General features: G+C 68.8%; 116 protein-coding genes and 1 pseudogene (2 of these 117 running past the window's edge). 69 read left to right on the plus strand and 48 right to left on the minus strand.

The window, feature by feature from the left end; genetic code table 11:
* From PQI66_RS06685 to PQI66_RS06725, 9 genes are all read right to left on the minus strand, one after another.
* Nucleotides 1-390 carry the 5' end (the start) of an ABC transporter ATP-binding protein gene (locus PQI66_RS06685; protein ID WP_339996952.1) on the minus strand. The gene continues 516 nt to the left of window position 1, outside the view, so the window shows 390 of its 906 coding nt (coding positions 1-390); its start codon is at nucleotides 388-390; its stop codon lies beyond the left edge, outside the window.
* Nucleotides 391-402: 12 nt separating this feature from the next.
* Nucleotides 403-1,494, minus strand: coding sequence for a FecCD family ABC transporter permease (locus tag PQI66_RS06690; RefSeq protein WP_339996953.1), 1,092 nt, complete (start codon nucleotides 1,492-1,494; stop codon nucleotides 403-405).
* Nucleotides 1,491-2,579 carry a FecCD family ABC transporter permease gene (locus tag PQI66_RS06695; protein ID WP_339996955.1) on the minus strand — a complete coding sequence of 363 codons (1,089 nt, stop codon included), beginning with the start codon at nucleotides 2,577-2,579 and terminating at the stop codon, nucleotides 1,491-1,493. The genes PQI66_RS06690 and PQI66_RS06695 overlap by 4 nt, the downstream gene beginning before the upstream one ends.
* A gap of 120 nt (nucleotides 2,580-2,699) precedes the next feature.
* Nucleotides 2,700-3,266 carry a hypothetical protein gene (locus PQI66_RS06700; protein ID WP_339996956.1) on the minus strand — a complete coding sequence of 189 codons (567 nt, stop codon included), beginning with the start codon at nucleotides 3,264-3,266 and terminating at the stop codon, nucleotides 2,700-2,702.
* Nucleotides 3,263-3,928 (minus strand): DUF6286 domain-containing protein, encoded by a 666-nt coding sequence (locus PQI66_RS06705; protein ID WP_339996958.1) that lies wholly within the window; start codon nucleotides 3,926-3,928, stop codon nucleotides 3,263-3,265. Before PQI66_RS06705 ends, PQI66_RS06700 begins: the two co-directional genes overlap by 4 nt.
* Nucleotides 3,925-4,995 (minus strand): Asp23/Gls24 family envelope stress response protein, encoded by a 1,071-nt coding sequence (locus PQI66_RS06710; RefSeq protein ID WP_339996960.1) that lies wholly within the window; start codon nucleotides 4,993-4,995, stop codon nucleotides 3,925-3,927. Before PQI66_RS06710 ends, PQI66_RS06705 begins: the two co-directional genes overlap by 4 nt.
* 5 nt (nucleotides 4,996-5,000) lie before the next feature.
* Nucleotides 5,001-5,189: a hypothetical protein gene (locus PQI66_RS06715; protein ID WP_339996961.1), complete on the minus strand. Its 189-nt coding sequence runs from the start codon at nucleotides 5,187-5,189 to the stop codon at nucleotides 5,001-5,003.
* A gap of 32 nt (nucleotides 5,190-5,221) precedes the next feature.
* Nucleotides 5,222-5,698 (minus strand): hypothetical protein, encoded by a 477-nt coding sequence (locus tag PQI66_RS06720; protein WP_339996962.1) that lies wholly within the window; start codon nucleotides 5,696-5,698, stop codon nucleotides 5,222-5,224.
* A gap of 95 nt (nucleotides 5,699-5,793) precedes the next feature.
* Nucleotides 5,794-6,297 (minus strand): Asp23/Gls24 family envelope stress response protein, encoded by a 504-nt coding sequence (locus tag PQI66_RS06725; RefSeq protein ID WP_339996963.1) that lies wholly within the window; start codon nucleotides 6,295-6,297, stop codon nucleotides 5,794-5,796.
* Between the two features lie 718 nt (nucleotides 6,298-7,015).
* On the opposite strand from PQI66_RS06725, the gene rpsJ reads away from it, so the two are divergent.
* Genes rpsJ through rpsQ form a run of 11 tightly spaced genes read left to right on the plus strand, consistent with a single transcriptional unit; the run spans nucleotide 7,016 to nucleotide 12,216 of the window.
* Nucleotides 7,016-7,321, plus strand: coding sequence for a 30S ribosomal protein S10 (gene rpsJ, locus PQI66_RS06730; protein ID WP_010120790.1), 306 nt, complete (start codon nucleotides 7,016-7,018; stop codon nucleotides 7,319-7,321).
* Between the two features lie 53 nt (nucleotides 7,322-7,374).
* Entirely contained in the window at nucleotides 7,375-8,031 is a 657-nt protein-coding gene (rplC, locus tag PQI66_RS06735; protein WP_339996973.1) for a 50S ribosomal protein L3, read from the plus strand.
* Nucleotides 8,028-8,693: a 50S ribosomal protein L4 gene (gene rplD, locus PQI66_RS06740; RefSeq protein ID WP_339996974.1), complete on the plus strand. Its 666-nt coding sequence runs from the start codon at nucleotides 8,028-8,030 to the stop codon at nucleotides 8,691-8,693. Before rplC ends, rplD begins: the two co-directional genes overlap by 4 nt.
* On the plus strand, nucleotides 8,690-8,995 hold the full coding sequence (gene rplW, locus PQI66_RS06745; RefSeq protein ID WP_038546277.1) for a 50S ribosomal protein L23: 306 nt from the start codon (nucleotides 8,690-8,692) through the stop codon (nucleotides 8,993-8,995). Before rplD ends, rplW begins: the two co-directional genes overlap by 4 nt.
* Nucleotides 8,996-9,034: 39 nt before the next feature.
* Nucleotides 9,035-9,877, plus strand: a complete 843-nt coding sequence (gene rplB / locus PQI66_RS06750; protein ID WP_339996975.1) for a 50S ribosomal protein L2 — start codon at nucleotides 9,035-9,037, stop codon at nucleotides 9,875-9,877.
* Between the two features lie 15 nt (nucleotides 9,878-9,892).
* Nucleotides 9,893-10,171 carry a 30S ribosomal protein S19 gene (gene rpsS / locus PQI66_RS06755; RefSeq protein WP_014010890.1) on the plus strand — a complete coding sequence of 93 codons (279 nt, stop codon included), beginning with the start codon at nucleotides 9,893-9,895 and terminating at the stop codon, nucleotides 10,169-10,171.
* Between the two features lie 2 nt (nucleotides 10,172-10,173).
* Nucleotides 10,174-10,539, plus strand: a complete 366-nt coding sequence (gene rplV, locus PQI66_RS06760; protein WP_038546287.1) for a 50S ribosomal protein L22 — start codon at nucleotides 10,174-10,176, stop codon at nucleotides 10,537-10,539.
* Nucleotides 10,539-11,282 carry a 30S ribosomal protein S3 gene (gene rpsC, locus PQI66_RS06765; RefSeq protein WP_038546290.1) on the plus strand — a complete coding sequence of 248 codons (744 nt, stop codon included), beginning with the start codon at nucleotides 10,539-10,541 and terminating at the stop codon, nucleotides 11,280-11,282. The genes rplV and rpsC overlap by 1 nt, the downstream gene beginning before the upstream one ends.
* A 3-nt stretch (nucleotides 11,283-11,285) precedes the next feature.
* Complete coding sequence (gene rplP / locus PQI66_RS06770) at nucleotides 11,286-11,702, plus strand: 50S ribosomal protein L16 (protein ID WP_038546294.1); 417 nt, start codon at nucleotides 11,286-11,288, stop codon at nucleotides 11,700-11,702.
* On the plus strand, nucleotides 11,702-11,935 hold the full coding sequence (gene rpmC, locus PQI66_RS06775; protein ID WP_038546298.1) for a 50S ribosomal protein L29: 234 nt from the start codon (nucleotides 11,702-11,704) through the stop codon (nucleotides 11,933-11,935). The genes rplP and rpmC overlap by 1 nt, the downstream gene beginning before the upstream one ends.
* Nucleotides 11,935-12,216 carry a 30S ribosomal protein S17 gene (gene rpsQ / locus PQI66_RS06780; RefSeq protein WP_339996980.1) on the plus strand — a complete coding sequence of 94 codons (282 nt, stop codon included), beginning with the start codon at nucleotides 11,935-11,937 and terminating at the stop codon, nucleotides 12,214-12,216. The genes rpmC and rpsQ overlap by 1 nt, the downstream gene beginning before the upstream one ends.
* 86 nt (nucleotides 12,217-12,302) lie before the next feature.
* Here rpsQ and PQI66_RS06785 read toward each other — a convergent pair whose 3' ends face one another.
* From PQI66_RS06785 to PQI66_RS06800, 4 genes are read right to left on the minus strand one after another with little or no spacing between them, the layout of a single operon-like run.
* Nucleotides 12,303-12,488, minus strand: coding sequence for a hypothetical protein (locus PQI66_RS06785; protein WP_339996981.1), 186 nt, complete (start codon nucleotides 12,486-12,488; stop codon nucleotides 12,303-12,305).
* Nucleotides 12,485-12,994: an esterase/lipase family protein gene (locus PQI66_RS06790; protein WP_339996982.1), complete on the minus strand. Its 510-nt coding sequence runs from the start codon at nucleotides 12,992-12,994 to the stop codon at nucleotides 12,485-12,487. Before PQI66_RS06790 ends, PQI66_RS06785 begins: the two co-directional genes overlap by 4 nt.
* A complete protein-coding gene (locus PQI66_RS06795; RefSeq protein ID WP_339996983.1) occupies nucleotides 12,991-14,613 on the minus strand; it encodes a (2,3-dihydroxybenzoyl)adenylate synthase in 1,623 nt (540 codons plus the stop codon). Before PQI66_RS06795 ends, PQI66_RS06790 begins: the two co-directional genes overlap by 4 nt.
* Entirely contained in the window at nucleotides 14,610-21,470 is a 6,861-nt protein-coding gene (locus PQI66_RS06800) for a condensation domain-containing protein (protein WP_339996984.1), read from the minus strand. The genes PQI66_RS06795 and PQI66_RS06800 overlap by 4 nt, the downstream gene beginning before the upstream one ends.
* 117 nt (nucleotides 21,471-21,587) lie before the next feature.
* Between PQI66_RS06800 and PQI66_RS06805 the strand changes: the two genes are divergently transcribed.
* The gene (locus PQI66_RS06805) at nucleotides 21,588-21,872 is read left to right on the plus strand and encodes a phosphopantetheine-binding protein (RefSeq protein WP_339996985.1); all 285 of its coding nucleotides are present in this window, start codon (nucleotides 21,588-21,590) and stop codon (nucleotides 21,870-21,872) included.
* Between the two features lie 38 nt (nucleotides 21,873-21,910).
* Here PQI66_RS06805 and PQI66_RS06810 read toward each other — a convergent pair whose 3' ends face one another.
* Nucleotides 21,911-23,596: an amino acid adenylation domain-containing protein gene (locus tag PQI66_RS06810; protein WP_339996986.1), complete on the minus strand. Its 1,686-nt coding sequence runs from the start codon at nucleotides 23,594-23,596 to the stop codon at nucleotides 21,911-21,913.
* A complete protein-coding gene (locus PQI66_RS06815) occupies nucleotides 23,593-24,972 on the minus strand; it encodes a SidA/IucD/PvdA family monooxygenase (protein WP_339996987.1) in 1,380 nt (459 codons plus the stop codon). The genes PQI66_RS06810 and PQI66_RS06815 overlap by 4 nt, the downstream gene beginning before the upstream one ends.
* Before the next feature lie 145 nt (nucleotides 24,973-25,117).
* On the opposite strand from PQI66_RS06815, the gene PQI66_RS06820 reads away from it, so the two are divergent.
* The gene (locus PQI66_RS06820) at nucleotides 25,118-25,816 is read left to right on the plus strand and encodes a GNAT family N-acetyltransferase (protein ID WP_339996988.1); all 699 of its coding nucleotides are present in this window, start codon (nucleotides 25,118-25,120) and stop codon (nucleotides 25,814-25,816) included.
* Here the strand turns inward: PQI66_RS06820 and PQI66_RS06825 are convergent.
* The 7 genes from PQI66_RS06825 to PQI66_RS06855 all read right to left on the minus strand — a co-directional run bounded on the left by PQI66_RS06825 (nucleotide 25,806) and on the right by PQI66_RS06855 (nucleotide 34,037).
* Nucleotides 25,806-27,128, minus strand: coding sequence for a hypothetical protein (locus PQI66_RS06825; protein ID WP_339996989.1), 1,323 nt, complete (start codon nucleotides 27,126-27,128; stop codon nucleotides 25,806-25,808). The genes PQI66_RS06820 and PQI66_RS06825 overlap by 11 nt on opposite strands.
* A 10-nt stretch (nucleotides 27,129-27,138) precedes the next feature.
* On the minus strand, nucleotides 27,139-28,188 hold the full coding sequence (locus tag PQI66_RS06830) for an acyl-CoA dehydrogenase family protein (protein WP_339996991.1): 1,050 nt from the start codon (nucleotides 28,186-28,188) through the stop codon (nucleotides 27,139-27,141).
* An 11-nt stretch (nucleotides 28,189-28,199) separates the two neighbouring features.
* A complete protein-coding gene (sfnG, locus tag PQI66_RS06835; RefSeq protein WP_339996993.1) occupies nucleotides 28,200-29,303 on the minus strand; it encodes a dimethylsulfone monooxygenase SfnG in 1,104 nt (367 codons plus the stop codon).
* Nucleotides 29,304-29,315: 12 nt separating this feature from the next.
* Nucleotides 29,316-29,828 (minus strand): flavin reductase family protein, encoded by a 513-nt coding sequence (locus PQI66_RS06840; RefSeq protein ID WP_339996995.1) that lies wholly within the window; start codon nucleotides 29,826-29,828, stop codon nucleotides 29,316-29,318.
* Nucleotides 29,829-29,938: 110 nt separating this feature from the next.
* Entirely contained in the window at nucleotides 29,939-31,234 is a 1,296-nt protein-coding gene (locus tag PQI66_RS06845) for an acyl-CoA dehydrogenase family protein (RefSeq protein ID WP_339996996.1), read from the minus strand.
* Complete coding sequence (locus PQI66_RS06850; RefSeq protein WP_339996997.1) at nucleotides 31,231-32,685, minus strand: LLM class flavin-dependent oxidoreductase; 1,455 nt, start codon at nucleotides 32,683-32,685, stop codon at nucleotides 31,231-31,233. Before PQI66_RS06850 ends, PQI66_RS06845 begins: the two co-directional genes overlap by 4 nt.
* Nucleotides 32,682-34,037: a monooxygenase gene (locus PQI66_RS06855; protein WP_339996998.1), complete on the minus strand. Its 1,356-nt coding sequence runs from the start codon at nucleotides 34,035-34,037 to the stop codon at nucleotides 32,682-32,684. Before PQI66_RS06855 ends, PQI66_RS06850 begins: the two co-directional genes overlap by 4 nt.
* Before the next feature lie 289 nt (nucleotides 34,038-34,326).
* Here PQI66_RS06855 and PQI66_RS06860 point away from each other — a divergent pair, with 289 nt between their 5' ends.
* From PQI66_RS06860 to PQI66_RS06885, 6 genes are all read left to right on the plus strand, one after another.
* Nucleotides 34,327-35,586, plus strand: coding sequence for an MFS transporter (locus PQI66_RS06860; RefSeq protein WP_339997653.1), 1,260 nt, complete (start codon nucleotides 34,327-34,329; stop codon nucleotides 35,584-35,586).
* An 85-nt stretch (nucleotides 35,587-35,671) separates the two neighbouring features.
* Nucleotides 35,672-36,886 (plus strand): LLM class flavin-dependent oxidoreductase, encoded by a 1,215-nt coding sequence (locus tag PQI66_RS06865; protein ID WP_339996999.1) that lies wholly within the window; start codon nucleotides 35,672-35,674, stop codon nucleotides 36,884-36,886.
* Nucleotides 36,883-37,941, plus strand: coding sequence for an ABC transporter substrate-binding protein (locus PQI66_RS06870; protein ID WP_339997001.1), 1,059 nt, complete (start codon nucleotides 36,883-36,885; stop codon nucleotides 37,939-37,941). Before PQI66_RS06865 ends, PQI66_RS06870 begins: the two co-directional genes overlap by 4 nt.
* Nucleotides 37,938-38,819 (plus strand): ABC transporter permease, encoded by an 882-nt coding sequence (locus tag PQI66_RS06875; RefSeq protein WP_339997002.1) that lies wholly within the window; start codon nucleotides 37,938-37,940, stop codon nucleotides 38,817-38,819. The genes PQI66_RS06870 and PQI66_RS06875 overlap by 4 nt, the downstream gene beginning before the upstream one ends.
* A complete protein-coding gene (locus PQI66_RS06880) occupies nucleotides 38,798-39,508 on the plus strand; it encodes an ABC transporter ATP-binding protein (protein ID WP_339997004.1) in 711 nt (236 codons plus the stop codon). The genes PQI66_RS06875 and PQI66_RS06880 overlap by 22 nt, the downstream gene beginning before the upstream one ends.
* Nucleotides 39,509-39,535: 27 nt before the next feature.
* A complete protein-coding gene (locus tag PQI66_RS06885; protein ID WP_339997006.1) occupies nucleotides 39,536-40,687 on the plus strand; it encodes a serine hydrolase domain-containing protein in 1,152 nt (383 codons plus the stop codon).
* A 19-nt stretch (nucleotides 40,688-40,706) separates the two neighbouring features.
* Here the strand turns inward: PQI66_RS06885 and PQI66_RS06890 are convergent, their stop codons facing one another.
* The 7 genes from PQI66_RS06890 to PQI66_RS06920 all read right to left on the minus strand — a co-directional run bounded on the left by PQI66_RS06890 (nucleotide 40,707) and on the right by PQI66_RS06920 (nucleotide 46,453).
* Nucleotides 40,707-41,603, minus strand: a complete 897-nt coding sequence (locus tag PQI66_RS06890; protein ID WP_339997008.1) for a siderophore-interacting protein — start codon at nucleotides 41,601-41,603, stop codon at nucleotides 40,707-40,709.
* Nucleotides 41,604-41,617: 14 nt separating this feature from the next.
* A complete protein-coding gene (locus PQI66_RS06895; RefSeq protein ID WP_339997010.1) occupies nucleotides 41,618-42,466 on the minus strand; it encodes an ABC transporter ATP-binding protein in 849 nt (282 codons plus the stop codon).
* Nucleotides 42,463-43,572 (minus strand): FecCD family ABC transporter permease, encoded by a 1,110-nt coding sequence (locus tag PQI66_RS06900; RefSeq protein WP_339997655.1) that lies wholly within the window; start codon nucleotides 43,570-43,572, stop codon nucleotides 42,463-42,465. Before PQI66_RS06900 ends, PQI66_RS06895 begins: the two co-directional genes overlap by 4 nt.
* A gap of 92 nt (nucleotides 43,573-43,664) precedes the next feature.
* Entirely contained in the window at nucleotides 43,665-44,765 is a 1,101-nt protein-coding gene (locus PQI66_RS06905) for a FecCD family ABC transporter permease (RefSeq protein WP_339997012.1), read from the minus strand.
* 142 nt (nucleotides 44,766-44,907) lie between these two features.
* Nucleotides 44,908-45,249 (minus strand): hypothetical protein, encoded by a 342-nt coding sequence (locus PQI66_RS06910; RefSeq protein WP_339997013.1) that lies wholly within the window; start codon nucleotides 45,247-45,249, stop codon nucleotides 44,908-44,910.
* 226 nt (nucleotides 45,250-45,475) lie between these two features.
* Nucleotides 45,476-45,874, minus strand: a complete 399-nt coding sequence (locus tag PQI66_RS06915) for a hypothetical protein (protein ID WP_339997014.1) — start codon at nucleotides 45,872-45,874, stop codon at nucleotides 45,476-45,478.
* 282 nt (nucleotides 45,875-46,156) lie between these two features.
* Nucleotides 46,157-46,453, minus strand: a complete 297-nt coding sequence (locus PQI66_RS06920) for a hypothetical protein (RefSeq protein ID WP_339997016.1) — start codon at nucleotides 46,451-46,453, stop codon at nucleotides 46,157-46,159.
* Between the two features lie 676 nt (nucleotides 46,454-47,129).
* Here PQI66_RS06920 and rplN point away from each other — a divergent pair.
* Genes rplN through rplE form a run of 3 tightly spaced genes read left to right on the plus strand, consistent with a single transcriptional unit; the run spans nucleotide 47,130 to nucleotide 48,394 of the window.
* Nucleotides 47,130-47,504: a 50S ribosomal protein L14 gene (rplN, locus tag PQI66_RS06925; protein WP_339997017.1), complete on the plus strand. Its 375-nt coding sequence runs from the start codon at nucleotides 47,130-47,132 to the stop codon at nucleotides 47,502-47,504.
* Between the two features lie 3 nt (nucleotides 47,505-47,507).
* On the plus strand, nucleotides 47,508-47,822 hold the full coding sequence (rplX, locus tag PQI66_RS06930; protein WP_339997018.1) for a 50S ribosomal protein L24: 315 nt from the start codon (nucleotides 47,508-47,510) through the stop codon (nucleotides 47,820-47,822).
* Complete coding sequence (rplE, locus tag PQI66_RS06935; RefSeq protein WP_339997019.1) at nucleotides 47,822-48,394, plus strand: 50S ribosomal protein L5; 573 nt, start codon at nucleotides 47,822-47,824, stop codon at nucleotides 48,392-48,394. The genes rplX and rplE overlap by 1 nt, the downstream gene beginning before the upstream one ends.
* An 88-nt stretch (nucleotides 48,395-48,482) precedes the next feature.
* Here rplE and PQI66_RS06940 read toward each other — a convergent pair whose 3' ends face one another.
* On the minus strand, nucleotides 48,483-48,650 hold the full coding sequence (locus PQI66_RS06940; protein WP_339997020.1) for a hypothetical protein: 168 nt from the start codon (nucleotides 48,648-48,650) through the stop codon (nucleotides 48,483-48,485).
* Nucleotides 48,651-48,713: 63 nt separating this feature from the next.
* Nucleotides 48,714-49,775, minus strand: coding sequence for a GTP 3',8-cyclase MoaA (gene moaA, locus PQI66_RS06945; RefSeq protein WP_339997022.1), 1,062 nt, complete (start codon nucleotides 49,773-49,775; stop codon nucleotides 48,714-48,716).
* Between the two features lie 209 nt (nucleotides 49,776-49,984).
* Here moaA and modA point away from each other — a divergent pair, with 209 nt between their 5' ends.
* The 6 genes from modA (at nucleotide 49,985) to PQI66_RS06975 (ending at nucleotide 55,394) form a co-directional block, all read left to right on the plus strand.
* Nucleotides 49,985-50,827 (plus strand): molybdate ABC transporter substrate-binding protein, encoded by an 843-nt coding sequence (modA, locus tag PQI66_RS06950; protein WP_339997023.1) that lies wholly within the window; start codon nucleotides 49,985-49,987, stop codon nucleotides 50,825-50,827.
* The gene (locus tag PQI66_RS06955; RefSeq protein ID WP_339997024.1) at nucleotides 50,817-51,629 is read left to right on the plus strand and encodes a molybdate ABC transporter permease subunit; all 813 of its coding nucleotides are present in this window, start codon (nucleotides 50,817-50,819) and stop codon (nucleotides 51,627-51,629) included. Before modA ends, PQI66_RS06955 begins: the two co-directional genes overlap by 11 nt.
* Before the next feature lie 20 nt (nucleotides 51,630-51,649).
* Nucleotides 51,650-52,915: a molybdopterin molybdotransferase MoeA gene (locus PQI66_RS06960; RefSeq protein ID WP_339997025.1), complete on the plus strand. Its 1,266-nt coding sequence runs from the start codon at nucleotides 51,650-51,652 to the stop codon at nucleotides 52,913-52,915.
* Between the two features lie 84 nt (nucleotides 52,916-52,999).
* A complete protein-coding gene (locus PQI66_RS06965) occupies nucleotides 53,000-53,890 on the plus strand; it encodes a LysR family transcriptional regulator (RefSeq protein ID WP_339997027.1) in 891 nt (296 codons plus the stop codon).
* Complete coding sequence (locus PQI66_RS06970) at nucleotides 53,887-54,378, plus strand: HPP family protein (RefSeq protein ID WP_339997028.1); 492 nt, start codon at nucleotides 53,887-53,889, stop codon at nucleotides 54,376-54,378. Before PQI66_RS06965 ends, PQI66_RS06970 begins: the two co-directional genes overlap by 4 nt.
* A gap of 146 nt (nucleotides 54,379-54,524) precedes the next feature.
* Nucleotides 54,525-55,394 (plus strand): formate/nitrite transporter family protein, encoded by an 870-nt coding sequence (locus tag PQI66_RS06975; RefSeq protein ID WP_339997030.1) that lies wholly within the window; start codon nucleotides 54,525-54,527, stop codon nucleotides 55,392-55,394.
* A gap of 205 nt (nucleotides 55,395-55,599) precedes the next feature.
* Here PQI66_RS06975 and PQI66_RS06980 read toward each other — a convergent pair whose 3' ends face one another.
* On the minus strand, nucleotides 55,600-56,226 hold the full coding sequence (locus PQI66_RS06980; RefSeq protein ID WP_339997031.1) for a WYL domain-containing protein: 627 nt from the start codon (nucleotides 56,224-56,226) through the stop codon (nucleotides 55,600-55,602).
* Nucleotides 56,227-56,436: 210 nt separating this feature from the next.
* Nucleotides 56,437-56,598 (minus strand): annotated as a pseudogene (locus tag PQI66_RS15425) (helix-turn-helix domain-containing protein); the annotation flags it as partial.
* A gap of 54 nt (nucleotides 56,599-56,652) precedes the next feature.
* On the opposite strand from PQI66_RS15425, the gene PQI66_RS06985 reads away from it, so the two are divergent.
* The gene (locus PQI66_RS06985; protein WP_339997032.1) at nucleotides 56,653-58,956 is read left to right on the plus strand and encodes an excinuclease ABC subunit UvrA; all 2,304 of its coding nucleotides are present in this window, start codon (nucleotides 56,653-56,655) and stop codon (nucleotides 58,954-58,956) included.
* Nucleotides 58,957-59,071: 115 nt separating this feature from the next.
* Here the strand turns inward: PQI66_RS06985 and PQI66_RS06990 are convergent, their stop codons facing one another.
* The 3 genes from PQI66_RS06990 to PQI66_RS07000 are packed head-to-tail and all read right to left on the minus strand — an operon-like array spanning nucleotide 59,072 to nucleotide 61,197.
* A complete protein-coding gene (locus PQI66_RS06990) occupies nucleotides 59,072-60,277 on the minus strand; it encodes a molybdopterin molybdotransferase MoeA (protein WP_339997034.1) in 1,206 nt (401 codons plus the stop codon).
* A complete protein-coding gene (mobA, locus tag PQI66_RS06995) occupies nucleotides 60,274-60,915 on the minus strand; it encodes a molybdenum cofactor guanylyltransferase (RefSeq protein ID WP_339997035.1) in 642 nt (213 codons plus the stop codon). The genes PQI66_RS06990 and mobA overlap by 4 nt, the downstream gene beginning before the upstream one ends.
* Nucleotides 60,916-61,197, minus strand: coding sequence for a MoaD/ThiS family protein (locus PQI66_RS07000; RefSeq protein ID WP_339997037.1), 282 nt, complete (start codon nucleotides 61,195-61,197; stop codon nucleotides 60,916-60,918).
* A gap of 41 nt (nucleotides 61,198-61,238) precedes the next feature.
* Here PQI66_RS07000 and moaC point away from each other — a divergent pair, with 41 nt between their 5' ends.
* From moaC to PQI66_RS07030, 6 genes are all read left to right on the plus strand, one after another.
* Nucleotides 61,239-61,733: a cyclic pyranopterin monophosphate synthase MoaC gene (gene moaC, locus PQI66_RS07005; protein ID WP_339997039.1), complete on the plus strand. Its 495-nt coding sequence runs from the start codon at nucleotides 61,239-61,241 to the stop codon at nucleotides 61,731-61,733.
* Entirely contained in the window at nucleotides 61,730-62,236 is a 507-nt protein-coding gene (locus PQI66_RS07010) for a MogA/MoaB family molybdenum cofactor biosynthesis protein (RefSeq protein WP_339997041.1), read from the plus strand. The genes moaC and PQI66_RS07010 overlap by 4 nt, the downstream gene beginning before the upstream one ends.
* Nucleotides 62,229-62,696, plus strand: coding sequence for a molybdenum cofactor biosynthesis protein MoaE (locus tag PQI66_RS07015; protein WP_339997043.1), 468 nt, complete (start codon nucleotides 62,229-62,231; stop codon nucleotides 62,694-62,696). The genes PQI66_RS07010 and PQI66_RS07015 overlap by 8 nt, the downstream gene beginning before the upstream one ends.
* A complete protein-coding gene (locus tag PQI66_RS07020) occupies nucleotides 62,693-63,781 on the plus strand; it encodes a ThiF family adenylyltransferase (RefSeq protein ID WP_339997045.1) in 1,089 nt (362 codons plus the stop codon). Before PQI66_RS07015 ends, PQI66_RS07020 begins: the two co-directional genes overlap by 4 nt.
* Complete coding sequence (locus PQI66_RS07025; protein ID WP_339997047.1) at nucleotides 63,763-64,407, plus strand: pyridoxamine 5'-phosphate oxidase family protein; 645 nt, start codon at nucleotides 63,763-63,765, stop codon at nucleotides 64,405-64,407. Before PQI66_RS07020 ends, PQI66_RS07025 begins: the two co-directional genes overlap by 19 nt.
* 124 nt (nucleotides 64,408-64,531) lie before the next feature.
* Nucleotides 64,532-65,467, plus strand: a complete 936-nt coding sequence (locus PQI66_RS07030; RefSeq protein ID WP_339997049.1) for a hypothetical protein — start codon at nucleotides 64,532-64,534, stop codon at nucleotides 65,465-65,467.
* Between the two features lie 76 nt (nucleotides 65,468-65,543).
* Here the strand turns inward: PQI66_RS07030 and fdhD are convergent, their stop codons facing one another.
* The 6 genes from fdhD to purF form a co-directional block, all read right to left on the minus strand.
* The gene (gene fdhD / locus PQI66_RS07035; RefSeq protein WP_339997050.1) at nucleotides 65,544-66,431 is read right to left on the minus strand and encodes a formate dehydrogenase accessory sulfurtransferase FdhD; all 888 of its coding nucleotides are present in this window, start codon (nucleotides 66,429-66,431) and stop codon (nucleotides 65,544-65,546) included.
* 15 nt (nucleotides 66,432-66,446) lie between these two features.
* Nucleotides 66,447-68,765, minus strand: a complete 2,319-nt coding sequence (locus PQI66_RS07040) for an FdhF/YdeP family oxidoreductase (protein ID WP_339997051.1) — start codon at nucleotides 68,763-68,765, stop codon at nucleotides 66,447-66,449.
* Nucleotides 68,766-68,896: 131 nt separating this feature from the next.
* The gene (locus PQI66_RS07045) at nucleotides 68,897-69,238 is read right to left on the minus strand and encodes a DUF6457 domain-containing protein (protein ID WP_339997053.1); all 342 of its coding nucleotides are present in this window, start codon (nucleotides 69,236-69,238) and stop codon (nucleotides 68,897-68,899) included.
* A 21-nt stretch (nucleotides 69,239-69,259) separates the two neighbouring features.
* On the minus strand, nucleotides 69,260-70,390 hold the full coding sequence (locus tag PQI66_RS07050; protein ID WP_445228010.1) for a heme/hemin ABC transporter substrate-binding protein: 1,131 nt from the start codon (nucleotides 70,388-70,390) through the stop codon (nucleotides 69,260-69,262).
* Between the two features lie 31 nt (nucleotides 70,391-70,421).
* The gene (locus PQI66_RS07055) at nucleotides 70,422-71,075 is read right to left on the minus strand and encodes a nucleosidase (RefSeq protein WP_339997055.1); all 654 of its coding nucleotides are present in this window, start codon (nucleotides 71,073-71,075) and stop codon (nucleotides 70,422-70,424) included.
* A gap of 17 nt (nucleotides 71,076-71,092) precedes the next feature.
* Nucleotides 71,093-72,586: an amidophosphoribosyltransferase gene (purF, locus tag PQI66_RS07060; RefSeq protein ID WP_339997057.1), complete on the minus strand. Its 1,494-nt coding sequence runs from the start codon at nucleotides 72,584-72,586 to the stop codon at nucleotides 71,093-71,095.
* A gap of 412 nt (nucleotides 72,587-72,998) precedes the next feature.
* Here purF and rpsH point away from each other — a divergent pair, with 412 nt between their 5' ends.
* From rpsH to mgtE, 18 genes are all read left to right on the plus strand, one after another.
* Entirely contained in the window at nucleotides 72,999-73,397 is a 399-nt protein-coding gene (rpsH, locus tag PQI66_RS07065) for a 30S ribosomal protein S8 (protein WP_075811310.1), read from the plus strand.
* A gap of 15 nt (nucleotides 73,398-73,412) precedes the next feature.
* Nucleotides 73,413-73,949 carry a 50S ribosomal protein L6 gene (gene rplF, locus PQI66_RS07070; RefSeq protein WP_339997060.1) on the plus strand — a complete coding sequence of 179 codons (537 nt, stop codon included), beginning with the start codon at nucleotides 73,413-73,415 and terminating at the stop codon, nucleotides 73,947-73,949.
* A gap of 2 nt (nucleotides 73,950-73,951) precedes the next feature.
* The gene (gene rplR, locus PQI66_RS07075; RefSeq protein WP_339997062.1) at nucleotides 73,952-74,356 is read left to right on the plus strand and encodes a 50S ribosomal protein L18; all 405 of its coding nucleotides are present in this window, start codon (nucleotides 73,952-73,954) and stop codon (nucleotides 74,354-74,356) included.
* Between the two features lie 40 nt (nucleotides 74,357-74,396).
* Entirely contained in the window at nucleotides 74,397-75,047 is a 651-nt protein-coding gene (rpsE, locus tag PQI66_RS07080) for a 30S ribosomal protein S5 (protein ID WP_339997063.1), read from the plus strand.
* A 5-nt stretch (nucleotides 75,048-75,052) separates the two neighbouring features.
* Nucleotides 75,053-75,238, plus strand: coding sequence for a 50S ribosomal protein L30 (gene rpmD, locus PQI66_RS07085; protein WP_038551242.1), 186 nt, complete (start codon nucleotides 75,053-75,055; stop codon nucleotides 75,236-75,238).
* A 2-nt stretch (nucleotides 75,239-75,240) separates the two neighbouring features.
* A complete protein-coding gene (gene rplO, locus PQI66_RS07090) occupies nucleotides 75,241-75,699 on the plus strand; it encodes a 50S ribosomal protein L15 (RefSeq protein WP_339997065.1) in 459 nt (152 codons plus the stop codon).
* 569 nt (nucleotides 75,700-76,268) lie between these two features.
* A complete protein-coding gene (secY, locus tag PQI66_RS07095) occupies nucleotides 76,269-77,600 on the plus strand; it encodes a preprotein translocase subunit SecY (RefSeq protein WP_339997066.1) in 1,332 nt (443 codons plus the stop codon).
* On the plus strand, nucleotides 77,597-78,142 hold the full coding sequence (locus PQI66_RS07100; RefSeq protein WP_339997067.1) for an adenylate kinase: 546 nt from the start codon (nucleotides 77,597-77,599) through the stop codon (nucleotides 78,140-78,142). The genes secY and PQI66_RS07100 overlap by 4 nt, the downstream gene beginning before the upstream one ends.
* Nucleotides 78,143-78,162: 20 nt before the next feature.
* On the plus strand, nucleotides 78,163-78,966 hold the full coding sequence (gene map, locus PQI66_RS07105) for a type I methionyl aminopeptidase (protein ID WP_339997068.1): 804 nt from the start codon (nucleotides 78,163-78,165) through the stop codon (nucleotides 78,964-78,966).
* Nucleotides 78,967-79,191: 225 nt separating this feature from the next.
* The gene (infA, locus tag PQI66_RS07110) at nucleotides 79,192-79,410 is read left to right on the plus strand and encodes a translation initiation factor IF-1 (protein WP_025251938.1); all 219 of its coding nucleotides are present in this window, start codon (nucleotides 79,192-79,194) and stop codon (nucleotides 79,408-79,410) included.
* 234 nt (nucleotides 79,411-79,644) lie between these two features.
* Nucleotides 79,645-80,013 carry a 30S ribosomal protein S13 gene (gene rpsM / locus PQI66_RS07115; protein ID WP_301443816.1) on the plus strand — a complete coding sequence of 123 codons (369 nt, stop codon included), beginning with the start codon at nucleotides 79,645-79,647 and terminating at the stop codon, nucleotides 80,011-80,013.
* Nucleotides 80,014-80,016: 3 nt separating this feature from the next.
* Nucleotides 80,017-80,421 carry a 30S ribosomal protein S11 gene (gene rpsK / locus PQI66_RS07120; protein WP_038546448.1) on the plus strand — a complete coding sequence of 135 codons (405 nt, stop codon included), beginning with the start codon at nucleotides 80,017-80,019 and terminating at the stop codon, nucleotides 80,419-80,421.
* A 21-nt stretch (nucleotides 80,422-80,442) separates the two neighbouring features.
* Nucleotides 80,443-81,048 (plus strand): 30S ribosomal protein S4, encoded by a 606-nt coding sequence (rpsD, locus tag PQI66_RS07125; protein ID WP_038546451.1) that lies wholly within the window; start codon nucleotides 80,443-80,445, stop codon nucleotides 81,046-81,048.
* 118 nt (nucleotides 81,049-81,166) lie between these two features.
* Nucleotides 81,167-82,180, plus strand: coding sequence for a DNA-directed RNA polymerase subunit alpha (locus PQI66_RS07130; RefSeq protein ID WP_339997071.1), 1,014 nt, complete (start codon nucleotides 81,167-81,169; stop codon nucleotides 82,178-82,180).
* A 104-nt stretch (nucleotides 82,181-82,284) separates the two neighbouring features.
* The gene (gene rplQ / locus PQI66_RS07135; RefSeq protein ID WP_339997072.1) at nucleotides 82,285-82,821 is read left to right on the plus strand and encodes a 50S ribosomal protein L17; all 537 of its coding nucleotides are present in this window, start codon (nucleotides 82,285-82,287) and stop codon (nucleotides 82,819-82,821) included.
* Nucleotides 82,822-82,920: 99 nt separating this feature from the next.
* Nucleotides 82,921-83,736, plus strand: coding sequence for a hypothetical protein (locus tag PQI66_RS07140; RefSeq protein ID WP_339997073.1), 816 nt, complete (start codon nucleotides 82,921-82,923; stop codon nucleotides 83,734-83,736).
* On the plus strand, nucleotides 83,733-84,620 hold the full coding sequence (gene truA, locus PQI66_RS07145; RefSeq protein ID WP_339997074.1) for a tRNA pseudouridine(38-40) synthase TruA: 888 nt from the start codon (nucleotides 83,733-83,735) through the stop codon (nucleotides 84,618-84,620). Before PQI66_RS07140 ends, truA begins: the two co-directional genes overlap by 4 nt.
* Nucleotides 84,621-84,965: 345 nt before the next feature.
* Nucleotides 84,966-86,372 carry a magnesium transporter gene (gene mgtE, locus PQI66_RS07150; RefSeq protein WP_339997077.1) on the plus strand — a complete coding sequence of 469 codons (1,407 nt, stop codon included), beginning with the start codon at nucleotides 84,966-84,968 and terminating at the stop codon, nucleotides 86,370-86,372.
* Here mgtE and PQI66_RS07155 read toward each other — a convergent pair.
* Together PQI66_RS07155 and PQI66_RS07160 are read right to left on the minus strand one after the other, a co-directional pair.
* On the minus strand, nucleotides 86,341-87,333 hold the full coding sequence (locus PQI66_RS07155; RefSeq protein WP_339997078.1) for an arsenic resistance protein: 993 nt from the start codon (nucleotides 87,331-87,333) through the stop codon (nucleotides 86,341-86,343). The genes mgtE and PQI66_RS07155 overlap by 32 nt on opposite strands.
* A 35-nt stretch (nucleotides 87,334-87,368) precedes the next feature.
* A complete protein-coding gene (locus tag PQI66_RS07160; protein WP_339997079.1) occupies nucleotides 87,369-88,184 on the minus strand; it encodes a hypothetical protein in 816 nt (271 codons plus the stop codon).
* Between the two features lie 147 nt (nucleotides 88,185-88,331).
* Here PQI66_RS07160 and eccB point away from each other — a divergent pair, with 147 nt between their 5' ends.
* Nucleotides 88,332-89,546: a type VII secretion protein EccB gene (gene eccB / locus PQI66_RS07165; protein ID WP_339997080.1), complete on the plus strand. Its 1,215-nt coding sequence runs from the start codon at nucleotides 88,332-88,334 to the stop codon at nucleotides 89,544-89,546.
* A 117-nt stretch (nucleotides 89,547-89,663) separates the two neighbouring features.
* Here the strand turns inward: eccB and PQI66_RS07170 are convergent, their stop codons facing one another.
* On the minus strand, nucleotides 89,664-90,779 hold the full coding sequence (locus PQI66_RS07170; RefSeq protein ID WP_339997081.1) for a S8 family serine peptidase: 1,116 nt from the start codon (nucleotides 90,777-90,779) through the stop codon (nucleotides 89,664-89,666).
* Complete coding sequence (locus PQI66_RS07175) at nucleotides 90,776-92,017, minus strand: hypothetical protein (protein ID WP_339997082.1); 1,242 nt, start codon at nucleotides 92,015-92,017, stop codon at nucleotides 90,776-90,778. The genes PQI66_RS07170 and PQI66_RS07175 overlap by 4 nt, the downstream gene beginning before the upstream one ends.
* 164 nt (nucleotides 92,018-92,181) lie before the next feature.
* Here PQI66_RS07175 and PQI66_RS07180 point away from each other — a divergent pair, with 164 nt between their 5' ends.
* Both PQI66_RS07180 and PQI66_RS07185 read left to right on the plus strand, forming a co-directional pair.
* A complete protein-coding gene (locus PQI66_RS07180) occupies nucleotides 92,182-95,502 on the plus strand; it encodes an FtsK/SpoIIIE domain-containing protein (protein ID WP_339997083.1) in 3,321 nt (1,106 codons plus the stop codon).
* A 2-nt stretch (nucleotides 95,503-95,504) separates the two neighbouring features.
* The gene (locus tag PQI66_RS07185) at nucleotides 95,505-96,737 is read left to right on the plus strand and encodes a type VII secretion-associated protein (protein ID WP_339997084.1); all 1,233 of its coding nucleotides are present in this window, start codon (nucleotides 95,505-95,507) and stop codon (nucleotides 96,735-96,737) included.
* Here the strand turns inward: PQI66_RS07185 and PQI66_RS07190 are convergent.
* Complete coding sequence (locus PQI66_RS07190; protein WP_339997086.1) at nucleotides 96,697-97,953, minus strand: alpha-hydroxy acid oxidase; 1,257 nt, start codon at nucleotides 97,951-97,953, stop codon at nucleotides 96,697-96,699. The genes PQI66_RS07185 and PQI66_RS07190 overlap by 41 nt on opposite strands.
* A 152-nt stretch (nucleotides 97,954-98,105) precedes the next feature.
* Here PQI66_RS07190 and PQI66_RS07195 point away from each other — a divergent pair, with 152 nt between their 5' ends.
* The 9 genes from PQI66_RS07195 to PQI66_RS07235 all read left to right on the plus strand — a co-directional run bounded on the left by PQI66_RS07195 (nucleotide 98,106) and on the right by PQI66_RS07235 (nucleotide 104,415).
* Nucleotides 98,106-98,828, plus strand: a complete 723-nt coding sequence (locus PQI66_RS07195; RefSeq protein ID WP_339997088.1) for a FadR/GntR family transcriptional regulator — start codon at nucleotides 98,106-98,108, stop codon at nucleotides 98,826-98,828.
* 124 nt (nucleotides 98,829-98,952) lie between these two features.
* Nucleotides 98,953-99,237, plus strand: coding sequence for a WXG100 family type VII secretion target (locus PQI66_RS07200; RefSeq protein ID WP_339997090.1), 285 nt, complete (start codon nucleotides 98,953-98,955; stop codon nucleotides 99,235-99,237).
* A 33-nt stretch (nucleotides 99,238-99,270) separates the two neighbouring features.
* On the plus strand, nucleotides 99,271-99,552 hold the full coding sequence (locus PQI66_RS07205) for a WXG100 family type VII secretion target (RefSeq protein WP_339997092.1): 282 nt from the start codon (nucleotides 99,271-99,273) through the stop codon (nucleotides 99,550-99,552).
* A gap of 301 nt (nucleotides 99,553-99,853) precedes the next feature.
* Complete coding sequence (gene rplM, locus PQI66_RS07210) at nucleotides 99,854-100,297, plus strand: 50S ribosomal protein L13 (RefSeq protein WP_339997093.1); 444 nt, start codon at nucleotides 99,854-99,856, stop codon at nucleotides 100,295-100,297.
* The gene (rpsI, locus tag PQI66_RS07215) at nucleotides 100,294-100,842 is read left to right on the plus strand and encodes a 30S ribosomal protein S9 (RefSeq protein WP_420099755.1); all 549 of its coding nucleotides are present in this window, start codon (nucleotides 100,294-100,296) and stop codon (nucleotides 100,840-100,842) included. The genes rplM and rpsI overlap by 4 nt, the downstream gene beginning before the upstream one ends.
* Nucleotides 100,843-100,972: 130 nt before the next feature.
* On the plus strand, nucleotides 100,973-102,319 hold the full coding sequence (gene glmM / locus PQI66_RS07220; protein WP_339997095.1) for a phosphoglucosamine mutase: 1,347 nt from the start codon (nucleotides 100,973-100,975) through the stop codon (nucleotides 102,317-102,319).
* Between the two features lie 133 nt (nucleotides 102,320-102,452).
* Nucleotides 102,453-102,770, plus strand: a complete 318-nt coding sequence (locus tag PQI66_RS07225; RefSeq protein ID WP_339997098.1) for a hypothetical protein — start codon at nucleotides 102,453-102,455, stop codon at nucleotides 102,768-102,770.
* Entirely contained in the window at nucleotides 102,767-104,194 is a 1,428-nt protein-coding gene (locus tag PQI66_RS07230) for a hypothetical protein (RefSeq protein ID WP_339997100.1), read from the plus strand. The genes PQI66_RS07225 and PQI66_RS07230 overlap by 4 nt, the downstream gene beginning before the upstream one ends.
* Nucleotides 104,191-104,415 carry a hypothetical protein gene (locus tag PQI66_RS07235; protein WP_339997102.1) on the plus strand — a complete coding sequence of 75 codons (225 nt, stop codon included), beginning with the start codon at nucleotides 104,191-104,193 and terminating at the stop codon, nucleotides 104,413-104,415. Before PQI66_RS07230 ends, PQI66_RS07235 begins: the two co-directional genes overlap by 4 nt.
* A gap of 28 nt (nucleotides 104,416-104,443) precedes the next feature.
* Here the strand turns inward: PQI66_RS07235 and PQI66_RS07240 are convergent, their stop codons facing one another.
* Nucleotides 104,444-105,340, minus strand: a complete 897-nt coding sequence (locus PQI66_RS07240; RefSeq protein WP_339997104.1) for an alpha/beta hydrolase — start codon at nucleotides 105,338-105,340, stop codon at nucleotides 104,444-104,446.
* 122 nt (nucleotides 105,341-105,462) lie between these two features.
* On the opposite strand from PQI66_RS07240, the gene glmS reads away from it, so the two are divergent.
* The 4 genes from glmS to groES form a co-directional block, all read left to right on the plus strand.
* On the plus strand, nucleotides 105,463-107,337 hold the full coding sequence (glmS, locus tag PQI66_RS07245; protein WP_339997106.1) for a glutamine--fructose-6-phosphate transaminase (isomerizing): 1,875 nt from the start codon (nucleotides 105,463-105,465) through the stop codon (nucleotides 107,335-107,337).
* A 15-nt stretch (nucleotides 107,338-107,352) separates the two neighbouring features.
* Nucleotides 107,353-109,125: an alanine racemase gene (alr, locus tag PQI66_RS07250; protein WP_339997108.1), complete on the plus strand. Its 1,773-nt coding sequence runs from the start codon at nucleotides 107,353-107,355 to the stop codon at nucleotides 109,123-109,125.
* Nucleotides 109,126-109,306: 181 nt separating this feature from the next.
* Complete coding sequence (gene tsaD, locus PQI66_RS07255) at nucleotides 109,307-111,715, plus strand: tRNA (adenosine(37)-N6)-threonylcarbamoyltransferase complex transferase subunit TsaD (RefSeq protein ID WP_339997110.1); 2,409 nt, start codon at nucleotides 109,307-109,309, stop codon at nucleotides 111,713-111,715.
* Nucleotides 111,716-111,851: 136 nt separating this feature from the next.
* Nucleotides 111,852-112,050 carry the 5' portion of a co-chaperone GroES gene (gene groES, locus PQI66_RS07260; protein WP_339997112.1) on the plus strand. 107 nt of this gene lie beyond the right edge of the window, so only the first 199 of its 306 coding nucleotides appear in the window; its start codon is at nucleotides 111,852-111,854; the stop codon falls past the right edge of the window.

The raw sequence follows: 112,050 nt of genomic DNA on the forward strand, positions 1-112,050 counted from the left end.
CTCCTTGACGGCGGCCTCATCCTCCCTGGACCACTGGTGGAACAGCGACTGGTAGGGGGCGCGGCCGCGGGCGACGAGGTCCGCCACGCGGATGCCCTCCGGGGCGAGGGACGTCTGGGGGAGCAGCCCGAGCTGCCGCGCGACCTCCTTCGCACCGTAGGAGGAGATCGGCTTGTCGTCGAGCAGGACGGACCCCTTCACCGGGGAGAGCACCCGCGCCAGGGCGCGGAGCAGGGTGGACTTGCCGCAGCCGTTCGGGCCGATGATGGCGGTGAAGGCCTGGTGGGGGACTTCCACGGACAGGTCGGTGGAGATCACCCTCTGGTCGTAGCCGATGGTGGCGTCGACGGCCTTCAGGCGGGACGTGGGGACGTGGGTCGTGTCGGTCATTCGATGTTCCCGTCAGTTGGTCTGTTTCGGTGCGCCGTACTGTCTCCGTGCCTCACGGACCAGCAGCCAGATCATGTAGATGCCTCCGACACTGACGGTCAGCAGGCCGACCGGGATGGACCGGTAGAACTGGGCGATGACCAGGGAGAGGAAGTGCGCGAAGGTCAGCAGGGCGGCGCCGACGGCGGCGGCACCGAGGACGGTGACGCCGGGTGTGCCGGCGATACGGCGGGCGAGCTGCGGAGCGACCAGGGCGATGAACCCGATCGGGCCGGCGGCGGCGGTGACCAGGGCGGTCGTCGCCACGCCGGTGACCATCAGCGCCAGGCGGGTGCGTTCGACGTTGACGCCCTGGGTGGTGGCGGCGTCGTCACCGAGCTCCATCTGCTTGAGTGCCGGGGCGAGGAGCGCGATCAGGACGATCACCACGATGCCGATGGCGAGCACCGGCAGCAGCGACTGCCAGGTGACCCGGTTGATCGACCCGGCGGACCAGAAACCGACCATCATGGCGTCCTCCACGTCGGCGCGGGTGATCAGGTAGGCGTTCAGCGAGCCGAGGGTGGCGGAGACGCCGATGCCGACGATGATCAGGCGGAAGCTCTGCACCGACCCGTTCTTCCGGGCGAGGAGGAACACCACGAAGGCGGTCAGCACGCCGCCGATGATCGCGGCGGCGGCGATGTTCCAGTAGGCCGTGGATCCGATGACCAGCATGGTCAGCGTCACCGCGGTGAAGGAACCGGCGTCGAAGCCGATGATGTCGGGTGAGCCGAGCGGGTTGCGGGTCATCGACTGGAAGACGGCACCTCCGATGCCCAGCAGGGCGCCGAAGAACACCGCGGAGATCGCCACGGGCATCCGCCACTCGACGACGACGATGCGGTGGAAGCGTTCACCGTTGCCGACGATGGCGTTGAACACCTCCAGCGGATTGAGGGGGTACTGGCCGATGCCGATGGCGACGAGTGCGAGCAGCGCCGCCGAACCGATGAAGGTGCAGGCGACCACGCCGGAGCGGATGTGCAGCCGGTGGTCGGTGAAGGACGTGCGCACCGTCCGGCTGGTGTAGCCGAAGTCGATGTCGGGAGCGGAGTTCTTCACAGGCCGCTCGCAGTCTTCCGTCGGACCAGGGCGATCAGCACGGGTGCGCCGATGACGGCGGTGAGGATGCCGACCTCGATCTCGCCGGGACGGGCGATGACCCGGCCGAGCGTGTCCGCCAGCAGCACCATGACCGGTCCTCCGATGAGACAGTAGAGGAGTATCCAGCGCTGGTCGGGGCCCACGATCCAGCGCACCACGTGGGGCACCATCAGGCCGACGAAGCCGATGCCGCCGGTCAGTGCGGTGGCGCCGCCGGCGAGGACGGTGACCGCCAGGATGGTGATGATCCGGGCGCGGACGACCTTGGTCCCGAGGGAGGCGGCGAGGTCGTCGCCCAGGGCGATGGAGTTCAGGTCGGTGGACACCAAAATCGCCAGGATGACGCCGAGGAGGAGGAAGGGCAGGACCGCCTGGGCGTCGGCGAGGGACGTCCGGGCCACGGAACCCAGGTTCCAGTTGCGGATGGCCTCGAAGGTGTCCGGGTCGATGAGCTGCAGGAAGCTGGTGACCCCGCCGAACACGGCGGCCAGGGCGACTCCGGCGAGGACGAGGGTGGCGGGGTTCGCACCCCGGGCACCGCCGGCGACGCCGATGACGTAGACGAGGATGGTCGTGGCGGCAGCACCGATGAAGGCGAACCAGATGTACTGGGTGATGCCGGCGATGCCGAAGACACCGACACCGACCGTGACCGCGAGGCCCGCTCCGGCGTTGACGCCGAGGATGCCGGAGTCCGCCAGGGGGTTACGTGTCAGCGCCTGGATGAGTGCCCCGGAGAGTGCGAACGCCGCACCGGTGACGATGGCGATGACGGTGCGGGGGAAGCGTTGGTCCCACACGATGTAGGACGCCTCGTTCTCACCGCGGTGCCAGATCGCCTCCCACACGTCGGTGTAGGCGATCGGGTTGGCGCCGTGCGCGAGGCTGGCGATGACGGCGACGAACAGTGCGGCGAGGAGGACGACCAGGCCGATGGTCCGTCGTGTGTACAGCCCGACGGCGGCGGGGCGCGTGGCGGGCCGCTCTGCGGTGTCCTGTGGACCGGGGGCGGGCCCCGGTGGTGTGTTGAGGGTGTGTGTCATGGGCGCGAGGGGCCCCGACCCCGGCCGGAGACCACGTTCTTCCTTCTGATGGTCGACGCAGAACAGAACCGGTGAGGGTCCATTTACTGTGGGAAGACTATCAGTAGGTTAGCCTCACCGTCAATGTTGCGGAGGTGTCGGTTGTTCGGCCTGGATGAGGAAGCGGGGCCGCACGTCCTGGCCCGGCAGAGCGCGGGTGATGTCCGCGGCCGCCCGACGGCAGGCGTCGCTGAGGTCGGCGACGTCGGTCTCGGCGGGAATGCGGAGGCGGATCTCGATGATGTCGGTGTGCCGGTCTTCGGTGGCACGGTAGGTCGCGGCGCGGACGTCGTCGCGGTGCTCGAAGGACTGGGCGACGGCCGAGGCGAGGTCGGCCGGCGACGTCCTGATCGTCCCGGTCGGCGCGGAGGTCGGGGAGGCGGTGCGCCCCAGACGCTTGCGCTCGGTGTTGATCCCGATGAGGACGAGACCGAGGACGCCGGTGACTACGGCGGCGACGACGAGGACCGTGGTGTAGTTGTCCTGGCTGCTCAGGCCGGACCAGAAGGTGCGGTCACCGTAGTCGCCGATGCGTTCGGCGGCGGACAGTCCCAGCCGGAGTCCGATGGTCCAGAAGGCGAGCCCTCCGAACACGAGAAAGAGCAGGAAGGTTACGAGCCTGTCGAAGGCGGCTTTCCCTCGGTTCATTTTCCTTCTCCTCCCCGCGTGACGGTGACGTCGACCCGTGGGGCCGGGTCCAGGAGCTCGGCGAGTTCCGAGACATGTGTGCTCACCCGGGACCGGATGGTGTCGGTGGACTCGGGTGTCACGGCCGTGACCACCCGGACGGCGATCTTCTTGCGGGTCGTCACGGTGTGCGCCGACAGGACACCGGGGACCCGGCGGGCCGTGGCCGTGGACAGCCGTGCGACATCGACGGGGCGGGCGTAGAGCTCGGCTCCGTCACCGAAGGACATGTGGGTGCGCCGCCGGGGACGGACGGAAACGGCGAGGAAGAACAGGGCGACGAGTGCGCATCCGATGCCCGCCCACAGCATCCACGGTTCACTGTGCACGCCGGCAAGCCAGTCGAAGACCGGTGGAAGCAGTTCGGTGCCGGTGACTGAGCCGTTGACGATCAGCAGGTCACGGACGATCACCACGGTGCCGGCCAGGAGCGTGAGGCCGAGGACGACAGTCCAGCCCCTCGCCAGGGGTGAGGCCTTGGGCTCGGGGGCGCGGGCGGTGTCAGCGTTCCCGGTGTCTGGTTCTGCCGAGGGTGTCGATGGCGTGGTCAGTTCCGCCAGGTCGACCGCGAACCGTCCGGACGGTTCCGGGCGGTAGTGCTGCGGTTGTTCTGCAGTGGTCATCGCGGACTCCTGTCATGGTCGTCGTCGGACGGGCGGGCCGGCCACCGGCGGGAGGTGTCGACGGTCACGGGGATCCGACGTCGGCGCCGGGCGGTCGGGAAGATCGTCACCTCGAGGCCCTGCGGCGTGGGGACGGCGCGGGTCGGCAATCCTCGTGGTGTCGGGATGTCGCGCATGCGGGGACCCGTCGGGGTGGGGATGTCGTAGAGGACGGGGAGACCATGCGCCGGTGGAGGTGTCGTCACGTCGACATGACTGACTGTGACGGGTTCCAGCAGGCGCGGCTGGGCGGCGCTGAACGGGGAACGGGGACGGTGGACCGTCGGCGGAACGGGAGTCGGTACCCTCCTGGCATGCACCGGGGTGGGTGCCGAGGGACGGAGAACCGGTCGGGGTTCCGGTGCGTGGACGTGCCGGGCCGGCCGCGGCTCGCTGGCGGAGACCGGCCTGAGACGGACGGACTCGACGGGCCGGGGGTGCACCGGCTGCACCGGGGCGGGGGCGGACGGTACGACGACGTCGGTCACCGTACGGTCGGTGGTGGGGGCGGTCGCGTGCAGCGGGGTGGCCGTGACCCGGGTGAGTTCCGGCGTCCGCGCAGCGGCGATGAGGTCGTCGACGGAAATGGAGGCGGCGCCGTCGGCGTTCGGTACCACCGCTGCGACGTCGACATTGACGGCGAGGACGGGAACCCCGGTCATGTGCTCGATCCATTCACCGACGGTCTCCCGGGTCACCTGCGCCACGGCGACGGTAGGTGCCGGCCACCGGGTCGCGATCTGGACGTCGGCGACCGCCGCGTGCCCCGACGGATCCATCTGGACGTTGATCCGGGGCAGGCGCCGACCGGTGAACTGTCCGATCCCGGAGGAGTGACGGATCACGCCCGGCACGGTCAGGGCGGCCCGGGTGGCGATCTTCTCGAGCACCTTGAGTTCGATGGAGGTGTGGGTGCGCTGCTGCCGGTAGGCCTCGCTGCGGGGGAGTTCCTCGGTTGCCGCGGTGCCGGTCGTGTCTGCGGTGGTGGTCCCGGTGGTGGTCCTGGTGGTGGTCTCAGACGTGGCCACGGGGATCAGCCCCGTCCCCGACCACTGGTGCTGAAGGCGCGTCGGAGATCGATGACGCCTTCCACATGGGCGCCGACGGCACCGCCGACCCCGCAGAGGACGAGCACCACAAGGAAACCGACCACGCCCTGCCAGAGGGCGCCGACCGCCAGAAGGAATCCCAGCACTACGCCGATGATTGTCGCGTACTTCATCATGACCTCGCTATCAGAGCTGTCAGTACTTTTCAGTTGGATTTCTCGTCTGTGCCGGTACCGGTGTCAGTGAATCGCCGGGCACCGGGGAAACTGCTGGGCAACCGCGACCGGACGGTACGGTCGGCGTCCCGGACGAACTTGCCGGCGGCACGCATCACCCGCCGTGTCGTCGGAGAATGGGCGATGACCGAACCTCGGGCCCGCAACTCCTCGGCGCGACGGAGCACCTCGTCCGAGGTGCGTCCGGCGAACTCGGTGGCCTGGCGGGCGACGTCGTCGGGAATGAAGCCGGGGAGCTTCACACTGTCGACGCTCTGCCGTACCGACGTCCGACGCCGCCACTGCGCGTCCAGTTCCTGCAGGGCCGCAATCAGCTCCGCATCCGATCCTCCGGTGTCCGGATGGTTGTCACGGATGACCTGCCGGCGCATCCGCTGGTACTCGGGGTCCTTGCGGAAGTCCGGGGACGGCCCGTGGGGGCCGGAACTGTTTCCGGGGCTGTTCATGACGGCTCCAAGATCGGGTGTCGGCGTCGGGCTGCGGGGGATTGCGGGGGTTTGCTGGTGTTGCGGGGAAGCTCGGCGGCTGCCGCCGGGGGGTACTACTGGACCCGCGGAGACTGCTCCGGCTCGTCGTCCTCGTCGCTGCTGTCGTCGGGGAGGTGGACGTCATGGACGATGACGTTGACCTCGGTGACCTCGAGACCGGTCATCTCCTCCACAGAGAGGATGATGTTCCGGCGGATCGCCTCGGCCAGTTCATGGATGGCGACCCCGTACTCGGCGACGATGGAGATGTCGACGGCTGCCTGGCGGTCGCCGACCTCGACTGAAATTCCCTGCTGCACGTTGACGCGGCCGCCGGGGATGCGTTCGCGCAGCGCACCGATGGTCCGGGACGCTCCGCCGCCGAGATCGTGGACGCCGGAGACCTCACGGGCGGCCATGCCCGCGATCTTCGACACGACGACGTCGGCGACGGAGGTCCTCCCGTGCTCGGTGAGCAGGTCAGAGTCGGCGGCGGTCGGGGAGTTGTCCTGGACGGCGGGCGTGTTCGGCTTGCCAGAGTTGCTGCCGGATGCGCTGCTGGAGTTGTTCTCACTCATGGGAGGCCTCACTGTTCTCGATGGTGGGGAGGACGGGAATGAAAGGGATGAAAGGGTCGGACAGAACGTGCGACGGTACCGTGGAGGTACTCCGGTCAAGCCTACTCATTTTCTGGCGGTGGGCTGCTCGGGACGACGGGACACCACCAGTTCAGGGGGTCGGGGCAGATTTGAAGGTGAGCGCCGCCCGTGGTTTAATAGTCGACGTTGCTTTGACATTGCGTCTGAGCGTCATTGCTTTGTGCCCCGTCATCAGGCCGTATCGGAACCGGTGGTTGGGACAGTGGTGACCGCGAGACGGCGCAGATGGTGAAGTGAGCATGAACCATCATCGACATATCGCCTCATGCCGGACGGATTTCCGGTACGGGGCGGGACTGTCGTGCGGTAACCCACGCGGAGACGGCGGACACGCCCGACCGCGGGGGCCGGAGTGGGGCATGGCAAATAAACAGCGGCAGTAAGTGAAGATCCCGGCCACCACGTTGGAGGGGCTCTTCCTCACCATGATTCGGCGGCCACCGGGGAGATCCCGGTGCCGGTCGGACGGACACCGTGTTTGCCATCGTTTCCACGACGGCACCCGGGCGACCGTGAGACCAACCGACGTCATAACTGGCGACTGTGCCAGGCCCCGGGCCGGACAGCGTTGACATTGAAAAGAAGTTCCCTCGGACCCGGACGTCCGGGCGAGAGGGACACGAGGAAGAGGACTAGCGTGGCGGGACAGAAGATCCGCATCAGGCTCAAGGCCTACGATCACGAGGCAATCGACGCTTCTGCGAAGAAGATCGTCGAAACGGTCACCCGTACCGGTGCTCGTGTGGTCGGCCCTGTGCCTCTGCCCACTGAGAAGAACGTGTACTGCGTCATCCGCTCGCCGCACAAGTACAAGGACTCGCGCGAGCACTTCGAGATGCGCACCCACAAGCGCCTGATCGACATTCTCGACCCGACGCCGAAGACCGTTGACGCCCTGATGCGCATCGATCTCCCGGCAAGCGTCGACGTCAACATCCAGTGATCTCGTCAGAGATTGTGGACTTGAGTCTGAACTGAGGCAGCGGAGACTGAATTATGAGTGAAAACGAGATCAAGGGCATCCTGGGCAAGAAGCTCGGCATGACCCAGATCTTCGACGAAGACAACCGGGTCGTCCCGGTGACCGTCGTCGAGGCTGGGCCGTGCGTCGTCACCCAGGTGCGCACCAAGGACATCGACGGCTACGACGCCGTCCAGATCGCCTACGGCGACATTGACCCGCGCAAGGTCAACAAGCCGCAGGCCGGTCACTTCAAGAAGGCCGGTGTGACCCCGCGCCGCCACGTGACGGAGATCCGCGTCGACGACGCCTCCGCCTACGAGGTCGGCCAGGACATCACCGCAGAACTGTTCAGTGAGGTCACCTTCGTTGACGTCACCGGCACCTCCAAGGGCAAGGGCTACGCCGGCGCCATGAAGCGTCACGGCTTCGCCGGCCAGGGCGCCTCCCACGGTAACCAGGCCGCCCACCGCCGCGTCGGCGGCATCGGCGCCTGCGCCACCCCCGGCCGTGTCTTCAAGGGCACCCGGATGGCAGGCCGCATGGGCAACGAGCGCGTCACCCTGCAGAACCTGAAGGTCGCAAAGCTGGACCTCGAGTCCAACCTGCTCCTCATCAAGGGTGCCATCCCCGGAGTTAACGGCGGTATCGTCACCGTCAAGACCGCAGTGAAGGGCGGTGCACACGCATGAGCAATCTGACCCTCAACGTCCAGACCGCCGACGGTGCCACCAACGGCTCGGTCGAGCTGCCCGCGTCCATCTTCGACGTGGAGCCGTCCGTTCCGCTGATGCACCAGGTCGTCGTGGCCCAGCTGGCCGCGAAGCGCCAGGGCACCCACGCCACCAAGACCCGCGGCGAGGTCCGCGGTGGTGGCCGCAAGCCGTTCCGCCAGAAGGGAACCGGTCGCGCCCGCCAGGGTTCGATCCGCGCCCCCCACTACACCGGTGGTGGCACGGTCCACGGTCCGCAGCCGCGTGACTACGACCAGCGGACCCCCAAGAAGATGAAGGCCGCCGCCCTGCGCGGAGCCCTCACCGACCGCGTCCGCAACGAGCGCATCCACCTCGTGGAGGAGCTCGTCGCAGGCCAGACTCCGTCGACCAAGGCCGCGCGGACGTTCATCGAGCGTCTCACCGACCGGAAGTCCGTCCTGGTCGTCCTCGGTCGCGAGGACGTCACGGCATGGAAGTCGGCCAACAACCTGCCGAACGTCCACACCCTGGCTTTCGATCAGCTCAACACCTACGACGTGCTGAACGCAGACGACATCGTGTTCTCCGTCGAGGCGCTCAACGGCTTCATCGCCGTCGCTGACACCGCGAAGGCTGCAGCCAAGGAGGAGGCAAAGTGAGCACCATCGCCGACCCCCGGGACATCATCGTCGCGCCCGTCGTCTCCGAGAAGTCCTACGGACTCATGGAGCAGAACGTCTACACGTTCCTGGTGAACCCGGACTCCAACAAGACCCAGATCAAGATTGCCGTCGAGCAGATCTTCGGTGTGAAGGTCGCCAGCGTCAACACCCTCAACCGCGTGGGCAAGCGTAAGCGCTCCCGCACCGGTTACGGGCAGCGCAAGGCCACCAAGCGCGCCATGGTGACCCTGGTCGCCGGCAGCGATCCCATCGACATCTTCGGTGGTGCGACCGCGTAAGCGGCCGTGCATACCGACAGGTAAAGAGAGAGCAGAAGTATGGCTATTCGCAAGTACAAGCCGACTACGCCGGGTCGCCGCCAGAGCTCCGTTTCCGAGTTCGACGAGATCACTCGCTCGACCCCGGAGAAGTCTCTGCTGCGCCCGCTGTCCAAGAGCGGCGGCCGCAACGTCCACGGCCACATCACCACCCGTCACAAGGGTGGCGGCCACAAGCGGCGCTACCGTGTCATCGACTTCCGTCGCAATGACAAGGACGGCATCACCGCCAAGGTCGCGCACATCGAGTACGACCCCAACCGCACCGCGAACATCGCGCTGCTGCACTACGTCGACGGCGAGAAGCGGTACATCATCGCCCCCCGCGGTCTGACGCAGGGCACGATCGTCGAGTCCGGTGCAGCCGCCGACATCAAGCCGGGCAACAACCTGCCGCTGCGCAATATCCCGACCGGTACGACCATCCACGCCGTGGAGCTCAAGCCGGGCGGCGGTGCCAAGATGGCCCGCTCCGCTGGTGCCTCGGTCCAGCTGCTGGGTAAGGAAGGCAAGTACGCCATCCTGCGCATGCCCTCCTCCGAGATCCGTCGCGTCGACATCCGTTGCCGCGCCACCGTCGGTCAGGTCGGCAACGTCGACCAGATCAACATCCGGTGGGGCAAGGCCGGCCGTATGCGCTGGAAGGGCGTCCGTCCGACCGTCCGTGGTGTCGTCATGAACCCGGTCGACCACCCGCACGGTGGTGGTGAGGGTAAGACCTCCGGTGGTCGCCACCCGGTCTCCCCGTGGGGTCAGCCTGAGGGCCGTACCCGCAAGCCCAACCGTCCGAGCGACAAGCTGATCGTCCGCCGTCGCCGCAGCAACAAGAACAAGAAGCGCTAAAGGAGGTAGTTGAGAATGCCACGCAGCCTCAAGAAGGGCCCGTTCGTCGACGAACACCTCCTCGCGAAGGTGGACGTTCAGAACGACGCCGGCACCAAGAAGGTCATCAAGACCTGGTCTCGCCGGTCCACCATCCTTCCCGATTTCATCGGCCACACTTTCGCCGTCCACGACGGCCGGAAGCACGTCCCGGTGTTCATCGACGATTCGATGGTCGGTCACAAGCTGGGCGAGTTCGCCCCGACCAAGACCTTCAAGGGTCACATCAAGGATGACAAGAAGGGTCGGCGATAGACATGTCTGACACCGCTGTCAACAACGCACGCGCCACCGCCAAGTTCGTCCGGGTCACCCCGATGAAGGCACGCCGCGTCATCGACACCATCCGCGGCAAGTCCGTGGAGGACGCCCTGGCACTGCTGCGCTTCGCGCCGCAGTCGGCGTCTGAGCCGATCGCCAAGGTCGTCGCCTCCGCAGCGGCCAACGCGGAGAACAACTTCGGCCTGGACCCCCGCACGCTCGTCGTCTCCGAGGCTTTCGCCGACGAGGGCCCGACGCTCAAGCGGTTCCAGCCGCGCGCCCAGGGTCGGGCCTTCCAGATCCGCAAGCGCACCAGCCACATCACCGTGGTTGTCGAGAGCCAGAAGGGAAGTGCTCAGTAGTGGGCCAGAAGATCCAACCCCACGGCCTCCGGCTGGGTATCACTTCCGAGTGGCGCTCCCGCTGGTACGCCGACAAGCAGTACGCTGACTACCTCGCCGAGGACATCAAGATCCGCGAGTTCCTGTCGAAGGGCCTCGACCGCGCCGGCATCGCCGACGTCGTCATCGAGCGCACCCGCGACCGGGTCCGCGTGGACATCCACACCGCCCGCCCGGGCATCGTCATCGGCCGCCGTGGCTCCGAGGCCGACCGCATCCGCGGTCAGCTGGAGAAGCTCACCGGCAAGCAGGTGCAGCTGAACATCCTCGAGGTCAAGAACATCGACGCGAACGCTCAGCTGGTGGCACAGTCCATCGCCGAGCAGCTGAGCAACCGCGTGGCCTTCCGCCGCGCGATGCGCAAGGCCATCCAGTCCGCGATGCGTCAGCCCGAGGTCAAGGGAATCAAGGTCGTGTGCTCCGGTCGTCTCGGCGGTGCCGAGATGGGCCGCACCGAGCGCTACCACGAGGGTCGCGTTCCGCTGCACACCCTGCGCGCCGAGATCGACTACGGCACCTACGAGGCCCACACCACCTTCGGACGCATCGGCGTCAAGGTGTGGATCTACAAGGGTGACGTCGTCGGCGGTCGCCGCGAGTCCCTGCAGAACGCACGCGACGAGCGTCCGCGCCGTAACAACCGTGAGCGTCCGCGCCGCGGCGGTGCCCGGCGCCAGCGCGCAGAGCAGAAGCAGGAGGGTTAACCCGTGCTTATCCCCAAGCGCACGAAGTACCGTCGCCAGCACCGTCCGCACCGCTCCGGTGTGTCCAAGGGCGGTAACCGGGTGACGTTCGGTGACTACGGCCTGCAGGCCCTGGAGCCGACCTACATCACCAACCGTCAGATCGAGTCCGCCCGTATCGCCATCAACCGCCACGTCAAGCGTGGTGGCAAGGTGTGGATCAACATCTTCCCGGACCGCCCCCTGACCCAGAAGCCGCTCGGCGTGCGTATGGGTTCCGGTAAGGGTCCCGTGGAGAAGTGGGTGGCAAACGTCAAGCCCGGCCGCATTCTCTTCGAGATGTCGTACCCCAACGAGGAGATCGCCCTCGAGGCGCTCCGTCGTGCCGGCAACAAGCTGCCCTGCAAGGTGCGCATCGTGAAGAAGGAGGATCAGTTCTGATGGCTACCGGAACCCCGGCTCACGAATTCCGCGAGCTCAACAACGAAGAACTGACCACCCGTCTCACGGAGGCGAAGGAAGAGCTGTTCAACCTGCGCTTCCAGTCCGCCACCGGTCAGCTGTCCAACAACCGTCGACTGGGCACCGTGAAGCGCGACATCGCCCGGATCTACACCGTCCTGCGCGAGCGCGAGCTCGGACTGTCCACCGTCCCCGGTGGTGACGACGCATAATGAGCGAGGCTACTGTGAGCAACGAGAACACCAAGGGCGCACGTAAGGTCCGCTCCGGATACGTCGTGTCCGACAAGATGAGCAAGACCATCGTGGTCGAGCTCGAGGACCGCAAGCGTCACGCCCTCTACGGCAAGATCATGCGCGCGAACTCCAAGGTGAAGGCGCATGACGAGAACGAGATCGCCGGCATCGGCGACCTCGTCCGCATCGAGGAGACCCGGCCGCTGTCCAAGGACAAGCACTTCCGTCTCGTCGAGATCATCGAGAAGGCCCGCTAGTCCCTCTTCCCGGGACTCTGCGCCGCTCGACGCAGTCACGCCCCCGCCCCGGCTACGCCGGTGGCGGGGGCGTTTCTTCTGTGCGGTCAGAGTCCGTCCCTGAAGATGGTGTCCCGTGCCCGGATGGCGCCGTCGGGTTCGTCGACGTACTCTCCGGCGCAGTGGCCGCTGAGAGCCGTCGCCACCGCCGTGATCACCTCCGGCTGGACCGGTTCCGCGGAATGGTGGAACCCTCCGTTGAGCAGCGGTGACGGCGGGTCAATCGGTGTCACCCGGCACTGCCCTCCGTCCAGTCGGCCGCCGTGCCGCCCTGCAGGCACGCACTGGGGCTGCCGTACTGGGGACTGCCGATCGCCACGTAGTTGGCCACCGTCGTCGAGCCGTGGTGGGACGTCAGGTAGGCCCGTGCACTCATACCCCCTGCGCTGTGTCCGACCAGAGACACCGTGGCACCGGGATGTGCTGCGGTCACACGGTCGACGCTCCGGGCGAGGACGCGGGCATCGGCGCGGACATCGGTTCCGTCGAGGTCGAGGATCCTCGCGTCGTAGCCGGACTTCTCGAGTGCCGCCTCCATCAGCAGGTACGGCACCGTTCCGACGCTCTGTCCGGGGAGGATGAACACCACCTGTGGCGGTGCAGAGCCGGGGGCAGCGGCGGCAGCTCCCGCGTGTGCCGTCGTCGGTGTTCCGGCGGCCAGAAGTCCGCAGCCCAGGACGGCGGCGCCGGTCCGGCGGAACGCCAGGAGGGCTACGGAACCCTTCGACGAGCCGGTCACGACGGGCTCACCGCCTGGTCCTTCTTGCTGACCTTCCCCACGCCGGTGAACGGGAACTCGTCGACGATGTCGATGATGTCGGGCACCGCGAAACTGGCCAGCCCCTGCTCCCTCACGTACTTCTTCAAGGCTGTCGGTTTGAGCGGCGCGGCGGCATTCTCCCGGGGGATGACCAACGCACGCGTCTTTTCCCCGAGGACTTCGTCGGGGACACCGACGACCGAGACATCATGCACTCCCGGATGGGTGAGGAGGACGTTCTCGACGGCCTCCGGCGCGATCTTCTCTCCGCCGCGGTTGATCTGGTCCTTCGCGCGTCCGACCACGGTGAGCGTACCGTCCCGGAAGACCACGATGTCGCCGGTGCGGTAGAACCCGTCGCTGGTGAAGGAGCGCGCGTTGACCTCCGGGGCACGGTGGTACTGGCGGATGGTGTACGGCCCACGCGTGAGGAGGTTCCCGGGTGTGCCTTCGGGGACCTCGTTGTCGTCGTCGTCGACGACACGGATCTCGTCGTACGGGCTCATCGGCCGGCCCTGTGTCGACACGATCTCCTCGATACCGGCGTCCAACGGCGTGTAGTTGACGAGGCCTTCGGCCATGCCGAAGACCTGCTGGAGGTTCCACCCGAGCTCCGGTCGGACCCGACGGGCCGCGGCCTCGGAGAGTTTGGCGCCGCCGACCCACACGGTCCGTACGCTGTGCAGGTCGTGCTCCGCCCTGTCCGGGTAGTTGAGCATGCTGATCAGTGCGGGCGGGACGAGTGCGAGATGGGTGACCCGGTGTCGCTCGATGAGGGGCAGCACCTCCGTCGGCATCGGGCCGTCAGCGAAGACAATCGTCGCACCGACCTGAACCGCACCGAGAATCCCCGGCGAGCTCATCGTGAAGTTGTGTGACGCCGGCAGTGCAACCAGAAGCACGTCGTCCGCGTGCAGGTCACAGACGTCGATGGAGGCCCTGACGGAGTAGAGGTAGTCGTCGTGGGTCCGGGGGATCTGCTTGGGGACCCCGGTCGTACCACCGGAGAGTTGCAGGAACGCCAGGTCGTCCGCCGCCCCCGGGGTGGGGGTGGCGGGGAGGGCGCCCTGCCCGGGGGAACGGGTGCTGCCGGGGGTCCAGGGCTGGTCGGCGCGTTCATCCACGAGGATGCACGTGGGTGTTCTTCCGTCCGGGAGCGGTTGGGCGAGGTCGGCCTGTACGCGTGTCAGGTGCCTGTTCGGGTTCGACGTCCCGATGTAGTGGGAGGCGGGGGCATGCATCGCGAAGTGGCGCACATCGGATGCCCCGTGGGCGGGCAGCGCGAAGACCGGGACCGCACCGAGCCGCCAGAGGGCGAAGACGGTCTCCAGGTAGGCCACGCTGTTCGGCAGTTGCACGATGACCTTGACCCCGCGACCCACCCCGGCGTGGGCCAGGACGGTGGCCGCGCGGGCCACGGCGGCGTCGAGTTCCGCCCATGTCAGCGAGCGCACCTTGTCGACGGCGGCCGTGGCGTGCGGGCGGGCGGTGACGGCCCGTCGGAAGAGCTTCCAGTGGGTGTCTCCGGTCCACGCTCCGAGGTGTCGGTAGTGCTCGGCGCTCTGACGGGAGAATCCGTTGGCGAGGACGTCGGTCATGACAGTGGTTCCTTTGCGGTCATCAGGGCTTTCGTGATGGCGGGGGCGATACGGTCCCACCCGTCGTCGCTGGTCAGTCCTGCATGGGTCGTGTCGAGGGACAGGGTGTCCGGATCCCGGGGGAGGGCGGCGCGCCAGGCGGGGACCGGATCCCAGCCGTGTGCCGCACCGGCGTCGTCGGGCCGGCCGACGAGCCGGTGGTCCGCGCGGGTGGCGACGATGATCTGGGCTGTTCCGGTGAACCCGGACAGGTCCACCGGTGCGGCCGACCGCAGCAATGCGTCGCAGAACGCCAGGTTCTCACGGAGAGCCGGGAGTCCGGACGTCCCGCCGTCCCTGTCCGTCCCGGTGAGAGCCTCGAGTTGTCCGTCGGTGAGCTGGCCCACCTCGGGCAGACCGGTGGTCCCGGCGAGGGGACCCGAGGGGGCTGTGCCGGCGGGGTAGGCGTCCAGGATGCCGAGGTAGCTGACGTCCTCACCTCTGCGGAGCAGTTCGGCCGCCATGGCCTGCGCCACCACACCACCGAAGGAGTAGCCCAGCAGACGGTAGGGACCCGTCGGGTGAACCTGCTGCACCGTGTCGACGTACCGGGCGGCCAGGGATTCCACATCTGCACCGTCCGGGCGGGGGTCGGGGAGCTGGAGGCCGGTCACGGGGATGTCGAGGTGGGCCAGGCGTGCCGCCAGTCCCCGGAACGGGAGGGCGAGGCCGCCGGCGGGGTGGACGCAGACCAGCGGCTCCCCGCTACCGTCGGCCAGAGGCAGGACGTTCTGTCCGGGCGTCCCGTCCCCGTCCCCGGCGTCCGGGGCGAGTCGTGCTGCCAGGGCACCCGGGGATCCGGTCTCCACGATGTCCTGGATCGTGACAGCGTCCAGCCCGTGGGTGCCGGTACGGCGGAGTTTCCCGAGCAGACGCATGGCGAGCAGCGAGTGCCCGCCGATGTCGAAGAAGTTGTCGTCGGTCCCTACGTGGTCGACACCGAGGAGTTCCGCCATGACACCGGCGATCACGTCGGCGGTACCGGTGGCGGTCGAGGGGGAGGCCGGCGGCGTGGAAGGTGCGGAGGGTGCGGAAGGTGCGGAGGTGACGGGGGACGGCGCGACGTCCGGGGCCCAGGGCGGTGTGGTGGCGGCAATTGTGCCGAGCACATCACCGACGGACCGTCCGTCCGGTGCGGCGGTGTCGGCGAAGGTCTGGAGCACGGTGGTCAGGGCCTGTGCCGCGCGTTCGACGAACGCAGGGTCGATCAGGTCCGGACGGTGCGCCAGGACGATGCGTGGAGTGTCCCCCGGAGGGACGACCACGGAGAGCGGGAAGTTCGTCATCCCGTCGGCATGGACCTCGGTGACCGCTATCCGTCCCGCGTCGTCGGGTGCGTCGGGTGCGTCGGGTGTGTCGGGATCGTCGGTCGCGAGGGTGGGGAAGTTGTCGTAGACCACCAGCGTGTCGAAGAGGGTGCCGAGCCCGGAAAGCTGTTCGATGTGGACCAGCGGTGTGGAGGCGTGGACGGTCATGTCCGCCTGGGCGCGGCCGATGCCGGTGATGAGGCCGGTGAGGGAGTCTCCACGGTCCAGCTGTACGCGTGACGGCAGGGTGTTGATGAACAGTCCCACCGTGTTCTCGATGCCCTCCAACTCGGTGGGCCGGCCGGACACGGTGGTGCCGAAGACCACGTCGTCGCGTCCGGTCAGGGCGGCCAGTGTGAGCGACCAGGCGGCCTGCAGCACGGTGTTCGGGGTGACGCCCTCCTGTCTGGCGCGCCACAGCAGGGACGTGGTGGCGTCCGGGGTGATCTCCTGCACCGTCTCGCCGACGGTGTCGGTGTCGGTGTCGGTGCCGCGGCCGCGCGCCGGGGCGAGGGCGCCGACGAGGGTGCCACGGGCCAGCCCACCGAGACGTGAACGCCAGGCGGCGTCGGCGGCGTGGGGGTCCTGGCCTGCCAGCCAGTCCAGGTAGTCGGAGTACGGTGCGGCCGGGGGCAGGGGCTCCCCGTGGTAGAGGGCCAGCAGGTCACGGAGCATCACCGGGGTGGACCATCCGTCGGTGAGCAGATGGTGGTTGCCCAGCACCAGCCGTGCCGAGGCCGTGTCCGCCCCGTGGTCTTCTCCGCCGTCGGGCAGGAGAACGAGGGTGGCGGTGACGAGAGGGCCGGTCTCAGGGGCGACGGAGCGCAGCGCCGTCTCGCGCAGCAGGTCGTCCGCTGCGCCGACGGCGGCCGGGCGGGGGAGCGTCCGTAGGTCGACACGGCGCCACGGGAGGTCGACGTCGCGGGGGATCAGTTGCGCCGGCTCATCACCTGTCGTCGTGTCGAAACGGGCGCGCAACAGGTCGTGTCGGGCGAGTACGTCGTGGAAGGCCTGGTGGAGGCGGTTCTCGTCGACGGTGCCGCGCAGGTCCACACCCGCTGCGAGGACGTAGCCGTCGCCACCGCTGACGGAGTGGTAGAGGAGGGCCTCCTGCAGCGGTGACACGGGGAGGACGTCCGCCAGCGGGCCGTGGTGCTGCTCCCAGGTGTCGATGGTGTCCTGGCTGACACCGTCCAGATGCAGGTCCGAGGGTGTCGCGCCGCCGTCGGTGGTCAGCGACAGCACCGCCAGGCCGGTGACGGCGTCGGTGACCTTCTCCAGCGTGTCCTGCCCATGGTCGGAACCGGTGGCCAGGACGAGGTCGCCGTCACCGACGGTGAGAAGAGGGGAGTGGGCGGTGTACCCGTGCGGGACCATCCGGGTGTCACCGCACGCGACGGTCAGTACGGGGGAGTGTGGTGCCCCGGCATGGTCGTCGACGATGCGTAGATGCTCCTTGGCGTGCAGGAGGGCTGAGCGGGGGGACACGGGTGCGGTGGCGGGGAGCGCGGGGATGCGGCGGACGGTGCTCAGCGCGCCGAGCACGGCGTCCCCGGCCGTAACCGGGTGCTCTGTCCGCGCCCGCGTGAGGAGGTCGACCGGGCCTCCGGTCGCCAGCAGTGCGGCGGCCGCGGCCACGTCCTCGGTGGTCACCGAGTACAGCGCCGAGAGGCGGTCGAAGAGTTCACGTGCACGGGGCAGAGGGGATCTGCGGGTGACGACCGGGGAAGAGATGACCTCCCGGGGTGCGGGCGCGTCGGCGCGCCATGAGCGGACGGCGCCGTCCTGGTGGCTGAGGTGATGTCCCCGCAGCGCATCGGTGAGATCGTCCAGCAGCAGCGCGGAGGACGCGGGGTCCGTGACGCCGGCATCGACGGCGACTCGGACGGTGTGTCCCGCGTCCGGACCCGGTGAGACGGCGAACCGCCACACAATGCCTGACGCCGGGTCGAGGGACCCGGCGAGTTCGTCGTCGGTGACCGTCGCGGAGGCGATGACGGACTCCGCAGGCACGAGAGGGGTGCGGGGGACGATGAACCTCGGGGCGTCGGCAGCCGAGTCGTCGCAGTTGTCGGAGTCGTCGAGGACCGCCCGCAGAGCCGCGTGGGTGGTCATCATGGCCGTGGCGGCGGTTGCCGCGGTGGTCGCGGTGACCGGTGCAGATCCGTCGGGCAGCGTCATGCTCCCGAGGTAGACCGGACGGGGTCCTGACACGGTACCGGTGGGGACGGCACCCGTGTCGTAGCGCAGTTCCCGGACTGCTCCGGTGGCGGCGGTTCCACCGGTGCCGCCTTCTGCGGCCTGGCCGCCGGTCGCTGTGACCCTGGTCGCCGCGGCGGCGACATCAGAGAGATCCACGCCGGTGAGCAGGTCTTTCGCCTGAACGGCCCACCCTCGGCGGCGGAGACGCCCGGCGACGGTGAGGGCACCGATACTGTCGCCACCGAGGGAGATGAAGTCGTGGTCCAGGTCGACGTCGCCGCTACCGAGCAGGTCGGTGACGACGTCCGCCACTGCCTGTTCGGCGTCGGTCAGCATGCGGCGGGTGGAGTGTCCGGCGTCGGGACCGGCCGTGACGGGGGACGCCTGAGACGCCAGAGACGCCAGGGATGCCAGGGCGGCACGATCAACCTTTCCCCCGACGGTCAACGGAAGGCGGTCGTGCACCAGGAGACGGGTGGGGACGAGGTGTCCGGGGACGACGGCAGCCAGGTCGGTGCGCAGTGAGGCCGCCGTCGCCGCCGTCACTGTGGAGCCGTCCGTCGTGACATGGGCGACGAGCTTCAGCGCGCCGGGATCGCCGAACGTCCCCACGGCCGCACCGGTGACCGGCGGGAGGGACAGCAGTGCGGCTTCGACTTCGGCGGGTTCCACCCGGTGGCCCCGGATCTCCAGCTGCTGGTCGGCGCGTCCGAGGAAGCGGTGGGAGCCGCGGCGTGACCCGTCGGCGTCCGGTACCCAGGAGACCAGGTCACCGGTACGGTAGCGCCGGTGCGCGCCCGCGCCGTCGAATGCTGCGGCGGTCTGTTCTGCACGACCGTGGTAGCCCAGTGCGACCTGGGGGCCCGACAGGTAGAGTTCACCGACCTCGTTGTCGGGCACGACTTCGCCGTCGACGTCGAGGATTTCCGCGGTCATGCCGGGCACGGGGACGCCGATGCTCACCGGCCCGTCGGTGACACGGGCGGCGAGGGCGTCGACCGTGGCCTCGGTGGGACCGTAGACGTTCCAGGCCGCGAATGACGACCCGGCCGACAGGGCGGCGAGCCGGTCCCACAGTGACTGGGGGACGGCTTCACCGCCGAGGATGACCGTTGATACGACTGCACCATCCACATCATCCGTGCCGCCTGTACCGTCCAGCGCCCCAGAGTCGATCAGGGCTCCGGCCAGGGACGGCGTGGCGTCCAGGACGTCGATCGCGTCGGAGATGAGTGCTGCCCGCATCAGGGCAGGGTCGCCGACGATGTCTGTGGGGTAGAGGTGCACGGTTGCGCCGGTGAAGATCCAGGAGAGCTGGTCGATCGCGGCGTCGAAGGAGAAGGACGCGGTGTGGGCGACGTGCAGGCTGGTGCCGTCGGTGCCGTCGGTGCTGCCGCGTGCGCGGGACCAGGCGTCCGGATACAGCGTGGAGTGGTGGCCGGTGAACAGTGCCTCGACGGCGCTCCGGGGGACCTGGACACCCTTGGGCGTGCCCGTCGTTCCCGAGGTGTAGAGCAGGTACGCCAGGCCGGTGACCGCCGGTGGTGTACCGCCGGGACGTGTCGTGTCGGTCGGGCGGACGCCGGTGTCGTCGAGGACGGCGACCGCACCGGAGTCGGCGAGGATCTGGTCCCGTCGTGCCTGCGGGTGTTCGTGGTCGAGGACGACGACGACACGGTGGGTCCGCCACGCCGCCAGGAGTGCCGCGGCCAGCTCCACCCCTTTCGGGAGGTCCAGGGCGATGACCTCGTCCTGGTGGGTGTACTGCGTCACCAGGCCGGACAGTTCGCTGATGCGGGCGGACAGCGCAGGGCCGTCGAGCTCGGTGCGGTCAGCGGCAGCACCACCGTGGACGAGTCCTCCGGTACCTGTGGCCAGCCCGTCGATGAGCTCGTCGAGGCTCGGGCGGTGGTCGGGCAACCTGGCCCCGGAGCGTTCCCGGGCGGCGGATCCGGTGTCCTCCGTTGTCTGCAGCCGGATGTTCCTCAGCGGGCCGTCGGCGGTGAGCAGCGTCCGGATGTCCTCGAGACGGCGGTGGGCGGTGGCGGCGCTCACGCTGTGCGGGTCGGTCTCAAAGGCGAGGTCGACACCACCGTCGGCGGCAGGGGTCACGACCAGGACGAGATCCTCCGGCGGGCCACCGGCGACATTACGCAGGACACCGGGGACCCCGTGGAAGTCGAGGGTGAAGTCGAATGTCTTGAGGTTCACTCCGATGCCGTGCAGGACGGCCGGGGAGCCCAGTTCGCGGGCCAACTCACTGCCGGGGAAACGCTGGTGTGCCCGCGCCGCGTCGAGTGACACGCGCGCCACCGTGGCCAGATCGGTCATGCTCGCGTCAGGGTCGACCGGGAACCGCAGGGGAAGCATGTTGACCAGCATGGCCGGGGTACGGCGGAGCGGGCCGGACGTCCGGGCCATCATCGGCAGCGCGATCAGTGCCTCGCACCGTCCGTCGTCGGTGCTCCCGGCGAAGCCGAGCTTTCGCAACCAGGCCGCGTAGGCCGCGATGACCATGTCGGACCACACCAGGCCGTGGGTCTCTGCCCGGGTCTTGAGTTCGTCCACGTCGGCGGCACCGAGCCGGACGGAGGTGGTGATGCTTGCTGTTCCGGCACCGTGGACCAGGTCCTCGCGTCCGGATGTGTCAGGGGTGGGCGACAGGTGGTCCAGCCAGTAGTCCCGGTCAGCGGCGTGGTCCGGCCCCGAGAGGTAGGTGACGTCGTTCTCGACAACCTCACTGACGGGGGCGAAGCGGTTCTTCCGCGCCGGGCGCCCGCCGGCGAGGGCGGTGTAGTGGGCCGCGGTACGTCTGGTCAGCAGCGCAGCACTGTAGCCGTCGACGATGATGTGGTGGTACAGCTGTATGCACCACACCTCGTTGTCTTCTCCGCCGAGGTCGAGGACCAGGTACCGGAACAGCGGGCCCTCGGTCATGGTGCGCCACCGCTCACCGCAGGCGGCCTTCTCGGCGTCGATGATCGCTGTGGCGGTGAGACGGGGGTCGGGGGAGTCGGAGAGATCCAGGATCTCGGGCGGTTCCGCCGGGGTCTCGTCGACGTACTGACGCGGCCCGTCCGCAGTCTCGGTGAAGCGCAGACGGAGGGTCTCCGCGTCGTCGACGGTCAGCCGGAGCGCCTCGGCGAGCAGGTCGGTGTCGGTTCCGGAACCGGCCTCCGGGGTGCCGCGCAGCTCGAGGACCTCTCCCACGACGTAGTACGGGGACGTCGGGTCCAGCTGCTGGGCATTCCAGATCCCGCGTTGTGCGGCGGTCAGGGGGAGGAGGGGCGGGGACGACTGGTGGGGCACCGGTGGTCCTTTCGTGGTCGATGATTGGAGAGGCTTACTTAATGTGCTGGTGCGGTGGTACAGTCTGCGCGTCACCGATGCGATGACTTCAGGGAACCCGACAGACGAAGGTGGAAGATGACGGACACGACGACGGACACGACGACGGGCGATCAGGGCGGGAACCGGGTGGAGGCGACGATGCAGCGGCTGCTCGGCAGGGTGGCGGAGCTGCTCAACATCGAGGTCTCCCAGATCGACACCGGCGAGGAGCTGATGGACCAGGGGCTGGACTCGGTCCGGCTCGTGGAGGTCGTGACCTTCCTGCGGAAGGAGGGGTTCGACGCCGACTTCGCCGACCTCGCCGAGGACAGTTCGGTGGACGCCTGGCGTGAACTGCTCGCCGACCAGGCCGCCGAATAGCTCCAGTCGACACCGGTAGACCCGGCAGAACCGCCCGTTCAGCCCTCGCTGCGGTGCGCTTTCAGTGCGGCGCGGTCGAGTTTCCCGTTGGGGCTGACCGGCAGTGCGTCGAGCACCGTGATCCGGGTGGGGACCATGTACTCGGGCACACCCGCGGCCAACTGAGCGGTGAGCGCCCCGACGTCGGGCTGCCCCCCGTCACCGACGACGAACGCGAGTAGGGTGTCGGCACCACCGTGGTTCACCGCGACGGCCGCTGCCTGGCGCACTCCGTCGAGTTCGCGGAGCCGGGACTCCACCTCACCGAGTTCCACGCGGTTGCCCCGGATCTTCACCTGGTCGCCGATCCGTCCCAGGAACTGCAGCATCCGTGTGCCGTCGACCTCCGTCCAGGAGACGACGTCACCGGTGCGGTACATCCGGCCGCCGTCGATATCCGGGCGAGGGGAGTCCACGAAGACCTCCGTGGTCAGCTCCGCCCGCCCGAAGTACCCGTTGCCGACCTGCGGGCCCGAGATGCACAGTTCGCCGGGCCGGGACCAGTCCGGTCCGGACGGGTCCACCTCGGTGCCGTCCTCGTCGATGACGTACACGCCCACGTTGTCCTCGGGCAGGCCCAGCAGACTCGCCCGGTCGTCGAAGTCCGCGGCGCCGACGAGGGCGTCGGTGTACTCCACCCAGGTGACGTCCATCGCCGTCTCGGTGGGACCGTAGAGGCCGTGGACGCGGCAGCCGATCCCCTCGCGGGCGCGTCGGACGACGTCGGCCGGCACGGCCTCGCCGCCGAGCAGGAGGTGGCGGATGTTCGACAGCGACGACAGCGGGGTGCCGAAGTCGTCGAGGACGTCGAGCAGGACGCGCATCAGCGACGGCACCATCGACAGGACCGTCACGTCGTGGCCGGCGATCAACTCCACCATCGAGTCGACGTCGCCGGGCCACCACTCCGGTCCCGGGATCACGACGGTGCCGCCGGTGGCCAATGGGCCGAGGAGTTCGGCGACGCCGACGTCGAAGCTCACCGGGGCCTTCTGCAGCATCCGGATCGTCCCGGCGTCCCCGAGTACCCGGCCCATCCACTGGAAGTGGGCGGTGACCCCGAGGTGGGTGTTCAGCGCCCCCTTCGGGGTGCCGGTCGTCCCCGAGGTGTAGATCAGGTAGCAGTCGTCGGCCGGGCCGGTCGGACGGGACCGGTCGTCGGGGCTGAAACCCGGGCCGTGGTCGGCCAGGAACGCCCGGCCCAGCGGGGAGTCGTCGGTGACGGTTCCGCCGACGACGCCCCCGTCAGCAGTCCCGTCCCCGTCGGCAGGCAGCGACGCGCCGCCGAGCGCGAAAGCTGCGGCGGGGGTGCAGTCCTCGAGGATGAAACCGACACGTTCGGCCGGGTAGGAGGCGTCCACGGGGACATAGACCGCTCCGGCGCGGAGGATGCCGACGGCCAGGACCGGCAGCCAGCCGCACCGGTGGGCGAGGACGACCACCCGGTCGCCGGTGCTGATGCCGTTGGCACGCAGGTAGCGCGCGACGGCGGAGGACCTGCGGTCCAGCTCGGCGTAGGTGAGCGTCCCCCCGTCGCCGACGACCGCGGGGCGCTCGCCTCCGCCGGTCACCGTACGGTGGAGCAGGGCGTCCACCGTGGGCGGCTCAATCGGGGCGGCAGGTCCGAAACGCAGGTCCCCCACAGAGCCGGTGAAGAAACGGGTGGTGGTGTCGGGAGCGGTCACAACGGGGTCCTTTCGGGACGGGAGGGGGATCGGCGCAGGTCGTCCGGGAGTGGGGCGGTGCCCGCGCCGAGGCCGGCGAGGATGCGGTCGGAGAGTTCGCCGAGGCAGCTGAGGTTCGCCATTCCGGGCCCCTGGGACATGCCGGCGAGAGTGGGGAGGAACAGGGTGGGGCCCATACCGGTCAGGGAGAGGTCGGCACCGATCCTGTCCTCGACGGTCGCGGCGGTCACTGCCCCGCCGCAGGCGCCGATGAGCCGGGCGACGACGCGGTCGTCCATCATGCGGGTGAACCAGAGCGGGGAGTTGCCGCGGGCGTCGACGACGAGGTCGACGAGTTCGGTGCGCCCGCCGACGTGCAGTTCGGCCAGCCCGTCGCGGTCATGGACGGCGGAGACGCGGCCGCGCAGGTGGCTGACGCGGTCCTCGGCCATGAGCTTCTCCTGGACCTGGGCGGAGAACACGCCGCGGTCGCAGCGGGTGATCACATCCCGACGGTCGGCGTCGTCCAGGTCGGCCCAGAGGCGGGGGTCGGTGTAGAGCTCGTTCTCGAAGGACCCCTCCGCCCGCGTGAAGATCGTGGGCGCGGGGGAGACCACCGCGATGTCGACGACGTCGTGGCCGATGAGCTCCTCGACGATGCTGGCGGCGGTCTCACCGCCGCCGATGACCGCCACCCGCGACGCCGGGGGCAGCTGTGCCGACGACACCGCCTGCCAGAACCCGGCGACCGAGTAGACGGTGGGCAGCGGGGCGATCCGACGGTCGGAACGTCCCGGCCCGGTGAGCATCAGGGCGTCGGCCTCCAGGCGCGAGGACGTCCCGTCGATCCGGTCCACCGACAGTGACCAGCCCTGTGACCGGCCCTGTGACCGGCCCTGTGCAGCACTGGCGGGCTCCCGGAGGCCGATGCGTGTCACCTGGCCGTTGACCAGTGTCATCCCGGACTTCTCGGCCGCCCAGCGCAGGTAGTCCGCCCACAGGTAGTGCCGGGGGTTGGGGTGGCCGTGGTCGACCCACCAGGCGTAGCGGTCGGTGTCGACGAGGAAGCTCGTCCAGCCGATGTCCAGGAGCGCCCGGTCGACCTCACGGTCCAGGTCCCCGGCGATGCGGGTGCGGTAGGGGAAGCCGATGTCCTTGGTGGGTGAGGTGCCCAGCTGGTGTCGTCCGTCGGTCCATCCGCCGCCCGACCGCCAGTTGCCGCCGATGCCCTGGTAGTCGACGACGGTGACCGTCGGGGCGGGGAGGCCCAGGCGGCGCAGGGCGTGGGCCTTGGCCTGCACGGCGACGGCCTTGGGACCGGCACCCAGGACGACCAGGGACGGGTGGGACGGGGCGGGGGGCTGTGCGGCGGGGCCCTGATGTGGCAGGTTCGACACTGTGAGGGGTGCTCCTGTGGTTGGGTGGCGGGTGCGCGAGCGACTGTTCACGAGGCAGGGTACTCTGTCATGGCGTCCCTTATCAAAGGATAGGTATTCCTAAGTATCACATCTGCTGGGTGACCAGCGGAGGAGCGGAGCTACTGTGACCGAGAACAACACCACCACCGTGGACCTGAGTGTCCTGCACCGGTTGCGCACCGACCTGCCGGACAGCGAATTCCTCGCCACGGCCCCCCGGATCCCCGAGGAGTACAGCCGGGGTGCGCACGGCATCACGCTGCGGATCGCCGACCCGGACCGGGACGCGGCAACCGTGGCGGACTGGATGGGTCGTCCCCACCTGGTGGACACCTGGGACCAGGCGTGGGACGCGTCGACCTGGGCCGCGGACTGGCGGGCGAAGCTGTCGACGACCTACGCCGTGCCGCTCATCCTGTCCTACGACGGGGGGTCGGGCAGGGAGGAGGTCGGCTACATGGAGATCTACCGTCCCCGGCGTGACGAGATCGGGACGGTGTACCGTTCCGAACCCCATGACCTGGGTTTCCATGTTGCTGTCGGTGAGCCCACGCTGACCGGCAAGGGGATCTTCGGGCCGTTCGTCGGCGACTTCGCCGCCGCTCTGCTGCAGTCGGACCCGGAGTGTCGGCTGGTGATCGCCGAGCCCGACGTGGGCAACCACCGGGTGCACCGGGTGATGAGTCGTGGTGGGGGAGTGGATGCGGGGCAGTGGCAGCAGCGCGCCGACCGGCGCGTGCGCCTGTTCTTCTGGCCGGGGGCCGGGGTGGACCCGGTGTCGCGGTTGTACGGTGAGCCGGAGGACGGCGACCTCAGCCGGTGACCCCTTGTCCGGTGATGAACCGGCCCGTGACGCCGCTGCCGACGCGTCCGGAGCGGCCCCCGGTGCTCTTCGGGTCCGTCACCCCGGGCAGGCGCACCAGGGTGCTGCCGCCGCGGTGCTCCTGCTGCAGGCGCCTGGCCACCTGGAATCCGTTGACTTCGGGCAGCTGTGTCAGGTCCACTGTGCGGTCGGCGTCGGTGGGGCGGGGGCCGAAGAGGTTGATCGAGGTCGCCTCCACCGGGTCGGTGGTGTCGGGGGCACCTGCCGTCACCCCGGCCTCGGTCAGTCGGGCCAGGACAGACAGGCTGATCAACGACTGCTCCAGGTGCGGCCACAGCAGTACCCCGTCGGCGCCACCGCGCTCGTCGACCACGGTCACCCGGGCCAACCGGCGGGTCCCCAGGATCACGTGGGGGACGCCGTCGACCGGGCGCACCGGACCTGAGACGGACAGCTTGGCGGCGCTGACCTCCACGGTGGCCGCAGGACGGGAGTCGGGCGCGACGCCCGCGTCCCGGCCACTGCGCAGGGAGTCGCGGACGTTTTCCAGCGCACGCTGCACCGCAGCGCCCCCGGTCAGCAGACCGGTCCCGGGAGCCTCCAGCCCGTCCGGGGCGGGCACGGGGTACTGACGGTCGAGTCGCCCGACGGTGCGTCCGACCCCGGGACTCAACGGCGACGTCCGGCCGCGGGCGCGGAGCGCCACCGGTGCCGCCGGAACCCCGGCGACCGCCCGGGCGAGCAGGACGGCGGTGGCCACGATCTCGTCGTGGCTCACCCCGAACTGGACGGGGAGCAGGTCCAGCAGGGCGTCGGCGTCACTGACGTCGAAGGTCTTGTAGGTCGACGGGCCCCCGCCGTCGAACGGGGCGGGAGGGTCCATCTCCGCCTGCGGGCCCCAGTCGCCGCCGGGTGCCACCGCATGCCCTCCCAACAGGGTTTCCGCGTCGGTGACCAGTGTCGACCAGGATTCGGCGTCGACGACCCCACGGTGGACGCACAGCAGCAGCCGGGTCTCCGAGAGTCGGCTGATCCGCCACACCCGCCCGTCCCCCGGGGTCAGGGAGGCGGCGAGGTCACCGGGGCCGGTGCGGTCGGCGGCGAGAATGTCCGACGGAGGATAGGGGACCTCGTCGGGGACGGTCACCGTACAGAGGTCGTCGGTCAGGGTGTGCACGGAACGCAGCGCTCCGTGGGCGTCCATCAACCCGGCGACGAGGAAGCGCAGGTCGGCGTCCTCGATCGGGTCGGTGGTGTCCAGCGTCGTCCAGAAGACGGCGGAGGACGGTACCGGGGGGACGCTGAATGTCATGTCCTGCAGGTTACAGCCGACGCCCTGGGACGGGGGCGTCGCCACTGAGCGCGGCGTGGCCGATCACCCTGAGTTTCTCACGGCGTCGGTCGTGGAGGGTGTGGGTGCGCAGGTCACGCCAGTGCCGTGCGAGTACCCGGCCGTGGTCGCCCGTCGCTCCACCGGTCCCCGTGAGCTCGAAGATCCGGGACGCCAGGTCCACGGTCAGGGCACCGGTCGTCGCCTTTGCCGCGGCGACATCCAGTGATGCGGTGGCGGCGGGGGCGGCACCCGCCCAGACCGCGTCGACCGACCGTCCCGCCTTCTCCAGGACGGCTTCGGCCGCAAACTGCTGTGCGATCAGTTCACCCGCCGCGTGTGCCGTGAGCGGGTCCGGGTCACGGGAGTACGCGACCTCCAGGGCGGCGTCCAGGGCGGCGCCGGCGACACCCACGTCAATGGCGGTGTGCAGCAGCTGGGCGAAGGCTCCGTACGCAGGAGGCACCAGGGACGGGGCCACGGACATGGACCGGATGTCGCCTGCGCGTACCTCGACGTCCTCGAGAATGACCGTGCCGGAGGTGGTGTACTCCTGCCCCAGGGCCGCCCAGTCGTCGACGACGGTCACCCCGGCGGTGTCCACCGGGAGGAAGACGACGAGGCTCTGGTCGTCCTCGTGCGGGTGCCGGGCGGTGACGGCGAGGACATCGGCGTAGCCGGAGCCGGTGCAGAAGACCTTCCGGCCGTTGAGGCGGTCGTTCTCGAGAACGACCGGTGCGCTCTCGGCCTGGGCGTTGGCGATGAGGGTGCCGCCGAGAAGGAGGTCGGCCCACCGTTGTTCGTCGTGCGGGTGGCTCCCGGTGAACAACCACCGGCTGAAGGTCATGTGACTCTGCGGGATCTGGCCCAGCGACCCGTCTCCGGACGCCAGGATGCGACATACCTCGGCGATGACCGAGGCGGGGAGTTCCGGCCCACCCAGCCGGGCCGGGACGGTGGCGGCCAGCAGGCCCGACGCTCTGAGCCGGCCGACCGCCTCGCGGACGGCCTCCGCGCGGCCCCACTCGTCGGGTCCGTTCACGGCAGAACCACTCATGACGTGGCGCGGAGCGCCTGTGCTGCGGTGCCGGCGCGGAGCGGCTGGATGATCTCCCGGCCGAAGCGCCCGACCTCCTCCTGGAAGTGGAGGTAACCGGTGAGGATGAGGTCCACGCCGATACGCCGCAACTCCTCGACACGTTCCTCGATCTGCTCCCGGGTGCCGATCAGCCCGGTACGGAACCCGTCGTTGTACTGGACGAGGTCCTCGACGGTGGAGTTGGCCCACATCCCCTGTCCGTCCGCGGTGGACTGCCCGGCCTGTTTCACCGACTGCCGGAAGCCCTCGACCGCGGACGTGCTGGCGTTGTCGATGATGTCGCGGAGCTTGTCGTGGGCCTGGTGTTCGGTGTCCTCGAGGATGACGAAGGCGTTGACCCCGATCTTCGTCTCCCGCCCCGCGGCGTCCGCATGGCGCCGGACGTTGTCGATCTGCCGGGCGAGTTCGTCGACCGGGGCACCGTTGATGAAGTACCAGTCGGCGTAGGTGCCGCCGTTGACCTGCGCGGCGGAGGAGTTCCCGCCCTGGAACAGTTCAGGGGCGACCCGGGGGCGGGGACTGATGGAGTAGTCGTGCAACCGGTAGAAGTCACCCTGGAAGTTCGCCGGGGACTCGGTGAAGACCGCACGCAGGACCTGCAGGAACTCGGCGGAGCGCCGGTAGCGTTCATCGTGTTCCAGCCAGGGTTCGCCGAACGTACGGAACTCGTCCTTCAGCCACCCGGAGACGACGTTGAGGGCGAAACGGCCACCGTGGATCTCGCTGGCGGTGGTCGCCAGGTTCGCCAGGACCGCCGGCTGCCAGAAACCCGGGTGGACCGCGGCGATGACTTTCAGGTGTTCCGTGGCCTCGAGCAGCGACAGGGAGAAACTGACCGACTCGTGCTGGGACTCCGCACCGTAGGACCCGAGGTAACGGACCTGGGTCAGCGCGTAGTCGAAGCCGACCTCCTCGGCGGTGCGTGCGAGGGTGCGGTTGTAGTCGATGCCCCAGTCGGTGCGTTGGTCGACCTCGGAGACGACCAGTCCGCCGGAGACGTTCGGCGTCCAGTAGGCGAACTGGAGGTCTCGGGGAGCGCGTGTGGTTGCGGTGGACATGTCAGACCTGCCTCAGAGCTCTCCGACGACGGTGACCTGGGACCCGTGGAAGACCAGGGGGGTCTCCGACGGGGCCTCCTCGTGCACCCGGTCGATCTGCAGGACGGCGGTGACGTGGTCACCGGTGTCGATGTCGTCGATGACGTGGCCGGTGAGGTGCACGGCGGCGTCGTCGACGAGGACGGCGCCACGGTCCGTCCGCCAGCCGACACTGTCGAACCGGGTCTCCACCGGGCCGGCGAGCTGGCGGACGTGCCCCTGGTGGGCGCGGGTGAGCACGGAGATCCCCAGGTGCTCGGCCGTACGGAGCAGCGGCCAGGTCCGTGAGCCTTTCTGGATGCTGACCGCGACCAGTGCGGGTTCCAGGGAGAGTCCCACATACGACCCGACGATCAGGCCGACGGGATGGCCGTCGATGACGGCGGCGACGGTCGTGATCGGGGTGGGGATGGACGCCCACGCGCTACGCAGGGCCGTCGGGGTCAGTGGGCCGGTGGCGGCGGCCGTGTGGGTCGGTGAGGTCATGGGGTGTGCTCCTGTGTGGTCGGGCCGGGCGGCGGGGTGGACAACCGGGGCAGTGCGTCTCCGGCACCACCGAGTAGACCATGCGGTCTATCCGGTGGGCCACCATTCCTCTAAGGGGTGAATGGAACCTCCGACGCCCCACGGACGCCGGCGCTCCAGGCGTAGGGGAGGGCCGATCCGTCCCCGGTGAGAGCGTATTTCCCGATGGCCTGCTGCTTGTAGACCGCCGGGTTGTGTTGTGCCAGCGTCCGGGCGTTGCGCCAGTGCCGGTCGAGGTTCAGCGCACCCGAGGACAGGGACGCACCGCCGGTCTCGAAGAGTTCGTTGACCGCGTCGAGGACCAGCGGGATGAGGGCCACCTGGGCCTCGGCTGCCGCGAGCTCGGCGGCGTCGACGTGCGCGTCCGCTCCGTCGGCGGCCCGTTCGAGGAGGTCCGCCACCGCCAGTGTGGTGGCCCGCGCTGCGAAGGCCGCGGCGTTGACCCGGCCCAGGACCGCCTGGACCAGCGGATCCTCACGGGGGAGATCGGCGGGAGCGTGGGAGTAGGTGCGCTCACGCCGGGCGACCTGGTCCCTGGCGTCGTCGGCCGCCCGCCGTACGATGCCCGACAGGGCCGCCAGGTGGAACAACTGCAGGAACGCCGTCTCCGGGGTCCGGCCGTCGGTGCCGTAGCCTCCGGCGGTGACGGCGTCACCGTCCACCGACACGTTGTCGAAGACCGTCGTGCCGGACCCGGTCACCCGTTGACCGAAGCCGTCCCAGTCGTCGATCTGGTGCACGCCCTCCGCGGTGACCGGGACGGTGACGGACACGCGTTCCCCGTCACGGTCAGCGGCGACGACGATGACGTCGGCGAAGAGACTGCCGGTGCTGTAGTACTTCGTCCCGTTGAGGACGTATCCGTCCGTGTCGGCCCCGTCGGTGCCGCGCCGGGTGAGTGTCGTCCGGTAGCGCTCGGCTGCCCCGACCCCGCGTTCGGAGATGGCGTTCCCGAACAGCGTTCCGTCGACGACGGCGTGGAGACCGGCCTCTGCCGCGTCAACGGTGGACGGGTTGGTGGACGGGTCGGCGGACGGCCCCGAGGGATCGACCGCCGTGAGGAGTCCTTCCACGGTGGAGAAGTGGACCCGCAGTGCCTGCGTGAGATTCGGGTCTGCGGCCGCCAGGTCGATGAGCAGTGAGAACGTCTGGCGCAGGCTCGCTCCGAATCCGCCGCGGTCGGTCGGGATCCGCAGGGTGCCGAAACCGGCCTGGCGCAGGAGCCCGACGGCTTCGGTGGGGAGCTCGCGACGGCTGTCACGCCCGGCGGCGTCCTCGGCGATGCGGGCGAAGACCGGGGCGAACACCTCCGTGAGTTGTCCGTCGGTGACGGCTGTCGTGCGGGGGACGGTGCGGGGGATGGTCATGTCCGTGCTCCTTCGGTGTCGGTGAGTCGTGCTCTGGCGGTGTGTGCCGGGTGGTTGTCGGGGACGCGGTCGCCGCGACCGAACAACCGGTGGCGGAGGGTCCCGGCGGTGTGGTCTGTGGGGTACTCGCCACGGGCCTGTAGGACGGGCACGACATGGTCGATGACGTCGCGGAACGTCCCCGGGGTGACGGCGTAGGCGAGGTTGAACCCGTCGATCCCGGTGACGTCGACCCAGTGCTCCAGTTGATCGGCGACGCTGTCGCCGGAGCCGACGAGCACTGGGCCGAGACCTCCGATGCCGCCGAACTCCGCCAGTTCGCGCACGGTCCACGCGGCACCGTCCTCCCCGGCGGCGGTCTGGAACGCAGCCACGGCGGACTGGATCGCGTTGGACCTGATGCCGGTGACCGGGTCGTCCAGGTCGAACCCGGAGAAGTCCACCCCCATCCATCCGGACATGAGGGTCAACGAGCCTTCCAGGTCGACGTAGGAGCGGTAGTCCTCGGCCTTCGCCCGCGCCCTGTCGTCGGTGCTGTCGGTGATCACGGTGAGCAGGGCGTAGATCACCACGTCGTCGCGGGTACGCCCGGCGTCGTGCAGTTTCCGCGTCAGTGTCTCCACGACCCCGGCGAGTTTCTGCGGTGTCGGCGCGGCGACGAACACGGATTCGGCGTGGGCGGCGGCGAAGGTACTTCCACGCTCGGACGCCCCGGCCTGGAAGATCACCGGTGTGCGCTGGGGAGACGGCGCGGACACGTGGATGCCCGGCACCGTGTAACGGTCACCGCGGTGACCGATCGGACGGACCTTTCCCGGGTCGGCGTAGACACCGCTGTCGACGTCGGCGCGGACGGCGTCGTCCTCCCACGAGGCTTCCCACAGTTTGTAGAGGACCTCCAGGTACTCGTCGGCGTGGTCGTAGCGGGCGTCGTGGTCGAAGGTGTCGAGTTGTCCGCGCGACTGCGTGTTCTCCGCGGCGGAGGGAAGGTACCCGGTCACCACGTTCCACCCCAGCCGACCGCCGGTGAGATGGTCGAGCGTGGTGACACGGCGGGCGAACGGGACGGGGTGTTCGAAGGCGGTGCCTGTGGTCAGGCCGAACCCGAGATGCTCGGTGACGGTGGCCATCGCGCTGACCAGCGGGAGGGGGTCGGCGACGGGGACCTGTGCCCCGGACCGCACCGCGGCGTCCGGTGAGGCGCCGTACAGGTCGTAGACGCCGAGGACGTCGGCCAGGAAGATGCCGTCGAACAGTCCGTCCTCCAGTGTCCTCGCCAGGTCGGTCCAGTAGCCGAGGTCGTTGTAGCGGTGAGACTGGTCGTCGGGGTGCCGCCAGAGCCCGGGGGACTGGTGCACCACGCAGCTCATGTCGAAGGCGTTGAACCGGATGCGGCGTCGCGGCGTCTCCGCCGGCTCGTCCGGGTCAGGGGAGTTCTTCAGGGTGCTCATGCCGCGGCCTCCCGGAAGGAGGCGACGAAGCCCCGCACGTCGGCGGCGGTGCGCAGCACCAGGGCGGGGGAGGGGTCGGAGAACAGGCTGAACAGGGCGCTGGCGGCCGCGGGGTCGGTCGCGGCGGAAGCGAAGAACTCCTGCGTGACCTCGGCGAACAGCGGGTCCCCGAGGAACAGGGACGTCACCTCGACGCCGGCGTCGGCGTGCTCCCGCCAGTGACGGTCGAAGAGCTCGGTGAGCAGCTCCTCGTCCCAGTCCCGCCCCTCGTCGAGGGCGGTACGTAGTCCGTCGCGCAGTCCGGCCACCTGGTAGGTGGCGAGCTGGGCCCCCTGCCCGGCGATCGGGTCGACGGCGACGGCGGTGTCGCCCAGAGCTGCGAGGAGGTGTCCACCCGCCGTGCGGGCGGTCGGCCGGTGGACACGGGGAGTCACCGCGCCCTTGAGCCAGGAGTGCGGGTCGGTGTCGATGGGGCGCAACCGGTCGATGTCACCGGCGACGTCCGGGAACTCGCGGTGATGCAGGGCCTGCAGCACGTCGAGGGCGGTCCGGGCGTCGGTCGCGGAACGGAACGCCTCCTCGGTGGCGGTCCCCGGCCGGGCCCACGCCAGGATCACCCAGGTGTCGTCAGTGTCCTTGTGCAGGTGGCGTCCGACGAAGATCTCGCCGTCCTCGTGCAGGGACAGCAGTCCACCGGGGACGGTGCTGCCGCGACCGCGGAAGACATGGTCGACGGGGAGTCCGTGGGCGGTGACGGTGAGCAGGTAACGCTGCGCGGAGTCGTAGGGGGTGCGGTCAGGGTCCGTCTCGAAGAGGGTGGCCAGGCCGGCCTTCCCTGTGGCGACAACGGTGACGTCGTGTTCGGCGGCGATGGCGTCCAGGGACGCGGGCGTGACTTCGCCGACGATGAAACGGCTGGTGGCAGGGGCGGTGGCGGGGTTCTTGTCGAGGAACTCCCCGAGACGGTCGTCGGTACGCAGACGTGGGTCGACCGACTGGGCCTCGTAGCTGAACCGTGCGGTGAACGAGGCTTCCGGCGGAGTTCCCGCGATGCCCACCGAGCTCGCGGTGAACTGGGCTGTCGGTGTCCCGGCGTAACGGTCGTCGGTGATCGTGCGGTCGGGCACCCGGGAGTTGCCGAAGAGAATCGCGGTACCGGTCGCGGGGAGACCGTCGCGGAGCTCGGCACGGGACCGGTCGCTGTAGAGGTCGACCTGCCAGCCCTCGTTCCGGAACGCCAGCGCGGCGTTGACTCCGGTGAGGCCGGCGCCGACGACGGCGACGGAGGGAGGCGGCGTGGAGGGGTCGGGGACGGTGGATTGTCGGGTGGTGGATTGTCGAGTGTCAGTCATGCCCCGGGATCGTAGGAAGCCCGGCGGCGGTGCGACACCGTTCGTCACGGGCCGTGGCGAACCCTTGACCGTGGCCGCCGACGGAGGGTACCGCGCGACGCGCGCGTGCCGGCAGCCGCCGTCCCGGGGTCGCCCGGAGTTTCCGGGCGCGCCGGTGGGGAGTAGGTTTGCAGGGGTTCTGACGACGAGACGATCCAGGAGGACGGTAACGGTGGCCGACGGTAGCCAGGTGAACAGCCGGAAGGCACGGCAGGGGCGCACGGGTGGCAGCGTGCCGGGCGGCCCCGTGATCCCGCTGACACTGGCGTTCATCGCCGTGGCGGTCGCCGCGGTGAACCTGCGTGCCGGCATCGCCTCGCTCGGCCCGGTCCTCTCCGACGTCCTCGACGCCTTCGGCACCTCCAGTTCCTACGCCGGACTGATCACCGCCCTGCCGGGCGTGCTCTTCGGCGTCATGGGCCTGTGCGCCGTGCCCCTGGCCCGTCGTCTGGGGTTGAGCCGCACGATCGTCGTCGGCATGGTGGTCTCTCTGCTCGGCCTCGTCGTGCGGCCGTGGGTCGGGTCGATGGCGGTGTTCATCGTGCTCACCGGCCTCGTCGTGGCCGGCATCGCCCTGGGCAACGTGCTGATCCCGGCGTGGGCGAAGAACTACGGGGGACGTCGCACGGTGGCGCTGATGACGGTCTACAGTGCCCTGCTCGGTGTCTCGGGCGCGGTGGGGCCACTGTCTGACCTGTGGTTCGACGGTGCCGACTCCTGGAAGTGGGCGCTGTTCGTCTGGGCCTTCCTCTGCCTGGCACAGGTCCTGGTCTGGGTGGTCGTGGCCGTCCGCACCGGCTCGGACTTCCCCGGAGCGACGGCGGGGAAGGGCAGGGGGGACACCATCCCGTCGGCGCTGCCCCAGCCGACGCCGGAGGAGGTCGAGAAGTTGACCCGGACGTCGCTGTGGCGGTCGCCGACGGCGGTGTTCCTCACGTTGTTCTTCGGGGTCCAGGCGATGAACGCCTACCTGCAGATGGGCTGGCTGCCGCAGATCTACGTGGACTCCGGTGTCTCCCGCGACGTCGGCAGCGTGGCCTTGGCGATGATCGGTGCCTTCAACATCCTCGGTGGCATCGTCATGCCCACCGTCATCGACCGTGCCCGCAGTCTCGCCCCGTTCCCGCTGCTGTTCGCGCTGTTCACCGCCGGCGGTTACCTGGGGGTCCTGCTCGCGCCGACGGCGGCACCGCTGTTGTGGGCCGCCCTGCTCGGCCTCGGCGGGTTCTGCTTCCCGACGGCGATCGCGCTGATCACCGCCCGCAGCAGGTCGTCCCTGGTCACCGCGCGGCTGTCCGGGTTCGTGCAGCCGATGGGGTACTTCATCGCCGGGATCGGTCCCTTCGTCATCGGCCTGGTGCACGGGCACACCGGTGACTGGACCGGCATCCTCGTGGCGCTGGTGGTGATCGCGGTGATCATGGGGGCGCTCGGTGTGCGCGCCGGGAAGAACACCCTCATCGACGACGAACTGCTCGCCCCGCACTGGCGCGAGCACACCGGGCACTGAGACCGCCTCCTCGGCGCCGTCCGGTTTTCGTTCACCGGGAGCGGAAGGGTGGGGTGAAAAGTAGACAGAGTGGTTCACTCATGCCATGCCGACACATGATGAACCTCCTCAGACACCCGACCGCCCCGAACTGACCTTCCACTGGTACCTGCCGCCCTTCGTTGACTCACGCTACGTCGTCGGTGGCGGTCCCGGCGGACGGGTCGCCGCCCACGGCCGCGACGGACTCGCCGACCGTGCCGTGGACGCCAGGTACCTCACCCAGCTCGCCCTGGCCGCGGAACAGAACGGTTTCGACAGCGTGTTGATCCCGGTCGGGCTGTGGTGTGAGGACCCCTGGGTGATCGCCACCAGCCTGCTCGGCGTCACGGAACGGTTGAAGTTCCTGGTGGCGGTCCGTCCCGGCCTGGCCACCGCCCTGAAAGAGGCGCAGTCCGCCGCCACCTTCCAGCGGCTGTCCGGAAACCGGCTGCTCATCAACCTGGTCACCGGCGGGGAACCGGCCCAGCAACGCGCCACCGGTGACCGCGTGCCCAAAGCCGAGCGCTATGAGCGCACCGCCGAGTACCTCGACGTGTGGACGCAGCTCTGGACCAGCCCCGAACCGGTCGACTACGCCGGACGGCACGTCGACGTCCGTGGTGCCAGACTTCCGGTCCGTCCGGAGGCCGTGCCACCGGTGTACTTCTCCGGATCCTCCCCGGAGGCGGTGCGGGTCGCCGCCGACCACGCGGACACCTACCTCACCTGGGGTGAACGCCCCAGTGAGGTCGGGAAGAAACTCCGTGAGCTGCCCCGTGCCCGGGGCGGACTCCGGGTGCACGTCATCGCCCGCGAGACCTCGGACCAGGCGTGGGACGCCGCAGCCCGACTGCTGACCCATGTCACCGAAGCCGATGTCCGGGCCGCCCAGGAGGCGATCGCCTCCTCGGAGTCGGAGAGCCAACGGCGCATCGCCGAACTCCACGGACGTGGATCGGCCTTCCACCGGGGAGACGACGTCCGTGCCCTGCAGATCCACCCGGGTCTGTGGACCGGTGTCGGCCTCGTCCGGGGTGGAGCCGGAACCGCGCTGGTGGGTTCCTACGACGAGGTCGCCGACCTCATCGCCGAGTACCAGCGTGAGGGGGTCACCGAGTTCGTCCTGTCCGGGTACCCGCACCTGGAGGAGACCTACCACGTCGGGGAAGGGGTCATCCCCGCGCTCCGTCGCCGCGGCTACCCGGTCACCCACCACGGCGGACCGGTGACCTCCGAGCCGGCCCCGCAGCCGCAGAGGCAGGAGGTGAAGAGCGCATGAGAATCGTCCGGAAGAACACGCGGTCCGGGACGGTCACGCTCGTCGCACTGACCTCGCTCACGGCACTGGGCGTCAGCGGATGCAACGCGGTCGGCTCCGGTGCCGGACAGGACGCCGGCTACGACGAGACCGCCGTGATCTCCGACGCGGTGGACGAGGACACCGTCCTGCGGATCGGCGACCCCCGCACCCAGGTCGCGCTGGAGGCGTCCGGTCTGATCGACGAGCTGGACTTCACCCCGGAATGGGCGAACATCGACGGCGGACCGAAAACGTTGGAGGCGTTCCGGGCCGACGCCCTCGACGTCGGTGCCGTCGCCGATATCCCACCCCTGTTCGCCACGTGGACCAATGAGCCGGTGCGTATCGTCTCGGCGCGCCGCACCGTCGACCCACTGGAGCACCCGACCTACGAGTTGGGCGTCGCGCCGGGCGCAGAGGTCCGCGAGCTGGCCGACCTGAAGGGCAAACGTATCGCCTACAGCCCCGGACAGGCCCAGGGCGCACTGGTGCTGCGCGTCCTCGAGGAAGCCGGGCTGTCCCGGGACGACGTCGACCTGGTGGAGCTGCAGAGCACCGACGACACTTTCGTCAACGTCATCGCCAAGGGAGAGGTGGACGTCGCCCCGCTCGGCATCGAACAGGCACGCTCCTACCTGGCGAAGTACGGGCGGGACGGGGCGTCCACCATCGCCCCGGGTGTGCCCGACGACCCCTGGCACCTGTACGTGCCGACGAGCACCCTGCAGGACGACAGGAAGACCGCCGCGCTCAAGCAGTACGTCGAGGTGTGGAACAAACTCAACCTGTGGATCAACGACCACCGCGAGGAGTACGCGGACCTCTACCTCGTCGACCACCAGGGCCTGGCGGAGGAGGACGCCCGGTACGTCGTCGAGCGGCAGGGGGACTTCGCCGTCCCGGAGAACTGGGACGACCTGATCAGCGACCACCAGGCGACCGCCGACCTGCTGTCGCGGGAACAGGACCATCCGGAGATCGAGGTCGCCGACCTCTATGACCGACGTTTCGAACCCGAGGAGCTGGCGGCATGACCACCACACTGGAACACACCACCGACACGACCGGAACACCACGTCCCGCGTCGTCCACAGCCCGGTCGGCCCCGGAGGCGACGCAGACGGACATTCGTCCACGGCGCCGCACCTACGGGCCCGGCGGACACCTGACGGCAGGCCGTGGCCTCGGAGTCCTGGTTCTTCTCCTGGCCTGGGTGGCCGGCTCGGCGACGGGACTGATCGATCCGCGGGTCCTGGCGTCACCCTGGCAGGTCGTCGTGGCCGCCGCCGACCTCGTGGAGTCGGGACGGCTGCAGGAGTCCCTGCTGGCCTCGCTGACCCGTGCGGGCGTCGGCACCGCCCTGGGGATCGTCGCCGGCGTCCTCCTCGCCACCGTGGCGGGGCTGTCCCGGTGGGGTGAGTCGTTGATCGACGGGCCGGTGCAGGTCAAACGGTCCATCCCGACACTGGCGCTGATGCCGCTGCTGATCCTGTGGTTCGGTATCGGTGAGGAGATGAAGATCACCACCATCGCACTGGCCACGGTGATCCCGGTGTACATGAACACCTTCGACGGTCTGCGGTCGATCGACCGGAGGTTCGTGGAACTCGCCAGCACCCTGGAGGTCGGGCGCCTGGAGTTCCTGCGTCGGGTGATCCTCCCCGGGGCGATGCCCGGCGTGATCCTCGGACTGCGCTACGGGGTCACCGCCGGCCTCCTGGCGCTGGTCGTCGTGGAACAGGTGAACACCACCTCGGGCCTGGGCTACATGATCACCCTGGCGTCCAACTACGGGCAGACGGAGATCATCGTCGTCGGCCTGGTCACCTACGCGGTACTCGGCGTCACCGCCGATGCCGTCCTGCGCGCGGTCGGACGGAGGGCCCTGTCATGGCGACGCACGATCAGCTGAACACAGGCACCGTCAGTGTGCGCGACCTCCACCGGTCCTTCGACGGGACCACCGACATCCTCGCCGGCGTCGACCTGGACATCCGACCCGGGGAGTTCGTCGCACTGCTGGGCCGCAGCGGGTCCGGCAAGTCGACGTTGCTGCGGGCACTCGCCGGACTGGACGGCGACGTCGCAGGCCGCGGCGTGGTCGAGGTGCCCGACCGGGTGTCGGTCGTCTTCCAGGACTCCCGGCTCGTGCCGTGGCTCCGCATCGCCGACAACGTCTCCTTCGGGCTCCCCTCCGGTGCGGCGACGAGGGCCAGGGGGCGTGACGCGCTGGCGGAGGTCGGTCTGACCGGGCGCGAGCGCGCCTGGCCGGTCGAGCTCTCCGGTGGTGAGCAGCAGCGTGCGGCCCTGGCCCGGGCCCTGGTCAGGGAACCGGAACTGCTGTTGGCCGATGAACCCTTCGGTGCGCTGGACGCCCTGACCAAGATCCGGATGCACGGGCTGCTGCGGGACCTGGTCGCCCAACACCGGCCGTCGGTGCTGATGATCACCCACGACGTCGACGAGGCGCTCGCCCTCGCCGACCGCGTGGTCGTCCTGACGGACGGACGGCTGAGCTGTCAGCACGTCACCGCCGGTCAGGACGTCGACGACCTGAGGAGGCGTCTGCTCGGGGAACTCGGCGTGGAGGTCGTGGCGTAGGCACGCCGGACGTGCCACACTTCGGTGATGACCGACTCCACTATTCTTGACGCCCTTGCGGCGCTCCTGCGCGACCGGGTCCGCGACGGACGGCTGCCCGGCGCCGTCGTCGCACACCACCGCGGTGGGGGCCGGACCGACACCGTGGCCGTCGGGGTACAGGACCTGGAGTCAGGCACACCGACGGCGCCGGACTCCCTGTTCTTCTGGGACTCGTTGAGCAAACCGGTCACCGCGGCCGTGGCACTGACACTCGTCGCCGACGGCAGTATCACTCTGGACACCCCCGTGTCCCGGTGGCTGCCCGAACTCGACCGGCCCTCCGTCCTGCGCGACCCGTCCGGCGCGCTGGACGATGCAGCCAACCTCGTGCCGTGCAACCGCGCGGTCACGGTCGAGGACCTGCTGACACTGCGGGGCGGGCTGGGGTTCACCCCGGACTTCGACTCGCCGTTCTGCCGGAGGCTGTTCTCGTCCCTGCAGGAGGAGACCCTGGGGCGGTCGGTGAGCCGGGACGGGTATCTCGCGGCCGCCGCCGCGCTGCCGCTGGCGCATCAGCCGGGACACGGGTGGACGTACAACTCGGGCAGCACCCTGCTCGGTCTGCTGTGCGAACGTGTGACGGACACGCCGCTCGACCAGCTGACGCAGGACCGGCTGTTCGCCCCGCTCGGCATCGGTGACACCACGTGGTGGGTGGACCGTGGTCGGCGGGGACGCTTCGCCGCGCGTTACGTCGACGGGGCAGACGGGGTACAGCTGGTCGACCCCCCTGACGGTGTCTACGCGGCACCCCCGTCGTTCCCCGATGCTGCCGGTGCCCTCGTCGGTCCCGTGGGCGACTGGGTCACCTTCGCCCGCCTGCTGCTCGGCGGTGGGACGGTGGACGGTGTCGGGGTGCTGCCTGCCGAACTCGTCACCGCGATGATGACCGACCACGCCACCGCGGCGGACCGGGCGATGGCGGGGTTCTTCCTCGCCGACGGTGAAGGCTGGGGCTACGGCGGCAGTGTGCGTCCCGACGGGACCTACGGCTGGGCCGGTGCCGCCGGAACCTGGGCACGGGTCAATCCGAGGACCGACGAAGCCGTCGTCGTGTTCACCCAGCTGGCGTTGCACGGCCCCGAGGGTGGCGGACTTTTCGACGAGGTCGAGCGGGTCGTCGCCGCGGCGTGGTGACGAGGCTACGACCAACGCGCTACGGCCGTGGCCGGCCCTCGATCCAGTAGGCGACCCAGTCGACGAAGGCGGTGTCGACGTTCCACTCGTCCACGGCGATACCGCGCACGGTCTTCGTCATCCCCACCTCGCCGCTGGCCCACACGTACTCCACGGCGGCTGACGGGTGGCCGCTTTCTGCCGCTTCGCGGAGGTGAGCGGCAACGGCCTCGGACTCCATCCCGGGGGAGGTGTAGATGATCTGCAGGGAGGCCACCCGCTCGGACCAGTCCTCCGCCAGCCCGGACTCCAGGTCGTCGGGGGAGTGGGCGACGACAACGAGGTGGTACCGGGAGAGGTCGTCGGGGTGGTGGTCCTCGGTGAACTCCAGGATCGTCAGCAGGGCGGGGACCGCGGACGGGTCGGCGACGAACAGGGGGCGCTCGGCGTGCCGGATCCAGATCGCGTTGCACAACCACACTCCGGCGGTCGCACCGGGGACGACCTGGGCGACCCAGCTGGCACCGGGGCCGGGGTGATCGTCGTGCATGACCACGTCGACATCGACCTCACCGGTCTCCTGGCGCAGGTGTCGCACCGTGTACCAGCGCAGTCCGGGGCGGTCCTCCTCGGCGATGTCGGCGACGGCGGCGCGGATGTTCCGTCCCGCGGTGTCGAAAGGCTCGAAGTTGTGGCCCTGCTGTGGCATCAGCAGGCCGAAGAATTCGTCGGGCCCGGTGAGTTCGAGTTCCCGGAACTCGGGGGAGGTGAGGGTGAGCCGCCGGAGGTTCGGCGCGATCAGCTCGTTGGCGGTGACGGTGACCGGGACGAGCCGTCCTCCGAAGTCGTCGGCGGGTTCGGTGCCTTCGGTGGCGTCGCGTCGCGGGTGCTCCCGGAGCTCGGTGTCGCGGACGGCGGTGGCGGGTGTGGTGGCCATGTGGTGCGAGGTCCTTAGTCTGTGGTGGATTCTGGGACGAGATGGTCGCCGGTCTCCGGCGGGGCGGACGGGACGATCAGCGGGCCGCCGACGACGGGGTCGTCGATGACGACGGCGTCGAGGGCGAAGACGTCCTTGAGCAGTTCCGGGGTGATGATGTCCCCGGGGCTGCCCGCGGCTTCGACGGCGCCGTCGCGCATGACGACCAGGTGGTCGGAGTAGCGGACGGCGAGGTTCAGGTCGTGCAGGACCATCACCACGGTGCGGTCCAGCCGGCCCTTGAGTTCCCGGACCAGGTCGAGGACCTCGATGGAGTGGGAGAGGTCGAGGTAGGTCGTCGGCTCGTCGAGGAAGAGGACCTCGGTGTGCTGGGCGAGCACCATGGAGATCCACACGCGTTGGCGCTGGCCTCCGGACAGGGAGTCGACCGGACGGTCGGCGAGGTCGGCGACCGAGGTCATCTCGAGCGCGGCCATGACCTCGTCCTCGTCGGTGGAGGACCACTGGCGGATCCAGCTCTGGTGAGGGTGACGGCCACGGGAGACCAGGTCGGAGACGACGAGGCCGGGCGGCGCGACGGGTGACTGCGGCAGCACGCCGATGATCTTCGCGAGGTCCTTGCGCTTCATCCCGCCGATGTCGGTGGCGTCGAGGCGGACATCACCGGACCGGGAGGGCAGCAGGCGCGCCAGCGAGCGCAGCAGGGTCGACTTGCCGCAACCGTTGGGGCCGATGATCGTGGTCACCTTCCCGCCGGGGATGTCCAGCGACAGGTCGTCGATGATCGGGGCACCCTTGCCGTAGCCGACGGTCAGGCCGGAGGCGGAGATGGTGTTGGTCGGGGTGCTGGTCTGGGTACTCATTCGGTGGAGGCCCTCCGGTTGTTCTGGACGAGCAGGTAGATCAGGAACAGACCGCCGACCGCGGAGGTCAGCAGCCCGACGGGGAGTTCGACGGGCAGCAGCGACTGGGTCGCCATGTCGGCCAGCAGCAGCAGGCACGATCCGAAGAGGGCCGAGGCCAGCAGTGGCGGGGTCGAGCGTCCGCAGAGGCGTTGGGCGATCTGCGGGGAGACGAAGGCGACGAAGCCGATGGGGCCGGCCGCGGAGACGGCGACGGCGGCCAGGGCGACGGAGAACACCAGCAGCGCGACCTGTACGCCGGTGACGTTCTGGCCGAGGGAGCGGGCTACGTCGGGTCCTAGGACACCGGCGAGCAGCTGGAAGGAGATCCACGCGAAGACCGGCGCACCGATGAGTACGAGGATGATGACGGGCAGCGCCCTGGTCCAGTTCGTGGCGTTCAGTGACCCGGACAGCCACAGCTGGGCGGTGGCCGCGTCGCGCAGGTCGGCGCGGGTCATGAGGAAGTTGATGAAGGCCATCAACAGCGCGGAGATGATGATGCCGGAGAGCACGAGCCGGAAGGGGTCCATGCCGCGGCGGTAGGCGAGGATCCAGATCGCCAGTCCGGTGAGCAGACCGCCGGCGAGCGCGGCGACGGGGATGCCGACGCCGGAGAGCCAGCCGACGAGTCCGCCGGACGCGCCGCCGCCGAGCACGATGATGGTGACGGCCATCGCGGAGGCTCCGGTGGTGATGCCGAGGATGTCGGGGCTGGCCAGGGCGTTGCGGGTGACGGACTGGGTGAGCGCGCCGGACAGCCCCAGGGCGGCACCGACGACGACGCCGGTCACCGACCGTGGCATGCGCCATTCGAAGACGACGAGTTCCTCGATCCTGGTGGGGGCGACAATCAGGTCACGCAGTCCCGCGAGGTGCAGGCTGTCGAAGAGGCGGGCGCCGATGATCTCGGCGACGCGAACCGGGGTCAGCGGATAGTCGCCGAGGCAGATCGACAGCAGGAAGAGGACCACGGCCGTGACCGCCAGCAGCACGGTCACCAGGAAGTGCCGCGGGCGCCATACCGTGGACAGCGCACCGAGCCGGAAGGCCGGGCGTCCGGGCACCGTGGGGGCGTGGACCCAGGAGGGCCGGGCGGTGCGGCCGGTGCGGCCGGTTCCCTTCCGGGGGGTGGTCTCGGAGGTCGTGTCGGTGGGTGTCACAGTTGCACGACCTTCCGGCGGACGAGCATGTAGATGAACAGCGGGGCGCCGACGAAGGCGAGGACGATGCCGACCTGGAGTTCACCGGGACGGGCGACGAGGCGGCCGAGGACGTCGGCGTAGAGCAGCAGCGTCGCTCCACCGAGTGCCGAGTACGGCAGGATCCACCGGTAGTCCGGTCCGGTGATGGAACGGACGAGGTGCGGGACGACGAGTCCGAGGAAGGCGATCGGCCCGGCCGCCGCGGTGGCGGAGGCCGCCAGGAGAGCAATGACGATCATGCCGGTGAACCGGGCGACCCGGGTGTTGACCCCGAGGGCGGTGGCGACGTCGTCACCGAGGTTGAGGAGGTTGAGCTGCGGCCCGGTGGCGAACGCCAGGAGCAGGCCGATGGCGATGATCGGCAGGACTCCCCAGAACACCCCCATGTCCCGCCCGGCGACGGAGCCGACGGTCCAGAAGCGCATCCGGTCGAGGTTGTTCTCATCGGTGAGGACGAGGGCGCTGATGATCGCCTGGAGGACGGCGTTCATGGCGGCACCGCCGAGGATGAGCGTCAGCGGGTGGACGTTGCCGCCGCCGACGGAGGCGAGGCCGAAGACGACGAAGGTGGCGGCGACGGCTCCGCCGAACGCCCAGGCGGCGGTGGCGCCGGTCCCGGTGACGTTGAACAGGGCGAAGCTGGTGACGACGGCGAGTGACGCGCCGGCGGAGATGCCGAGGATGCCGGGGTCGGCCAGCGGGTTGCGGGTGTGCCCCTGGATCAGCGCGCCCGCGACGCCGAGTGCCGCACCGACGACGATGCCGATGAGGGTCCGGGGGAGGCGGAGTTCGGCGATCACCTGGAGGTCAGGATTGTCGATCCGATCGGCACGCAGTGCCGAGGGCAGCTGGCGGAGGGCGTCGAACAGGACGTCGTTGGGGATGACCCGGGAGCCGTAGGCCAGACTGAGCAGGAATCCGAGGATCAGCAGAACGGTGAGTCCGAGGAGTCCGAGGAGTCTACGGCGACGCAGGCGCGCTGTCGCAGTCAGTTCGGTGAAAGGGGAGGTGGCCAGGCCCGGCGGGTCGGGGACATCTGTGGTTCCCGTCGTCATCGGGCCCCTTTCACTCGTGGGAAAGGAGCGTGGTGGCACGGAAGAGCCCCTGCCTCCACGCTCGAGGATAGGTTCACCTTAGATCGTAGGTGAGCCTCGCGCAATGAAAGCAGGGGCTGTGCGACCGGGGTCGCCGGGTGGCTTAGCCGAACAGGCCGCCGAGGCCGACGGCGGCTGTGATCAGCGAGATGATCGCCGTAATGTTTTTGATCGTCTGGAACGGATCGCCTGCCTCGGTGACCAGGGAGCCGAGAATTCCTTCGTCATCGCCGAGCGACCCGAGGATGTTGTCGGCATCAATGCCGGACGAGCCTTCACCGGAGCCGTCGGTGGAGGAACCCTCGCCCGAGCCGTCGGAAGACAGGCTGGTCAGGGAGCCGGTCGGCAGTTCGGACGAACCGTCCTGAGCGGTGGCGATGCCGGTGCCGGCGAACGCGAGGGTGGCGGCGGTGGCGCCGGCGAGAAGAGACTTCTTGAGCTTCATGGGATTCCTCTTGTGTCAGTGACCGTGGCCGAGACCCGGCGGTGGTCATCCGGGACGTTCAGGAAGATGAACGTGACGTACGCGTACCATAATGTTGTATCCGAAGAGAAACGTCTAGCGGGGGGTAGTGACGGGGTAGGGGAACCGGTGGCAGCAACCATCGGACATGCAGAGACGCCCCGCGGGCAGGCGGGGCGTCTCTGTGGTTCGGGGGGAGTGGGGAACGTTAAGGGAGCTGGCTCTCGATGAAGTTCCGGCTGTCCTGCAGGACCCCCTGGAAGGTGTCGGAGGCGTCGATGACAGCGTTGTATGCGCCCGCGAGCGTGGCGACGGCTGCGCCGCCGACGGCGAGACTGACCAGTGCCTGGGTGGCCTTCTCGTAGTCGAACTGGTCTCCGGTCCAGGAGCCGAGGGCGTCGGCACCGGTGATGGAGCCGAAGACGTCGCGCTCGGCGGAGAGTTCGGCAGAGCCTGCGGTCGGTGCGCTGCCGGACTCGTCGTTGGTGGAGCTGGCGGTGCTGCCGGTGGAGTCGGGCAGGTCGTCCTGGGCTGAGGCGACGCCGGTGCCGGCAATGGTGAGGGCGACCGCGGTTGCGGCGGTCAAGAAGGACTTGCGAACGTTCATGCTGATTCTCTCCTCGTGAGGATCGTTGGTGAGGGGTACGAATCAGAATCTAACATGACTTTCCTGCCGGGGGAACCGTTCTATCTGTACTGGTCAGGACGTTATACGCGGGAGGGTATCGAAAAGATGGCACCCGTGGAGACTGGTTGCGGGAGGGCAGCGGTACGGGGCGGGGTACGTGGCATGTCCGGTGACGGGAGGCGGTGGCGACGATGAAACGGCCCCGACCATGAGGTCGGGGCCGTCTCGCGCAGAACCGGTAGTCGCTCAGGCGACCGCGGTTCAGAAGGGGAGGGGGAACTTGCTGGAGATGTCGTCAACCATGTCCTGGAAGTCCTGGATTGCGCCGTAAACGTCCGGCAGGATGCTGATGGAGCCAGCGACGGCACCGCCGAAGTCGTTGATGATGCCCAGGGTCTCGGTGGAGCCTTCCATGCTGCCGAGGAGCTCGGAAGAGGAGGAGGCCTCCTCGGTCGGCGGGGTCTCAGGGGCCTCGTCCTGTGCGGCTGCGATGCCGGTGCCGGCGATGGCGACGGTGGTGGCGGTGGCTGCGGCGAGCAGGCTCTTCTTGATGGTCATGTGAAATCCCTTCGGGGTAAGGAGGACGACTGTCGGATGGCGACGGTCGCCGGCGGTTCACTCCGCCGTTCGCGTCAAGAAGTTACCAGCGGATCGATGATCTGTCGTGGGGTAAATCACCTCAGGAAGAGTAAGTATCTGAAGGGATGACTTCTGACAGCCTTACCTGAGTGGAAATGTGACATGCGGCGGTAACGTCGGGTTTAACTGCGTGTCACGTCTGGCGGTGGCCGTCGGCGCCTGCCGTCGGCCCTGAAAATGACGGCACGTCGTACATTGCCCCAGCTAATGGGCGGTGTGCCCGGGGGAGTATCCGGGTTGCGCCCCGCGGTCGCGGAAGGCCGACTGTGTGAAAATTCAGGCCGTCGGGCGCACGGGGGAAGATGTAAGTGTATCACAGAACGCCCGTTACTGTGATGTGTAACACATACCGTCTTTTGGGGGTGGCCTACGGGTCCGGCTGGCCGATGGGCGGGAGTGAGGGAAGTTTGCCCGGTTTGTTCTGTGCCGGCGCCGGTGGCATACTTGGGCGGTTGCCTGTGGTCTGCAGGTTCCTCCGCCGTGCCCAGTGCAGTGGCGGACGGTCCTGAGGTGGCCACGGAGAGGCACGGACCGCGCGCGTGCGGGTCGGTAATCCCACGCGCACAGAACTACTAGGTCTACAAGGAGACTAGAAGTGATTCAGCAGGAATCGCGTCTGAAGGTCGCCGACAACACCGGAGCCCGGGAAATCCTGGTCATCCGCGTGCTCGGCGGCTCCACCCGACGCTCCGGCGGTATCGGTGACATCGTCGTCGCCACCGTCAAGGAAGCAACCCCCGGCGGAAACGTGAAGGCTGGCGACATCGTCAAGGCCGTCATCGTGCGCACCAAGAAGGAGACCCGTCGTCCGGACGGCTCCTACATCAAGTTCGACGAGAACGCCGCCGTCCTCATCAAGGGCGCCGACAACACGGACCCCCGTGGAACCCGCATCTTCGGGCCGGTCGCCCGCGAGCTGCGTGACAAGCGCTTCATGCGCATCGTTTCTCTCGCCCCGGAGGTGTTGTAACCCATGAAGATTCGTAAGGGCGATACCGTCCTGGTCATCTCGGGTCCGGACAAGGGCGCCAAGGGCCGGGTCATCGAGGCCTTCCCGCAGCGCGACAAGGTGCTGGTCGAGGGCGTCAACCGCATCAAGAAGCACGTCGTGAACTCCGCACCCGAGCGTGGCGCAGAGTCCGAGGGCATCGTCACCCAGGAGGCCCCCATCCACGTGTCCAACGTGATGGTCCTCGACGCTGACGGCGAGCCCACCCGCGTCGGCTACCGCTTCGATGAGGACGGCAAGAAGATCCGCATCTCCCGCCGCACCGGGAAGGACATCTGATGAGCGACAACTACACCCCCCGTCTCAAGACCCGCTACCGCGGCGAGATCCGGGAGACCCTGAACAACGAGTTCCAGTTCGACAACGTCATGCAGATCCCCGGCGTGACCAAGGTCGTCGTGAACATGGGTGTCGGCGAGGCAGCCCGCGACTCCAAGCTGATCAACGGTGCCATCAAGGACCTCACCCTGATCACCGGTCAGAAGCCGCAGATCCGCCAGGCCAAGAAGGCGATCTCGAACTTCAAGCTGCGTGAGGGCATGCCCATCGGCGCCCGCGTCACCCTGCGTGGCGACCGCATGTGGGAGTTCCTCGACCGTCTGCTGACCGTCGCCCTGCCCCGGATCCGCGACTTCCGCGGTCTCTCGGACCAGCAGTTCGACGGTAACGGCAACTACACCTTCGGTCTCAACGAGCAGTCCATGTTCTACGAGATCGACGTCGACTCCATCGACCGTCCCCGCGGTATGAACATCACCGTGGTGACCTCCGCCGCCAACAACGACGAAGGCCGTGCGCTCCTGCGCGAGCTGGGCTTCCCGTTCGAGGCCGGCCAGAACGCCGAGAAGTAGTCTTTCGGCACGGCGTCGGGGATTTCCCTGACGGCCACGGACGCCGTCCCACCCCGCTGATCCAGCGGAGTGGGACGGCGTTTTCTGTTCAGTTTGTAGACAGGGCGCGTTGAGACGCGAACGGAGTCAGGAGACCTGCTTCTGCCGCCCAGCGTCTGCCACCGGCGGCCTGTGTCGTCGGTGCCGAGGTGGTCGGGGCGTCGATGTAGGTGCTGACGATGCCGCGCAGTTGCGGGGGAATGGACTCGGACGACATGGGGTCCGGTGTGGTGCTGTCGGTGGTGTGTCGCACCCCCGTGGATCCGCCGTCACCCGTTACTCACCCGCCGATGGCGCTCATCGTCCGTTCCGGCTGGACGTACCCGTCGTCATTCAGCGTGATCTCGTCCGACCCGTAGGCGCGGGGCTTGCCCCACATCGCCCGCGACCACTCCAGAGCCACGTCCTCGTCAGACGCGTCCCCACGCAGCAGGCCCATCAGGTCGGTCTCCTCGTTCGAGAACAGGCAGCTGCGAATCTTGCCGTCCGCGGTGATGCGGGTACGTGAACACGCCGCACAGAAGGACTCCGTCACCGAAGCGATGATTCCCACCGTGCCGAGTTTCCGGCCGTCGCGACCGCAGACCTCCCACAGCTGTGCTGGGGCGGAACCCCGCGGTGCCGGATCCTCGCGCAGGACGAACCGTTCGGACAGCGCCGACCGGATCTCCGCCCCGGAGACCAAATTCTCCCGTGCCCACGACCGGTCGGCGTCCAACGGCATCTGCTCGATGAAACGCAGTTGGTAATCCTGGTCCAGGCACCACTGCGCCAGGTCGACCGCACCATGGTCGTTGACCCCGCGCATCATCACCGCATTGACCTTTACCGGCTCCAGGCCCGCGTCCTTCGCCGCCGTCAGCCCCGCCATCACCTGTGGGAGGCGGTCGCGCCGCGTCAGCGCGGTGAACGCCTCCCGGTCGACGGTGTCCAGGGAGACGTTCACCCGCGTCAGCCCGGCCTCCACCAGCTCGTCGATGCGCTTGTCCAGGCCGATGCCGTTCGTCGTGATCGAGATAGACACGTCCGGGTGCAGCGTGCGTACTCCGCGGATGATCTCGGCCAGGTCCTTGCGTACCAACGGCTCGCCACCGGTGAAGCGGATGTCCTTCACCCCCAGTACGCGCACACCGATGTCGGCGAGGCGGACTGCCTCGTCGGCGGTGAGCAGCTCGTCCTTCTTCAACCACGGCAGGCCCTCGGCCGGCATGCAGTAGGTGCAGCGTAGGTTGCACTTGTCGATCAGCGAGATGCGCAGATCGTCGGCGGTGCGTCCCCACCGGTCGGTGAGGCGCAGTGCTGTCGGCGGAGTCGGCAGAGTTTGCACAGTCGAAGCGGTCACCGGTTCACCTCCGTGGATTGACGTCGTTGCCTACCGGTCTACCCTGACACCGGGGGACGCCGCGAACCGGTGGCGTCCGGCAGCTCCGAACGTCGGTCCGGCGCAGCAGGTTGTCGCGGCGGTCGTCTCCGGGACCGTGGCACCGGGTGGGGTAGTACGATTCCAGCGTAACCATCTTTTGCCTGAGCAACTTCTGAGAGCTGATCACGATGTCCGTCACCACCGGTCCCCGCACCGGACACCGTTCCCCCGGGGTCCTCCGTGCCTTCGGCGCTGCCGTCGCCGGCGTCGGTCTGCTGTTCGCCTCCGCGTGTTCCACCTCGGGTGGCCCCGACGAGCCCACCGACGCGGGGACGGTCGAGGTCTTCGCCGCAGCGTCGCTGAACAACGCCGGGGACGAGCTGGCCGAGGCTTTCTCCGAGGACAACGGCGGCGCGGAGCTGGAACTCAACTTCGCCGGTTCCTCCAAGCTGGTCCAGCAGATCGGGCAGGGGGCGGACGCCGATGTGTTCATCAGTGCCGACGAGGAGAACATGGACGCCGCCCTCGACCTGCCCGAGTTCGACGGTGCTGAACCGGAGACCATCGCCACCAACCGCCTGGTGCTGGCGACCGCGCCAGGTAACCCGGCGGGCTTCGACTCCGTCGACGACCTGTCCACCACCGCCGACTTCCGTCTCGCCGTCTGCGCCGACGGCGTACCCTGCGGCACCCTGGCCAACGACTACCTCGACGAGCGTGAGGACGACGGTCACGGCCTCGGCCCCTCGACGGTCTCCGAGGAAGCGAATGTCTCCGACGTCTCCACGAAACTGGCCGCCGGTGAGGCGGACGTCGGATTCATCTACTCCACGGACGCGAAGGCGCTGCAGGAGAGCTCCACCGACGGTGAGGTCGAGGTCTTCGACCTCGACGGTGTCGACCCCAACACGTACCCCGCAGCCCTGACCACCGCCGGCGAGGACAACGACGACGCCGCCGCCTTCCTCCGGTGGCTGACGTCCGACCGTGCCCGCGGCATCCTGGAGTCCTACGGCTTCGGTGCAGCGTAAACCCGTCACCTCCGTCCCCGCGACCCTCGCGTGCATCGCACTGGTCGCGGTTCTTCTGCTGGTCGGGCCGCTTCTCGCCCTGCTGCTGAACATCCCCTGGGGTCGGGCGGTGGAACTGGTCACCGACCCGGCGGCCGTGCAGTCGCTGACGCTGTCGCTGAGCAGCGCGGTGGCCGCCACCGCGCTGTGTGTCGTCCTCGGCCTACCGTTGTCGATGTGGCTGGTGGAACTGGTGCGCCGACACCCCGGCCGGGGAGAGGCCGTCCAGCTGGTCGCCTACGCGCCGCTGGTGCTCTCCCCGGTGGTCTCGGGTCTGGCCCTGGTGTTCTTCTGGGGACGACGCGGCCTGCTCGGCAGTTGGCTCGGGGACATCGGCGTCCACGTCGCCTACACCTCCCTCGCCGTGATCGTGGTGCAGGTGTTCGTCTCGCTGCCGTTCTTCGTGTCCACCACGGTCACCGCGCTGCGCGGTATCCCGGTGGCACTGTCCGAGGCCGCCGCGTTGGACGGTGCGTCCCGTTGGCAGACGGTCTGCCGCGTGCTCGTCCCCGTCGCCTGGCCCGGCATCGCCGCCGGAACCGTGTTAAGTTTCGCCCGGGCACTGTCGGAGTACGGGGCGACGCTCACGTTCGCCGGTAACGTCGCCGGGGAGACCCGCACCATCCCGTTGCTCGTCGAACTCGGTCTCAGTGCCAACGACATGGACCGTGCCCTCGGTGCATGCATCATGCTCATCGGCATCTACGTGTTCGTCGTCGGGGGGATCGCCGTGGTGCGCCGGATGCAGAGGCAGCAGAGGTAACACGAGGAAGGGAGCCCACCGTGGCGCGTACACCTGAAGACCATCTCGGCGCCGTCCGCGCGCTTGTCGGGGAGCTGCCGGTCGAGCACGCCGCGCCCGCCGACGCCGTGGGGCGCCGCCTGGTGGCTGACGTCACGGCCGCCGAGGACTCCCCGCGCTTCGACAACTCCCAGATGGACGGCTACGCGCTCGGTGAGGCGCACCTGGCCGGAGGCGCCTTCCCCGTCGGCCCGACGATTCCCGCCGGGGCCGACCCCCGTGACATCCTCACCGGTCTGTCCGGGCCCACACGCGGCGTGGTCGACCGGGTCATCCCGGTGATGACCGGCGCACGCCTGCCTGCCGACACCGCCGCCGTCGTGCCGGTCGAGGCATGTGCGCCCTCGGAGTTCTTCGACGGCGACGACAGCGACGACAGTGACAACAGTGAATCGGCCACCGTCACCGTCCCCGCCGCACCGGCGGGGCAGTTCGTGCGCACCCGCGGCTCCGACATCCGCGCGGGGGCCGTCCTGCTGCCTGCCGGGCACCGCGTGAACCCCCGCACCGTCGGCGTCGCCGCGGCTCAGGGCATCACCGGACTTCCGGTGCGGCGTCGCGCACGCATCGTGGTGTGCACCGGAGGCGACGAGATCGGCAGCGCCGGGGACATCCCGGGCGCAGCATCCATCCGCGACGCCAACGGGCCGATGCTGGAGGCGCTGTGCACCGCCCACGGCATCGCCGTGGCGGGGACGGTGCGCACCAGTGACAATCCGGACGCGTTCCGTGCCGCGCTGGCCGACGCGGTCGACCGGGCCCGTCCGGACGCGGTGGTGACCAGTGGCGGGATCAGCCACGGACGCTTCGAGGTGGTGCGCCAGGTGCTGCAGAGCGCTACCGGGGTGGAGGCAGCCTGGTTCGGTCACGTCGCCCAGCAACCCGGTGGGCCGCAGGGACTGGCCCGCTTCCACGGTGTGCCCGTGGTATGCCTGCCGGGGAATCCGGTGTCCACGGCAGTGAGCTTCCGGCTCTTCGTCGCTCCGGTGCTCGGGGAGGTGAACGCGACGGTCACCGGTCGACTCGCCGCCCCGGTGCAGGGCCTGGCCGGGCGTGACTGCTTCCTGCGGGCGAGGACGGAGGTCGGGGCTGCCGACGGTGCCCACGGCGCCGTTGTCACCGTCACCCCCGTCGGCGGAACCGGATCGCACCTGCTGGCGCAGTCGGTGGAGGCGGACTGTCTGGTTCGCATCCCGGCGGGTGAGGACCTCGGCCGGGGTGCCGTCGTGACCGTGTATCCGCTGTAGGCCTCTTCCATCCGGTGCTGCCGTACAGGTTGTGAGATTGTAGACGGTGTGACCTGACACTCCCGCTCAGGTAGGGTCACAGCCATGCTGCTGTCCCAACTCGCCTACTTCGAGGCCCTCGCCCGGGAAGAACACTTCGGCCGCGCCGCAGAATCCTGCTACGTGTCCACGTCGACGCTGTCCGAGGCCATCCGCAAGCTCGAGGCCGAGGTGGGTTTCCCTCTGGTCAACCGGGGGAAGTCGACCTACCGTGGGTTGACCGGGGAGGGGCGGCTCGTCCTCGACTACGCCCGGCGCATCAACGCCGACCAACGTTCGCTGACCCAGGACCTCGCCTACCGGCGCGGCCACCTCGACGTCACCGTCCGCTTCGGGGCGATCCCGTCTGCCGCTGACCGCGCCGCGGAACTCCTCGGGCGGCTCGTCGACGCCAACCCGTCGGTCCGTGTCGACCTTGTCGCCGACCTCACCAGCGAAGACATCGTCTCCCGGGTGCTCAACCATGAAATCGACGCCGGGGTCATCCACCCCGGTGCCGCCCGCGGGCACACCCGTGCCGGACAGCAGGGCGCCGTCCGTCTCACCGCGCTGGGCTCCGTGCACTTCAGCGTCGTCGGACGCCGTGCGACGATGGACCGCTTCGACGGCCATGTCACCGGCGCGGACCTCGAACACCTTCCCGTTGCACTGCTGGGGCGAAACATGCTGGCCCGGGAAGGTTTCGACCGTGCCATGGAGGGTGTCGGGGCATCTGTGACCCCCGCCGTGGAGACTACCTCCGTCGGCTCGCTGCGTGCCTTGGCGGCGACGGGCAACTGGGTGGCGGTGGTCCCGTCGTCCGGCGCCGAGTCCGGTGACCTCGTCTCGCTACCGTTGACTGCGCCGAAGGTCGACCTGGACGTGGCGCTGGTGAGGTTGGACACGCGTCCACGCTCGATGCTGATCGGTGCCCTCGACGAAGCGGCACGCGCGTGAACGCACTGCACAGACTGTTCACCCCGGCGCAGCCGCGTATGCCGCTGGGAGGACTCGTCCTGTCCACCGTCGCCGTCGTCGTGGCGGTGGCGCTGCTCGGCGGACTCGGTGAACTGTCCGGGCACCCGTTCTTCATGGCGAGCCTCGGGGCCACCTGCGTCCTGCTGTTCACCCTGCCGGCGGCACCGCTGTCGCAACCGCTGAACATCGTCGGTGGCTACGTCCTGTCGACGACCGTCGCCGTGCTCCTGTTCTCCTTCCTGTCGTCGGAGTGGTGGTCACTGGCACTGGCCACCGGTGCCGCGGCGATGCTGATGACCGGCCTACGGATTCTCCATCCGCCGGCGGCGGCGATGCCGATGCTGGTGACCGCCGGCGGGGAGTCCTGGCACTACCTGCTTGAACCCGTGTTTGTCGGTGCAGTCGTCGTCGCGGTCCTCGGGATCCTCTACCGCCGGGTGGTCGGCGACCGGCTCTGGGGGAGGTGACAGTTTTCACCGGACGTGCGTTCGGTGGTGTCGTCCGTCGGGCGACCGTCAGCCCAGTTCAGAGGCTTTCCGGGTGTGGATGCACTGTTCGGCGACGGCGAAAGTCTCTTCGCCGTCTCCGGTGTCCCGGCGTAGCCTGACCCGACGTGACCCACGACACAGCGACTGAAGCAGTACCCCGCACCGCCACGTTCGCCGGCGGCTTCAATACGGCGGCGGACGCCGCGGTGCGCAAGAAGGCCGGACTGTTCGACGACGACCACCCCCGCTACGCCGTACGTGCCGTCCTCGCCGGGGCCTACCTGACCCTCGGCACCGCCTTCGCCGCCGTGTGCGGCAACGCCGTCGACCACCTGGCCCCGGGGCTGGGGCCTGTTGTCTTCGGTCTGCTGTTCTTCATCGGCCTGGCGATGATCCTTCAGCTCGGGGCGGAACTCGCCACCGGCATGATGATGTTCGCCGCCTTCGGTGCCGCCCGTGGCCACCTCAGCTGGGGACGTGCGGTGTGGATGGTCATCGTCACGACGGTCTTCAACCTCGTCGGCGCAGTCGCTGTCGCCGTCGTTCTCGGCCAGTCCGCGAAGCTCGGCGGTCTCGGGGCGGACCACCTGATCGCGAGCCTGGCCGACGGCAAGCTCACCAAGGATCCCTCCGGCATCTTCCTCGAGGCGGTCGTGGCGAACTTCGTGGTGAACATCGCCATCGTCGGCGGGCTCCTGATCAAGGACTACGCCGGCAAGTTCCTGTTCACCCACCTGGTCATCGCGGTCTTCGTGGTGCTGGGCCTGGAGCACCTCATCGCCAACTTCGCCCTGTTCACCCTCGCCTTCTTCTGCCTGGGTGACGGCTTCGCCGCCGGTGCCGGGGTGCTTGAGTCGCTGACCTTGACCAATGTGCTGACGAACTGGGGTCTGGCGCTGGTCGGCAACGTGATCGGCGGCGGACTGCTCATCGGCGGGGTCTACGCCTGGCTGAACCGGGGGACCACGCCGGGCGGGGAACTGTACCGGGACTGATACTGCAGTGGTGCTTGTTGCGTAAACAACCTGCGCGTTTTCTGCGTTTTAGACCGTGGGGTTGCTATCCCTACGGGGCGATGAACAACGATACTGGTGTGATGGACATCCAATAGCGGGCAGACATAGTCGACGAGGTTATCGCACGCATGGACCACCAATGCTTTTTGGGCCGAACCGCGCGCGAACGCGCCGGTTCACCTCCTTAATCGGAATCGGAAGGCTTATCTGGAGTGTCCTCTCCTACGGCACGGTGAAATCGTGCAGATGCTGCGTGCACCAGGGTGCGGAACTCTGGCGGGTCGATAACTGTGAACTCCACATCGCTGAGTATGAGGACCGTGAGCAGCCATTCGAGTGAATCGACCATCGCTGTATAGCGGGTCCGGTTCCTGCCTTCCTGCACATCGAGTGGTTCAAGCGCCCCGTCGACTCGGTATAGCCGAGACGTAGCCTCAGCAGGAGTCGCATACAGCTCCAGAGTCACGGTGCGGGATGTCTCCCGATGGAACTGTCCTCGGATGACTTCGGCAATGTCGCCTTCGGGCAGGTGCACAGGGACAAAACGGTTGGAAGTGGTGGTGAGCTCGCTGATTCGATCCAGCCGGAAGGTTCTCCAGTCCCGCCTGTCACGGTCCCAACCGTGCAGGTACCACCGGTGGTCGAGATTCACCAGCCTGGCGGGTTCAACGCTGCGTTGCAGCCGTCCGGTACGGCCCACATGGCCGAAGGTGACTTCTCGGTTCTCGCGAATCGCACGGGTCAACAGAGACAACGACTCGTCGCTGACACGTGAGCTGTGCTCTGTGCTGAAGTCGAGTGCAGCGATCACCGTATCGGCCTGGCGGCGGTCGATTGGGGACAATGATTCCCGGAGTCGGCGTTCAGCGCGAATAACAGCGCGGTGTGGAAAGTTGATCCCGACGACTCCTCTCGCTGCAGCATGGAGGCTCACTGCCGCAGCGACTGCTTCATCTCCTTGGATCGGGAGTACCGGGATAGAGCTGGGCCTGTTTAGCCGATAATGACCTCCACGTCCACGGGTGCTCCTGACGTCGTAGCCGGAGTCCTTCAGGGTAGCGATGTCACGGCGCAGTGTCCGTCCTGGTATCTCCATCGCAGCTGTCAACTCGTTGGCGGTCCAAGGCGTTCCATCTTCTAGCAGGGACAGAAGCCGCAGAAGCCGGTCCGGAGACTTGGCCATGTTCGCTCCTATTTGTGGACACTTTGTTGCCGCATATCACCATAGCGTGGTGTCATGCACACTCACGAGATCACCGTCACCGGCGCACGTACACACAATCTCACAGGCATTGACGTCTCTCTACCCAAACATGCGTTCACCGTCGTCTCCGGAGTGTCCGGATCCGGCAAGACATCTCTGGTATTCGAGACAATCGCGGCAGAAGCCCAACGGGCCACGGCAGCGAGCTACCCCAGCTTCGTACGTGCACGATTAGCGAAATACCCGGGGGCGGACTATGACAAGATCGACGGGCTCACATTCACGGTGATTGTCGACCAGCGGCGATTCACGGGAAATGCGCGATCCACGGTGGCTACGGCGACCGACATAGCAGGGACATTGCGGATGCTGTTCTCCCGGTTCGGCGCACCGTCGGCAGGCTTTTCGCCTGCATACTCTCCGAACGACCCCGCAGGGATGTGCCTGTCCTGCCAGGGACTAGGAGTGCAACGGATCGTTGATGAAGCCGCTCTCGTTGATGCCGAGCGCACCCTAAGAGAGGGGCCTATCCGTTTCCCGACGTTCCAGCCCGGAGGCTATCGCTCTCGCCGGCTCATTGCCTCCGGGTTGGCGGACCCGGACATCCCGTGGGGGCAACTTCCAAAGCCGGTCCGAGAAGCGTTGCTGCATGCTGAAAAGCTCCAGCTGACAAACCCGGGCAGGGACTATGCGAAACACGGCTTGTTCGATGGTGCCGTCACACAGATCAGGGACCGTTATCTGACACAGACTCCGCCCCACATGACCTCGAAGGAGAAGAGCGCATTGCGACAGGTCGTCCGGTCAAAGACATGTCCGGAGTGTAATGGATCGCGCGTGAACGCCAAGGCCCGGGCGAGCGTGATCGACGGTCGGTCCATCGTGGACTGGATGGAGACCCCTGTCGCTCAACTTCGCGGTATTGCCTCGGAAGTGGGCGGCCTTCTTGGTGAGGCGGCAGCACCCCTGGTCAACGACATCTCGGCTACGTTGTCCGGTCTAGAAGACGTTGGCCTCGGCTACCTTACTCTGGGACGGTCCTCACCCGGACTCTCCGGCGGCGAGGCCCAGCGGGTGAAGATCGTCCGGCAGCTGGGCAGCTCTTTGACCGACGTGACCTACATCCTGGACGAACCGAGCATTGGCCTGCACCCCGCTGACGTCCACAGGTTAACGAGCCTTCTCTGCGGATTACGAGACCGGGACAATACCGTTCTGGTCGTGGAGCACAGCCATGCTGTGATTCAAGCAGCGGATCATGAGCTTCACCTCGGGCCTGGCGCGGGAAACAACGGTGGTCACGTTGTTTACGCCGGTCCGCCCTCGCCAGAACCTTCGCAACACCGGTTTACCCTCAAGGAAGATTGCCGTGCATGTCGTGGTCATTTCCTTGTCACTGATGCGTGCAGTAACAATCTTGACCATGTCACTGTCGGATTTCCGGAAGCAGTGCTCACGGTGGTCACCGGAGTCGCCGGCAGTGGAAAATCGTCGTTGGTCGCGGACTTCGTGGCTCAAAACCCGGGGTTTGCGGTCGTCAGTCAACAGCCCCTTCACGGTGGAAAACGATCCACACCGATGACGGTGATGGGGGTCGCTGACGAGGTACGCTCCGTCTTCGCGAGGGCGGGTCGCGCGGACGGACTGAATGCGTCGTGGTTTTCCCGGAACTCCAAAGGCTCGTGCCCAGAGTGTAAGGGGCGCGGAGAGATCATCATTGACCTGGCTTTTCTCGACGACACTTTCACTCGCTGCGAGGCCTGCTGTGGAACTGGTTTCAATGACCGGGCCCGTGCGGTCCTGGTCGATGGACAGACCATTGCTGACGTGGCCAGCTTGCGGCCAAAGCAATTGGCGTCACTGTTGGGGCCTCGCGGACGAAACCGCCTGGTGTGGATGGACAGAGTTGGATTGGGCCACATCGCGATGGGTCGGCGAACCGATACGCTCTCTGGTGGTGAACGTCAGAGACTGCTGTTGGCGAAACACCTGTCCAGCGCTGACGCTTCTTCTCGTACGGGGGGCGAGCCCGGTGATCGCTCAGCACTGCGTATCGTCCTGGATGAGCCAACTGCCGGGCTTCATGACACCGATGTCGCCCGATTGCTTGCTCTCTTTGATGAACTTGTTGACCAGGGAGCGACACTCGTCGTCATCGAACACAACCTCCAGGTCGCGGCCCGCGCTGATCACGTCATTGATGTAGGGCCGGGTGCGGGGCACGCTGGAGGCCGGGTGGTGTTCACAGGCGCGCCGACGGAGCTTGCCTTCTCGGGGACCGTAACCGGAAAATATCTGCGCCGGGCTGTGGACCTTGGTCCCAGCACCCGTATCTAACCACGGCGGACCGCTGTCGACCCCGAGGGAATAAAACTTGGCCGCCACGTCGCGAGCCATCTATGCGTCTGGTTCGCGCTGTTAGGAGATACGCCCGGCCGGAATCTGACCCGGGTCACACCCCGATGTAGCGCACCGCGTCGCCGGGGGAGAGGCCGTCGGAGGGGACGACCATCAGCGCGTCGGCCAGCGCATAGCCGCTGAGCATGTGGGAGTGCGCGCCGGGGACCGGGGCGAGTGCGCCGTCGTTCAACCGGGCGGGGAGCAGCCGTACCCGGTCACGACGCAGCGGGCCGACGGCGCCGGTCGTCGTCCCGTGGAGGACGTCCGCACCACCGCGTCCGGACAGCACCGCGACCGCCGGAGCGACGAAGGAATGCAGCGCGGCATGCGCGGCGAAAGGATTACCGGGGACACCGAAGATCAGCTGGTCGGAACGTCGGACGATCAACGTCGGATGCGCCGGCTGGCAGGCGACCTCGTCGGCGAGGACGTCGTCGGCGACGCGGGTGACGAAGCGTCGGGCGAAGTCCTGCCCGGAACGGCCCGACCCGCCGGTCATGACGACCAGGTCGGCGTCCTGCACGTCCGGGCGACGCAGCCAGTCCTCCACCGCCACCGGATCGTCCGGTACCCGGTCGGTGCAGACGACGTCCGCACCCCAGTGGGTGAGCAGTGCGGGGAAGGAGACTCCGAAGGCGTCACGGACCTCACCGGGGGCGGGGACACCGTGGTCGATGACCTCATTGCCGGTGAACGCGCACGCCACCCGGGGCGGGGCGACGAGGTCGACCTCGTCGACTCCGCAGACCCCGAGCATCGCGCAGTGACCGGGGCCGAGCTCCACCCCGGCATCGACGAGGGTCTCCCCGCGCTCCCACTCCTGTCCGGCCGGGCGGATGTCCCTGCCGTCGCCCGGGTACTCGGCGGTGAGGGACGAGCCGCCGGCGTCGTCGGTGTTACTGACGCGGCTGTTCTCCGAACGCACCACCGCCGTCGTGCCGTCCGGCAGCAGCGACCCGGTGAGCACCGGCAGCGCCTGCCCCACGTCCAGTGCACCGCCGGTGTTGTGCACATTGCGTCCGTGTGCCCCGGTCGCCGGCAGCGCGAGCAATGTCCACGGCCCGGGGCCGTTCACCGCGAAGCCGTCCATCGCCGAGGACGTGTAGTGCGGTACGTCCACCGGTGCCGTCACCGGGGCGGCGGTCACGTCCCCGGGGACGGGGGAGCGGCGCACGGTGCGACCCTGTGTGCCGGGCTCCTGGCAGGCGTCGAGAACGCGGGCACGGGCCTCGTCCCAGGTCACCGGTGTGTGGGTCATGATGTCCTTCCGTAGCCGTGGGTCACGGCGTCGTCCCAGGTGTCGATGTCCGCGGCGGACGGCAGCGGCCTCTCCTGCAGGTCCAGCCGACGCAGCAGCGCCATGACGGGGGCATCAGTGAAGTCCCTGCCGTCGACCGCTGCACGCAGGGCGCCGAAGCGCACCACGCTGAACAGTGGCTGCCTCCGGCCGTCGACGGTGCCGATACAGCCGGCACGTCCCGCAGGCATTTCCCGCGCAGACTCCATCAGGGCGTCCACCGACTCTGCGGGGTCCACCAGGTCGGCGGCGAGGAGGAGGACGGGGTCCGTGTCGCTGACCGTCCCGTGGCCGTGCAACGTCGCGACTCCCGCGGCGAGGGCGGCTGCAGGCCCCGCCAACGGCGGATCCTCCTGCGTCCGCAGAACGTCGACGGGCAGCCCCGGCAGGTCCAGGGGAGACGCGACGACGACACGGCAGGCGCATGACGCCGTGGCGTCGAGCACCCGGTCGATCAACCGTCGTCCGTCCGGGCCGGGGAGCAACGGCTTGCGGGGGACGTCCCGGAGCGCACCGGCCGGAGCCGACGCCGCCAGACGCGAGCCGGCACCACCGGCGACGATGATCGCATGGACTGTATGGACTGTACTGTCCGCCATCTACCCGCCCGCGAACGGCGGCAGGACGTCGACGCGTCCGACCCCGGCCAACGACGTCGTCGACGCGTCCGGCCGGGTGACCGTCCGCCCGTCGACGAGGAAACTGCACCGGTCGAAGATTCCGGCCAACGTCATACCCCCGGCGGTGGTGTCCGTGTGACGTCTCCCGAGGTCATCGAGCAGGTCAGCGAGGGTGCCGGCGATGGTACTGTCGGCGCGGACCACCTCGTGCGCGGCACCGCGTGCGGCACGGGCGGCGGCGAAGTATCGGATCTCAACCATGCGTCCCAGTGTAGCGGCGACGGCGGGTAACCTGGTCGGTCATGGAAGACCCAGGAGACCACCTCACCCACGTCCGCGAGGACGGGTCGGCCCACATGGTCGACGTCACCGCGAAGAACGAGACGAACCGTACCGCCGTCGCCACCGGGCGGGTCCGCACCAGGGAGGACGTGCTCGACATGATCTTCAGCGGGGATCTCCCCAAGGGCGACGCGCTGCCCGTCGCCCGCGTCGCCGGCATCATGGGGGCGAAGAAGACCCCCGAGATCATCCCGCTGTGCCACCCGCTGCCGCTGGGCAAGATCACCGTCGACTTCAGCCGCGAGGACGCGGAGGGAACAGGGGCCGTGCGCATCGAGGCGTCGGTGAAGACCCGCGGTGTCACCGGTGTGGAAATGGAGGCACTCACCGCAGTGACCAGTGCCGCGCTGACGGTCTACGACATGGTCAAGGCCGTCGACAAGCACGCCGTCATCGACGACGTCCGTGTGCTCGCGAAGTCCGGTGGCACGTCCGGCGACTGGGACATCCGGTGAGCGGCGCACTGCGTGCTGTCGTTGTCGTCGCATCCACACGGGCGGCGTCCGGCGAGTACGAGGACACCACCGGTCCGCTGCTGGTCGACTGGCTACGCTCGCGCGGCCTCGAGGTGCCGGACGCCGTGGTCATCGCCGACGCCGACGTCACGGGATACCTACACGACCTGCTCGACGGGGACGCAGCGCAACCTCCGGGCGTCGTGCTGACCACCGGGGGCACCGGCATCAGCCCCACCGACACCACCGTCGCCGCCGTGCGTCCACAGCTCACCCACGAACTGCCCGGCCTGGTCGAGGCCGTCCGGAGGCGTGGCGTGGACGCCGGTGTGCCGACCGCGCTGCTGTCCGGGGGAGTCGCCGGGGTGGCCGGGACGGTCGACCGCACCTTCGTGATGACCCTGCCCGGGTCCCGCGGCGGGGTGAAGGACGGCATCGCAGTGCTCGACCCCGTCCTCGACCACCTGCTCAACCAGCTGGAAGGACGTACCGACCATGAGTGAGAACACCGCCGACCCCGGCTACGTCGCCGGGCAGACCGGCGTCGTCGTGCACACCGCCGTCTCCGAGGAGCCGCTGGAGGCGCACCTCGCCGACGCCAAGGACGCCACCGCCACCGACGCGATGGGTGCCGTCGTCACCTTCGAAGGCACCGTCCGCAACCACGACGGCGGGGCCGGCGTGACCGCACTGACCTACTCCCACCACCCGACCGCGCCGGATGTGCTGGCCCGCATCGCCGCCGACACCGTCACCCGGTACTCCGATATCCGGCTGTGGGCCGAGCACCGCACCGGCGAGCTGGCGATCGGCGACCTCGCCTTCCTCGTCGTCGTCGCCGCCGCGCACCGGGGGCCCGCCTTCCAGGCCGTCGCCGCTTTCGCCGACACCGTGAAGTCCCAGGTACCGATCTGGAAGGAACAGGAACTCACCGACGGAAGCACGGACTGGGTGGGACTGTGACCGACCTCTCCCGCTACCGTCGGCAGATCACCCTCGCCGGCTTCGGCCTGGATGCCCAGGCGAAGCTCGCCGACGCCCACGTCGCCGTCCTCGGCGCCGGTGGCCTCGGCTCGCCCGCGCTGCTGTACCTCGCCGCCGCCGGAGTCGGCGAGATCACCGTCGTCGACGACGACCTGGTGTCGACGTCGAACCTGCACCGCCAGGTCATCCACACCGACGCCGCCGTGGGTGCGCCGAAGACGGAGTCGGCGCGCCGGGCGATGCTGGCCCGCAACCCGGACATGACGGTGCACGTCGTGTCGTCCCGCCTCACCGCAGACAACGCCGTCACCCTGCTGCGCGGGGCGGACGTGGTCCTCGACGGCACCGACAACTTCGCCGCCCGCTACGCCTGCTCCCACGCATGTGCGGTGCTCGGCATCCCGCAGGTGTGGGCGTCGATCCTCGGGTTCGACGGGCAGCTCTCCGTCTTCGGAATGCCCGCCGGACCCGTCTACGAGGACGTCTTCCCGACGCCGCCGCCGGCCGGTGCGGTGCCGTCCTGCTCGACGGCGGGGGTGCTGGGGCCGGTCGTCGGTGTCGTCGGCACCGCGATGGCGTTGGAGGCGGTGAAGGTCCTCACCGGGGTCGGCAGTCCGCTGAGCGGGGAGATCGGCTACGTCGACGGGCTGTCGGGGCGCTGGGAGTACATCGCCGTCGCCGCTGACCCGGCCGTGGCCTCACGTGTACGGCAGGCGCCGACGCCGGTGGCCGAGGAACTGGCCGTCGAGCCGTCGGACGAGAGCGGGCCGGCGGTGCCGTCGCTCGAGGACGCCCTCCTCCTCGACGTCCGTGAACCCGACGAATACGCGACCGTGCACATTCCGGGGGCGGTGAACGTGCCACTGTCACGGTTGCGCGACGAGGAAGCTGAGGCCACTGAGGTTGCTGAACTCGCCGAGGTGGCGACGACGTCCGGGCGTCGGCTCGTGGTCTACTGTGCCGCCGGGACACGTTCGGCACAGGCCGTCGAGATTCTCGCCGACGCCGGTATCACCGGCGTGAACTACCCCGGCGGCATCAACGCATGGTTGGAACGGCAGTGAACTACGCGGAGATCGCCTTCGACGAGCACGTCCGAGCCCGGCAGGAGGCGCGCGGCGTCGGCAACCGCGTCGACGACTCCGGAGCGGCCGGCAGTGAGCTCGACCCGCGGGACGTGAAACTGATCCGGCAGGCGCGGATGTTCATGATGGCGACCGTCACCGGGACGGGCTGGCCGTATGTCCAGCACAAAGGTGGGCCCGCCGGTTTCGTGACGGTGTCGCCGGATGGCACGCAACTGATGTTCCCGGACTTCGCGGGGAACCGGCAGTTCGTCACCGCCGGCAACCTCGACCGGGACGACCGGGTGTGCCTGTTCTTCGTCGACTTCGCGACCCGGTCGCGGGTGAAGGTCTTCGGGCACGCGCGCACCGTCGACGCGTCCGACGACCCTGACCTGATCGAGAAGTTGCGCGACCTGGGGGACCGGCGGATCACCTCGGTGGTCGAGCGCGCCGTGATCGTCGAGGTCACCGCCTCCGACGCCAACTGCTCCAAGCAGATCACCCCACGGTGGACCCGGGAGGAGGTCGACGAGCGGCTCGACCTGTACCGGGCGGACATTGCCTCGCTGAAGGACGAACTCGCCGCTGCTCGGGCCGAGATTGCGGAGCTGAGGGGCCGCTGACCGGGCGGGTGTGGCTCAGGTGCCGAATATCGTCGTCACGGCCCCGCCGGCGTGACCGTCTTCGGCACCTGAGTGACACCGGTGACGCTAGGATAGGGCGAGGGGATGAGAACGGGGGAATCTCATGGGGGAGTACACGGACCAGGCCATCTGGACCACCGCCGAACTTCGGGCGGCCGGCCACACGGACAGGGACATAGGCCGAGCCGTGTCCGGGCAGAAGTTGTTCAAGGTGACCCGCGGACACTACATATCGAAGAATGATGCGAGAGTCGCGCTGATGGCGTTCACGAAAGCCTACCCGGGGATCATCTTCACCGGCCGCACCGCTGCATTCATCTACGGGGCTGTGCCGATGGCGTGGCCGGCGACAGCGGAGCACCCGACGTCCCGCACCGCCAGTCCCCATCTGGAGCTCCGACGGCGGGCGACACGCTCCAGCCGGCAGGTCGACCGGCTGCAGGTCGCCGTCCCCGCGAAGGTGGCGGTCGGCCTCATTGCGACGGACGACGCCGCCGCGCTCCGCGTCCTTGAGAGGGGGTACACCGGATTCACGGGGACGCGGCGCCTGGAGGACGACCTCGCAGGCCTCACCCGCGACGAGCGCAGGCGACTCAACCCCGTACTGCCCAGAGCTGTCCTTGGAACAGCAAGCGAACTGGAGAGAACCGCAGTGACCGTCATCAGGCGTGCACTGGCGAAGGAGCTCGAGGAGGGGGTGGTCACCATCGAGACAAACAAGCTCTTCAGAGGCTACTGGTTCGACGTGATGATCAGGGAGGCCCGCCTCCTCATCGAGATCGACAGTTACGCTTTCCACGGCGAGGGGAGAGCACGAAGATCCGCCTTCATCAGGGACCGGCACAAAGGTAACCAGGTCACCAGGTGGAACTGGCTGTTGTTACGCTACCCCGACCATGCGGTGAAGAACATGCCTGCCTATGTGGGAGACGAAGTGGCGGACACTGTGCGGTTCGTGCTTGACCATGACCGGCGCCGTCGTGAGGACGAAGCGCTCGACACTGACCGGCCAGTGCAGGACTGGTACCCGGAAGCGTGATTCAGGTGCCGAGAATGGTCCGGCCAGAGGCTTTGCGGCGACAGATCTCGGCACCTGAGCCACGCCACCGTCCAGTTCAGGTGTCCAGCTCCCCGCTGTAGAGGTTGAACCGGTCGTCCCTGGTGAAGCCGGTGAGCAGCAGGCCGGCCTCCCGCGCGGTGTTCACCGCCAACGACGTCGCCGCGGACACGGCGATGAGCCCGGAGAAACCGGCAAGCACCGCCTTCTGCACCAGCTCGAAGGAGGCCCGGCTGCTGACGACAAGGTAGGCGGGTGTATCGGGGTCGGCCCCCCGCAACCGGACGTCACCCGGCAGCCGGTCCTCCATGAGCAGGGCACCGACAACCTTGTCGACGGCGTTGTGACGTCCGACGTCCTCCCTGATGAGCAGGGGACGTCCGTCCGCGGTGAAGGCTCCGGCGGCGTGGATGCCCCCGGTCTTGCGGAAGGCCTTCTGCCCCTCGGACAGGCGCTGCGGCATGGACACGACCAGCTCTGCGGCCGGGTGCTCCGGGGCCAGCGTGTAGCGCTTCTCCTTCACCAGGTCGTCGATGCTGGTCGTGCCGCACACGCCGCACGCGGAGTTCGTGGTGGCGATGTTGCGGACCGGCAGCAACGGCAGTTCCGGCACCGCTGATGTCGGCGCAGGCCGCAGCGCGATGTCCAGCGTGTTGTACGTGTTCGCGTTGTCGGGGCCGACGGCGCCGGCGCAGTAACGTGCGGTGACCACGTCCTCCACCGAGGTGATCACCCCTTCGGCGTGGAGCAGGCCGTGGGCGAGCTCGACGTCGTGGCCGGGGGTGCGCATCGTGGTGGTCAGGTTGGTGCCGTCCACTCTGATCTGCAGCGGCTCCTCGACGGCGAGCGTGTCGGCGCGGGTGTCGAGCTCGTACTCGTTCCCGCCGTCCCGTCCGCTGCGGAGGCGGACTTTCGTGACGCGTGCGTTGTCGGTCAACCTACCCATGGGACTGCAGCGTACTCACTTCTCCGCGTCGGGCAGCGGCGGCATGTCCTCGGCCCGGCGTCCGGTCGGTTCCAGGCGCACCGGCGTGGACTTCGACACCGGGGTGTTGGACTTCTCGGCGGCGTGGTCCAGGGGAATCACCACGTTGGCCTCGGGGAAGTAGGTGGTGCAGCCGCCGCGGGAGTGGGAGTACTCCACCACGCGGAAGTCGGGGGCACGACGCTGCCCGTCGGACCAGTCGGACACGATGTCGACCATGTCGCCGTCGCGCAGCCCGAGGTCACGCAGGTCGTCGGCGCCGACGAGGACGACCCGGCGTCCTCCGCGGATACCGCGGTAGCGGTCGTCCATGCCGTAGACGGTGGAGTTGTACTGGTCGTGGGTGCGCACGGTGTTCATCATCAGCTCACGGTCGCGCAGCTGCACCGTGTCCGGCTGGTTGACGGTGAGGTGCGCCTTGCCGTCGGGAGTGGTGAAGCGGCGTTCGCGCGGGCCGTTGGGCAGGTAGAAGCCGCCGGGGTGCTCGAGGCGCTCGTTGTAGTTCTCGAAGCCGGGGATCGTCGCGGCGATGTGGTCGCGCAACACGGCGTAGTCGTCGATCATCGGCTGCCAGAAGTCGTCGCCGAAGGTCTCGCGGCCGACGGAGCAGATGATGTCGATCTCGCTCTTCAGGTTCTCCTTCCGGTTCGCCCGACGCTTACCGGTGGAGGCGTGGACCTTGCCGACGGAGTCCTCGACGGTCACCGACTGGCGTCCGGACTTCTGCAGGTCCAGGTCGGTACGCGAGCGCACCGGCAGGATGAGCGACTTCTCGCCCGGCCACGCGTGGGATCCGTTCGGCTTCGTCGACAGGTGGACGGTCAGCTCGTTGGACGCCATGCCCTGTTCGGCGACGGCGGTGTCGGACGTGACGCGCACGAGGTTGCCGCCCAGGGACATGAAGAAGCGGTTGTGCCCGTCGCGCATGGAGCGCAGGGCGTCGACGGTGTCGTGGCCGTGTTCGCGGGGGACGGGGAAGCCGAAGTGGTTCTCGACGGAGGCCAGGAAGCTGTCGGGGGACTTCTCCCAGATCCCCATCGTCCGGTTGCCCTGCACATTGGAGTGTCCGCGCAGTGGTGCGGTGCCGGCGCCGGGCTTGCCGATGTTGCCGGTGAGCAGGAGTGTGTTCGTCATCTCCTGGATGGTGGCGACAGCGTTCTTGTGCTGGGTCACCCCGAGGGTCCAGCTGATGATCATGGTGTCGGCGCGGACGATCTCGTCGACGGTCGCCAGGACCTGTTTGCGCGGGATGCCGTGGGCGGCGGCGAGTTCGTCGTCGTCCAGGCCGCGCAGGTGTGCGGTGAGGTCGTCGTAGCCGGTGGTGAACTGCTCGAGGAAGGCGTGGTCGACGGCGTCGCGTCGGACGAGCTCCTTGTTGATGGCCAGGAAGAGCGCCCGGTCACCGTCGAGGCGGACCTGCAGGTAGTCGTCGGCGAGCTTCTCGGTCCGGCCCAGGTAGGTCATCGGGTCCTGCGGCTCGCGGAAGGCCATCAGCCCGGTCTCGGGGATGGGGTTGACCGCCAGGATGCGTCCACCGTTCTCCTTGAGCCGGGTGAAGGCGGTCAGGGCACGCGGGTGGTTTGTCCCCGGGTTCTGGCCGACGGAGATCAGCAGGTCGGTGGAGTGGATGTCGTTCATCGTCACCGAGCCCTTGCCCAGGCCGACCATGGCGGTCAGCGCGGAGCCGGTGGACTCGTGGCACATGTTCGAGCAGTCGGGCAGGTTGTTGGTGCCCATGCGCCGGGCCAGCAGCTGGAAGACGTAGGCGGCTTCGTTGGACGCCTTGCCGGAGGTGTAGAACACCGCCTCTTCCGGGCTCGTGCGGTGCAGCTGGTCGGCGATGATGCCGAAGGCGTCCTCCCAGGTGACGGGACGGTAATGGCCGTCGCCGGAGCTCCGGTCGTAGAGCATCGGCTCGGTGATGCGTCCGACCTTGCCGAGCCAGTGGTCGGTCTTCTCGCGCAGTTGCTCGACGGTGTACTGCGCCCAGAAGTCCGGGCCGGCCTTCTTCGGGGTGGTTTCCTCGGCGACGGCCTTGGCACCGTTCTCGCAGAACTCCACGACGTTGAGGTCGGCCTGGTCGGGTTCGGGCCAGGCACAGCCGGGGCAGTCGAAGCCCTTGTGCTTGTTGATGGTCAGCAGTGACGGCACCGCGTTGTTCGGCACGGCGTGCTGCATCGAGTGCAGGATCGCGGGCACGCCGGCAGCGGCGTGTTCACGTTCGCTGACCTCGGGGTGGTCGAACCGGTTGGCGACCGGGTTCACCTGGCTGGGGGACTCGTGCAGGCTGGTCATGGTGTCCAGCGTATTCCGCCCGGGTCTGACGGTCACCTCGCCGGACGAGCCCCGCCAGCGGTGGACGCGCGAACCTGCAGGTTGTGACGGCGGTCATACGGTTCTGCCGTAAGGTCGTCCGGAGATGCCGGTCAGTTCTTCCCGAGAGCGAGGTCGGTGACGTCGGTGATCCGTACCCCGGCGGCGGAGGAATAGTTGTCTGCGGAGGGGTTTCCTTCAGCACTGTCGGACGCCGCACATCCGGCGGCGAGTCCGACGAGGAAGGCCGTCACCGGTGCCGCCGGCCGGGAACGGTTGTGTGCGACGGCGGATGTCAGGTCGAGGATGCCCTTGACGTTGGTCCGCACCACGTCGTCCGGTAGTCCGAGTTCCGACGCCACCAGGTCGAGCCAGGCGTGGGCGCTCTGCATTTCTTCCGGGGAGCCTTTTCTGGGGGAGCTTTTTCTGGGGGAGCCTTCTGCGGGAGTGTTCATGTGGTCGACGGTACCCAACGGCTATTCGGTGTCGGCGTCGCCGTACAGTGCCGCGGCGGCGGTGAGCAGCATCTCACCTGACTGGGGCCCGAAACTCAGCGACTGACTGTCCGGGATAGCCAGGACACGCTCGTTCTCGCCGGCGGTGGTCTGGGCGATGCCGGGTTTGGTGAGGAGTCCCTCCAGTCCACCGGTGGAGTCCAGGCCCGCCGACATCATCACCAGGACGTCCGGGTTCAGGTCCGCCAGTGACTCGGCGTTGGCTGGCGACGCCTGCCCGATGCCTTCTTCCTTGGCGGCGTCGACACCCCCGAGCGACTCGATGAGACCGTCGGTGCCGTCGTCGGGGCCGAGGATGTAGAACACGCCGCCGTCGCCGCGGGCGTAGAGGAACGCCATCCGCAGCGGGGCACCGGGGACAGCCTTCCCGGTGGCCTCACCGATCGCCTCGGTCGCCCGGGAGATCTCCGCGTCGGCCCGCTCACCGAGCAGGTCACCGTTGCCCGGCAGCCCGACGATGTCGGCGATGGTGGCGATGTCCGTGCTCACCGTGTCGATGGTGTGGTCCGGACTGATCCGGACCACCGGCACGCCGGCCTCCCGGAGCTGGGTGAGTGCGTCGGCCGGCCCGATGCTGCCGTCGACGATCACGAGCGAGGGGGAGAGGTTCAGCACGGCCTCGGCGTTGATCGAGTGCCCGCCCTGGGTGACCACCGGGAGGTTCTGCAGGCTCGGCTCGGTCGAGGAGACCGTGCGCCCCACGATGTTGTCGCGGAGGCCGAGGCCGGCGAGCGTGCGGGAGATCGTGCCGTAGATGTCCAGCGGGATGATCCGTGAGATGTCGTCGACGGTGACCTCCTCCCCGTCGGCGTCGGTGAGGTCGACGGGGAGGTCGGCGTCGTCCACCGACTCCCCGTCGACGGGGGTGACGTCACCGACGCTCTCTGCACGGGACACGCCGTGCCGGTCGTGGGGGTCGGGCAGCCCGTCGTCCACGAGACCCGTGAACGTGTCGAGCGCCCGGTCGAAGGAGGTCTCCTCGGCGGTGGCCGTCGATCCGGTTCCGTTCTCGGCGCCGACACCGCAGGCGGTGAGCGACGCCGTGGCCAGGGCAGCGGCGACGAGGAGTGGGGACAGACGGCGAGGGGACATGGCAAGAAATTAGCACACACTTACCCGGCCGCTAGGGGGTCGGGTGTGGAGGCCCGCCGAGGGCCTGGCGTGAATGTGCCGCGAGCTCGCGGGCCAGGGCGGGCATCTCGCGGTGCCACGACGCGCCGGCCACGTCATCGGCGGTGTCGCTGACGATCTTGGCCAGCTGTACGGGGACACCGAACCACTGCGCGACCGCGGCGACGGCGTACCCCTCCATGTCCACCAGGTCGGCGTCCTGCGCGAGGCGGTCCCGGGTACCCCGGTCATCGACGAAGATGTCGCCGGTGGCCAGGGTCACCCCCGGTGAGGACGCCGGTGAGGAGGCCGGGGCGGATGAACGCAGGTCGATGGGCGGGTACTCGTCCCGGCCGGTCAGGGCCGCGACGGCGGCGTGCGAGAAGTCGTGCAGGACGACCCGGTCGACCCGGTGGACCCCGGTCAGCCCCGGTCGCAGGGCCCCGGCCGTCCCGATGTTGATGACCGCACTGGGCAACCCGCCGGCACGCAGGTAGCGGTGCAGGCAGTCGGTCACCGCGAGCGTGGCGTTGAGCCGGCCGATTCCGGTCAGCAGGACCGGTGCGTCCTCGTCCAGGTCGGCGGCCTCGGCGGCGACGGCGACGACGATCAACGGTTGGCCGGGAATCAGCCGGCCCCGGAGCCGACCCTGGAAGAGTTCGAGCATGGGGCCCAATCTACCGGTCAGGAGACCTGGTTGTCGCGTACCCACTCCAGGTACTCGTCGGTGACGGTGCCGGTGACGTACCGGCCGTCGAAGCAGCTCATGTCGAGTCCGTCGAGCTGTGCGTCGGTCTGGCCGTCGAGGATGGCACCCTCCAGGTCCTCGACCTTCTGGTAGACGAGGTGGTCGGCGCCGAGGACCTTGCAGACCTCCGGGACGGACCGTCCCGCGGCGACGAGTTCGTCACGGTCGGGGATGTTGATGCCGTAGACGTGCGGATGCCGGATCGGGGGAGCGGCGGAGGCGAAGCTGACCTTCCGGGCTCCGGCGGCCCGGGCCATGGCGATGATCTCGTAGCTCGTGGTCCCCCGCACGATGGAGTCGTCGATGAGCAGGACGTGCTTGCCGGCGAACTCGGAGGACATGGCGTTGAGCTTCTGCCGCACGCTCTTCTTGCGCACCGCCTGCCCCGGCATGATGAACGTCCGGCCCACGTAGCGGTTCTTGAAGAACCCCTCGCGGTAGGGGATGTCGAGGACGCGGGCGACCTCCATCGCCGCCGGGCGCGCCGAGTCCGGGATGGGCATGACGACGTCGACGTCGTCCGTGGGGACGTGCTCGGCGATCGTCGTCGCCAGGCGTGCGCCCATCCGCAGCCGCGAGTCGTAGACGCTGATGCCGTTCATCACCGAGTCGGGGCGGGCGAGGTAGACGTACTCGAAGGAGCAGGGCTCCAGGCGGGCGTCGGCGACGCACTGCCGTGAGTGCAGTACGCCGTCGGTGGTGATGAACACGGCCTCACCCGGGGCGATCTCGCGTTCGAGTTCGTAGTCGGCGTTCTCCAGGACGAGCGACTCACTGGCGACGACCCACTCGTCGTGCCCGCCGACGGCGTGGGACCCGCCGGTGGCCGTCGGGCGGCGACGGCCCAGCACCAGCGGGCGGATGCCGTTGGGGTCGCGGAAGGCGAGCAGACCGTGATGGGCGATCAGCGAGATCACACCGTAGGCGCCCTCGATCCGTCCCATCGTCGCGGTGACGGCGTCGAAGATGCCGTCGGCGTTGAGGTCGTCCGGGCCCGTGGTGGACTGCAGTTCGTTGGCCAGCACGTTGAGCAGCAGCTCGGTGTCGCTGGAGGTGTTGAGGTGCCGGCGGTCACGGTGGCGCATCTCCGTGGTCAGCTCGCGGGTGTTGGTCAGGTTCCCGTTGTGCACCAGCGTGATGCCGTACGGGGAGTTGACGTAGAACGGCTGCGACTCCTGCTCGTTCGAGGCCGCACCACGGGTCACGTAGCGCACGTGCCCCAGCCCGGCGGTGCCGAGCAGCGAGCGCATGTCCCGGGTACGGAAGGACTCCCGCACCATGCCACGGGCGCGGAAGAGGTGCATGTGTCCGCCCTCCTCGGCGGTCGCCATGCCCGTCGAGTCCTGCCCGCGATGCTGCAGAAGCAGGAGAGCGTCGTAAATGTCCTGGTTGACCGGCTGGTTTCCCACCATGCCGACGATGCCGCACATTGCGCTGAGGTGTCCTCACTGTGTCCCGGAAGATGGATGCAGGTGTCGAGCCTACGCCCATAGTTGACCATGACAACGATCGGGCGGGGAAGTGGGGGACGGGGACCGCGGGGGCGGGATGCGGCGTATGTGCCGGTTTTGCCTTTGTTTCCCCTGGTTGGTAACGTGAACGGGTCTCGCTGTAGGGTATGCCGTGTCCGTCGAGGATCACGCCGCGCCGCCGCAGCATGTCGAGACTCCTGAACATGAACCACTTTGTCGCAGGCCCACCGCCTATTGCGGCCGCGCGGAACACAAGGCAGCGAGCAAGCCGGACTACTGAGTCCGGGGAGCGTCGAGTTGCCGGACACCAATGCGCGGTGACGCCCGGGTGGACGGGGAACCGTGACGAGAAAGGCTAGAGGTCACCTCCATGACCATGACTGACCCCATCGCGGACATGCTGTCCCGCGTGAGGAACGCGTCCAACGCGTACCACGACAGCGTCTCGATGCCGTCCTCCAAGATCAAGGCCAACATCGCCGAGATCCTGAAGTCCGAGGGCTACATCGCCGACTACGCCGTCGAGGACGCCTCGACCGGCAAGAAGCTCACCCTGGAACTGAAGTACAGCACGTCCCGCGAGCGTTCGATCGCCGGGCTGCGCCGCGTGTCCAAGCCGGGCCTGCGCGTGTACGCCAAGTCCACCAACCTCCCGAAGGTCCTCGGCGGCCTGGGCGTGGCGATCATCTCCACCTCCCACGGCCTGCTGACCGACCGTCAGGCGACCGAGAAGGGCGTGGGTGGGGAAGTCCTCGCCTACGTCTGGTAGAAGGAGGACGAAGCAATGTCACGAATCGGTAAGAACCCCGTGGCCGTGCCCGCCGGCGTCACCGTCACCATCGACGGCCAGAACGTCGAGGTCAAGGGCCCCAAGGGTACTCTTTCGCAGGTCATCCCGGCCCCGATCTCCGTTGTCCAGGAGGACAACGAGCTCGTCGTGAGCCGTCCGGACGACCACCGCAAGAACCGCTCCCTGCACGGCCTGTCCCGGTCGCTCGTCAACAACATGGTTGTCGGCGTGACCGAGGGCTACACCACCAAGATGGAAATCTTCGGTGTCGGCTACCGTGTCCAGGCCAAGGGCAGCAACCTCGAGTTCGCCCTCGGCTACTCCCACCCGGTCCTCATCGAGGCACCGGAGGGAATCACCTTCGCCGTCGACGGAAACACCAAGTTCTCCATCACCGGTATCGATAAGCAGCAGGTCGGACAGATCGCCGCCAATATCCGTCGTCTCCGTAAGGACGACCCCTACAAGGGCAAGGGTATCCGCTACGCGGGCGAGCAGATCCGTCGCAAGGTCGGAAAGACGGGTAAGTAGAGATGGCACAGAGCACTGCAAGCAACAAGCGCATCCCGGTGGGCAAGGACATCTCCACCCGCCGTCGCGTCGCACGCGCACGTCGCCACTACCGTCTGCGCAAGAACATCAGCGGCACCCCCGAGACCCCGCGTCTCGTGGTGCACCGCACCTCCCGTCACATGCACGTCCAGGTCATCGACGACACCAAGGGCCACACCCTGGCCGCTGCGTCGACGATCGAGCCCGACGTCCGTGCACTGGACGGTGACAAGAAGGACCGTGGCGCCCGCATCGGTCAGCTGATCGCCGAGCGTGCCAAGGCCGCCGGCATCGAGACCGTCGTCTTCGACCGTGGTGGCTACCAGTACCACGGCCGTGTCGCCGCCCTGGCAGACGCCGCCCGTGAAGGTGGTCTGAAGTTCTAATGCGCAACGACAACATTTTCACCGACGGAAGGACTGCGTGATGTCGGAACGTGATCGTAACGGCGGACGCACCGCCGACAGCAACAACAAGGACAACCGGGACAACCGGGGCCGCGGCAACAACGGCGGTCGTGACGACCGTCGTGGTGGCCGTCGCGACCAGCAGGACGAGCGCTCGCAGTACCTCGAGCGCGTCGTGACCATCAACCGCGTCTCCAAGGTCGTCAAGGGTGGTCGTCGCTTCAGCTTCACCGCTCTGGTGATCGTCGGTGACGGCCAGGGCATGGTCGGCGTCGGCTACGGCAAGGCCAAGGAAGTTCCCGCCGCGATCCAGAAGGGCGCAGAGGAAGCTCGCAAGAACTTCTTCCGCGTCCCGATGATCGCCGGCACCATCACCCACGAGGTCCAGGGCGAAGCCGCCGCCGGCGTCGTGTGGATGAAGCCCGCCGCACCGGGTACCGGTGTCATCGCCGGCGGTGCCGCCCGCCCCGTGCTCGAGTGCGCCGGCGTCCAGGACGTCCTGTCGAAGTCCCTGGGCTCCGACAACGCCATCAACGTCGTCCACGCCACCGTGGACGCACTCAAGCAGCTGGTCCGCCCCGAAGAGGTCGCCGCCCGTCGTGGCAAGACCCTCGAAGAGGTCACCCCGGCGCCGATGCTGCGCGCCCGCGCCGCAGGACAGGGAGCGTGATTGAGATGGCACTGAAGATCACCCAGCTCAAGGGCACTGTCGGAACCATTCCTAAGCAGCGTAACTCGCTGCGCTCGCTTGGCCTCAAGCGTATCGGCCAGTCGGTCATCCGTGAGGACGGTCCCATCGTCCGCGGTCAGATCAACACCGTGCGCCACCTGGTCCAGGTCGAGGAAGTAGCAGGGGAGTAACAATGAGCGAACCCATCAAGCTGCACGACCTCCGTCCCTCCAAGGGTGCCAACACCGCCAAGACCCGCGTCGGTCGTGGTGAGGCGTCCAAGGGTAAGACCGCCGGTCGTGGTACCAAGGGCACCAAGGCCCGCAAGCAGGTCTCTGCCGCCTTCGAGGGTGGCCAGATGCCGCTGCACATGCGCCTGCCGAAGCTCAAGGGCTTCAAGAACCCGGCGAAGGTCGTCTTCCAGGTCGTCAACGTCTCTGACCTGGCCAAGGCCTTCCCCCAGGGTGGCGACGTGACCGTGGCGGACATCGTGTCCGCCGGCCTGGTCCGCGTCAACCAGCCTGTGAAGGTTCTGGGCGACGGTGAGATCTCCGTGGCACTCAACGTGACCGCGGACAAGTTCTCCCGTTCCGCCAAGGAGAAGATCGAGGCAGCGGGTGGCAGCATCGCCACCGCCGCCGAGGCTTCCTAGCAGAACCCTCGTCCACGTACTGCGCCACCGGGCGCGGGTACGGGGACACACCTGAACCCCCGGGTCCACCGTCTGACGGTGGTCCGGGGGTTCTCGTGTACGCGGGGGAGTGGTTGCGTGAGGGGACTGCGTGTCCGGTGGTGGCAGAGGCGACGGCGCAGTGGCAGACCCGGCGGGCGATCCCGGGCCCCAGTCCGACCGGTGCCCCTGCCACCCGGCCGTCACCTCTGCCGCCGGACCGCCGCTGCGTCCGTCAGTGGCGGGGTGTGCGCAGCAGGCCCGCCCGCCCCTGGTTCCTCGCTGCGCATCCTGCCGGTCGCTACGCCTCGTCGCCCGTCACGGTGCGCGTGTTCCCGTCCCCGGAACATGTACTTGGTCACGGAAGTGTAACCTTCCAGACGACCCCTGCTATCCTTGTGCAGTTGTCTGTCCCCTGCGGGCCGCGTCCCCCTTTCCGGGCGCCACCGGCCGGGGATTCAGTGACCGAACACTTACCCCAAGTAGAAACCTTCGGCGGCCCGCCCCGGGAGTGATGCTCCCGACAGTGACTGCCGAGCCAGGAGGCAAACGTGACCGCCTTGCTCTCGGCGTTCCGGGATGCTGATCTGCGCAAGAAGATCTTCTTCACTCTTGCGATGATCATCCTCTACCGGATCGGAGCACAGATCCCGACCCCGGGTGTCGACTACGCGGAAGTCACCTCGCAGGTCCGTTCCCTGACCGAGGACGGCTCGAACAGCATGTACACGCTGATCAACCTGTTCTCCGGTGGAGCCCTGCTGCAGCTGTCGGTGTTCGCCATCGGCATCATGCCCTACATCACCGCGTCGATCATCGTGCAGCTGCTGACCGTGGTCATCCCGCGCTTCGAGCAGTTGAAGAAGGAGGGGCAGTCCGGTCAGGCGAAGATGACCGAGTACACCCGGTACCTCACGGTGGCTCTGGCGCTGCTGCAGTCGGCGGGCATCGTCGCACTCGCGGACCGTCAGCAGCTCCTGGGGGCCAACGTCCGCGTCCTGCACGAGGACGTCGGCGTGTTCGGTCTGGTCACCATGGTGACGATCATGACGGCCGGTGCCGTGCTGGTGATGTGGTTCGGTGAGTTGATCACCGACCGGGGTGTCGGCAACGGTATGTCGTTGCTGATCTTCGCCGGCATCGCCACCCAGTTGCCCGCACAGGGCATGCAGATCCTGCGCAGCTCCGGTGGTTTCGTCTTCGCCGGTGTGGTGTTCGCCGTCCTGCTCCTGGTGATCGGGGTCATCTTCATCGAGCAGGGGCAGCGCCGTATCCCGGTGCAGTACGCCAAGCGGATGGTCGGTCGCCGTCAGTACGGAGAGACCTCGACCTACCTCCCGCTCAAGGTCAACCAGGCCGGCGTGATCCCGGTGATCTTCGCGTCGTCGATTCTGACCGTGCCGATCCTGATCACACAGATCATCCAGTCCGGGGACGCCGGGCAGTCGGACAACTGGTGGAACCGCAACGTGATGACGATGCTGTCGGATCCGTCGAGTTGGCCGTACATCGCGATCTTCGCGCTGCTGATCATCTTCTTCTCCTACTTCTACGTGTCGATCCAGTACGACCCGAACGACCAGGCCGACAACATGAAGAAGTACGGTGGGTTCATCCCGGGCATCCGCCCGGGCCGGCCGACCGCGGAGTACCTCTGGTACGTCATGACGCGGCTGCTGCTCGTCGGTTCGGTCTATCTCGCCGTTATCGCCGTTCTCCCGAACGTTGCGATTACGATGGGACTCGCCTCTGACGGCGCGGCCTCTAGTCTGGGCGCGTTCGGTGGTACCGCTATTCTGATTATGGTCTCGGTGGCTCTGACCACGGTCAAGCAGATCGAGTCCCAGCTCATGCAAGCCAACTACGAAGGATTCCTCAAATGAGACTCGTTCTCCTCGGCCCTCCCGGTGCAGGCAAGGGCACGCAGGCCGCCATCCTCGCCGACTCGCTGGGCGTGCCTCACATCTCCACGGGTGACCTCTTCCGCGAGAACATCTCCAAGGAGACCGACCTGGGTCGCCAGGCGCAGGAGTACATGGACGCCGGCAAGCTGGTGCCCACCTCCGTCACCGCGGACATGGTCAGCAAGCGTCTCGACCAGAAGGACGCCGCCGACGGCTTCCTGCTGGACGGGTTCCCGCGCACGGTCGAGCAGGCTGAGATCCTCTCGGAGATCCTGGACGGCAAGGGCACCGCACTGAACAACGTGCTCAACTACCGTGTGTCCGAGGATGTCGTGGTGGAGCGCATGCTCGCACGCGGCCGTAGCGACGACACCGAGGACACGATCCGCACCCGTATGCAGGTCTACCGGGACGAGACCGCCCCGCTGATCGACTACTACGCGGACATCATCATCAACGTCGACGCCGAGGGCACCGTGGAGGACATCTCGTCCTCGACGCTGGATGCCCTGGACCGTTAGAACGAGACGGCCGGTAGTCGATGGGTTTCCGCAGGAAGAGCAAGGTCATCGCGGGCAAGACGGCGGGTGAGCTGGACGCCATGCAGGCTTCCGGGGAGATCGTGGGACGCGCGCTGCAGGCGGTGCGTGCCGCCGCCGTCGCCGGTGCCACCACGCTCGACCTCGACGCCGTCGCCGAGGAGACGATCCGTGCCGCCGGTGCGGTGCCGACGTTCAAGGGGTACGGCGGCTTCCCGGGCAGTATCTGCTCCTCGGTGAACGACATGATCGTCCACGGCATCCCGGACTCCACCACCGTGCTGAAGGACGGGGACCTGGTCTCCATCGACTGCGGTGCCACGCTGGACGGGTGGGTCGGGGACTCCGCCTGGACGTTCGCCGTCGGGGGAGACGACACGCTCACCCCCGAAACCCTCAAGCTCAACCAGGCCACGGAATGGGTCCTCTCCGAGGGGATCAGGGCCATGGTCCCGGGCAACCGCCTGACCGACGTCTCCTGGGCGCTCGAGGAAGCGACGGAGCGGGCGGAGCAGAAGTTCGGTGTGCCCCTGTTCATCGTCGACGGCTACGGCGGGCACGGCATCGGTCACGAGATGCACGAGGACCCGTACCTCGCCAACGAGGGGGCGCCGGGCAAGGGGCCGCACATCGAGGCGGGCAGCACGCTGGCCATCGAGCCGATGCTCGCGCTCGGGACCGTCGACTCCTACGTGCTGGACGACGACTGGGGTGTCAAGACCCTGGACGGTTCCCCCGCCTCGCACTGGGAGCACACCGTGGCGGCCACCGAGGACGGACCACGGATCCTCACCCCCAGGTACTGACCCCGGTACCGACCCGGAGTGAACCTCCGGACAGCGCCCCGGACACGGGGTGCCGGCCCTGGACACGATGAATGTGAGAGACATTTGTCATGTCCAGGGCCGATGCCGTATGGTAGGTCGTTGGTGTGGACACGTGGGCACTGCGACACCGCAGAGCGCCCGGCACACCGTCGAGACCAGACCTAAAGGCCCGTCACCCGTGGCGGACCGGGAAAAGTGGAGGATATGGCTAAAGAAGGCGCCATCGAGGTTGAGGGCAAGATCATCGAGCCCCTGCCGAACGCGATGTTCCGCGTTGAGCTGGACAACGGGCACAAGGTGCTCGCACACATTTCCGGCAAGATGCGTCAGCACTACATCCGTATCCTCCCCGAGGACAGGGTCGTCGTGGAGCTCTCTCCCTACGACCTGACCCGCGGCCGGATCGTCTACCGCTACAAGTAGACCCCGTCCGGCCGGTCACGTACTGGTCGCACAGTCATTCAGCCTCCACACATCCAGCCGGTGGCACGGCGCGCCTCCCTCGCGGAGGTGGCGCCGGGCGCCGGACAACCACCTTCGGCCGCGGCGGCTGAAGCCCGCCGTGCCCCCGCCCCCACCATCGCCGGTGGAACGGGGCACGGAACCACGGGACGTGTGTGGAGAAAACCGCCGCAGTAATCCGGAAGGAACTGCCATATGGCACGCCTTGCTGGTGTTGACCTCCCGCGCGACAAGCGCATGGAGGTTGCACTCACCTACATCTACGGCATCGGCCCCGCCCGTGCCGCCGAGCTGCTGGAGAAGACCGGCATCTCTCCCGACCTGCGGTCCAAGGACCTCACGGACGAGCACATCTCCATTCTGAGGGACGCGATCGAGAGCACCTGGAAGGTCGAGGGCGATCTTCGCCGCGAGGTCCAGGCCGACATCCGTCGCAAGATCGAGATCGGTTGCTACCAGGGCATCCGCCACCGTCGTGGCCTGCCTGTGCGCGGTCAGCGCACGAAGACCAACGCTCGTACGCGTAAGGGCCCGAAGAAGACGATCGCAGGAAAGAAGAAGTAGTCTATGCCTCCCAAAGCACGCTCCGGCGCGCGCCGTACCGGCCGTCGCGTCGTCAAGAAGAATGTGGCGCACGGCGCCGCATACATCAAGTCCACCTTCAACAACACCATCGTGTCCATCACGGACCCGAAGGGTGCTGTGATTTCCTGGGCCTCCTCGGGACACGTCGGCTTCAAGGGCTCCCGTAAGTCCACGCCGTTCGCCGCCCAGATGGCCGCCGAGTCCGCCGCCCGCAAGGCGATGGAGCACGGCATGAAGAAGGTCGACGTTTTCGTCAAGGGCCCGGGCTCCGGCCGCGAGACCGCCATCCGTTCCCTGTCCACCGCCGGCCTCGAGGTCGGAACGATCTCCGACGTGACGCCCCAGCCGCACAACGGCTGCCGTCCGCCGAAGCGTCGTCGCGTCTAGAAGAAAGGATAGGGATACCACATGGCTCGCTATACCGGATCCGCCACCCGTAAGTCCCGTCGTCTCCGCGTCGACCTCGTCGGCGGGGACCGCTCCTTCGAGCGTCGCCCGTACCCCCCGGGACAGGCCGGTCGTACCCGCATCAAGGAGTCGGAGTACCTGACCCAGCTGCAGGAGAAGCAGAAGGCCCGCTTCACCTACGGCGTCATGGAGAAGCAGTTCCGCCGTTACTACGCGGAGGCCAACCGTCGCCCCGGCAAGACCGGTGACAACCTGGTCATCCTGCTGGAGTCCCGGCTGGACAACGTCGTCTACCGTGCAGGCCTGGCCCGCACCCGTCGACAGGCACGCCAGCTCGTCTCCCACGGTCACTTCACCGTGAACGGCAAGAACATCAACGTGCCGTCCTTCCAGGTCTCCCAGTACGACATCATCGACGTCCGGGACCGTTCCCGTTCGATGCTGTGGTTCGAGGAGGCCCAGGAGCTCCTGGTCGACGCTGTCGTCCCGGCCTGGCTCCAGGTTGTGCCGTCTTCCCTGCGCATCCTCGTGCACCAGCTGCCCGAGCGCGCCCAGATCGACGTCCCGCTGCAGGAGCAGCTCATCGTCGAGTTCTACTCCAAGTAGGACGTTCGGTCGCACCACCGCCGACCACCGCCGCACCTGTGGCCGGTGGCGGTTCCCGTCAAGATCAGTTGTTCATCTCTACGGCGTCAAATAACGGTCGCCACCAAGGAGAAGCAAGATGCTCATTTCACAGCGCCCGGCGTTGAGCGAAGAGTTCGTCAGCCCTGCCCGTTCCCGGTTCGTCATCGAGCCGCTGGAGCCCGGTTTCGGCTACACCCTCGGAAACTCGTTGCGCCGCACCCTGCTGTCGTCCATCCCGGGCGCGGCAGTCACCTCCATCCGGATCGAGGGTGTGCTCCACGAGTTCACCACCATCCCCGGTGTCAAGGAGGATGTCTCCGACATCATCCTGAACATCAAGTCCCTGGTCCTGTCCTCGGACTCCGATGAGCCGGTCACGATGTACATCCGGAAGGAAGGCGCCGGTGAGGTCACCGGGGCTGACGTCGTCGCCCCGACCGGTGTGGAGGTCCACAACCCGGACCTGCACATCGCCACCCTCAATGAGCAGGGCAAGATCGACATCGAGCTCGTCGTCGAGCGCGGCCGCGGCTACGTCCCGGCCGCAGCCACCACCGGGGAGATCGGCCGCATCCCGGTCGACCAGATCTACTCCCCGGTGCTGAAGGTCAGCTACAAGGTCGAGGCGACCCGTGTCGAACAGCGCACGGACTTCGACAAGCTGGTCATCGACGTCGAGACCAAGAACTCCATCACCGCCCGCGACGCCATGGCGTCGGCCGGTAAGACCCTGGTGGAGCTGTTCGGTCTGGCCCAGGAACTCAACCTGGCTGCTGAAGGTATCGAGATCGGCCCGTCCCCGATGGAGACCGAGCACATCGCCGCCTACAGCACCCCGATCGAGGACCTCGACTTCTCCGTGCGGTCGTACAACTGCCTGAAGCGTGAGGACATCCACACCGTCGGCGAACTCGCCGGCCGGACCGAGTCCGACCTGCTGGATATCCGCAACTTCGGCCAGAAGTCCATCAACGAGGTCAAGGTCAAGCTCGCTGAGCTGGGCCTGGGTCTCAAGGACGCACCCGAAGGCTTCGACATCAACGACATCGAGGGCTACGACCCGGAGTCCGGCGAATTCGTCGACACCGAGGGCGAAGACATCGCCGAGTAGTCACTTCGTAGGGAACCGCCGTCGGCTGTGCTGAGTGGGACACCGGTGGTTCACCGACATCGCGCTTGACTCAGTCTGACTAAAGAAACACACGAGGAGAAGTTATGCCTACCCCGAAGAAGGGTGCCCGCCTCGGCGGATCTGCTTCCCACCAGAAGAAGATCCTCGCCAACCTGGCAGCTCAGCTCATCGAGCACGGCGCCATCAAGACCACGGACGCGAAGGCCAAGCTGCTGCGCCCGTACGTCGAGAAGATCATCACCAAGGCGAAGAAGGGTACCGTCGCCGACCGCCGTAACGTGCTGAAGCTCATCACGGACAAGGAGGTCGTCGCCTACCTGTTCAACGAGCTCGCGCCGAAGTTCGAGGGCCGTCCGGGTGGTTACACCCGGATCATCAAGCTCGAGAACCGCAAGGGCGACAACGCCCCGATGAGCCAGATCTCGCTGGTTCTCGAGGAGCTCGCCTCCGCCGAGGCCACCCGCGCGACCCGCGCCGCCGCCTCCAAGGCCGCCGACGAGGCTGCCGAGGACGAGGCCCCGGTCGTCGAGGCCGACGAGGCCACCGACGCCGCTGCCGCCGACGAGGCTGCAGAGGTCGAGGCCGATGAGGCTGCCGAGGAGTCCGCCGAGGAGAAGTAGTCCCCGGCGGCCGTCGCCACGGCACCTGGTCACGCCCGTTCCCACCGTCCACGGTGGGGACGGGCGTTTTCCTGTCCGGACTTGGTAGAGTCATGCCCTGTGTTGACCTACCGACTCGCCGGCGTGCTGCTGTTCCTCAGCGGTCTCCTCACCGGCTTCGGGCACATCGTCGCACTGATGAGCTGGCGCGGGCTGTACTCCTTCACCGACAACCGCATCAGTGACGTCACCGTCACCGAGTGCCTGATCCTCCGCGACAGCCTGGGCACGAGGTACGTGTGCAACCCGGCCTACCTCGTGACGAACGCCGCCTACACGACCGCGGCGTTCGTCATCGTGGTCGCCGGCGGCGTCATGTGGCTGGCGGCCGGACGCGAGGGACACCGGTCGGTGCGGGTCCCTGCGGTCCTGGTCGCCGGCGCCGGTGCCGTGTCGATGCTGGCGGGGTTGTTCCCCTACAACGTCTCCCCGGCGATCCACGACCTCTCGATGCTGGTCTACGCGATCCTGATGTGGTCGTTCATGGCGTTCCTGACCGGAGTCGGTACCGCGCGCACCGCCGGGGGCCGCGACCCGCATCCGCTGATCTACGGGGCCTACCTGCTGATCACCCGGTTCATGCTCGTCGCCTCGGTGGTGGGCCTGCTCGCCCTGCTGCTGCTGGGCCCCAGGGGGCTGCCGGGGGCCTACGAGAGACTCGCGTTCGACACACTGACGGTGTGGCTGATGATCATCGGCGTGTGCATGTACTCCCTCGGTGGTGCGGCCGACCAGGAGCGGCGACGGGTGGCCGACATGGAGGCGGCCCGGACACCGGAGTCTGTCCCACCGCGGTACCCCGGTTTCGCCGGGGCCCGGGCGTCGGGATGGGGACGTCGTCGTCAGGCCGGCGACGGACAGGAGAGTAACGGATGACAGACACGGGCACAGACACGGTGCGCGTGCGGTTGGACGTCGCGTACGACGGGACCGACTTCCACGGGTGGGCGCGGCAGAAGGGCCCGCAGGCGGGGCTGCGCACGGTGGCGGGCGTACTTGAGGACGCCCTGTCGCTGGTCGTCCGGGAACCGGTGGAACTGGTGGTCGCCGGACGGACCGACGCCGGGGTCCACGCCGACGGGCAGGTGGCCCACGTCGACCTGCCGGTGACCGCGTTCCGGCAACGTTCGCTGGACCGTCCGGAGTCGTTGGTACGTCGGTTGTCCCGGATGCTCCCCGACGACATCCGACTGCACGGCGCGCGCGCTGCGCCGGACGGTTTCGACGCGCGGTTCTCGGCGCTGTCACGCCGATACACCTACCGTGTGACCACGGCCCCGGCCGGCCCGCTTCCCGTCCGGGCCCGGGACACCGCGACATGGCGGCGGGCGGTCGACCTCGACGCGGTGCAGGCGGCCTCCGACGTCCTCGTGGGACTCCACGATTTCGCCGCCTTCTGCCGCTACCGGCCCAATGCGACGACCGTCCGGGACCTCCAGGAGTTCCGTTGGCGGGACATCTCGTCGTCGGCCGAGCCCGCCACCTACGAGGCGACGGTGGTCGCCGACGCATTCTGCTGGTCGATGGTGCGCTCCCTCGTCGGCGCCGTCCTGACCGTGGGGGAGGGCAGACGGGACGCGGGCTTCACCGGCGGTCTACTGGACGAACGGTCCCGGAGTTCGGCGGTACCGGTCGCCCCGGCATGCGGGTTGAACCTCGTGGACGTGCGCTACCCGCCGGACGCCGACCTCGCCGCACGGACCCTGGTCACCCGCGACCGGCGCAGCCCCGTCAACGGTGGTGGCGGCGCGTCGGAGTGACCCGGGGCGGCCCCGGTTCGCCCCCGTGCGGTCTCCTCCCACCGTCATGAACGACCCCCCGCTTTGAGCGGCAGCAGCATGTGTGGCACGGTGGTCGCGGAGACAGACATCGGACACATCGGACGACGACCCGGCAGGACCGGCAGGAAAGGCAGGTGAGGGACAGTGTCCAGTGACAGTTGCCCTGACAGCAGCCCTGACAGACCTTGCAGCGCGTCCGTCCCCTGCAGAACGGCTGGTCGAGTCCTGACCTGAGCCGTGTGCATCCGCGGGCGCGTCACCCCGCCCGTATCCGCCAGTACCTGAACTGACGCGGACGCACACGAGAAAGCGGTAGGACCCGGCATGAACGCCCCGCAGACCTCCGAACAGATCACCGACGCCATTGAGTTCGTCGGCCCCGTCGAGCAACTCGTGGAGTCCAAGAACTTCACCGGTATCGTCGAGACGCTGGCACCCTTGTCCAACGAACAGATCACAGCGCTGCTGGAGCGGCTGTCCATCGACGAGCGGGCGATCGTGTACCGCCTGTTGCCGAAGGACAACGCGATCGACGTCTTCGAGCAGTTCGACCCCGTCCTGCAGCGCGACCTGATCCAGGGCCTGCGCGACGCCGAGGTCGCCACGATCTTCAGCGACCTGGACCCGGACGACCGCGTGTGGCTGCTCGATGAACTGCCCGCCGCTCTGGCACCCCGTCTGCTCCACGGCCTGTCGGTCAGGGACCGGCACCTCACCTCCGAGGTGCTCGGGTACCCCCGGGGTTCGGTCGGCCGACGGATGACACCGGAATACGTCTCCACCCGCGCCGATGCAACGGTGGGCGAGGCGCTGCAGCGTGTCTACGCCCAGCTCGACGACGCCGAGACGGTCTACACCCTGCCCGTCCTCGACGACAGTCGACGGCTCGTCGGCGTCGTCAGCCTGCGCGACCTGCTGCGGTACAGCGCCGGAACAGGCGGAACAGCCGGTGCCACCGGTGCCGCCGACGTTCCGGTGTCGGAGATCATGCAGGACGTCAGCGCGATGACGGCCTACGAGACCGCGGAGGCGGCAGCCCGCCGCTGTGCGGAACTCGGATTCCTCGCGCTGCCGATCGTCGACCGGGAAGGACGCCTGGTCGGGGTGCTCACCATCGACGACGCCGCCCGCATCCTCGAGCACGAGGAGTCCGAGGACGCCGCCCGTCAGGGTGGTGTGGAGCCGCTGCGGCGCCCGTACCTCGCTACACCGGTGCGGTCACTGGTCGGGTCCCGCATCGTCTGGCTGCTGGTCCTCGCGGTGGGAGCCACGCTGACCGTCCAGGTGCTCTCGGTGTTCGAGGCCACCCTGGAACAGGTGACGGTGCTGGCCCTGTTCATGCCCTTGATGATCGGCACCGGCGGCAACACCGGCAACCAGGCGGCGACGACCGTGACCCGCGCACTGGCGCTCGGCGACGTCCGTCCCCGCGACGTCTGGAAGGTCATGCTCCGTGAGCTGGGTGTCGGGGTGTCCCTGGGGGCTCTGCTCGGCCTGCTCGGTGGAGTGATCACCGGGGTGGTGTTCGACCCGTCGGTCGGCGCCATCATCGGGCTGACCCTCCTGGCGGTGTGCACGATGGCGGCGACGGTCGGCGGGATCATGCCCATGCTCGCCCGGGCGGTACGTGCTGACCCCGCCGTCTTCTCCAACCCCTTCATCAGCACCTTCGTCGACGCCGCCGGGCTCATCGTCTACTTCATGATCGCCCGGGCGGTTCTGCACCTCTGAGCGGTACCAGCAGCGGTACCAGGCGCACGAGCACCACCATCACCACCAGTTCCACCAGCGTCTGGGTGACCACCACCAGCGGAGCCAGGTCGTACCCGGCCGGCAGAGCGAGGACGAGCGGCAGGACCACCAGGGAGTTGCGGGTCACCCCGGTGAACACCAGGGCCCGTCGGGCGGCGGGGCCGGTCCCCCAGAGGCGTCCCGCGGTCCACCCCACGGCCCACCCGGCGGCCGTCATCGCCAGGGCGAACAGGACGTACACCGGCACCACCCGCACCAGCGACGACCACTGCCGGTTCACCTCCGCGATCTGGGCCGCCACCACCACCGCGAGAGTGAGCATCATCAGCGGCACCATCGCCGCACCCACCGTGCCCCGGACCCGGTCGCCGGCCGGGGACGGTACGAGCTGGGTCAGCCCGGCGGCACACAACGGCAGCAGGATCAGGACCACGAACGCCTCGACGAAGGGAGCAGGGTCGATGTCGGCCACCACCCCGGTGCCCAGGAAGGCCCACAGGAAGACCGGGAGCAGCGCCATCTGCACCAGCATCAGCAGCGGGGCGGTGGCGAGCAACCGGTCGGCGGCGCCACCGGCCAACCCGGTGAACACGATGACGTAGTCGATGCACGGGGCAAGCAGGACGAACAGTGCACCGACGAGCAACACCTCGTCGGAGGCCACCGGCCGGGTCACCAGCCACGCCACCGCCGGTGCCACCACGAAGTTCACCACCGCCACGGTCACCAGGAACCGCCCGTCCCGCAGTGTCGCCCACACGCGGCGCAGGGGGATCCCGAGGAAGGTGGCGTACAGCAGCAGCGCCAGCACCGGGTTCACGGCCGAGGACGCCCCGTCGGAGACCCCGGGGAACAGCAGCCCGACGGCACCGCCGACCAGGAGCGCCGCGAGGTACAGGGGAATCTGCCGACGCTCCATCACCGACACGAGGTTGTCCATGGCCGTCAGCGTACGTCAGGGTACGCAGCCACCGGTCATGACCGCAGCGGCAGGGGAGTGAACCCCACGGTGACCCCACCGGTGGACACCGTGCCTGCGGTGAAGTCGACGGTGAGGTCGACGCTGAGCCCGGCAGCCAGGTCAGCGTCGGCACCGGTGTCGACCATGACACGGCACCGCTGCGGGTGCCACGCGTCCTCCCACTCCGTGGGCGAACCGACGAGCACGACGTCGTCGCCGAGCACCCTGCCCGACGGCGGAATCGTCCGTGACACCGTGGCCGCCGACCTCCCCCGCAGCAACGTCGTGGTCCCCGGGGGCAGGTGCAGCACGACCGGCACGCCGTAGACGTCCGTCCCGATCATCCAGCCCGGCAACGCCGTGACCTGCAGCGGCCCCGACGCGTCCTCCGCCGGCGTCCGGACACGCGCCCCGAGGGGCAGCCCGTCGAGTCGCGACGCGAGCAGACCACACCCCGCAGCCGCCCACCGCATGCGGTCAGCCACGGGTGCCGGGACACCGACGAGACTGTGCGCGGTCATCCGCAGCAGGGCCGCCACACCGGCGTAGGACCGTTCCACCGTGGACGTCGCCCGGGGAGCAGGGGCAACGGCGGTGACCAGGGAGTCCGGCCCGGTGCCGATCCGCAGGCCGTCGGCCAGGCGTTGTCGCGTGGCCGCGTCGAACACGACGGGCTCCGCCACGTCACCGCCCCGACTGTCCCGGTCGTCCCAGAGCCGAGGGTGCGGCACATGCACCCGGAACCACACGATCGGCTGTTCACGGACTCCTCCGTGGACCTGACGGTGATACCGCCGGACCGCTGACGTCACCGACGCAAGCACGGACATACGTCTACCCTCCCCGTTTTCCTGTTCCCCGACCCTGTCCCCGACAGTCACCCCTGCCCGACCCCGTATCGGCGGGGTCCGGCGCGGTGACGTATCATCCGCAAGCATAGGCACACCGTGCCGGGGGAAACAACAGGGGGATCCATCATGAGGACCACAGGTCTGCAGGTGTCGGGCTACGCTTTTCTGCTGCGACGGGCCGAACTGGCGCTCGTCACCGGTGACGCACGGATGGCACAGGACCCGCTGCGCACGCAGCGCCGTGCGGTCGGGGTCGGCGTCCTGCTGACGCTGCTGGTCACCGGAGGAATGCTGCTGGTGGCGATGCTGCGGCCGCAGCCGTCCATCGACGACGCCGGGTTGGTGGCCGACGAGGCCGGCACGCTGCACGTGCGGGTGGGGGAGGTGTTCCACCCGGTGACCAACGTCGCGTCGGGACGGCTGCTGCTCGGCGCCGCCGACGACGTCACGACCTCGACCTCGGAGCAGCTGGGCAGGTACGGCACCGGACCTGCGCTGGGGATCCCGGACGCGCCGGGTCTGGTGCCCGCGCCCGTGTCGGCCTGGGCGCGGTGTGAACACGGTGTCGTCGCGGCCTCGTCGCTGCCGGACGCCGGGGCGGTGGTGCTGGAGGCATCGTCGGGGATGTGGCTGGCCGTCGACGGTCGACGACTCCTGTTGCCCGAGGGGCCGGTGCTGGCCCGGGCACTGGGCGCGACGCCCGTGCCGGTCGCCGAGGACGTCCTGACCGTCCTGGAACGTGGGCCGGACGTGGCACTGACGTCGCTGCGACACACCGTGCGCGCCGGTGACCGGGTGTTTCTCACCGGGGAGGATGGTGTCGCCGAGGTCACCGGGGCCCGACGGGCCGTCGCGGAGGCGCTGACACCGGCCCCCGGCGCGGAGGGTCTGCCTGACCTGCTGTCCCGTCCTGACGTCTCCGGTACTGCTGCGCTGACGCACGTCCCCGCCGACCTCGACCTCGCGGACGGTACGCGGATGGGGGAGGTGTGCATCGGCGACCATGTGGTGGCCGCCGGCGCGCTGGAGTCCGACGGCGTGACGGTGCCGGTGCCCGGGGCGCACTTCGGAGGACCGCGGGGAACGTCGACAGTGATCACGGAACGTGGTTTTCTCCTGGTCAGTGAGTCCGGGGTGCGCTACTCGGTGACCACCGCCGATGACCTGCGTGTGCTGGGGCTACCCGCCGACGGCCCCGGGGCCGACGGGGATGAGGGTCCTGTCTCCGCGTCAGTGCCCTACCGGGTGGTGGCGGGGCTGCCGGACGGCGGCGTGTTGTCGGAGGAGCGTGCCAGCAGGACACTGGTCGGTGGTGCCGTGCCGCCTGCCCCCGGTGTCTGATCCCGCCCGTCCCCACCCCACCGGAATTCTTCTAGCCCTGGGCACGCTCCGGCGCCCGTACCGTACCTCCGGCAAGAACTTTTCGGCGTCGCCGCCGGGGCCCGGGCACTGTCGAGGTCAGCGGTGTGCGCGCACGACGACACCTGTCAGCACCGCCACCGCCACGGCGACCGCCAGGAGGAGCGGGACGCGGAGGTCCCGGGACACGTCGACGGCCCGGACCACCGGCACCTCCGTCGGGACCGCGTAGCCGACCCGGTCCGCGGCGGCGTGACGCTCGTGCTCCGGGGCGCCTCCGAGATCCAGCGCGGCACCCACGGCGGCGACCGGTGACACCACCGGCACGACGCCGGGTTCGGCGGTGGACACGAGCAGCGCCCTGACCTGGGCTGCGGTCAGTTCCGGACGGACCTGCCACACCAGTGCCGCGGCACCGGCGACCACCGGCGCGGCGAAGCTCGTCCCGGAGAACGGGGAGGGGTCACCGACGATCGTCCTGACCTGTGGTTGCCCGTCCGGCCCGGGTGTGTCGAGTGGGGCGGAGACCGGGCCGCCGGGCGCGTAGAGGTCCACCCAGTCGCCGGGGACGGAGTAGTCGGCGGGTCGTCGACCGGCGTCGAGGTCGGTACCGTGACGCGGGTCGACCCCACCCACCGTCAGGACACCGGGCAGTGCCGCAGGGTAGGGCGTCTGACCGTCCTGGCACTGCCCCGAGTTGCCGGCGGCGGCGACGAGCAGCAGGCCGGCGTCTTCGGCGGCGGCGACGGAGGCCCGGAGTTCGGCGGTGTCGTCGCAGGCGATGACGGAGATGTTCATGATCCGTACCCCGTGTCCGTCGGCACCGGACCGGGCCCGGTCGATCGCTGAGACCAGGTCGGCGACGGTGGTGTCGCGGTCCCCGTCACCCTGCCGCACCGAGACGATCCGGCTGGCGGGCGCGACGGAGCGGAGCGTACCGGCGACCGCTGTGCCGTGCAGCTGGCAGCGGTCCCCGTCACCGGGGCGGTCGGTGACCACACCGGGTGCGGACGCGCCGGTGTCGACGACGGCGACCCCGACCCCGTGGCCGGTGGACAGGTCGTGGGGGAGAGGCAGGTCGACGGGGAGGGGATCACCGAAAGCGGGCTGGTCGCAGCGTGGCTGGGAGACCACCGCCGGCACCGGCACGGCGGCGGACAGGAGGCAGGTGAGCACGGCGGCCCCGCAGACCTGTCTCGGCCGGTTCCCCGTCATCCGATTCCCCGGACGACGTCGAACACCCCGGTCGTGCTGATCAACAGCGGTACGCAGGCGGTGAAGGCCAGCGTCTCGAGAATGTCGAGGACGCGCCCGGCCAGCGGGGAGGTCACCCGTACGGCGGGGAGGGCCACAGGGACCAACGCCAACAGTGTCCACGGGGTGGGCAGGTGGAGCGCGACCCAGAGCAGCAGGAGCGTGGCGGTCAGCGTCACGGCGACCGCGTGGACCGGACGCGTCCCACGGGCGGACAGGCCCACGGCCGCGACAGCGAGCAGCGCGGCCTCCGTCCAGCCCAGTGGCCACCCCGGTGCCGCGGGGTGTCCGGGGGGAAGGAGTTGGACGGCCCCGGCGAGGATGACGATGCAGCAGGTCACCACGATGGCAGGGTGCAGGCGCAGGGCGCGGGCGGCCTCCGTCCCGCCGGACGGGGAGCGACGGGTGGACGTGTCGTCCACCGCCGCGGCGAAGAGGCCGGTCGCGGGGATGCGGGGCAGGGTCACCCCGGACAGTCCCACGGCGAGTTGGCCGGAGAACGTCAACGCGACGACGGCGAGCAACGTGGTCAGCCCCGGGGCGACGTTGACTGCCGCGGCGAGCGCGAGTCCCGCGGTCACCGTGCGCTCGGTGCCGGGGCGCCACACCGCGAGGGCGGAGAAGACACAGGCGGTCAGGATGTTGACCTGCAGCCCGAGCCCGAACCCCAGGACGGCGGCGACACTGACGTAGCGCCGGTCGGCCAGTGACCCGGCGGCGGCGGTGAGTGTGGCGAGCAGCAGGACACAGACGGCGGGCAGGCTGCCGGTCAGGTCGGAGCCGTCCAGCAGGTCCCGTGCGGTGTCGCTGATGTCCAGGGGGTGCCAGCGTACGGGGTCGTCGGACCGCCACGCCGGCGCCCAGAATGCCGCACAGACCACGGCGGCGACCAGGGCGGCGACCCACGTCGCGGGTGAGTCGGAGACCGTGACGCTGAGGTGTCCGACATCGTCGACCGGCGGGGGCGGAAGGCTGTCCTTGTCCAGGGTGAGACGCTCGCCCGGGCGGACCGACGCCTCGGCGAGGGAGTGCTCGGGCCGCAGTACCCCGAGCGGGCCTGACAACCGCCAGACCTCGCCGGGTGAGGCATCGACGAGGTGGGGGATCAACTCCGCGACTGGCACGGTGTCGGCGACCGTCGCCTCGACGGTGCGGGTGTCGTCGCTGTCCGGACGGACGGTGATGCTCACGGCGATCATGCTGGGTGTGTCCCCCTGTGCGTTGTGTCCTGCATCCCGCGACCGGTCGCGTCCCCCTGACGCGTCCCCGACGGTCGTGGTCGGATGCTTCGAGAGTGTACAGTCTGTGGGCGACAGCTGTCGCGCAGGGGGCGGGGCAGGGGGACGCGAGGGGAATTTCGCAGATGAAGTCACAGGCTCCACCGACACTGCCGAAGAACAAACAGCCGTTCGTCCGGATCGTGATGCCGGTGGTCATGGTCGTCGCCGTGGTCGGCATGGTCGCGGCGATGGTGCTGTCGGGGATGGGGCGCTCGCCGATGGCGTTCATCTTCCCGTTGATGATGCTCGGTAGTCTGGCGATGATGATCAGCCCGGGCGGCCAGGACGTCGACGAGATCCGCCGGGGGTTCCACCGGCACCTGGACGCCCTCTCGGACTCCCTGCACCGGACACGCCGGGAGCAGTGGGAGCGCACGGCGGTGGCACGGCCCCACCCGCAGGCGTTGTGGACCCATGTCGGCGCGGCGTCGGGGACGTCCTCCGGGGCCTCCGCAGGGGCCTCGGACGGGGACCACGGTGGCGGAGTGCAGGCTGATCCCGGTGTGGTGAGGATCGGTACCGCGGTGCAGGCCCCGGATGACCCGTTGGAGGTCCCGGTGGACGCCCCGCCGGAGGACCTCGAACCGGTCTGCGCCACGACCCTGCGCAACCTGGCGGGCCGGTACGCCACGATCGAGGCACCGGTGGCGGTGGATCTGCGGGAGTTCGACTGCGTCGTCGTCACCGGCACAGGGGCAGGCGGGCTGGTCAGGGCGATGCAGGGGCAGGCGGTGACGCAGGCTTCGCCGACGGTGCGTGTCTCCGGCCCGCACGACCGGTGGCTGCCGGACGGCGGGTCGCTGCACCTGCGTTTCGTCCATCTCGGACCTGACGCTGAGAGGACTGGGGGGGCTGAGGGGACTGAGGGGACTCTGCCGGTCCCGGTGTCGGACGTCGTGACGGTGGTCGCGGATCCGGGGTCGGTGGCACCGTCGTGGCATGATCTTGCCGCGGCGGGGGGACTGCTGATCCATGCCGAGGACGGGGCCCTCTCCGCCTGGACGGTGGACGGGTGGCGTCCGTTCGCCACCGCGGACGAGTTGAGCGACGTGGAACTCGCCGCCCTGTGCCGCTCGCGGGCGGTGGGCAGTTCGGCACGGTCGGTGCTGGACGTCTCCGGCGGCGGGTTGCGTGCGGCGGTCGGGTTCTCCCCGGCGCCGGTGTACCTGGACATCAGGGAGTCCGCGCAGGGCGGTATCGGGCCGCACGGGCTGTGTATCGGGGCGACAGGCAGCGGGAAGTCAGAGCTGCTGCGGGCGGTCGTGACCAGCTTCGCCCACCAGCATCCGCCGGAGGAACTGAACTTCGTGCTGATCGACTTCAAGGGCGGGGCGGCGTTCGCCGGGATGGAGAGGCTGCCGCACACCTCGGCGGTGATCACCAACCTGTCGGACGAGGCGGTCCTGGTCGACCGGATGCAGGACTCGCTGCTGGGTGAACTGCACCGTCGTCAGGAGCGCCTCCACGCGGCGGGCCTGGCCACAGCCGCGGAGTACAACCGCAGGTACCCGGGGACGATGCCGGCGTTGTTCGTGATCGTCGACGAGTTCTCCGAGCTCCTGCACGCCCGTCCGGAGTTCGCGGAGGTCTTCGCCGCCATCGGGCGCCTGGGACGGAGCCTGCAGATCCACCTGCTGCTGGCCAGCCAGCGGCTGGAGGAGGGCAGGTTGCGGGGGCTGGAGTCACACCTGTCGTACCGGATCGCGTTGCGGACGTTCTCGGCGTCGGAGTCACGTCAGCTCATCGGCTCGACTGCGGCGTACGAGCTGCCGTCCACGCCGGGGGCGGCGATCCTGAGCTCCACGGGGCAGGTGCGCTTCCAGGCGGCGTACGTCTCGGGCCCGGAGGCTCCGCTGGACGCGAGAGTGGTGCGTGAGCTGGGGGTGGAGCCGGAGGCGGCGGGGACCACGATGGAGCTGGTGATCGACCGGCTGGCGGGGCCGAACCGGAACCCGATCTGGCTGGATCCCTTGCCGGAGCTGCTGCCCGCCAGCGCGGTGATGGGTGCCACGGCCGTACCGGCTCTGACGGTGCCCCTGGGTCTGGAGGACCTCCCGTTCGACGGGATCCAACGCCCGTGTGTGGTCGATCTGCGTCGCCGGCACTGGGCGGTGGTGGGGCAGCCGGGAACGGGAAAGACGACGGCGGTCCGCTCGCTGGTCCTCGGGCTGGCGTTGAGCTCGCCGGGGGTGGGGATCTACGTGGTGGATCCGGGGGGATCACTGCGCGATCTTGACCGGTTACCGCAGGTGGCGGCGGTGGTGGGTGTCGATCTTCTGCCGCGGATGCTCGACGAACTCGAGCAGGACGATCCGGTGGGTGCCGACACCTCGCGGCACCGGGTCCTTGTCGTCGACGGACTCGATGCCGTGGGGGAGGAGGACCGGCGTCTGGCCGCCCTCGTCGCCGGTGGCATGGAACGCGGCGTGCACGTGGTGGTGACGTCCCTGCGGTGGACCTTCCGGCCCGGCCTGCGTGACCTGCTCACCGGTGCGGTCGAGTTGCGGCTCACCCCGTCGGAATCGATGTTCCGGGACGCCCAGCGCACCTTGCCCGACCACCCGGGGAGGGGCGTCTCGCCGGACGGCAAACATCTGCAGGTGGCCTACTCGGACGCGCAGGACGTCGAGCATGTCCGGAAAGTGAGCGTGGACCGTGGTGAGCGCCCCCGGGTGATGAAGGTCCTGCCTGAGCTGGTGCGCGTCGGCGAGCTCGAACGTCCGGGGGGACGTGGCGTCGCAGTCGGGGTCGGCGGTCCGAGACTGGCGACGGTGTGCTGGGACATGGCGTCCTTCCCGCATCTGACTGTCGTGGGGCAGTCGCGTGCCGGTGCGACGACGGCACTGCGCACCGTCGCCGAGGCGGCCGGTGGACGCGGAGGCACCGAGGTCCTGGCCACGGATGTCCGACGCGGTCTGTTGACCGCACCCGGTTACCGTCCGGCCGCCGGGTTCCTCACCGTGCTGACCCGGTGGGTGGAGGAACTGAGTGCCCGTATCCCCGGCGAGGATCTGGAGCTGACTCCGGAGAGTCTGCGTGACCGGGCCTGGTGGACGGGTACCGAGCGGGTGATCGTCGTGGACGATATCGACCAGTCGGCGGAGCTGGCCTCCGCGGTGGACCTGCTGGTCCCCCTGCTGCCGCATGCGGCGGACATCGGGCTGCACCTGGTGACGTCCCGACGCAGCGCGATGCTGGGCCGCAACGCCTACACCGCGCTGATGCAGGGCACCCGGGATCTCACGGCGTGGGTGCTTCTCTCGGCGCCGAGGGAGGACGGTCCGGTCGCCGGGCAGGTGCTGTCACTGCGCCCACCGGGGCGCGGGGCCCTGGTCCAGGGGACGACCGAGGAGATTCAGGTGGCCGTCGCCGACGACGCCGTGGCTGCGGAGGTGAGGGGATGAGCGTGGGCGCACCGAACGGGATGGTCGCCGGGGCGGTCGGACTCACCGAGTCAGGCATCCTGGTCAACGGACTGTGTGTCACAGACCTGCTGAGCGGCTATGAACTGCGCTGCGACCCCGCCGACCCCGCCGACCCCGCCCCGCCGGACGACGGTCCGGTGTTCTGCGGTTCACAGGTGCCGCTGCATCGGCTGGAGGCCGTCCGTGAGCTCGTCGAGGACGTTCTCGGGGAGCGTGCCGGGGACCCTGAGCTGACCAGTGCGAATCCGGTGGTGCCGCGCACGGTGTTTCCCTGGGGAATCGGTCTGTCGACCGCGGACATCCTCGTCGCCGGGCCGGACAAGGACGCCACTGCCGCGTACCTGCGCATCATGGGGCTGCGGGCGAGGACGGTGGATGTGGTCCAGGCCCTCCGGCTGGCCGGCGATCTCGCCGCAGCGAGGGCAGACGTCGCCCAACCCGCCGGTCCGGATCCTGAATACGGTGACCCCGGCGATGTTCTTGATGTTTCGGACGTTCCCGACAGTTCCGATGTTCTCGACGGTCTCGATGACGCAGCTTCCGGTCGTCCGGCCCCGCGCCGGGTGAAGGCGAAGGCCTTTGCCGCGGTGGCGGTGGCGGCGGCGGTGCTGGTGGTGGGCGCCGTGGTGGTGCGGTCAACACAGCCGGGGGCGCCCGTGACACCCGTGCACGCCGGGGCGACGGGCGCAGGGACGGAGTCAGAAACCGGCCCGGCGGTGGAGCCGGACGATGCGCCGGACAGACCGGGACCGGACCCTGCCGCCGGTGACTGGCGTGAACTGCAGGCGGGGAACAACGGTCCGGGTGACGGTACGGAGCCGGTCTCCGGTGTGGTCACGGTGGAGGTTCCGGGATGGCGGATGACCGACAGCACCCCGGACCGGGAGATCTGGACGTCCGGGGACGAGGGGATGCGGGTCCTCGTCGCTGCACGCCCGACCCCGGTGGGCACCCAGGGTGAGCTGGATGCGGCGATGCTCGGCGCACTCGACGGGCTCGACGGTAACGGGGAGATCGTGGTGACCAGTCGCTCTCCGGTGGACTACGAGGAGTATTTCCCGGATTCGACGACGTCGTGGCGCGTCCGGCTCATCGACGGACACCAGGTGTCCGTCGGGTGCCAGTACCGGGAGGTCTCCGCGGACCGTCGGGACGTCTGCGAACGGTTCACCGCTACTGCCCGAGTGGCCGCAGCGACCGGTCGACCCGGGTGAACCGGGTCAGCTGGGTGACGTGTTCGGGGCCGAGCTCGTCGAGGCTGGTGACCTGCAGCAGCTTCATGGTGCGTTCAATCTGTGAGCGCAGGATGGCGATCGTGCGGTCCACGCCTTCCCGCCCGCCGGCCATGAGCCCGTAGAGGTAGGCACGGCCGATGAGGGTGAAGTCCGCACCCAGGGCGATCGCGGCGACGATGTCGGCACCGTTCATGATGCCGGTGTCGATGATGATCTCCATGTCGTCGCCGACGGCCCGTCGGACCTCGGGGAGGAGGTGGAAGGGGACGGGTGCGCGGTCGAGCTGGCGGCCGCCGTGGTTGGACAGGGCCAGCGAGTCGACACCGAGGTCGGCGAGGGTCCGTGCGTCCTCGACATTCTGCACGCCCTTGACCGAGATCTTCCCGGGCCACATCTCGCGGATGACCTCGAGATCCTTGTAGTTGATGGTGGGGTCCATCGCGGAGTCGAGCAGTTCACCGACCGTGCCGTCGGTGGAGGACAGGGAGGCGAACTCCAGCGGCGGGGTGGTCAGGAAGTCGTACCACCACCAGGGGCGGGGGATGGCGTCCAGGATGGTTTTCGCGGTGAGCTGCGGGGGGATGGAGAAACCGTGGCGGGTGTCGCGCATACGGTTGCCGGCGACGGGGGCGTCGACGGTGAAGAACAGGGTGTCGAACCCTGCCTTGGCGGCGCGTTCCACGAGCCCGTAGGAGATGTCCCGGTCCTTCATGACGTAGAGCTGGAACCAGTTGCGTCCGGTCGGGTTGGCGGCCTTGACGTCCTCGATGGAGGTGGTACCGAGGGTGGAGAGGCTGAACGGGATTCCGGCTGCCGCGGCGGCACCGGCACCGGCGGTCTCACCTTCGGTCTGCATCAGGCGGGTGAACCCGGTGGGGGCGATGCCGAAGGGCAGCGCGGAGGTGCCGCCGTGGATGGTGGCGGTGGTGTCGATCTGCGAGGCGTCCTTGAGGATCGAGGGGTGGAACTCGATGTCCTCGAAGGCCTGACGGGCACGGGTGATGGAGATCTCGTCTTCGGCGGCGCCGTCGGTGTAGTCGAAGGCGGAGGCCGGGGTGCGACGTTTGGCGATGGTGCGCAGGTCGTAGATGGTGAGTGCGGAGTCCAGGCGTCGTTTCTTCGCGTTGAACTCCGGTTTCTTGAACTGCATGAGTTCGAGGATCTCGGATGGCCGGGGGAACTGGCGGGTGACCATGGTGGGTTCCTTAGGGATGTGGAGGTGGGAGGGGACGGGATGGGGGTCAACGGTGTTATGTGGTCAGACCACAGCGTAGGCGAGGTCAAGTTTCGCGGTCAAGACATTTCATCCGTCGCGGAGACGCTGCGGCGGCGTGGTAGAAAAAGACCATGAGTGACGAACCCACCTGGACACCGGTCCCACGGACCCGGACCCACCAGATGGTTGTCGAGGCCATCGAGAACCAGATTCTCTCCGGCGCGCTCCATGTCGGCGACCTCCTCCCGGCGGAGCGGACGCTGTCGGACCAGCTGCAGGTCAGCAGGGCCGCCGTCCGTGAGGCCATCAGGGTGCTGGAGGGGCAGGGTGTACTGGAATCCAATGTCGGATCCGGGCACAGGGCCGGGACATTCATCGCCGCGATGCCGTCGGTCGCGCTCACGCGGTTCCTGAGACTGCACGTCGCCCTGTCGAACTTCGGGCTGGAGGAGGTGGTGCAGACCCGGACGATTCTTGAGGTCGAGAGCGCCCGGCTCGCCGCAGCCGAGCAGGACGGCGACGCGGCGGCCGGTATGCGGGACGCGCTGGCCGACATGAGCCGCCGGGGGGTCACGCGCGACGAGTTCAACGACGCCGACACCCGCTTCCACATCGCCCTGGCGCACGGGTCCGGGAACCGGTTGTTCGCCGACATGACGCAGGCGATACGGGAATCACTGAAACTGCCGATCCTCCGGGGGCTGCGTGGGCACGACGACTGGGAGTCGGTGGCGGACGTCCTCCGTGGGCAGCATGCGGCGATCCTCGCGGCGGTCGAGGACGGCGACGCCGACCGCGCCGCAGCGGCGACCGCCGAACACATCTCCACGGCCTACCGCGCGTTGCTGGGCTGACTGCGGCAGGCGGCCGGTGTGGTCGGGGAACCTTTCACGGTGCCGGCGAGTCTCTCTACTGTGACGCCCCCGGGCAACGGTCCGGGGTCGACCATGCGTAGCTAACGATGAAGGGGAGGGACCCATGAGTTTCAGAACGACGACCGAGGTCATGCAGGCCACGGCAGGGAAAGTGGATACGGTCAACGACCAGGTGCAGGCTGAGCTGACCCGGCTGCAGGGCACCGTCGACGGAGTGGCGGGGGCGTGGAAGGGGGACGCACAGGTCGCCTTCGCCAATCTGATGGTCCGCTGGAACGAGTCGGCGCGGGAGCTGCGCCAGGCACTCGACGGTATCTCGGAGAACATCCGCGGCAACGCGCGCGCCTTCCAGCAGGTCGAGGACGACAACATCGCGGCCTTCCGCTGACCACCACCCGTACACCACTGAAGGAGTGACATCGTGATCCAGTACGACTTCGGCATGATCGCCCAGGCGTCCGCCGACATCCACGCCACCAACCGCAACATCAACGGTATGCTCGACCAGCTCAAGGGCGACATCGCCCCGATGGTGGCGGAATGGGAGGGGGAGAGTGCCACGGCCTACCAGGTGGCGCAGAAACGGTGGGACGCTGCCGCCGAGGAGCTCAACCAGGTGCTGCAGACCATTGCCCGTGCGGTGGACAACGCCAACTCCCGCATGAGTCAGATCAACACCAGCGCCGCGAACAGCTGGGCCTGACGACTGAGTCGCCCGGACCGGGCCTTGCCGCCGCCGTCCCCCCGGGGGAGGGCGGCGGTTCTTCGTTGCGTCGACACGGGGACGGCCACGGGAACGACCACGGGAACGACCACGGGAACGACTTGGCCCGACGGGTGTACGTCCGGTAACCTCCATCAGGTTGCGATCATCCATGTCCGTGTCACGGCACACAGGTGGTCGGCCCGCAGGTCCCCACCGGCCGCTGCGGGCACCTCACCCGGGTTCGTCCGGGGTGCGGGGTCTCCCGGCTGGCAGTTCCATGAAGACCAAGGAGTCATACATGACTACTTTCCACCCGAAGAGCGGTGACCTGACCCGTAAGTGGTACGTCATCGACGCCAATGACGTGGTCCTGGGTCGTCTCGCCACCCACGCAGCCGACCTGCTGCGCGGCAAGGGCAAGCCGATCTACGCCCCCAACGTCGACTGTGGTGACAACGTCATCATCATCAACGCGGACAAGGTTCACATCTCGTCCAACAAGCGGGACCGCGAGTTCCGTTACCGCCACTCCGGTTACCCGGGCGGCCTCAAGACGATGTCCCTGGGCCGCTCCATGGAGCTGCACCCGGAGCGCGTCGTCGCCGACGCCATCATCGGCATGATGCCGCACAACCGGCTCAACCGTGAGTCCGCCAAGAAGCTCCGCGTCTTCGCCGGCTCCGAGCACCCCTTTGCGGCTCAGAAGCCCGAGTCCTACGAGATCAAGAAGGTGGAACAGTGACCGACAACGAGAACTACGAGGCCGAGTCCGTGGACGAAGAGGTCTTCGCCGCCACCGACGCCGTGAACGAAGAGTTCGTGGCCAGCATCGGTGACTCCATCGCCGAGGTGTCCGAGCCGGCCGAGGGTGACGACTTCGTCGCCGCCCCCTCCGTCTTCGACGGCCCGATCCAGACCGTCGGTCGCCGCAAGGAAGCCGTCGTCCGTATCCGCATGGTGCAGGGCTCCGGCCAGTTCACCTGCAACGGCCGCACCCTGGAGGAGTACTTCCCCAACAAGCTGCACCAGCAGCTGATCAAGGCTCCGCTCGTCCTGCTCGAGCGCGAGAACCAGTTCGACTTCCAGGTCAACCTCAAGGGCGGTGGCCCCTCCGGCCAGGCCGGCGCGATGCGTCTCGCCATCTCCCGCGCCCTGAACAAGTACAACCCGCAGGAGCGTTCCGAGCTGAAGAAGGCCGGCTTCCTGACCCGCGACGCCCGCGCCGTGGAGCGCAAGAAGGCCGGTCTGCACAAGGCCCGTCGCGCACCGCAGTACTCGAAGCGCTGATTCCAGCAGTCTTCGCGCAGCCGCGTGCTGCTTCCGGCAACGCCGTCCTGTTCCGCACCGAGTGCGGGGCGGGGCGGCGTTGCCTGTCGTTTGGGGGAGTTGGGGGGACGACGGTCTAGACTGGCACCCCATGAGCAGACTTTTCGGTACGGACGGGGTTCGGGGACTCGCCAACAGGTCACTGACGGCACCACTGGCACTGCGTCTCGGGGCGGCGGCGGCGCGCGTGCTGACGACGACGGGGCAGGGGTCGCAGCGCCGGCCGACGGCGGTCATCGGGCGTGATCCCCGGGTTTCCGGAGAGATGCTGGCAGGCGCCCTGTCCGCCGGGATGGCGTCGCAGGGGGTGGACGTGCTCAACGTCGGTGTCCTGCCGACCCCGGCCGTCGCCTTCCTCACCGACGACTACGGTGCCGACATGGGGGTGATGATCTCCGCCTCGCACAACCCGATGCCGGACAACGGCATCAAGTTCTTCGCCGCGGGGGGTCGTAAGCTCGACGATGCCGTGGAGGACGAGATCGAGTCGGCGATGCTCGAGCTGGAGGAGGAGGGGCCCACCGGTGCCGCGATCGGGCGGGTGATCGAGGAGTCCGGGGACGCCCTCGAGCGGTACCTTTTCCACCTCCAGGATGCCGCCCCGCGCCCCCTGGACGGCATCCGTGTGGTCGTGGACTGCGCCAACGGGGCGGCGAGCCTCGCGGCCCCGATGGCCTATGAGGCGGCCGGTGCGGAGGTGGTGGCGATCCACAACACGCCGAACTCCTTCAACATCAACGACAACTGCGGTTCGACGCATATCGGGGTGATCCAGCAGGCCGTCCTCGACCACCAGGCGGACATCGGGCTCTCCCACGACGGCGACGCCGACCGGTGCCTGGCGGTCGACTCCGAGGGCAACGTCATCGACGGTGACCAGATCATGGCGATTCTCGCGGTGGACATGAAGGAGTCCGGGGAGCTGCGAAAGAACACGCTCGTGGCCACGGTGATGTCGAACCTCGGACTCACGCTGGCGATGAAGGACCACGGGATCACCCTGCGCCGCACCAAGGTCGGCGACCGGTACGTCCTGGCCGACCTCATGGCCAACGACTTCTCGTTGGGCGGCGAGCAGTCCGGGCATATCGTGATCCCCTCGCACGCCACGACCGGCGACGGGACGCTCACCGGGCTGCGCCTGATGGCACGCATGGCGGCGACGGGGGAGTCGTTGCGCGGGTTGGCGGGTGTGATGACCGTGCTGCCGCAGACCCTGGTCAACGTCCCGGTGGAGGAGAAGGAGCGGATCCACACCTCGCAGGTCGTGCGTGAGGCCATCGTCGAGGCGGAGGCGGAGCTGGGGGACACCGGCCGGGTGCTGCTGCGCCCCAGCGGAACCGAGCAGGTCTACCGGGTGATGGTCGAGGCGCCGACGTCGGCGGAGGCCAAGCGTGTCGCCGGGCGGCTCGCGGCCGTCGTCGTCGCCGAAGGCTGAGCTCCACCGGCGGACAGGGGAACCTTTCCACCCTCCGCGGAGTCTCTCTTGTCACGGGACCGTGAATGGTCCGAGGGCATGTGGCGGCGGGTGGATGCACCGCGTCGTCACCGGAGACGTGGAGGGGGTGCCTGTGGCACCGGATATCGGCAGACTCGGGGTGGACGTCGCTGCGACGCAGTCGGCGTTGTCGGAGGCGATCGCCACCGTGAGGGCACGGCGGGAACAGATCGTGGCGGACACCCCGCGACGGACGGCGGCGAGTTACGGTCAGGGGCTCGGAGACCGGGCTGCGCGGCTGGTCGACCTGCGGCGACAGGCGCATGAGGTCCGTCTGGCACACATCGACCGCCTGCAGCGGGGCCTGGGCGTCGCGGCGGGCACGGTGGCGGCGGTGTCGGCCACCGAGCAGGAGTCGCGGCGGGCCTTCCGCGCAGGGGAGGGGGCGTGATGCCGGTACAGGTCGACCAGGCACGGCTCATGGCGTCGGTGGGCAAGCTCGACCAGACGGGCAGCATGGTGACGAAAGCGGCGCCCGCAGCGGTGCCGTGGGTCGTCACGGGGCTGACCACGCTCATCGAGTACGTCTCCGGAATGACCATCGGTGGCGGTGGCGGTGACAAAGACGACGACGCCGGCGACGGCGACGGGAAGGGTGACCGCAGGGGCGGCGGAGGAAAAGGAGTGGTCGGCGAGGTCTTCTCGACGCTGAGGGACTACGCCGTCGGCATCAGCGGGGGGTTGCTGGCGAACAAACTCGGTGAGGGCAGCGACGAGCATGAGGACCACGAGGAGAGCGTGGACAGTGCCGACGAGTCGCTACAGGCCTGTGACCGTGTCCTGGAGTCCATCCAGTCGCTGTGCGCAGACGAGGTCGAGTCCTGTGTGGACGGTGCCGTGGAGACTGCCCTGGGGCTCTACACGTCCGCCAAGACCCTGGAACCCACTGACCCGGTGACGGCGAAGACCCTGCTGCAGATGGCGGCGGAACTGCTCTGTTCCACCGCTGACGGGGTGGAGAGCCTGGTGGCCGGCCGCAACACAAAGATGGGTGAGTGTATGGACCTGACCATCGAGGAATGCCGTCCGGCGGCGGACGAGGGGCAGTGCCGTACCCCGCTGGCGTCAGACCCGGCCCCGGTCGCCGGCGCCTCCGAGTGCGATGTCGCGCCTGTCCCGCAGGAGGTGACCGCGGAGTCGTGCGTCACCACCGGTGTCACCCAGTCCTCCGGCGAGTCGGGGGCGGTGGTCCCGGCGGTCGCTGCCGCGACGGCGACAGCGTCGGCGGGTGTCGGGCTGCCGCCGATGCCTGCACCGTGTCCGCCGTCGGTGCAGCTGCCCGATGTCGCCGGTGAGGTCAGTGGATGGGTCCGGGGAGCAGTTGAGGGAGCCGTCAACGTCGTCGTGGAGAACGCGGGCTCGCTGATCGACATCGACCTGAACCTGTGTCCCCCGGGAACCCCGGACGTTCCGGATGCGGAGATCGCCGTCGACTGCGAAGAACCGGAGCCCGAGCCCTGCGAGCCAGAACCCGAGCCGTGCGAGCCTGAGCCGCAACCGGAACCCGAGCCGTGCGACGCGCCCGAAGAGCCTCCGTCGACCGTCGATCCGGAGAAGGGGTTCGACAAGAGCGGCTATGTGCCTGGCGCCGTGGAGGCGGGAGAGTCCGCGCCTGCGGAGCCACCGGCGTCGGCGGGTACGACGTCCGCACCGCAGGTCGAGACCGCTGCGGTGGGGGAGGCCACGGAGGCAGGTACAGGAACTCCGGAAGAAACAGATGTCGGACGCACCTATGACGGATGGGCCCCGGACGTGTGGACCACGGGTGAGAAGTCTGCGGAAGCGCCGTCGGTCGAGAGGAGCGGGCAGTGGTGAACACCAGGAGTCCGATAGAGGCGGCACTGGACAACTATGTCGAGATCGTTGCTGCCGCGTCCGAGAAGTTCCGGCGTCAGATGGACGAGGCGACACGGCTGCTGGAGGACGTCCGACCGGGTGAGTCCCCGGAGCGGGGAGACGAGACCGCCGCTGCAGGTACCGCCAGGGCCGTGCCGCCGGGCCCTGTGGCACGCCGCCGCCCGGGGATCTTCGACTGACCCGGGAACGTGCGGCGGGGAACCGGGGTCAGGCGCGCAGAGCCTGGTTCACCGCGTCGAGCGGATCAGCGAACTCCGGCAGATTCTCGAAGAGTTCCCCGCGGCTCTCGACCTCGGAGTTCTTGATCTTCGCCTCGGGGTCGCGGAAGCCCGCGTAGTGCTTGTCGTCCTCGGCGAGGATGAAGCCGGTGGCCAGCGCGCGGATGAGGTCCTGGGCGGCGAACTCGAAACCACTGTTCGTCGTCATGAACTTGCGGATCAGCTTCTCGTGGAAGCCGGTGGCCGAGGCCTTGCTGATCCGCCGGAACACCGCCTGACCGCCCCACAGCGCGGCGACCCGCTCGGGCTCCCCGGCCTCGATACCGAGTGACCTGCCCGGGGCGAGGATCAGACCGGGCGCACGCACGTGCCGGGCGGCACGGTAGCAGCTCGGCGAGGTGTCCGACGGGTGGACGGCGATGACACCGGCGACCGTCGGACGGTCCCGGTAGTGTTTGCGGGCCGGCTCGGCCGGGGCACGGCCGGTCGCCGCCAGGATCGCGGCACCGGCGCCCATCCCGTGCCCGGCGAAGAACAGTTTGTTCGGGTCGACGGTGATGTTGCCCACACCCAGGCGGACCCCGGACAGGATCTGCAGGCAGGACTCCAGGTCCGAGGCGAAACCGCGGTGGTTCGGCAACAGGCCACGCTCGGTGTCGGGGGCCGCCACGGCGATGCCCCAGCTGGCCAGATGACGCAGCGTGGCATGGTAGCCGTCGACGCCGACACGCCAGTCATGGCCGAAGGCCACACCGGCGATCGCCTTGCCCTCGGCAGGCGTGTAGATACGGCCGGGAATGCCGGCGAAGTCGAGTTCGCCGACCAGGACCCTGTGCGGGCCCCGCTTCTCCAACCGGGGGACCAGGTTCTTCACGTTGTCTGCCACGACTCTCAGCCTAGTGGATGGACGCCCGCCGCGGGGCGGGGGCCGGCAGGTCGAGGTGCCGCAGGGGTGGCAGACGGGATGCGCTTCACGGGTCGGGAGGTCGACCAGTATTGTTGTCCGGTATGTGTGGCATCGTTGGATACATCGGAAGCGCCCGGAGCTCCGCCAAGGCACTTGACATCGGCCTGGAGGCCCTGGCCCGGATGGAGTACCGGGGGTACGACTCCGCCGGCATCGCCGTCATCTCGGACGGCGACATCGAGGTCGAGAAGAAGGCCGGCAAGCTGGCGAACCTGCAGCAGCGCATCGCGGAGACCGGGCGCGACAGGTTCGCGGGCAAGGCCTGCATCGGCCATACCCGCTGGGCCACGCACGGACGTCCCAACGACGTCAACGCGCACCCGCACGTCTCCTTCGACGGCAAGGCCGTCATCGTCCACAACGGCATCATCGAGAACTTCGCCCCGCTGCGCGCCGAGATCGAGGCCGCCGGCGTCGAGCTGACCAGTGAGACCGATTCCGAGGTCGCCGCCCACCTGCTCGCCCTGGCGTACACCGCCGGGCCCACGGCCGGTGACCTCGAGGCGTCCGCCCTGTCGGTGCTGCGTCGTCTGGAGGGCGCGTTCACCGTCCTGTTCGCCCACGCCGACGAGCCGGGCAAGATCGTCGCAGGCCGCCGTTCCACCCCGTTGATCGTCGGTGTCGGCGAGGACGGCATGTTCCTCGGCTCGGATGTCGCCGGATTCATCGCCCACACCCGTGAGGCGGTCGAGCTCGACGAGAACAACGCCGTCGTCATCACCGAGGACGACTACCGCGTCATGGACTTCGACGGGACCCCCACCGAGGGACGTCCGTTCACCATCGACTGGGACCTCGCCGCCGCCGAGAAGGGCGGGTTCGACTCCTTCATGATGAAGGAGATCTTCGAGCAGCCGGCCGCGGTCCGGGACACCCTGGCAGGGCACTTCGTCGACGGCCGTGTCGTCCTCGACGAACAGCGTCTGTCGGACGACGATCTCCGTCAGGTCGAGAAGGTCTTCGTCGTGGCCTGCGGTTCGGCCTACCACTCCGGCCTGCTGGCGAAGTACGCCATCGAGCACTGGGTGCGGCTGCCCGTGGAGATCGAGGTCGCCAGCGAATTCCGGTACCGCGATCCCGTCCTCGACCGGCAGACCCTGGTCGTGGCCGTGTCGCAGTCCGGTGAGACGGCCGACACCCTCGAGGCGGTCCGACACGCCAAGAAGCAGGGCGCCCGGGTGCTGGCGGTGTGCAACACCAACGGGTCGCAGATCCCGCGCGAGGCGGACGCGGTGCTGTACACCCACGCCGGGCCCGAGATCGGTGTCGCCTCCACCAAGGCGTTCCTGGCACAGGTCGCGGCGAACTACATCGTCGGCCTGGCCCTGGCGCAGGCGCGGGGGACGAAGTTCTCCGACGAGATCGAGGCGACCTACCAGCAGCTCGAGGAGATCCCGGGCAAGATCGAGAAGGTCCTGGAGCTCAAGGACACGGTCCTCGACCTCGCCGCCGAGCTGGGGCCGATTCCGACGATGCTGTTCCTGGGACGCCACGTCGGCTTCCCTGTCGCCCTCGAGGGCGCCCTGAAGCTCAAGGAGCTGGCGTACATCCACGCCGAGGGGTTCCCCGCGGGCGAGCTCAAGCATGGCCCCATCGCGTTGATCGAGGACGACCTGCCGGTGGTCGTGGTCGTGCCGTCGCCGCAGGGCCGCGAGATCCTGCACTCCAAGATCGTGACGAACATCCAGGAGATCCGCGCCCGTGGCGCCCGGACCATCGTCATCGCCGAGGAGGGCGATGAGGCGGTCCGCCCGTTCGCCAACGACCTGCTCGAGATTCCGCAGTGTCCGACGCTGCTCCAGCCGCTGCTGTCGACGGTGCCGCTCCAGTTCCTGTCCGCGGAGATCGCACGGCAGTGCGGCAACACCGACATCGACAAGCCGCGCAACCTCGCCAAGTCCGTGACGGTGGAGTAGGACCGGGAGCACACAGTGACCTCCCACACCCTGGCAGAGGCCGTCGTCGACCTCGGAGCCGTCGACCACAACGTCCGGACCCTGGCGCGGATCGCCGCGCCTGCCGGTGTCATGGCGATCGTGAAGGCCGACGGCTACAACCACGGCATGGTCGACATCGCCCGTACGGCACTCGACGCCGGCGCGGTCGCCCTGGGCGTGGCCACGCTCGGTGAGGCGCTCACCCTCCGCGAGGCCGGGGTCACGGCGCCGGTGACGGCGTGGATGTGGCTGCCGGACCCCGACCTGGAGGACATCGCCGCCGCGTGTACGGAGGGGGTCACCCTGGGGGTGCCGTCGGTGGAGCATCTCGGGGTGGCGGTGACCGTGTCCCGGGAGGCGGTCGCCCGCGGACTGCCGCCGTTGTCGGTCGGGCTGATGGCGGACACCGGGCTGTCGCGGTCCGGGATCGAGGCCGCACGGTGGGACGCCGCGGTCTCCGTCGCCGCGGCCGCCGTCGCCGAGGGCGTACTCGGCGTCACCGGTGTGCTCTCGCACCTCGCCAGTGCCGACGATCCGTCGTCGCCGGTCACCGACCTGCAGGCACGACGCTTCGTCGCGGCGGTGGACGCGTGCCGCGCCGCCGGTCTCGACGTCCCGGTGAACCACATCGCCAACACCCCCGCGACGCTGTCGCGTCCCGACCTGCGCCATGAGATGGTGCGCCCGGGCGTCAGCGTCTACGGCGTCTACGCCGTGGACCCGGCGGTGATCCCGGTGGGGGAGGAGGGGCCGGTCCAGCTGCGTGAGGCGATGACGGTGCGGGCCCGGGTCGTCACCACGCGGGTCGTGCCGGCCGGCGAAGGCGTGAGCTACGGGCATCTGTGGCACGCCGAGCGTGACACGCGCACCGCGGTCGTGGCGATGGGCTACGCCGACGGGCTGCCGCGCAGCCTGTCCGGACGTTTCGGTGTGACGGTGAACGGAACGTGGTTCCCGCAGATCGGGCGGGTGTGCATGGACCAGATCGTGGTGGACCTGGGACCGGCGGACCAGGACGGTCCCGGGGCGTCGGTGCGCCCCGGCGACTGGGCGGTCATCTTCGGGGCGGGGGGACGGTCGGTCGAGGACGTCGCCGCCGCGGCCGGCACCATCGCCTACGAGATCCTCACCCTGCCCCGGGGGCGGGTGCGTCGGCGTGTCCTGCCGGTGCAGCCCCCGGGGTCGTCGGACGGGGTGTTCGCCGCGGAGTCCGGCAGCGTCGCCGCCGACACCGCCGACGACATGCGACGTCTCGGGCAGGAGCTCGGGAGCCGTCTGCGCGCGGGCGACGTCGTGGTGCTCACCGGCGCGCTCGGCGCCGGGAAGACGACGATCACCCAGGGCATCGCCGCCGGCCTGGGGGTGAGGGGCCGGGTCCAGTCTCCGACGTTCACGATCATCCGCGAACACCGGCCGGGGACCGACGGGACCGACGGGGCTGGCGGGGCTGACGGTACGGCGCGTCCGGGCATGCTGCACATGGACGCCTACCGGTTGCTCGGTGAGGAACTCCACGCCGACCGGGCCGACGGTCTCGGCAGCGCGCCGTCGAGGGACGTCGTGCTCGATGCACTGGAGTCCCTCGACATCGACGCCGACCTGGAGGACCGGGTACTGGTCGCGGAATGGGGGCGCGGGGTGGTCGAGGCCCTGGCTCCGCGGCGGTGGATCGACGTGGAAATCGACCGGTCGGAGCCGGATAGCGTCGGCGGGGATTTCCCGGAGGAATCACCCCGCAGACTGCATTGGCGCTGGTCGCAGAGGTAGCACTTCTGAATCCCCCCGATAATAGCCCCCATAAGCAGAATTGATTGGCGAGAATCTGCATGTGGTGCCAAAATGGGTGACGGATCACCGTGAGGGGTGTATCCAGAAGCCCCGTCGCAATTGGAGAGTGCGACGGGGCTTCGCCTATGGGGGCAGGTACGTGGGACTAGGATCAGGGCCCATGCATGTTCTCTCGCTCGACACGTCCACCTCTTTCGTTGTCGCGGGGGTGGTCCACTGTCCGGAGGGGGCCGCCGGTCCGTCGGACGGGCCACGACTGCTGGCCGAACGGGTGGACCTCAACCCACGGGGCCACATGGAGGTCCTGACCCCGAATATCCTCGCCGCGCTCGCTGAGGCGGGACTGACGCCCGATGACCTGGACGCGGTCGTGGTGGGCGTCGGCCCCGGGCCGTTCACGGGCCTGCGGGTGGGCATGGCGACGGGGGCCGCCTTCGGTGACGCCCTGGGGATCCCGGTGCACGGCGTGTCCGGACATTCCGGTACCGCTGCGGGTGCGGCCACGGCGTCCCGGTGTCTGGTCCTCAGCGACGCGCGGCGCCGCGAGTGGTACTGGAGCCTCGTCGACGGCGCCACCGGGGACGTTCTCGACGGCCCTGCGGTCGCTGCGCCGGACGACGTCGTCGCGACACATCCCGAGACGGACGTCCTGGCGTCCCGCGAGGTCGCCGACCGCGCCGGCGCGGTGCCGGGGTGGACGGTGCGTGACACGGACGCCCGTCCCACCCCGGTCGGCCTGGTGACTGCGGCGGTCCGCCACCTGGGCGGTCGTGACGCGTTGCTCCGGCCGGGAGCGCCGCTACGGGCGCTGTACCTGCGGCGTCCCGATGCGGTGGAACCCAAGGCGGTGCAGGTCTCGGCGGCCCTGGACTTCAGCGGCGTGGACCGGGGCGCCGGACCGGCGGCGGACGCGACCGACGGTGCAGCCGGCGCAGCCGGTGCCTGCGTGCCGACGCCGGAGGTGGGGCCGTTGGCACCCCAGGCGGCGGCGCGGTGCGCGGAGATCGAGGCGGAGCTCTTCGCGGGGGACTCGCCCTGGCCGGAGGCGGGGTTCATCGGGGAGATCGCCGCCCCGAACACGGTCTACCTCGGCCTGGTCACCGGTCAGGGGACACCGCGGGAACGGCTGGTGGGGTACGCCGGGCTGGCGAAGAACGGCCCCGCCGACGACCCGGAGTTCGAGATCCACACGATCGGCCTGGAATCCGCGGTGCAGGGCAGGGGCTGGTCGCGGTTGCTGATGGATCCGCTGACGGAGCTGGCGGACCGGGATGACGGACCGGTGTACCTGGAGGTCCGGACGGACAACGCCGCGGCGATCGGTCTCTACCGCAGCTACGGTTTCGAGGTCACCGGCACCCGCCGCAACTACTACCGTCCCTCCGGTGCGGACGCCTACACGATGTGCCGTCCGGCGCGTTCGGAGCGGGTCCGGAACGCCCCCCGGTTGATCATGGGTGTGGAGAGTTCCTGCGACGAGACCGGCGTCGGCATCGTCGAGCTGCACGCCGACGGGCGGGTCCGGCAGGTGTCGAACCGGGTGGCGTCGTCGATGGACCAGCACGCCCGCTTCGGCGGGGTCGTGCCGGAGATCGCCTCCCGCGCGCACCTGGAGTCGATGGGCCCGACGATGACGGCGGCCCTCGACGACCTCGAACGGGCCACGGCCGCCACCGGGAGGCGCCGCCGGCCGGATGCGGTCGCGGCGACGGTCGGCCCGGGCCTGGCCGGTGCGCTGCTGGTCGGCGCGGCGGCGGCCAAGGCGTACGCCGCGGCGTGGGGTGTGCCGTTCTACGGCGTCAACCATCTCGGCGGCCACGTCGCCGTCGGCACGCTCGACGGCGCTGACGGCACTGACGGCACTGACGGCACTGACGGCACTGACAGGGCCGGAGGTCTGGACCGCGCGGTCGCCCTGCTGGTCAGTGGCGGGCACACGCAGATCCTCCAGGTCAACGGCGTGGGGCGTCCGATGAAGGAACTGGGTTCCACGCTGGACGACGCCGCCGGGGAGGCCTACGACAAGGTCGCCCGTCTGCTCGGTCTGGGGTACCCGGGCGGCCCGGTCATCGACCGGCTCGCCGCACAGGGCGACCCGACGGCCGTCCGCTTCCCCCGCGGGATGAGCCGGCCCGGTGACGCGGCCTACGACTTCTCCTTCTCCGGACTGAAGACCGCGGTCGCCCGTTTCGTCGAGAAGACGGCCGCGGAGGGGCGTCGCGTACCGGTCGAGGACGTCTGCGCGTCCTTCCAGGAGGCGGTGGTCGACGTGTTGACCGCCAAGGCAGTGCGGGCGTGCGTGGACACCGGTGCGACGGTGATGCTGCTCGGCGGCGGGGTGTCCGCCAACCGTCGGCTACGCGAGCTGGCCGCCGAGCGGTGTACGGAGGCGGGTGTGCGACTGGTGGTCCCGGCGATGCCGCTGTGCACCGACAACGGGGTGATGATCGCGGCACTGGCGGCCCGGTTGATCGAGGCCGGCGCACCGGCCAGCTCGTTGGACGCCGCCACGGATCCCTCGATGGACGTCGAGGTGCCCGTGTTGGCACCCACCCTTGTTGAGGGCTAGCACTTGGCAGGGTAGAGTGCCAAGTGGTTGTGTGACACACAGTTGTTCACCCGCGACGACGGCTGTGCAGGATATACCAACCGGAACACAAGACAATTCCGATCACTGCATGTACGCAAACACGGAGGTATTCAACGTGGCTAACGTCAACATCAAGCCGCTCGAGGACCGCGTCCTCGTCCAGATCGTCGAGGCCGAGACGACCACCGCATCCGGTCTGGTCATCCCGGACTCCGCCAAGGAGAAGCCGCAGGAGGCCACCGTCGTGGCCGTCGGCCCGGGCCGCCTGAACGACCAGGGCGCCCGCGTGGCCGTCGACGTCGAGGTCGGGGACA

The organism is Corynebacterium sp. USCH3 (genome assembly GCF_037619475.1).
In the GTDB taxonomy this organism is placed as follows: Bacteria; Actinomycetota; Actinomycetes; order Mycobacteriales; family Mycobacteriaceae; genus Corynebacterium.

Bases quoted from the DNA above. Each gene is read 5' to 3' on its own strand.
- PQI66_RS07040 (WP_339997051.1), bottom strand. From the start codon at position 68,765: ATGACCAGCCTGCACGAGTCCCCCAGCCAGGTGAACCCGGTCGCCAAC.
- rplV (WP_038546287.1), top strand. From the start codon at position 10,174: ATGTCTGACACCGCTGTCAACAACGCACGCGCCACCGCCAAGTTCGTC.
- PQI66_RS06825 (WP_339996989.1), bottom strand. From the start codon at position 27,128: ATGACATTCAGCGTCCCCCCGGTACCGTCCTCCGCCGTCTTCTGGACG.
- sfnG (WP_339996993.1), bottom strand. From the start codon at position 29,303: ATGTCCACCGCAACCACACGCGCTCCCCGAGACCTCCAGTTCGCCTAC.
- PQI66_RS06700 (WP_339996956.1), bottom strand. From the start codon at position 3,266: ATGAACCGAGGGAAAGCCGCCTTCGACAGGCTCGTAACCTTCCTGCTC.
- PQI66_RS06850 (WP_339996997.1), bottom strand. From the start codon at position 32,685: ATGAGCACCCTGAAGAACTCCCCTGACCCGGACGAGCCGGCGGAGACG.
- rplM (WP_339997093.1), top strand. From the start codon at position 99,854: ATGACTACTTTCCACCCGAAGAGCGGTGACCTGACCCGTAAGTGGTAC.
- rpsE (WP_339997063.1), top strand. From the start codon at position 74,397: ATGTCGGAACGTGATCGTAACGGCGGACGCACCGCCGACAGCAACAAC.
- PQI66_RS06885 (WP_339997006.1), top strand. From the start codon at position 39,536: ATGACCGACTCCACTATTCTTGACGCCCTTGCGGCGCTCCTGCGCGAC.
- rplD (WP_339996974.1), top strand. From the start codon at position 8,028: ATGAGCAATCTGACCCTCAACGTCCAGACCGCCGACGGTGCCACCAAC.
- PQI66_RS06915 (WP_339997014.1), bottom strand. From the start codon at position 45,874: ATGAACGTTCGCAAGTCCTTCTTGACCGCCGCAACCGCGGTCGCCCTC.
- PQI66_RS06940 (WP_339997020.1), bottom strand. From the start codon at position 48,650: ATGTCGTCCGAGTCCATTCCCCCGCAACTGCGCGGCATCGTCAGCACC.
- tsaD (WP_339997110.1), top strand. From the start codon at position 109,307: ATGCATGTTCTCTCGCTCGACACGTCCACCTCTTTCGTTGTCGCGGGG.
- PQI66_RS07180 (WP_339997083.1), top strand. From the start codon at position 92,182: ATGAAGTCACAGGCTCCACCGACACTGCCGAAGAACAAACAGCCGTTC.
- PQI66_RS07160 (WP_339997079.1), bottom strand. From the start codon at position 88,184: ATGTCCGTGCTTGCGTCGGTGACGTCAGCGGTCCGGCGGTATCACCGT.
- PQI66_RS06895 (WP_339997010.1), bottom strand. From the start codon at position 42,466: ATGAGTACCCAGACCAGCACCCCGACCAACACCATCTCCGCCTCCGGC.
- PQI66_RS06845 (WP_339996996.1), bottom strand. From the start codon at position 31,234: ATGACCATCCCCCGCACCGTCCCCCGCACGACAGCCGTCACCGACGGA.
- PQI66_RS06905 (WP_339997012.1), bottom strand. From the start codon at position 44,765: ATGACGACGGGAACCACAGATGTCCCCGACCCGCCGGGCCTGGCCACC.
- PQI66_RS07130 (WP_339997071.1), top strand. From the start codon at position 81,167: ATGCTCATTTCACAGCGCCCGGCGTTGAGCGAAGAGTTCGTCAGCCCT.
- PQI66_RS07045 (WP_339997053.1), bottom strand. From the start codon at position 69,238: ATGAACACTCCCGCAGAAGGCTCCCCCAGAAAAAGCTCCCCCAGAAAA.
- PQI66_RS06990 (WP_339997034.1), bottom strand. From the start codon at position 60,277: ATGACCCACACACCGGTGACCTGGGACGAGGCCCGTGCCCGCGTTCTC.
- PQI66_RS07055 (WP_339997055.1), bottom strand. From the start codon at position 71,075: ATGCTCGAACTCTTCCAGGGTCGGCTCCGGGGCCGGCTGATTCCCGGC.
- PQI66_RS06715 (WP_339996961.1), bottom strand. From the start codon at position 5,189: ATGAAGTACGCGACAATCATCGGCGTAGTGCTGGGATTCCTTCTGGCG.
- rpsQ (WP_339996980.1), top strand. From the start codon at position 11,935: ATGAGCGAGGCTACTGTGAGCAACGAGAACACCAAGGGCGCACGTAAG.
- mgtE (WP_339997077.1), top strand. From the start codon at position 84,966: ATGAACGCCCCGCAGACCTCCGAACAGATCACCGACGCCATTGAGTTC.
- glmM (WP_339997095.1), top strand. From the start codon at position 100,973: ATGAGCAGACTTTTCGGTACGGACGGGGTTCGGGGACTCGCCAACAGG.
- eccB (WP_339997080.1), top strand. From the start codon at position 88,332: ATGAGGACCACAGGTCTGCAGGTGTCGGGCTACGCTTTTCTGCTGCGA.
- PQI66_RS06880 (WP_339997004.1), top strand. From the start codon at position 38,798: ATGGCGACGCACGATCAGCTGAACACAGGCACCGTCAGTGTGCGCGAC.
- PQI66_RS07050 (WP_445228010.1), bottom strand. From the start codon at position 70,390: ATGTCCCCTCGCCGTCTGTCCCCACTCCTCGTCGCCGCTGCCCTGGCC.
- fdhD (WP_339997050.1), bottom strand. From the start codon at position 66,431: ATGGGTAGGTTGACCGACAACGCACGCGTCACGAAAGTCCGCCTCCGC.
- PQI66_RS07030 (WP_339997049.1), top strand. From the start codon at position 64,532: ATGGGGGAGTACACGGACCAGGCCATCTGGACCACCGCCGAACTTCGG.
- rpsK (WP_038546448.1), top strand. From the start codon at position 80,017: ATGCCTCCCAAAGCACGCTCCGGCGCGCGCCGTACCGGCCGTCGCGTC.
- infA (WP_025251938.1), top strand. From the start codon at position 79,192: ATGGCTAAAGAAGGCGCCATCGAGGTTGAGGGCAAGATCATCGAGCCC.
- PQI66_RS07100 (WP_339997067.1), top strand. From the start codon at position 77,597: ATGAGACTCGTTCTCCTCGGCCCTCCCGGTGCAGGCAAGGGCACGCAG.
- map (WP_339997068.1), top strand. From the start codon at position 78,163: ATGGGTTTCCGCAGGAAGAGCAAGGTCATCGCGGGCAAGACGGCGGGT.
- rpmD (WP_038551242.1), top strand. From the start codon at position 75,053: ATGGCACTGAAGATCACCCAGCTCAAGGGCACTGTCGGAACCATTCCT.
- rpmC (WP_038546298.1), top strand. From the start codon at position 11,702: ATGGCTACCGGAACCCCGGCTCACGAATTCCGCGAGCTCAACAACGAA.
- PQI66_RS06875 (WP_339997002.1), top strand. From the start codon at position 37,938: ATGACCACCACACTGGAACACACCACCGACACGACCGGAACACCACGT.
- PQI66_RS06855 (WP_339996998.1), bottom strand. From the start codon at position 34,037: ATGACTGACACTCGACAATCCACCACCCGACAATCCACCGTCCCCGAC.
- PQI66_RS06705 (WP_339996958.1), bottom strand. From the start codon at position 3,928: ATGACCACTGCAGAACAACCGCAGCACTACCGCCCGGAACCGTCCGGA.
- PQI66_RS07190 (WP_339997086.1), bottom strand. From the start codon at position 97,953: ATGGTCACCCGCCAGTTCCCCCGGCCATCCGAGATCCTCGAACTCATG.
- rpsH (WP_075811310.1), top strand. From the start codon at position 72,999: ATGACCATGACTGACCCCATCGCGGACATGCTGTCCCGCGTGAGGAAC.
- rplQ (WP_339997072.1), top strand. From the start codon at position 82,285: ATGCCTACCCCGAAGAAGGGTGCCCGCCTCGGCGGATCTGCTTCCCAC.
- glmS (WP_339997106.1), top strand. From the start codon at position 105,463: ATGTGTGGCATCGTTGGATACATCGGAAGCGCCCGGAGCTCCGCCAAG.
- modA (WP_339997023.1), top strand. From the start codon at position 49,985: ATGTCCGTCACCACCGGTCCCCGCACCGGACACCGTTCCCCCGGGGTC.
- truA (WP_339997074.1), top strand. From the start codon at position 83,733: ATGACAGACACGGGCACAGACACGGTGCGCGTGCGGTTGGACGTCGCG.
- PQI66_RS06890 (WP_339997008.1), bottom strand. From the start codon at position 41,603: ATGGCCACCACACCCGCCACCGCCGTCCGCGACACCGAGCTCCGGGAG.
- PQI66_RS06805 (WP_339996985.1), top strand. From the start codon at position 21,588: ATGACGGACACGACGACGGACACGACGACGGGCGATCAGGGCGGGAAC.
- PQI66_RS06795 (WP_339996983.1), bottom strand. From the start codon at position 14,613: ATGACCGACGTCCTCGCCAACGGATTCTCCCGTCAGAGCGCCGAGCAC.
- rpsM (WP_301443816.1), top strand. From the start codon at position 79,645: ATGGCACGCCTTGCTGGTGTTGACCTCCCGCGCGACAAGCGCATGGAG.
- PQI66_RS07200 (WP_339997090.1), top strand. From the start codon at position 98,953: ATGAGTTTCAGAACGACGACCGAGGTCATGCAGGCCACGGCAGGGAAA.
- rpsS (WP_014010890.1), top strand. From the start codon at position 9,893: ATGCCACGCAGCCTCAAGAAGGGCCCGTTCGTCGACGAACACCTCCTC.
- PQI66_RS06965 (WP_339997027.1), top strand. From the start codon at position 53,000: ATGCTGCTGTCCCAACTCGCCTACTTCGAGGCCCTCGCCCGGGAAGAA.
- PQI66_RS06920 (WP_339997016.1), bottom strand. From the start codon at position 46,453: ATGACCATCAAGAAGAGCCTGCTCGCCGCAGCCACCGCCACCACCGTC.
- PQI66_RS07015 (WP_339997043.1), top strand. From the start codon at position 62,229: ATGAGTGAGAACACCGCCGACCCCGGCTACGTCGCCGGGCAGACCGGC.
- rplB (WP_339996975.1), top strand. From the start codon at position 9,035: ATGGCTATTCGCAAGTACAAGCCGACTACGCCGGGTCGCCGCCAGAGC.
- PQI66_RS06695 (WP_339996955.1), bottom strand. From the start codon at position 2,579: ATGACACACACCCTCAACACACCACCGGGGCCCGCCCCCGGTCCACAG.
- PQI66_RS07175 (WP_339997082.1), bottom strand. From the start codon at position 92,017: ATGATCGCCGTGAGCATCACCGTCCGTCCGGACAGCGACGACACCCGC.
- PQI66_RS06985 (WP_339997032.1), top strand. From the start codon at position 56,653: ATGCACACTCACGAGATCACCGTCACCGGCGCACGTACACACAATCTC.
- rplC (WP_339996973.1), top strand. From the start codon at position 7,375: ATGAGTGAAAACGAGATCAAGGGCATCCTGGGCAAGAAGCTCGGCATG.
- mobA (WP_339997035.1), bottom strand. From the start codon at position 60,915: ATGGCGGACAGTACAGTCCATACAGTCCATGCGATCATCGTCGCCGGT.
- rpsD (WP_038546451.1), top strand. From the start codon at position 80,443: ATGGCTCGCTATACCGGATCCGCCACCCGTAAGTCCCGTCGTCTCCGC.
- PQI66_RS06870 (WP_339997001.1), top strand. From the start codon at position 36,883: ATGAGAATCGTCCGGAAGAACACGCGGTCCGGGACGGTCACGCTCGTC.
- moaC (WP_339997039.1), top strand. From the start codon at position 61,239: ATGGAAGACCCAGGAGACCACCTCACCCACGTCCGCGAGGACGGGTCG.
- PQI66_RS06910 (WP_339997013.1), bottom strand. From the start codon at position 45,249: ATGAAGCTCAAGAAGTCTCTTCTCGCCGGCGCCACCGCCGCCACCCTC.
- rplX (WP_339997018.1), top strand. From the start codon at position 47,508: ATGAAGATTCGTAAGGGCGATACCGTCCTGGTCATCTCGGGTCCGGAC.
- PQI66_RS07170 (WP_339997081.1), bottom strand. From the start codon at position 90,779: ATGACGGGGAACCGGCCGAGACAGGTCTGCGGGGCCGCCGTGCTCACC.
- PQI66_RS06720 (WP_339996962.1), bottom strand. From the start codon at position 5,698: ATGAACAGCCCCGGAAACAGTTCCGGCCCCCACGGGCCGTCCCCGGAC.
- rplE (WP_339997019.1), top strand. From the start codon at position 47,822: ATGAGCGACAACTACACCCCCCGTCTCAAGACCCGCTACCGCGGCGAG.
- rplF (WP_339997060.1), top strand. From the start codon at position 73,413: ATGTCACGAATCGGTAAGAACCCCGTGGCCGTGCCCGCCGGCGTCACC.
- rplO (WP_339997065.1), top strand. From the start codon at position 75,241: ATGAGCGAACCCATCAAGCTGCACGACCTCCGTCCCTCCAAGGGTGCC.
- PQI66_RS06865 (WP_339996999.1), top strand. From the start codon at position 35,672: ATGCCGACACATGATGAACCTCCTCAGACACCCGACCGCCCCGAACTG.
- PQI66_RS07000 (WP_339997037.1), bottom strand. From the start codon at position 61,197: ATGGTTGAGATCCGATACTTCGCCGCCGCCCGTGCCGCACGCGGTGCC.
- PQI66_RS07025 (WP_339997047.1), top strand. From the start codon at position 63,763: ATGGTTGGAACGGCAGTGAACTACGCGGAGATCGCCTTCGACGAGCAC.
- rplR (WP_339997062.1), top strand. From the start codon at position 73,952: ATGGCACAGAGCACTGCAAGCAACAAGCGCATCCCGGTGGGCAAGGAC.
- PQI66_RS06840 (WP_339996995.1), bottom strand. From the start codon at position 29,828: ATGACCTCACCGACCCACACGGCCGCCGCCACCGGCCCACTGACCCCG.
- PQI66_RS07155 (WP_339997078.1), bottom strand. From the start codon at position 87,333: ATGGACAACCTCGTGTCGGTGATGGAGCGTCGGCAGATTCCCCTGTAC.
- PQI66_RS07195 (WP_339997088.1), top strand. From the start codon at position 98,106: ATGAGTGACGAACCCACCTGGACACCGGTCCCACGGACCCGGACCCAC.
- PQI66_RS06725 (WP_339996963.1), bottom strand. From the start codon at position 6,297: ATGAGTGAGAACAACTCCAGCAGCGCATCCGGCAGCAACTCTGGCAAG.
- purF (WP_339997057.1), bottom strand. From the start codon at position 72,586: ATGTGCGGCATCGTCGGCATGGTGGGAAACCAGCCGGTCAACCAGGAC.